At 69.2% G+C, this 115,343-nt stretch carries 105 protein-coding genes, 2 tRNA genes and 2 pseudogenes (2 of these 109 running past the window's edge); 59 read left to right on the plus strand and 50 right to left on the minus strand.

Annotated features, from left to right (window positions below; all coding sequences use genetic code 11):
- From ABT063_RS12335 to ABT063_RS12365, 7 genes are all read right to left on the minus strand, one after another.
- Positions 1 to 218: the start of a long-chain fatty acid--CoA ligase gene (locus ABT063_RS12335; RefSeq protein ID WP_502990802.1), read on the minus strand. It extends 1,459 nt beyond the left edge of the window; the window shows 218 of its 1,677 coding nt (coding positions 1-218); it begins with the start codon at positions 216 to 218; the stop codon falls past the left edge of the window.
- A gap of 192 nt (positions 219 to 410) precedes the next feature.
- Entirely contained in the window at positions 411 to 1,034 is a 624-nt protein-coding gene (locus ABT063_RS12340) for a superoxide dismutase family protein (RefSeq protein WP_351057198.1), read from the minus strand.
- A gap of 258 nt (positions 1,035 to 1,292) precedes the next feature.
- Positions 1,293 to 1,850 (minus strand): SigE family RNA polymerase sigma factor, encoded by a 558-nt coding sequence (locus ABT063_RS12345; protein ID WP_351057199.1) that lies wholly within the window; start codon positions 1,848 to 1,850, stop codon positions 1,293 to 1,295.
- A gap of 147 nt (positions 1,851 to 1,997) precedes the next feature.
- On the minus strand, positions 1,998 to 3,164 hold the full coding sequence (locus tag ABT063_RS12350; protein ID WP_351057200.1) for a lipid-transfer protein: 1,167 nt from the start codon (positions 3,162 to 3,164) through the stop codon (positions 1,998 to 2,000).
- Positions 3,161 to 3,556 carry a MaoC family dehydratase gene (locus ABT063_RS12355; protein WP_351057301.1) on the minus strand — a complete coding sequence of 132 codons (396 nt, stop codon included), beginning with the start codon at positions 3,554 to 3,556 and terminating at the stop codon, positions 3,161 to 3,163. Before ABT063_RS12355 ends, ABT063_RS12350 begins: the two co-directional genes overlap by 4 nt.
- A gap of 38 nt (positions 3,557 to 3,594) precedes the next feature.
- Entirely contained in the window at positions 3,595 to 4,521 is a 927-nt protein-coding gene (locus ABT063_RS12360; RefSeq protein WP_351057202.1) for a bifunctional MaoC family dehydratase N-terminal/OB-fold nucleic acid binding domain-containing protein, read from the minus strand.
- 257 nt (positions 4,522 to 4,778) lie between these two features.
- Positions 4,779 to 5,105 (minus strand): hypothetical protein, encoded by a 327-nt coding sequence (locus ABT063_RS12365; RefSeq protein WP_351057203.1) that lies wholly within the window; start codon positions 5,103 to 5,105, stop codon positions 4,779 to 4,781.
- A 356-nt stretch (positions 5,106 to 5,461) separates the two neighbouring features.
- Here ABT063_RS12365 and ABT063_RS12370 point away from each other — a divergent pair, with 356 nt between their 5' ends.
- The 3 genes from ABT063_RS12370 (at position 5,462) to ABT063_RS12380 (ending at position 7,507) form a co-directional block, all read left to right on the plus strand.
- A complete protein-coding gene (locus tag ABT063_RS12370; protein ID WP_351057204.1) occupies positions 5,462 to 6,328 on the plus strand; it encodes a bifunctional DNA primase/polymerase in 867 nt (288 codons plus the stop codon).
- 103 nt (positions 6,329 to 6,431) lie between these two features.
- The gene (locus ABT063_RS12375; RefSeq protein ID WP_351057205.1) at positions 6,432 to 6,860 is read left to right on the plus strand and encodes a hypothetical protein; all 429 of its coding nucleotides are present in this window, start codon (positions 6,432 to 6,434) and stop codon (positions 6,858 to 6,860) included.
- Between the two features lie 98 nt (positions 6,861 to 6,958).
- Positions 6,959 to 7,507: a DinB family protein gene (locus ABT063_RS12380; protein WP_351057206.1), complete on the plus strand. Its 549-nt coding sequence runs from the start codon at positions 6,959 to 6,961 to the stop codon at positions 7,505 to 7,507.
- Positions 7,508 to 7,601: 94 nt separating this feature from the next.
- Here the strand turns inward: ABT063_RS12380 and ABT063_RS12385 are convergent.
- Together ABT063_RS12385 and ABT063_RS12390 are read right to left on the minus strand one after the other, a co-directional pair.
- Positions 7,602 to 7,688 (minus strand) — tRNA-Ser (locus ABT063_RS12385).
- A 98-nt stretch (positions 7,689 to 7,786) separates the two neighbouring features.
- Positions 7,787 to 9,382, minus strand: a complete 1,596-nt coding sequence (locus tag ABT063_RS12390; protein WP_351057207.1) for a S1C family serine protease — start codon at positions 9,380 to 9,382, stop codon at positions 7,787 to 7,789.
- 268 nt (positions 9,383 to 9,650) lie between these two features.
- On the opposite strand from ABT063_RS12390, the gene ABT063_RS12395 reads away from it, so the two are divergent.
- The 3 genes from ABT063_RS12395 (at position 9,651) to ABT063_RS12405 (ending at position 12,421) form a co-directional block, all read left to right on the plus strand.
- Positions 9,651 to 10,478 carry a glycerophosphodiester phosphodiesterase gene (locus ABT063_RS12395; RefSeq protein ID WP_351057208.1) on the plus strand — a complete coding sequence of 276 codons (828 nt, stop codon included), beginning with the start codon at positions 9,651 to 9,653 and terminating at the stop codon, positions 10,476 to 10,478.
- A 127-nt stretch (positions 10,479 to 10,605) separates the two neighbouring features.
- Positions 10,606 to 11,244, plus strand: coding sequence for an ATP-binding protein (locus tag ABT063_RS12400; protein ID WP_351057209.1), 639 nt, complete (start codon positions 10,606 to 10,608; stop codon positions 11,242 to 11,244).
- Between the two features lie 211 nt (positions 11,245 to 11,455).
- On the plus strand, positions 11,456 to 12,421 hold the full coding sequence (locus ABT063_RS12405) for a DUF5926 family protein (protein WP_351057210.1): 966 nt from the start codon (positions 11,456 to 11,458) through the stop codon (positions 12,419 to 12,421).
- A 246-nt stretch (positions 12,422 to 12,667) separates the two neighbouring features.
- Here ABT063_RS12405 and ABT063_RS12410 read toward each other — a convergent pair whose 3' ends face one another.
- Positions 12,668 to 13,270: a hypothetical protein gene (locus ABT063_RS12410; RefSeq protein WP_351057211.1), complete on the minus strand. Its 603-nt coding sequence runs from the start codon at positions 13,268 to 13,270 to the stop codon at positions 12,668 to 12,670.
- 55 nt (positions 13,271 to 13,325) lie between these two features.
- Positions 13,326 to 13,991, minus strand: coding sequence for a bifunctional DNA primase/polymerase (locus tag ABT063_RS12415; protein ID WP_351057212.1), 666 nt, complete (start codon positions 13,989 to 13,991; stop codon positions 13,326 to 13,328).
- 491 nt (positions 13,992 to 14,482) lie between these two features.
- Here ABT063_RS12415 and ABT063_RS12420 point away from each other — a divergent pair, with 491 nt between their 5' ends.
- From ABT063_RS12420 to ABT063_RS12435, 4 genes and pseudogenes are all read left to right on the plus strand, one after another.
- The gene (locus ABT063_RS12420; protein ID WP_351057302.1) at positions 14,483 to 16,006 is read left to right on the plus strand and encodes a PP2C family protein-serine/threonine phosphatase; all 1,524 of its coding nucleotides are present in this window, start codon (positions 14,483 to 14,485) and stop codon (positions 16,004 to 16,006) included.
- Positions 16,007 to 16,117: 111 nt separating this feature from the next.
- The gene (locus tag ABT063_RS12425) at positions 16,118 to 17,614 is read left to right on the plus strand and encodes an aminopeptidase P family protein (protein WP_351057213.1); all 1,497 of its coding nucleotides are present in this window, start codon (positions 16,118 to 16,120) and stop codon (positions 17,612 to 17,614) included.
- An 87-nt stretch (positions 17,615 to 17,701) separates the two neighbouring features.
- Complete coding sequence (locus ABT063_RS12430; protein WP_502990805.1) at positions 17,702 to 17,947, plus strand: hypothetical protein; 246 nt, start codon at positions 17,702 to 17,704, stop codon at positions 17,945 to 17,947.
- Positions 17,917 to 18,096, plus strand: a pseudogene (locus ABT063_RS12435) (MFS transporter); the annotation flags it as partial. The gene ABT063_RS12430 and the pseudogene ABT063_RS12435, both read left to right, overlap by 31 nt.
- A 16-nt stretch (positions 18,097 to 18,112) precedes the next feature.
- On the opposite strand, the pseudogene ABT063_RS12440 reads toward ABT063_RS12435, so the two are convergent.
- The 3 genes and pseudogenes from ABT063_RS12440 to ABT063_RS12450 form a co-directional block, all read right to left on the minus strand.
- Positions 18,113 to 18,858, minus strand: a pseudogene (locus ABT063_RS12440) (triphosphoribosyl-dephospho-CoA synthase).
- Between the two features lie 12 nt (positions 18,859 to 18,870).
- Positions 18,871 to 19,044: a hypothetical protein gene (locus tag ABT063_RS52175; protein ID WP_502990803.1), complete on the minus strand. Its 174-nt coding sequence runs from the start codon at positions 19,042 to 19,044 to the stop codon at positions 18,871 to 18,873.
- A gap of 638 nt (positions 19,045 to 19,682) precedes the next feature.
- Positions 19,683 to 20,138: an ATP-binding protein gene (locus ABT063_RS12450; protein ID WP_351057214.1), complete on the minus strand. Its 456-nt coding sequence runs from the start codon at positions 20,136 to 20,138 to the stop codon at positions 19,683 to 19,685.
- A gap of 230 nt (positions 20,139 to 20,368) precedes the next feature.
- Between ABT063_RS12450 and ABT063_RS12455 the strand changes: the two genes are divergently transcribed.
- From ABT063_RS12455 to ABT063_RS12495, 9 genes are all read left to right on the plus strand, one after another.
- Positions 20,369 to 21,229 (plus strand): hypothetical protein, encoded by an 861-nt coding sequence (locus tag ABT063_RS12455; protein WP_351057215.1) that lies wholly within the window; start codon positions 20,369 to 20,371, stop codon positions 21,227 to 21,229.
- Positions 21,230 to 21,393: 164 nt separating this feature from the next.
- Complete coding sequence (locus ABT063_RS12460; protein WP_351057216.1) at positions 21,394 to 22,134, plus strand: YcnI family copper-binding membrane protein; 741 nt, start codon at positions 21,394 to 21,396, stop codon at positions 22,132 to 22,134.
- Between the two features lie 101 nt (positions 22,135 to 22,235).
- Positions 22,236 to 22,889 (plus strand): SCO family protein, encoded by a 654-nt coding sequence (locus ABT063_RS12465; protein WP_351057217.1) that lies wholly within the window; start codon positions 22,236 to 22,238, stop codon positions 22,887 to 22,889.
- On the plus strand, positions 22,886 to 23,353 hold the full coding sequence (locus ABT063_RS12470) for a copper chaperone PCu(A)C (protein WP_351057218.1): 468 nt from the start codon (positions 22,886 to 22,888) through the stop codon (positions 23,351 to 23,353). The genes ABT063_RS12465 and ABT063_RS12470 overlap by 4 nt, the downstream gene beginning before the upstream one ends.
- Before the next feature lie 13 nt (positions 23,354 to 23,366).
- Positions 23,367 to 25,379: a copper resistance CopC/CopD family protein gene (locus tag ABT063_RS12475; RefSeq protein WP_351057219.1), complete on the plus strand. Its 2,013-nt coding sequence runs from the start codon at positions 23,367 to 23,369 to the stop codon at positions 25,377 to 25,379.
- Positions 25,380 to 25,387: 8 nt separating this feature from the next.
- Positions 25,388 to 26,686: an iron uptake transporter deferrochelatase/peroxidase subunit gene (efeB, locus tag ABT063_RS12480; protein ID WP_351057221.1), complete on the plus strand. Its 1,299-nt coding sequence runs from the start codon at positions 25,388 to 25,390 to the stop codon at positions 26,684 to 26,686.
- A 60-nt stretch (positions 26,687 to 26,746) separates the two neighbouring features.
- Positions 26,747 to 27,679, plus strand: coding sequence for a prephenate dehydratase (pheA, locus tag ABT063_RS12485; protein WP_351057222.1), 933 nt, complete (start codon positions 26,747 to 26,749; stop codon positions 27,677 to 27,679).
- A gap of 529 nt (positions 27,680 to 28,208) precedes the next feature.
- Positions 28,209 to 29,486 (plus strand): serine--tRNA ligase, encoded by a 1,278-nt coding sequence (serS, locus tag ABT063_RS12490; protein ID WP_351057223.1) that lies wholly within the window; start codon positions 28,209 to 28,211, stop codon positions 29,484 to 29,486.
- Entirely contained in the window at positions 29,483 to 30,286 is an 804-nt protein-coding gene (locus tag ABT063_RS12495) for an HAD family hydrolase (protein WP_351057225.1), read from the plus strand. The genes serS and ABT063_RS12495 overlap by 4 nt, the downstream gene beginning before the upstream one ends.
- A 90-nt stretch (positions 30,287 to 30,376) precedes the next feature.
- Here the strand turns inward: ABT063_RS12495 and ABT063_RS12500 are convergent.
- The 6 genes from ABT063_RS12500 to ABT063_RS12525 form a co-directional block, all read right to left on the minus strand.
- A tRNA-OTHER gene (locus ABT063_RS12500) sits at positions 30,377 to 30,482 on the minus strand.
- A 265-nt stretch (positions 30,483 to 30,747) separates the two neighbouring features.
- Positions 30,748 to 30,990: an SGM_3592 family protein gene (locus tag ABT063_RS12505; RefSeq protein ID WP_351057226.1), complete on the minus strand. Its 243-nt coding sequence runs from the start codon at positions 30,988 to 30,990 to the stop codon at positions 30,748 to 30,750.
- A gap of 90 nt (positions 30,991 to 31,080) precedes the next feature.
- Positions 31,081 to 31,800, minus strand: coding sequence for an ABC transporter permease subunit (locus tag ABT063_RS12510; RefSeq protein ID WP_351057227.1), 720 nt, complete (start codon positions 31,798 to 31,800; stop codon positions 31,081 to 31,083).
- A gap of 10 nt (positions 31,801 to 31,810) precedes the next feature.
- Entirely contained in the window at positions 31,811 to 32,722 is a 912-nt protein-coding gene (locus ABT063_RS12515) for an ABC transporter ATP-binding protein (protein ID WP_351057228.1), read from the minus strand.
- Positions 32,719 to 33,627: an ABC transporter permease gene (locus ABT063_RS12520; RefSeq protein WP_351057229.1), complete on the minus strand. Its 909-nt coding sequence runs from the start codon at positions 33,625 to 33,627 to the stop codon at positions 32,719 to 32,721. The genes ABT063_RS12515 and ABT063_RS12520 overlap by 4 nt, the downstream gene beginning before the upstream one ends.
- Positions 33,617 to 34,627: an ABC transporter ATP-binding protein gene (locus ABT063_RS12525; RefSeq protein ID WP_351057230.1), complete on the minus strand. Its 1,011-nt coding sequence runs from the start codon at positions 34,625 to 34,627 to the stop codon at positions 33,617 to 33,619. Before ABT063_RS12525 ends, ABT063_RS12520 begins: the two co-directional genes overlap by 11 nt.
- Positions 34,628 to 34,859: 232 nt before the next feature.
- On the opposite strand from ABT063_RS12525, the gene ABT063_RS12530 reads away from it, so the two are divergent.
- The 8 genes from ABT063_RS12530 (at position 34,860) to ABT063_RS12565 (ending at position 42,229) form a co-directional block, all read left to right on the plus strand.
- Positions 34,860 to 35,702 carry a M24 family metallopeptidase gene (locus ABT063_RS12530; RefSeq protein WP_351057231.1) on the plus strand — a complete coding sequence of 281 codons (843 nt, stop codon included), beginning with the start codon at positions 34,860 to 34,862 and terminating at the stop codon, positions 35,700 to 35,702.
- Entirely contained in the window at positions 35,699 to 37,471 is a 1,773-nt protein-coding gene (locus ABT063_RS12535; RefSeq protein ID WP_351057232.1) for an SDR family oxidoreductase, read from the plus strand. The genes ABT063_RS12530 and ABT063_RS12535 overlap by 4 nt, the downstream gene beginning before the upstream one ends.
- Positions 37,468 to 38,172, plus strand: a complete 705-nt coding sequence (locus ABT063_RS12540; RefSeq protein WP_351057233.1) for a metal-dependent hydrolase — start codon at positions 37,468 to 37,470, stop codon at positions 38,170 to 38,172. The genes ABT063_RS12535 and ABT063_RS12540 overlap by 4 nt, the downstream gene beginning before the upstream one ends.
- Positions 38,169 to 39,116: a MerR family transcriptional regulator gene (locus tag ABT063_RS12545; RefSeq protein ID WP_351057234.1), complete on the plus strand. Its 948-nt coding sequence runs from the start codon at positions 38,169 to 38,171 to the stop codon at positions 39,114 to 39,116. Before ABT063_RS12540 ends, ABT063_RS12545 begins: the two co-directional genes overlap by 4 nt.
- Positions 39,117 to 39,238: 122 nt before the next feature.
- Positions 39,239 to 39,787: an RNA 2'-phosphotransferase gene (locus ABT063_RS12550; protein ID WP_351057235.1), complete on the plus strand. Its 549-nt coding sequence runs from the start codon at positions 39,239 to 39,241 to the stop codon at positions 39,785 to 39,787.
- A gap of 52 nt (positions 39,788 to 39,839) precedes the next feature.
- Positions 39,840 to 40,286, plus strand: a complete 447-nt coding sequence (locus ABT063_RS12555; RefSeq protein ID WP_351057236.1) for a hypothetical protein — start codon at positions 39,840 to 39,842, stop codon at positions 40,284 to 40,286.
- 51 nt (positions 40,287 to 40,337) lie between these two features.
- On the plus strand, positions 40,338 to 41,240 hold the full coding sequence (locus ABT063_RS12560; protein WP_351057237.1) for an LLM class flavin-dependent oxidoreductase: 903 nt from the start codon (positions 40,338 to 40,340) through the stop codon (positions 41,238 to 41,240).
- 119 nt (positions 41,241 to 41,359) lie between these two features.
- The gene (locus ABT063_RS12565) at positions 41,360 to 42,229 is read left to right on the plus strand and encodes a Cof-type HAD-IIB family hydrolase (protein WP_351057238.1); all 870 of its coding nucleotides are present in this window, start codon (positions 41,360 to 41,362) and stop codon (positions 42,227 to 42,229) included.
- Between the two features lie 9 nt (positions 42,230 to 42,238).
- Here ABT063_RS12565 and ABT063_RS12570 read toward each other — a convergent pair whose 3' ends face one another.
- The 5 genes from ABT063_RS12570 to hisC form a co-directional block, all read right to left on the minus strand.
- Positions 42,239 to 43,312: a M23 family metallopeptidase gene (locus tag ABT063_RS12570; protein WP_351057239.1), complete on the minus strand. Its 1,074-nt coding sequence runs from the start codon at positions 43,310 to 43,312 to the stop codon at positions 42,239 to 42,241.
- Positions 43,313 to 43,441: 129 nt separating this feature from the next.
- Positions 43,442 to 47,005 carry a thiol reductant ABC exporter subunit CydD gene (gene cydD / locus ABT063_RS12575; RefSeq protein WP_351057240.1) on the minus strand — a complete coding sequence of 1,188 codons (3,564 nt, stop codon included), beginning with the start codon at positions 47,003 to 47,005 and terminating at the stop codon, positions 43,442 to 43,444.
- Positions 47,006 to 47,075: 70 nt separating this feature from the next.
- Positions 47,076 to 48,083, minus strand: a complete 1,008-nt coding sequence (gene cydB, locus ABT063_RS12580) for a cytochrome d ubiquinol oxidase subunit II (RefSeq protein WP_351057241.1) — start codon at positions 48,081 to 48,083, stop codon at positions 47,076 to 47,078.
- 20 nt (positions 48,084 to 48,103) lie between these two features.
- The gene (locus ABT063_RS12585; protein WP_351057242.1) at positions 48,104 to 49,612 is read right to left on the minus strand and encodes a cytochrome ubiquinol oxidase subunit I; all 1,509 of its coding nucleotides are present in this window, start codon (positions 49,610 to 49,612) and stop codon (positions 48,104 to 48,106) included.
- A gap of 418 nt (positions 49,613 to 50,030) precedes the next feature.
- A complete protein-coding gene (gene hisC / locus ABT063_RS12590) occupies positions 50,031 to 51,110 on the minus strand; it encodes a histidinol-phosphate transaminase (protein WP_351057243.1) in 1,080 nt (359 codons plus the stop codon).
- A 418-nt stretch (positions 51,111 to 51,528) separates the two neighbouring features.
- On the opposite strand from hisC, the gene ABT063_RS12595 reads away from it, so the two are divergent.
- From ABT063_RS12595 to ABT063_RS12605, 3 genes are all read left to right on the plus strand, one after another.
- Positions 51,529 to 52,641 (plus strand): LacI family DNA-binding transcriptional regulator, encoded by a 1,113-nt coding sequence (locus tag ABT063_RS12595; RefSeq protein WP_351057244.1) that lies wholly within the window; start codon positions 51,529 to 51,531, stop codon positions 52,639 to 52,641.
- A gap of 231 nt (positions 52,642 to 52,872) precedes the next feature.
- A complete protein-coding gene (locus ABT063_RS12600) occupies positions 52,873 to 53,970 on the plus strand; it encodes a metallophosphoesterase (RefSeq protein ID WP_351057245.1) in 1,098 nt (365 codons plus the stop codon).
- A gap of 193 nt (positions 53,971 to 54,163) precedes the next feature.
- Positions 54,164 to 55,027 (plus strand): hypothetical protein, encoded by an 864-nt coding sequence (locus ABT063_RS12605; protein ID WP_351057246.1) that lies wholly within the window; start codon positions 54,164 to 54,166, stop codon positions 55,025 to 55,027.
- Positions 55,028 to 55,156: 129 nt separating this feature from the next.
- Here ABT063_RS12605 and thiC read toward each other — a convergent pair whose 3' ends face one another.
- Complete coding sequence (gene thiC, locus ABT063_RS12610; protein ID WP_351057247.1) at positions 55,157 to 56,974, minus strand: phosphomethylpyrimidine synthase ThiC; 1,818 nt, start codon at positions 56,972 to 56,974, stop codon at positions 55,157 to 55,159.
- Between the two features lie 254 nt (positions 56,975 to 57,228).
- Between thiC and ABT063_RS12615 the strand changes: the two genes are divergently transcribed.
- Entirely contained in the window at positions 57,229 to 58,812 is a 1,584-nt protein-coding gene (locus ABT063_RS12615) for a YibE/F family protein (RefSeq protein ID WP_351057248.1), read from the plus strand.
- Positions 58,813 to 59,028: 216 nt separating this feature from the next.
- Here ABT063_RS12615 and ABT063_RS12620 read toward each other — a convergent pair whose 3' ends face one another.
- The 4 genes from ABT063_RS12620 to ABT063_RS12635 all read right to left on the minus strand — a co-directional run bounded on the left by ABT063_RS12620 (position 59,029) and on the right by ABT063_RS12635 (position 61,407).
- A complete protein-coding gene (locus tag ABT063_RS12620; protein WP_351057249.1) occupies positions 59,029 to 59,466 on the minus strand; it encodes an SsgA family sporulation/cell division regulator in 438 nt (145 codons plus the stop codon).
- A 99-nt stretch (positions 59,467 to 59,565) separates the two neighbouring features.
- Complete coding sequence (locus tag ABT063_RS12625; RefSeq protein WP_502990804.1) at positions 59,566 to 60,492, minus strand: IclR family transcriptional regulator; 927 nt, start codon at positions 60,490 to 60,492, stop codon at positions 59,566 to 59,568.
- Positions 60,493 to 60,717: 225 nt separating this feature from the next.
- A complete protein-coding gene (locus ABT063_RS12630) occupies positions 60,718 to 60,930 on the minus strand; it encodes a DUF5326 family protein (protein WP_351057251.1) in 213 nt (70 codons plus the stop codon).
- Positions 60,931 to 61,089: 159 nt separating this feature from the next.
- Entirely contained in the window at positions 61,090 to 61,407 is a 318-nt protein-coding gene (locus ABT063_RS12635; RefSeq protein ID WP_095756014.1) for a cupin domain-containing protein, read from the minus strand.
- Between the two features lie 60 nt (positions 61,408 to 61,467).
- Here ABT063_RS12635 and ABT063_RS12640 point away from each other — a divergent pair, with 60 nt between their 5' ends.
- The 5 genes from ABT063_RS12640 to ABT063_RS12660 all read left to right on the plus strand — a co-directional run bounded on the left by ABT063_RS12640 (position 61,468) and on the right by ABT063_RS12660 (position 65,321).
- Complete coding sequence (locus ABT063_RS12640) at positions 61,468 to 61,845, plus strand: phage holin family protein (RefSeq protein WP_351057252.1); 378 nt, start codon at positions 61,468 to 61,470, stop codon at positions 61,843 to 61,845.
- Between the two features lie 7 nt (positions 61,846 to 61,852).
- Positions 61,853 to 62,344, plus strand: a complete 492-nt coding sequence (locus ABT063_RS12645) for a low molecular weight protein-tyrosine-phosphatase (RefSeq protein ID WP_351057253.1) — start codon at positions 61,853 to 61,855, stop codon at positions 62,342 to 62,344.
- 44 nt (positions 62,345 to 62,388) lie between these two features.
- Positions 62,389 to 63,543: a cystathionine gamma-lyase gene (locus ABT063_RS12650; RefSeq protein WP_351057254.1), complete on the plus strand. Its 1,155-nt coding sequence runs from the start codon at positions 62,389 to 62,391 to the stop codon at positions 63,541 to 63,543.
- A 229-nt stretch (positions 63,544 to 63,772) separates the two neighbouring features.
- Positions 63,773 to 64,750, plus strand: a complete 978-nt coding sequence (locus tag ABT063_RS12655) for a LysR family transcriptional regulator (RefSeq protein ID WP_351057255.1) — start codon at positions 63,773 to 63,775, stop codon at positions 64,748 to 64,750.
- Positions 64,751 to 64,838: 88 nt separating this feature from the next.
- Positions 64,839 to 65,321, plus strand: a complete 483-nt coding sequence (locus ABT063_RS12660; RefSeq protein ID WP_351057256.1) for an NUDIX domain-containing protein — start codon at positions 64,839 to 64,841, stop codon at positions 65,319 to 65,321.
- 13 nt (positions 65,322 to 65,334) lie between these two features.
- Here the strand turns inward: ABT063_RS12660 and ABT063_RS12665 are convergent, their stop codons facing one another.
- Together ABT063_RS12665 and ABT063_RS12670 are read right to left on the minus strand one after the other, a co-directional pair.
- Positions 65,335 to 66,978 carry a globin domain-containing protein gene (locus ABT063_RS12665; RefSeq protein WP_351057257.1) on the minus strand — a complete coding sequence of 548 codons (1,644 nt, stop codon included), beginning with the start codon at positions 66,976 to 66,978 and terminating at the stop codon, positions 65,335 to 65,337.
- Between the two features lie 421 nt (positions 66,979 to 67,399).
- The gene (locus ABT063_RS12670; RefSeq protein WP_351057258.1) at positions 67,400 to 68,032 is read right to left on the minus strand and encodes an HAD family hydrolase; all 633 of its coding nucleotides are present in this window, start codon (positions 68,030 to 68,032) and stop codon (positions 67,400 to 67,402) included.
- Between the two features lie 191 nt (positions 68,033 to 68,223).
- On the opposite strand from ABT063_RS12670, the gene ABT063_RS12675 reads away from it, so the two are divergent.
- Together ABT063_RS12675 and ABT063_RS12680 are read left to right on the plus strand one after the other, a co-directional pair.
- Entirely contained in the window at positions 68,224 to 69,090 is an 867-nt protein-coding gene (locus ABT063_RS12675) for a GNAT family N-acetyltransferase (protein ID WP_351057259.1), read from the plus strand.
- Positions 69,091 to 69,139: 49 nt separating this feature from the next.
- Positions 69,140 to 69,592: a GNAT family N-acetyltransferase gene (locus tag ABT063_RS12680; RefSeq protein ID WP_351057260.1), complete on the plus strand. Its 453-nt coding sequence runs from the start codon at positions 69,140 to 69,142 to the stop codon at positions 69,590 to 69,592.
- A 53-nt stretch (positions 69,593 to 69,645) separates the two neighbouring features.
- Here ABT063_RS12680 and ABT063_RS12685 read toward each other — a convergent pair whose 3' ends face one another.
- Positions 69,646 to 71,031 (minus strand): serine hydrolase domain-containing protein, encoded by a 1,386-nt coding sequence (locus ABT063_RS12685; protein ID WP_351057261.1) that lies wholly within the window; start codon positions 71,029 to 71,031, stop codon positions 69,646 to 69,648.
- Positions 71,032 to 71,091: 60 nt separating this feature from the next.
- Positions 71,092 to 72,570: a replicative DNA helicase gene (gene dnaB, locus ABT063_RS12690; RefSeq protein WP_351057263.1), complete on the minus strand. Its 1,479-nt coding sequence runs from the start codon at positions 72,568 to 72,570 to the stop codon at positions 71,092 to 71,094.
- A 460-nt stretch (positions 72,571 to 73,030) separates the two neighbouring features.
- Here dnaB and ABT063_RS12695 point away from each other — a divergent pair, with 460 nt between their 5' ends.
- Positions 73,031 to 74,368, plus strand: coding sequence for an MATE family efflux transporter (locus ABT063_RS12695; RefSeq protein ID WP_351057264.1), 1,338 nt, complete (start codon positions 73,031 to 73,033; stop codon positions 74,366 to 74,368).
- A gap of 140 nt (positions 74,369 to 74,508) precedes the next feature.
- Here the strand turns inward: ABT063_RS12695 and rplI are convergent, their stop codons facing one another.
- The 4 genes from rplI to rpsF all read right to left on the minus strand — a co-directional run bounded on the left by rplI (position 74,509) and on the right by rpsF (position 76,222).
- Positions 74,509 to 74,955, minus strand: coding sequence for a 50S ribosomal protein L9 (rplI, locus tag ABT063_RS12700; protein ID WP_095756004.1), 447 nt, complete (start codon positions 74,953 to 74,955; stop codon positions 74,509 to 74,511).
- Positions 74,956 to 74,973: 18 nt separating this feature from the next.
- Complete coding sequence (gene rpsR / locus ABT063_RS12705) at positions 74,974 to 75,210, minus strand: 30S ribosomal protein S18 (RefSeq protein WP_003949403.1); 237 nt, start codon at positions 75,208 to 75,210, stop codon at positions 74,974 to 74,976.
- A 57-nt stretch (positions 75,211 to 75,267) separates the two neighbouring features.
- Entirely contained in the window at positions 75,268 to 75,855 is a 588-nt protein-coding gene (locus tag ABT063_RS12710; RefSeq protein WP_351057265.1) for a single-stranded DNA-binding protein, read from the minus strand.
- A gap of 76 nt (positions 75,856 to 75,931) precedes the next feature.
- The gene (rpsF, locus tag ABT063_RS12715) at positions 75,932 to 76,222 is read right to left on the minus strand and encodes a 30S ribosomal protein S6 (RefSeq protein WP_005482942.1); all 291 of its coding nucleotides are present in this window, start codon (positions 76,220 to 76,222) and stop codon (positions 75,932 to 75,934) included.
- Between the two features lie 264 nt (positions 76,223 to 76,486).
- On the opposite strand from rpsF, the gene ABT063_RS12720 reads away from it, so the two are divergent.
- From ABT063_RS12720 to ABT063_RS12730, 3 genes are all read left to right on the plus strand, one after another.
- Positions 76,487 to 76,798, plus strand: a complete 312-nt coding sequence (locus tag ABT063_RS12720; RefSeq protein ID WP_351057266.1) for a hypothetical protein — start codon at positions 76,487 to 76,489, stop codon at positions 76,796 to 76,798.
- Positions 76,799 to 76,978: 180 nt separating this feature from the next.
- Positions 76,979 to 78,100, plus strand: coding sequence for a peptidoglycan bridge formation glycyltransferase FemX (femX, locus tag ABT063_RS12725; RefSeq protein ID WP_124440753.1), 1,122 nt, complete (start codon positions 76,979 to 76,981; stop codon positions 78,098 to 78,100).
- 74 nt (positions 78,101 to 78,174) lie between these two features.
- Positions 78,175 to 79,206, plus strand: a complete 1,032-nt coding sequence (locus ABT063_RS12730; protein ID WP_351057267.1) for an alanine racemase — start codon at positions 78,175 to 78,177, stop codon at positions 79,204 to 79,206.
- Between the two features lie 67 nt (positions 79,207 to 79,273).
- Here the strand turns inward: ABT063_RS12730 and ABT063_RS12735 are convergent, their stop codons facing one another.
- Positions 79,274 to 80,797, minus strand: a complete 1,524-nt coding sequence (locus ABT063_RS12735) for a glycosyltransferase family 87 protein (protein WP_351057268.1) — start codon at positions 80,795 to 80,797, stop codon at positions 79,274 to 79,276.
- Between the two features lie 99 nt (positions 80,798 to 80,896).
- The gene (locus ABT063_RS12740) at positions 80,897 to 83,599 is read right to left on the minus strand and encodes a transglycosylase domain-containing protein (protein ID WP_351057269.1); all 2,703 of its coding nucleotides are present in this window, start codon (positions 83,597 to 83,599) and stop codon (positions 80,897 to 80,899) included.
- Positions 83,600 to 83,971: 372 nt separating this feature from the next.
- On the opposite strand from ABT063_RS12740, the gene ABT063_RS12745 reads away from it, so the two are divergent.
- The 3 genes from ABT063_RS12745 to ABT063_RS12755 all read left to right on the plus strand — a co-directional run bounded on the left by ABT063_RS12745 (position 83,972) and on the right by ABT063_RS12755 (position 87,127).
- Positions 83,972 to 84,652, plus strand: coding sequence for a PadR family transcriptional regulator (locus tag ABT063_RS12745; RefSeq protein ID WP_351057270.1), 681 nt, complete (start codon positions 83,972 to 83,974; stop codon positions 84,650 to 84,652).
- Positions 84,653 to 84,696: 44 nt separating this feature from the next.
- Positions 84,697 to 85,779: an inositol-3-phosphate synthase gene (locus ABT063_RS12750; protein ID WP_351057271.1), complete on the plus strand. Its 1,083-nt coding sequence runs from the start codon at positions 84,697 to 84,699 to the stop codon at positions 85,777 to 85,779.
- Between the two features lie 79 nt (positions 85,780 to 85,858).
- Positions 85,859 to 87,127: an MFS transporter gene (locus tag ABT063_RS12755; RefSeq protein ID WP_351057272.1), complete on the plus strand. Its 1,269-nt coding sequence runs from the start codon at positions 85,859 to 85,861 to the stop codon at positions 87,125 to 87,127.
- 102 nt (positions 87,128 to 87,229) lie between these two features.
- On the opposite strand, the gene ABT063_RS12760 is transcribed toward ABT063_RS12755, so the two are convergent.
- Entirely contained in the window at positions 87,230 to 88,672 is a 1,443-nt protein-coding gene (locus ABT063_RS12760) for a CCA tRNA nucleotidyltransferase (RefSeq protein WP_351057273.1), read from the minus strand.
- Between the two features lie 270 nt (positions 88,673 to 88,942).
- Here ABT063_RS12760 and ABT063_RS12765 point away from each other — a divergent pair, with 270 nt between their 5' ends.
- The 7 genes from ABT063_RS12765 to trxA all read left to right on the plus strand — a co-directional run bounded on the left by ABT063_RS12765 (position 88,943) and on the right by trxA (position 98,689).
- Entirely contained in the window at positions 88,943 to 91,327 is a 2,385-nt protein-coding gene (locus ABT063_RS12765; RefSeq protein ID WP_351057274.1) for a DUF6049 family protein, read from the plus strand.
- A 44-nt stretch (positions 91,328 to 91,371) separates the two neighbouring features.
- A complete protein-coding gene (murJ, locus tag ABT063_RS12770; RefSeq protein ID WP_351057275.1) occupies positions 91,372 to 93,651 on the plus strand; it encodes a murein biosynthesis integral membrane protein MurJ in 2,280 nt (759 codons plus the stop codon).
- 119 nt (positions 93,652 to 93,770) lie between these two features.
- Positions 93,771 to 95,486: a protein kinase family protein gene (locus tag ABT063_RS12775; protein ID WP_351057276.1), complete on the plus strand. Its 1,716-nt coding sequence runs from the start codon at positions 93,771 to 93,773 to the stop codon at positions 95,484 to 95,486.
- Between the two features lie 25 nt (positions 95,487 to 95,511).
- The gene (gene sigM / locus ABT063_RS12780; RefSeq protein ID WP_351057277.1) at positions 95,512 to 96,237 is read left to right on the plus strand and encodes an RNA polymerase sigma factor SigM; all 726 of its coding nucleotides are present in this window, start codon (positions 95,512 to 95,514) and stop codon (positions 96,235 to 96,237) included.
- Positions 96,234 to 97,178 carry an anti-sigma factor family protein gene (locus ABT063_RS12785; protein ID WP_351057278.1) on the plus strand — a complete coding sequence of 315 codons (945 nt, stop codon included), beginning with the start codon at positions 96,234 to 96,236 and terminating at the stop codon, positions 97,176 to 97,178. The genes sigM and ABT063_RS12785 overlap by 4 nt, the downstream gene beginning before the upstream one ends.
- Before the next feature lie 168 nt (positions 97,179 to 97,346).
- Positions 97,347 to 98,315 (plus strand): thioredoxin-disulfide reductase, encoded by a 969-nt coding sequence (gene trxB, locus ABT063_RS12790; RefSeq protein ID WP_351057279.1) that lies wholly within the window; start codon positions 97,347 to 97,349, stop codon positions 98,313 to 98,315.
- A 41-nt stretch (positions 98,316 to 98,356) separates the two neighbouring features.
- On the plus strand, positions 98,357 to 98,689 hold the full coding sequence (gene trxA, locus ABT063_RS12795; RefSeq protein ID WP_030042230.1) for a thioredoxin: 333 nt from the start codon (positions 98,357 to 98,359) through the stop codon (positions 98,687 to 98,689).
- An 80-nt stretch (positions 98,690 to 98,769) separates the two neighbouring features.
- Here trxA and ABT063_RS12800 read toward each other — a convergent pair whose 3' ends face one another.
- From ABT063_RS12800 to rpmH, 9 genes are all read right to left on the minus strand, one after another.
- Positions 98,770 to 99,387 carry a GNAT family N-acetyltransferase gene (locus ABT063_RS12800; protein ID WP_351057280.1) on the minus strand — a complete coding sequence of 206 codons (618 nt, stop codon included), beginning with the start codon at positions 99,385 to 99,387 and terminating at the stop codon, positions 98,770 to 98,772.
- Between the two features lie 327 nt (positions 99,388 to 99,714).
- Positions 99,715 to 100,815, minus strand: coding sequence for a ParB/RepB/Spo0J family partition protein (locus ABT063_RS12805; protein WP_351057281.1), 1,101 nt, complete (start codon positions 100,813 to 100,815; stop codon positions 99,715 to 99,717).
- The gene (locus tag ABT063_RS12810) at positions 100,812 to 101,885 is read right to left on the minus strand and encodes a ParA family protein (RefSeq protein ID WP_351057303.1); all 1,074 of its coding nucleotides are present in this window, start codon (positions 101,883 to 101,885) and stop codon (positions 100,812 to 100,814) included. The genes ABT063_RS12805 and ABT063_RS12810 overlap by 4 nt, the downstream gene beginning before the upstream one ends.
- Positions 101,886 to 102,181: 296 nt before the next feature.
- Positions 102,182 to 102,901, minus strand: a complete 720-nt coding sequence (gene rsmG, locus ABT063_RS12815) for a 16S rRNA (guanine(527)-N(7))-methyltransferase RsmG (RefSeq protein WP_351057282.1) — start codon at positions 102,899 to 102,901, stop codon at positions 102,182 to 102,184.
- A 127-nt stretch (positions 102,902 to 103,028) separates the two neighbouring features.
- A complete protein-coding gene (locus ABT063_RS12820) occupies positions 103,029 to 103,541 on the minus strand; it encodes a Jag family protein (protein ID WP_351057283.1) in 513 nt (170 codons plus the stop codon).
- Positions 103,542 to 103,556: 15 nt separating this feature from the next.
- Complete coding sequence (gene yidC / locus ABT063_RS12825; RefSeq protein ID WP_351057284.1) at positions 103,557 to 104,822, minus strand: membrane protein insertase YidC; 1,266 nt, start codon at positions 104,820 to 104,822, stop codon at positions 103,557 to 103,559.
- A 3-nt stretch (positions 104,823 to 104,825) separates the two neighbouring features.
- Positions 104,826 to 105,179: a membrane protein insertion efficiency factor YidD gene (gene yidD, locus ABT063_RS12830; RefSeq protein WP_095755980.1), complete on the minus strand. Its 354-nt coding sequence runs from the start codon at positions 105,177 to 105,179 to the stop codon at positions 104,826 to 104,828.
- The gene (gene rnpA / locus ABT063_RS12835) at positions 105,176 to 105,547 is read right to left on the minus strand and encodes a ribonuclease P protein component (protein WP_095755979.1); all 372 of its coding nucleotides are present in this window, start codon (positions 105,545 to 105,547) and stop codon (positions 105,176 to 105,178) included. Before rnpA ends, yidD begins: the two co-directional genes overlap by 4 nt.
- Before the next feature lie 21 nt (positions 105,548 to 105,568).
- On the minus strand, positions 105,569 to 105,706 hold the full coding sequence (gene rpmH / locus ABT063_RS12840; RefSeq protein WP_003956500.1) for a 50S ribosomal protein L34: 138 nt from the start codon (positions 105,704 to 105,706) through the stop codon (positions 105,569 to 105,571).
- A 371-nt stretch (positions 105,707 to 106,077) separates the two neighbouring features.
- Here rpmH and dnaA point away from each other — a divergent pair, with 371 nt between their 5' ends.
- The 7 genes from dnaA to gyrA form a co-directional block, all read left to right on the plus strand.
- Positions 106,078 to 108,048, plus strand: a complete 1,971-nt coding sequence (gene dnaA, locus ABT063_RS12845) for a chromosomal replication initiator protein DnaA (RefSeq protein WP_351057285.1) — start codon at positions 106,078 to 106,080, stop codon at positions 108,046 to 108,048.
- An 859-nt stretch (positions 108,049 to 108,907) separates the two neighbouring features.
- The gene (gene dnaN, locus ABT063_RS12850) at positions 108,908 to 110,038 is read left to right on the plus strand and encodes a DNA polymerase III subunit beta (RefSeq protein ID WP_095755977.1); all 1,131 of its coding nucleotides are present in this window, start codon (positions 108,908 to 108,910) and stop codon (positions 110,036 to 110,038) included.
- A gap of 170 nt (positions 110,039 to 110,208) precedes the next feature.
- Positions 110,209 to 111,084, plus strand: coding sequence for a phosphogluconate dehydrogenase (NAD(+)-dependent, decarboxylating) (gene gnd, locus ABT063_RS12855; RefSeq protein WP_351057286.1), 876 nt, complete (start codon positions 110,209 to 110,211; stop codon positions 111,082 to 111,084).
- 71 nt (positions 111,085 to 111,155) lie between these two features.
- Positions 111,156 to 112,277, plus strand: a complete 1,122-nt coding sequence (gene recF, locus ABT063_RS12860; RefSeq protein WP_351057287.1) for a DNA replication/repair protein RecF — start codon at positions 111,156 to 111,158, stop codon at positions 112,275 to 112,277.
- Positions 112,274 to 112,816 carry a DciA family protein gene (locus ABT063_RS12865; protein ID WP_351057288.1) on the plus strand — a complete coding sequence of 181 codons (543 nt, stop codon included), beginning with the start codon at positions 112,274 to 112,276 and terminating at the stop codon, positions 112,814 to 112,816. Before recF ends, ABT063_RS12865 begins: the two co-directional genes overlap by 4 nt.
- 352 nt (positions 112,817 to 113,168) lie before the next feature.
- Entirely contained in the window at positions 113,169 to 115,253 is a 2,085-nt protein-coding gene (gene gyrB / locus ABT063_RS12870) for a DNA topoisomerase (ATP-hydrolyzing) subunit B (RefSeq protein ID WP_351057289.1), read from the plus strand.
- Between the two features lie 42 nt (positions 115,254 to 115,295).
- Positions 115,296 to 115,343, plus strand: the 5' portion of a protein-coding gene (gene gyrA, locus ABT063_RS12875) for a DNA gyrase subunit A (RefSeq protein WP_351057290.1). Its footprint extends 2,547 nt past the window's final position; only the first 48 of its 2,595 coding nucleotides appear in the window; it begins with the start codon at positions 115,296 to 115,298; its stop codon lies beyond the right edge, outside the window.

The raw sequence follows: 115,343 nt of genomic DNA on the forward strand, positions 1-115,343 counted from the left end.
ACCCGGTCGTCGTCGACGACCCCGAGGTCCTCGCGCAGGGCGTGCGCCAGCTGGGCGGCGCGGGCGCCGACGTCGGCGAAGGAACGGCGGTGCGGCTCGGCCTCACCGGTCCAAGTGGTCACCTGTGACGTCCCGTGGATCGTCGACCCGTGGGTCAGGATCCTCGAGATCAGCAGCGGTACGTCCTGCATCGTGCTCAGCACCGGGGGCCTCCTCATTGAAGCGCTACGCGAAGGTAGTGTCCCGCGATTGTGCTGGCATACCGGGCAGTATGTCACTAGCTGACGGTGATTCGTTCACCGATGTCGCGACATGGCCCGGACGCGCCTCGCACGTCCGGGCCGACCGATCCTACCGGGCTGCGGCGATCACGGTCGGCCCTCCGGCGCGGCCTCCCGGGCCCGGGCGGGCTACATGAACGGCACGTTCACACAGGCCAGCCGCGCACCGGCCGTTCCTGCGTGGCCTTCATGTGTGGAGGTGGCCATCTCGTGGATCACCACGGAACGGGCGCCTCCCTCACGGAAGCGCCAGTCCACCGTGGCTATCGAGCGGGCCGAGCCGTCCTTGTTGGTGGTCAGGTCCAGCCACACCTCGTTGCGCGGGTTGGCGAACTCGGGGTCGACCGAGGGCTGCACGGGGTCCTGCTTGTCCTGGTAGTGCGGCCCGGCGTCCGCGGGCAGCTTGCCGCAGGGCTTGGTGTGGACATGGGCGCCGTAGACACGGTTCTCGCCGAGGTCCCGCACGCGCAGCTCGATACGCGTCCCGCCGCTGCGGCGCAGCTCCTCCTTGACCTGGACCCGGGCGGCCACCGGTACCAGGTCGGTGTTGTAGGTCACCGCCTGCGCGTAGGGCGCAAGGCTCACCGGGGCGAACACCGTCCCGACGACCATCTTCGGCACCGGTCCCTTCGCCTCCTGCGGTTCGGCGGCTCCGGCGGTCGCCATCACACCGGCACCGGTCGCGACGGCGAGGACACCTGCGGCGGCCACCAGGGCGCCCTTGTTCATGACGGTGAATTTGTGCCTGGGCATGGTTGGTCTCTCCAGTACGTGCGCGGTGGGGGTCCGGGCGGGGCGGTCGCGGCAGCATCAAAAGCGCCGGCCGACGACAAGGCCCAAATCCAGGTGTTTTACAGAGACTTGGTGCGCCCGGGTGTTTGGATCTGCACAGTACAACGAGGGACAAGCCATACCAGAACGCCTACCGACGGGTACTGGGGAGACCCCGTGGAGAGTTCGGCTCCGTCTCAGAAGGGCTCGGCGCGCGCTGTGTTCGCACGCCGCTTACGGTTACCGCACCGGCTCCAGCTCAGGGTCCTCCCTCAGCTTGCCCAGCGCCCGGGAGACGGCCGACTTCACCGTCCCGACGGACACCCCGAGCACCTCGGCCGTCTGGACCTCGCTGAGGTCCTCGTAGTACCTGAGGACGACCATTGCCCGCTGTCGGGCGGGCAGCCTCATGATGGCCCGCCACATGGCGTCATGCAGCGCCTGCTGCTCCGCCGGGTCGTCGCGGCCGCGCACGGGCTCCGGCTCGGGCAGCTCGTCGCAGGAGAACTCGTCGACCCTGCGCTTGCGCCACTGCGACGTGCGCGTGTTCACCAGCGCCCGGCGGACATAGCCGTCCAGCGCGCGGTGGTCCTCGATGCGCTCCCAGGCGACGTATGTCTTGGCGAGCGCGGTCTGCAGCAGGTCCTCCGCGTCGCACGGGTTCGCGGTCAGCGACCGGGCGGTGCGCAGCAGCACCGGCTGGCGGGCCTTCACGTACGACGAGAACGAGGGGTACGGAAGGGTCTGCTTCGCCAGTGAGGCGGCCTTCGAAGCGCTGGTGCAGACGGGTGTGGTCATGGCTCCACGCTATGAGCGGGGGTACCTCCGGCGGATCGGCCGCAGGTCCCGAAGACGGATCCGCCTCAGGTTGTAGGGGTGGGGCTGGCTGCACCTCCTGAAGGTGGACTGGAGGACGACACGTACTGCGGGTTTACCCCTGAGGGCTCATCCGTCGGCCGTCAGCACCAGGCCTGACGTCGGCACCCCCGTCCCCGCCGTCACCAGAACGCGATCGGCTCCCGGTATCTGGTTCACCGCCGTGCCCCTGAGCTGCCGTACCCCCTCCGCGATGCCGTTCATACCGTGCAGATAGGCCTCCCCGAGCTGTCCCCCGTGCGTGTTGAGGGGGAGCTCGGCGCAGCGTACGAAGTCCGCAGCCTCCCCCTTGCCGCAGAATCCGAACTCCTCCAACTGCATCAGCACGAACGGCGTGAAGTGGTCGTACAGGATCCCTACGTCGATGTCGGCGGCCGTGAGCCCGGAGGTGCGCCACAGCTGCCGGGCCACGACGCCGATTTCCGGCAGGCCGGTCAGGTCGTCGCGGTAGAAGCTGGTCATCTGCTCCTGCGCCCGGCCCGCGCCCTGGGCGGCGGCCCTGATGACCGCGGGCGGGTGGGGCAGGTCGCGGGCCCGCTCCACGGAGGTGACGACCAGCGCCTGGCCTCCGTCCGTCTCCTGGCAGCAGTCCAGCAGCCGCAGCGGCTCGACGATCCAGCGGGAGGCGGTGTGGTCGGCGAGGGTGATGGGCCGGCCGTGGAAGTACGCCGCCGGGTTGGTCGCCGCGTACCCGCGGTCCATCACCGCCACATGTCCGAACGCCTCCGGGGTCAGGCCGTACGTGTGCAGATACCGCTGCGCCGCCATCGCCACCCAGGAGGCCGGGGTGAGCAGTCCGAACGGCAGGGACCAGCCGAGCGCGACCCCCTCGGCCGACGGCCCCCGGTGCTGCACGCCCGAGCCGAATCTCCGCCCCGACCGCTCGTTGAAGGCGCGGTAGCAGACCACCACCTCGGCCACCCCTGTGGCTACGGCGAGCGCGGCCTGCTGGACGGTGGCACAGGCCGCCCCGCCGCCGTAGTGGACGCGGGAGAAGAAGGACAGCTCTCCCATCCCGCAGGCCTGGGCCACCGTGATCTCCGGGCTGGTGTCCATCGTGAACGTCACCATCCCGTCCACGTCCGCCGGCGTCAGACCCGCGTCGTCGAGTGCGGCCCGCACGGCCTCCACGGCCAGCCGCAGCTCACTGCGGCCGGAGTCCTTGGAGAACTCCGTGGCCCCGATGCCGGCGATCGCCGCCCGCCCGCCGAGGGTGTCCCGCGTGCGTACGCTCATCCCGCGCCTCCCGTCGGAAGGGTGACCGTCACCGTGCCGGTCACATGTCTGCCGATCGCGTTGGCTCCGATCACACGGACGGTTGCGGTGTCGCCGTCGGCCTCCTCGATCGTGCCCGTCAACACCATCGTGTCTCCGGGGTAGTTGGGCGCGCCCAGTCTGATGGCCACCTTGCGGAGTACGGCCCGTGGGCCGAAGTGGTCCGTGACGTACCGGCCGACCAGGCCGTTCGTCGTCAGGATGTTCATGAAGATGTCGGGGGAGCCCTTCTCCCGGGCCAGTTCCGTGTCGTGGTGCACGTCCTGGTAGTCGCGCGAGGCGATCGCCCCGGCGACGATCAGCGTGCGGGTGACCGGGATCTCCAGCGGGGGCAGCACGTCACCGGCCCTCAGCCCGTCCGCGTCGGCCCTCAGCCGGTCTCCGTCCGCCTTCATACGGCCGCCTCCCTTCCGGCGCGGAAGACCGGCAGCACCAACTCCTTGTCGTGTGCCTGGAATTCGAGAGTGACCGGCAGGCCGATCCGCACCTTGTCGTACGGCACTCCGGTCACGTTGCTGATCATCCGCACGCCCTCGGCCAGCTCGATCAGGGCGACCGCGTACGGAGGGTCGAAGGCGGGGAAGGGCGGGTGGTGCATGACGACGTACGAATAGACCGTGCCCTCGCCGCTCGCCTCGACCGTGTCCCACTCCGGGCCGCCGCAGGAGTTGCAGCCGGGCAGCCAAGGAAAGCGCAGGGTCCCGCAGCCCGTGCAGCGCTGAATCAGCAGCCGGTGCTCCTGGACGCCCTCCCAGAATCCGGCGTTGTCCCGGTTGACGACCGGGCGGGGGCGCGGGGGTTTCTCGCGTCGGCGGGCGGGGGCGTACTTGAGGATGCGGAAGCGGTGGGTGCCGGCGAGGTCCGGGCCCACCCGGATGTCCGTGCGGGTCGTGACGAAGTACCCCGTGCCCAGTTTGGTGGTCTTCCGCTCCGACACCGACTCGATCACCGTGTCGAAGGTGATCTCGTCGCCCGGCCGGAGCGGTCTCAGATACTCCTGCTCGCAGTCGGTGGCGACGACCGAGGTGCAGCCCGCCTCGTCGAGGAGGGTGAGGAGATCGTCGTACGCCTCCGTCCGGCCGGAGCTGCCGGGTCGGCCGGTGGGGCCGCGGTGGCCCGAGAGGCCGCCCATGGTCCACGCCTGGAGCATCGTGGGCGGGGCGATGGCGTCCGGGCCGGTGTACGCCTCGTTCGTATCGCCCATCGCCTCGCACCAGTGCCGGATCATGGGCGCGTTGACGGGGTCCTTGCCGACGCCTGCGACGGTTGCGGACCGTCCCTCGAAGGCCTTCAGCCGCGTCCCCAGCTCGTCCCTCACCGTCGCCCCCTGGTCATCCCGTGCCACATCGTCTTGACATTTCTGGTACACCGCAGCCGCCGGCCCGGTTCCCACTGTCCTCACGAAGATTTCTGACTGTCCGTCAGATAAAGCCAGGTGTCAAGGTCGGCGACCCGCACGAGAAAACGCCTGCGCGGCGATGCCGTAGCACCGCCGCGCAGGCGCGTTCTCACCCCACAAAGCACCCCATGCACAGAAGTCCAGAAGACCGATACCGGAGCACCGGCCCCCTCAGATCACCACCACAGCGGGGTGAAGTTGACGGCCGTGTTGTCGTTCCCCTGCTGGACGGACGTGAACGCGGAGCCGTTGACCTGGGCGGTGTTGCTCTGGTTCGAGGCACCTGAGCCGGTCGCCTGCTGCTGTGTGGTGGACGAGTTGCCGTAGTTGTCGCCGCCGACACCACTGCCGACGACAGCGGCCGCGGCGTCCGTCGCCGACGCGCTCGATCCGTTGTCCGCGATCGCGCCGCTGTCCGCCGCCGCGACGCCGGTGAACAGCGCGGCTGCCAGCGGAAGGGCGGATACGGCGGCGATGACACGGGCGGTACGGATGCTTGCCATGTTGTTCCTCCAGAACGAAGTACGCACCGGCTGTACTGCCGGAAATACGTAAGTACGGCTGCTACCAGGGAAGTTGGCCGACCGCCCCGGCGATGGTGCACGACGTCGCGAATCCAGAGTTGCCCACCGAATCCCCGGCGAACCACCCCGGAAGCCGTGATTCGCACTGAAGCGTGATGACAAGTCGATAAACCCCTTTCGTTACTCCAGTCCCAGCTCAGAGCATGTACGGACACCTCCACCCCAAGCGGCACGAGAGAGGAATCGTTCCGGCACATTTCCAGCCAATACACCCCGCCCGGCGAGTCGCGCCCACCCCTCTTCCCTTTTTCGAACACACGTACGAACATGGAGGCATGGCCACCACCGACCGGCAGGCCACGACGCTGGCCCTCGCACACGCCCTGTCAGCCGCCGAACGCGGACTGGCCGTCATCCCCCTGTCCCGGACGAAGCTCCCGGCCCTGCGCTCCCCGCACCGCGACGACCCCTCCGCCCCGCCCTGCCACGGCGAGTGCGGGCGCTTCGGCCACGGGATCTACGACGCCGCCACCGACTCCGCGCGCATCCGCGAACTGTTCGCCGCCGCGCCCTGGGCGACGGGCTACGGCATCGCGTGCGGCCTCCCGCCCCACCACCTCATCGGCGTCGACCTCGACACGAAGTCCGGCACGGACTCCTCGGCCGCCCTGCGCGAGCTCGCCCTGCGTCACCTGTTCACGATCCCCGACACGGTCGTCGTGCTCACCCCGAGCGGCGGCCGCCACCTCTGGCTGAGCGGCCCACCCGACGTCGTCGTCCCCAACTCGGCCGGCCGCCTCGCCCCCGGCATCGACATCCGAGGCGCCGGCGGCTACCTCGTCGGCCCCGGCTCCCGCACGGAGCACGGCGTGTACGCCACGGCTCCCGGCACCGCCCACCTGGCCCCCGCGGCCTGCCCGCCCGCCCTGCTCCGCCTCCTGCTGCCCCCGCCCCGCACGCACCACCCCACGCCCCCGTCGGCAGGCGGACACGGCCAGGGCCTCGTCCAGTTCGTCCTCGCCGCGCACGAGGGCCAGCGAAACACCCGCCTCTTCTGGGCGGCCTGCCGCGCCTACGAGGACGGCATCGGCCCCGCCCTCGTCGACGCCCTGGTCGACGCGGCCCTGAACACCGGGCTCAGCGAGCGCGAGGCCCGCGCGACGATCGCGTCGGCGGCGCGGATGACAGGGCATCAGCCCTGAAGAGCCCGGCCGACACCGGCCACGAGACGCGCCACCGGGACACCGGGACACCGCCGGCAAAACCCAGAGGAAGACCATGCACCACCGCTCCAGAGTGCCGACCATGTCCCTGACCCGCGTCGTCCTCACGTCCGGCCGTTCGCTCGACCTCAGGGAACTTCGGCTGTCGTCCACGTACGGCGGGACGCTGGAGGGCTATCCGTGCAAGCCCGTCAACGAGGTGAGGATCAAGAGCCTGCTGCGAAGCGCCGAACGGGCCTTCTCCGCCCCGGTGCACCTCGTCCCGCCCCCGCGTGAGTATCCCGACCAGTACGCCGGCGGGTTCGGCCCGGTCGAGGTGCTGCCGGCCGTGGCGTGCGTCGGCGTCTTCCGCTCCACGGCACTGGACCCGGCCCACGATCCGGTGCTGTACCGCTCAGCTCTGACCGTCGTCTGGTTCCAGCCCACGGCCCGAATGCCTTCGGGTTGCGACGCGGAGGCTGCCCTTCGTGAGCTTCCCTGGGAGGAACTGGCCCGGGACTACGAGCTGTAGCCCCCGCTGTAGCCCCTGCTGCAGCTGCGAGATCCCGTTCACCCGGAGCCCCGGAAATCCCGTTTCCGGGACGCGGACCGGTGTGCCAGGGTCGCACGGTGACCGTTTCCCGATCCGATCTGCTGCGCCGGCAATTCGACCTGACCTGGTCGCTGTTCGAATACCACTTAGGCCGGCTCGAACCCGAGGACTTCCTGTGGGAGCCGACGCCCTACTGCTGGACGGTACGCCAGGCCGCCGACGGCACATGGACACCGGACTGGGCGGACACCGAGCCCGACCCCGTACCCGTCCCGACCATCGCCTGGCTGAGCTGGCACATCGGCTGGTGGTGGAGCGTCACCCTCGACCACGTGGCCGGACGCCCACCCCGCGAGCGGACCGACGTCACCTGGCCCGGCGCCGGCCTGCCGACCGTGGAGTGGCTACGAAGCCTGCGCACGGACTGGCTGGCAGCCCTGGCCCACCTCACCGACCCGGACCTGGACACCACGGCCCCGTTCCCCTGGCCGGACGATCCGGAGTACACGGTTGCCGACATGCTGGCCTGGGTGAACGCCGAGCTGATGAAGAATGCGGCGGAGATTGGGCAGTTGCGGTTGTTGCGGGTGGTGGTGTCGGCACCGGCGCCCGAGCCGCCGAAGTGACGTTCCGCCCTCCAGCCTGACCTGAGCCGAATGCCCGGCAGACCCGCCACACGGAAGGGGCGCCCCAGAATCGGGGCGCCCCTTCACGCAGGTGCGGTGGGTGTGGGATTTGAACCCACGGTGACATCGCTGCCACGACGGTTTTCAAGACCGTTCCCTTAGGCCGCTCGGGCAACCCACCCCGCGCCGCCTCCACCGGCGGCGCGGGGACAAGAGTAACGGGTTGGGGCGGGCGCGCGGGGGTGGGTTCTCGGGGAGCCGGTCGGGGGATGGGTCGGGTCAGCTGTCGCCGACTCGGGAGCCCAGGGTGAGTTCGACCGTGCGGGTCTTGCCGTCGCGCTCGTAGGTGATCGTGACCTTGTCGCCGGGCTGGTGGGTCCAGATCTCGCCGATCAGGGTGGGGCCGGAGTCGATCACCCTGTCGTCGAGCTTGGTGATGACGTCGCCGGGCTTGAGGCCGGCCTTCGCGGCGGGGCCGCCGGCCTCGACCGGCTCGGAGCCGCTCGCGCCCTTCTCGATGATCTGCGCGCCGTTCGTGGAATCGTCCAGGGAGACGGACGCGCCGATCTTGGCGTAGACCGGCTTGCCGGTCTTGATCAGCTGCTGGGCGACGTACTTGGCCTGGTTGATCGGGATGGCGAAGCCCAGGCCGATCGAGCCCGACTGGCTGGTGCCGCCCAGGCCGCCGTTGCTGGTGGACTGGATCGCGGAGTTGATGCCGATCACGTTGCCCTGGGCGTCGAGGAGCGGGCCGCCGGAGTTGCCCGGGTTGATCGACGCGTCGGTCTGCAGGGCGCTCATGTACGACGCGCTGCTGCCGGTGGCGTCGCTGGAGGCCACCGGGCGGTTCTTGGCGCTGATGATGCCCGTCGTGACCGTGTTGGACAGGCCGAAGGGGGCGCCGATCGCGATCGTGGAGTCACCGACCGCCACCTTGTCCGAGTCGCCGAGCGTCAGCGGCTTGAGGTCGTTCGGGGCGTTCTTGAGCTTGATGACCGCGACGTCGTAGCCCTGCGCGTTGCCGACGACCTCCGCGTCGTACTTCTTGCCGTTCGGGAAGGTCGCCGTGAGCTTGCCGCCGTCGACCGCGTCGGCCACCACGTGGTTGTTGGTGACGATGTGGCCCTGGGTGTCGAAGACGAAGCCGGTACCGGTGCCGCCCTCGCCGGCGCTGCTCTCGGCCTGGATCGTGACGGTGCTCGGCAGCGCCTTGGCGGCCACGCCCGCGACCGTGCCCGCGTCGCGCTTGACGGAGCCGCCGCTGTCGGAGGCGGAGACAGTGGTCGACGAGGTGCTGTCCTCGTTCTTGGCCAGGGTGTAGCCGAGCCCGCCGCCCAGACCGCCCGCGACCAGCGCGGCCGCCAGAAGCCCGGCGACCAGGCCGCCGCGTCCGCGGCCGGGCTTGGGGGCGGGGGGCTGGTAGGAGGCGCCCCAGCCGGAGCCCGCGCCCGCGCCGCCGTCGCCGTACGCCGGGGTGTGCGGCGCCGGGGGCGGCCAGGCGCCTTCCGGAGCGGAGCCTGCGGGGCCGCTGCCCTGCGGGGCACCGAAGCCCTGAGGAGTGCCGCCGCCCTGAGGGGCCTGGTGTCCCTGAGGGCCGCCGTACCCCTGAGGAGACCCATGCCCCTGAGGAGACCCATGCCCCTGAGGAGTGCCGTCAGGGCCCGCCGAGGCGTAGGCAGGGGTCTGGCCCGCGTGCACCAGATCCTGCTGCTGGGCGCCGGGGGCGCTCGGCGGCGTCGGCGGGATCGGGGTCGTCGGGGCACCCTGGTCGGGAGCGGGGTGCTCCTGGGGCGCCGAAGCAGCGGGAGCATCCACCGGCACGGGGGGTGCGGACGGGGCCGGGGGTACCGCGGTGCCCTCGTTCTCGGTGCTCACAGCTTTTCTCCTCGATCCACGGCTGTTGTTGTCGGTCGCACTCGGTCACGCCCGTTCACGCTGGTCGACGGTCGTCGACGGTTCTGCGCGAGTCAGCTGTGCATGTCTGCTTGTATGCCGTCAGCTTTTCCCACGGGCCGTCAGAGCACCATAAGCGGTGCCTGTGGGTCCACGGCCATTCTTTATATAGGTGCATGTAGGACAAACAGAGCGCAATCCAGAGACCTCCGTTCGCACGCGTACCCGCACGCGGTGGCACCATGACGCGGTGACCCACGCACGGCAGCCCCGGATTCAAGTCGTCGCCCACCGCGGAGCCTCGGAAGAGGCCCCCGAGCACACCCTGGCCGCGTACAAGAAGGCGATCGAGGACGGCGCCGACGCCCTCGAGTGCGATGTACGACTGACCGCGGACGGCCATCTCGTCTGCGTCCACGACCGACGCGTCAACCGGACGTCCAACGGCCGCGGCGCGGTCTCGGCCCTGGAGCTCGCCGACCTCGCCGCCCTGGACTTCGGCTCCCGGAAGACGCGGGACATCTGGCGCACGCGCGACGAGGAGCCCGACTGGGAGTTCCGCCCCGAGGACCGCGAGGACACCTCCGTGCTCACCCTGGAGCGGCTGCTCGAACTCGTCGCCGACGCGGGGCGCCGGGTGGAGCTGGCCATCGAGACCAAGCATCCCACGCGCTGGGCGGGACAGGTCGAGGAGCGGCTGCTGGTGCTGCTGAAGCGGTTCGGGCTCGACGCCCCGGCCTCGGCCGACGACTCCCCGGTGCGTGTGATGAGTTTCTCGGCGCGCTCGCTGCACCGGGTGCGGGCGGCCTCGTCGACGCTGCCGACGGTCTATCTGATGCAGTTCGTCTCGCCCCGGCTGCGCGACGGACGGCTGCCCGCGGGTGTCCGGATCGCGGGCCCCTCGATCCGGATCGTGCGCAACCACCCGGCGTTCATCGAGCGCCTGAAGCGGGCCGGCCACCAGGTGCACGTGTGGACCGTGAACGAGCCGGAGGACATCGACCTCTGCATCGACCTGGGCATCGACGCCATCATCACCAACCGCCCGCGCGCGGTGCTGGACCGACTCGGCCGCTGAACGCGTCCACCCCCTTGACCCGGCGGCCGGACTGCCGCCATCCTCCGGTCTCGGTCCACCGTCGAAATCCAGCCATACAGCTACAGGGAGTGCTCCGGCGCGTTCGGTCCGTATTCGATCGTTGCGAATGCGTCACCGTACGGGGATTGGCCGGTTTCCGGTACAGGCCAATGGGGCATCCACACCGTGGCGTGGGGCAAAGGAGGTCTCGGGGGTGGCGTTGGTGGTGGCACAGGAGGTGCCCACGTCGTCGAGCATGGCCGTACCCCATGGCCCTGCGGGCGTGGGGGATGCGAGACGCCGTATGCGCGATCAGTTGCGCAGCGGCGGAGTGTCGGAATCGGTCATCGATGACGCCGTACTGATTCTTTCCGAACTCTTGAGCAATGCGTGCAAGCACGGCCGGCCGCTGGGCGACGCCCTGGCCGGGGACGGCGATGTCCGGGCCGCATGGCGCGTGGACGCCCGCGGCAGACTCACGGTCGAGGTGACGGACGGCGGTGGGCCCACCCGCCCGGCTCCGGCCACGCCCTCGGTCACCGCACACGGCGGCCGCGGGCTGAACATCATCACCGCGCTGGCAGACGACTGGGGCGTACGCGACGACGCCCACGGCGAGGTCACGGTGTGGGTCGTCGTCCACTCCGACGTACACGACCCCGACGCCGGTCACCGCCGCGACGACTTCGCCACGCGCATCACGGCCCCGTCGGTCTCGGCGATACCCCGGCTGGACTTCGCGGACGCCTTCGACGACCTGGACTGAAACGGCGGACGAAACGGCCCGGACGAAGCGGCCGGGACCAATGCGGCCGGGACTGACACGCCGGTAGCCACGGCGGCCCGTTTCCCCGCTCCGCCGCACCGTCCACAGCGCGCCACGCAGACCCGCCGTTATCCACAGGCCCGGTCGTTCCCGGCGCAAACGGCTAGGCTCGCGCCCGTACGAGACGAGCCGTAACCGGGAGACACCCACGATGGCCAAGAAGCGACCCCAGACCAAGGCCAAGCGCCCGCAGCTCAGCGACAGCGAGATCCCGGTCGTCGGCGCCCGCGAGCCCTGCCCCTGCGGCAGCGGCCGCCGTTACAAGGCCTGCCACGGGCGGGCCGCCGCGCACGCCGCCACCGAGCTGGTGCACCGCCCCTTCGAAGGACTGCCGGGCGAGTGCGACTGGGTAGCGCTGCGCGAACTGGTGCCGGCCGCCACGGTCGAGCTGACACTGAAGAAGGGCCTCCCCGAGGGCGTCCCGTCGGTCACGCTGGCCACGGTCCTGCCGATGGCCTGGCCGGCCCTGCGCCGCGACGACGGCTCGGTCCTGCTCGGCCTGCAGAACGACACGGCGTCGGGCGACATCAGCCGCGACCTCGCCGACACCCTCCAGCGCGCGCTGGAAGCGAAGCCCGGCACGCCGGTGCAGAGCCGCCGAGCCCCGGCCGACGGTCCGCGGCTGCAGGAAATGCTCGACCCCGAAGGCGCGTTCGAGCCAGTTGTGCACCCGGGCTTCGAGTTCTGGGTCCCGGACCCGGAGAACGCCACGCCGGAGGTCACCGCTTCCCTGGAGCGGGCCAACGCCGCGGCCATCCCGACCGTGCGGCTGACCGGCGTGGACGCCGCGTACTGGTGCGAGACCCCGGAGAAGAACCACCTGCGCTGGGTCATGCCGCACCCGGAGGAGCAGCTTCTGGACGCCCTCGCGCGGCTGCACGCGGAGGGCCGCTCCAGCCTCGGCGAGGGCACGCGTCTCGTGGGATCCTTCCGCGCTCACGGGCTCACCGTGCCGGTCTGGGACCTGCCGAGCGGGGTCGGCGCGCAGGACGTGGAGAAGCCGGCCGCCGAGTTCGCCGAGCGCCTCGCCGGGGCGCTGGCCACGGACGCGCCGCTGACCGCCGACGAGCGCCGCGCGCGCGGCGGCCTGACCAACCGGCAGGTCACGCTCAGTTGACGAAGACCGTGCGGCTGACCGGCCGGTCAGTCGCACGGCGCCCCGCGGAACGGCCGGCTCCGCCTTGCAACTCCCCTTCGGGACAAGCCAGATCGGTGTCCGAATAGCCAAGGATGAAGCAAGACCGAATTTGCGAACGGCCGATCTCTTGTTACCGTTCCATTAGCCCGGTTGCTGGTGCATCCCCCGTCGCCAGCAACCGGGTCTTTTTCATGTACGGGCGCCTTTACGGAACGATGTCGCCCGTCAACTCCCTGTAGGCGCCCCGGAGTTGCTTCCGGACCGCAGCAGCAGTGGCCCGTCCCCGGCCCGCGCGAACTCCGCGACCGCCGTGTACCCGTCGAGATTCCCGCGGGTGCGTTCCCGCGGTGTCTCGCAGGTCCCCGGCTCGTCCTCGGCGCCCACCGCGCAGTGCATCTGGACGGTGCGGCCGCCGGGCCCCATGAGGCTCAGTACGGAGTCCAGGGCGTCGCCGGTGGCATTGCGGTAGTAGGTGCGCGCCCAGGTTTCCTCACCCTGCGTCAGCACACAGGTCTGCGCCTCGATGCCGTCGGGGGAGGTGAGGTCGGGACCGCAGCGGGCCGCGGTGGCCAGGCCCAGGCCGAGGAGCAGCGGAGAGCGGGTGGGTACGGCGGAGAGCGCCTTGGGGTCTCCGTGAGGCGAGGGACGTACGGACGGACGTACGGAATCACCCGCCGCGTCGCGCGCGGCGGTACGTGCGGCGGTACGTGCGGCGGTACGTGCGGCGGTGCGATCCTCGTCGCCCACCTGTCCTGCGGACGCCACGGCCAGCGGCAGCGCGACCGCGCACACCGCGACGCCCGCAAGGGCGAGCAGACGAAGGTTCATGGACGGAAGATAACGAGCGGGAACGGGCGTCCGGTTCCGCCCGCGCCCGACACCCCTACAACTCGGGCGCGCTCACACCCGTACGAGTGAGGGCCTCGACCACCGCGTCCACCACGGCTTCGACGTCGGGCACCCACGGCGCGGCCGAGCCGGGCAGTGGTGCGCGCTCCCAGTGGATCTCGCCCTGGGCGGTGTCGGACGGGGGAAGGGCCAGATAGCCGCCCTCGCCGTGGAAGCGGAGGGAGCCGGGGACGAAGTCCTGGGCGTACAGCAGTTCGCCCAGCTGTTCCATGGAGTACGGCTTCACGAGCAGCGCCCAGCGCGTGGGCGAGGCGACGACCGGGCCGAGGCGCATGCCCCTGCGGTCGAGCGCGTCGATGGCTCGGGCGGCCGGCAGGGCGGGCAGGCTGACCGCGCAGGGAGCCTTGCCGCCGGTGGCCAGGATGATCGGCGCGGCGGGCCGGTTGGCCCACCACCAGCGCACCATGCGCTCGTCGGTGGTGGCCGCGAGGAGGCCGGGGTCGAAGGGGTGGGCACCGGGCACCGTGCACTCGGGGTCCGGGCACCCGCAACGGTCCCGCCCCTGCGGGTCCGCCGCCACACCCGGGAGTACGGGCCACTGCCATTCCGTCGCGAAGGTCAGGGCCGCGCTGATCAACTCAGGCCCCCCGTCGCTGCGCTGGGACAGGAGCCTGCGTCGCCTTCCGAGGATCTCGCGCATGAGCGCTCGTTCCTTTCCGTTGCACCGCTGGCAACACCGTGGACCACATCACACCATGTGTCGATCACTTCACTGTGCGTACCTGTTGGCGCATCACACCCCTGTCGGAGACAAGGGGAACCCCTATGGGCCGAACGTTGGCTGCGTCCGCGGCAGCCTCACCCATACTGCGTCTATCAAAAGCATGAGCGTGGCGTGGGGTGGCGAAGTCTGGCGTTTGCCGTCGCGCGTATTTCTCTTCGCCTCCGCCACGGGAGGATGGGGCTCGGTCGTCGGTGGCTAAGACGCCCGGGTCCGTCGCCAGGTTCCGGGTGATTCTCGACCACCCCTGGCCTTCTCCGAGTACGTACCCATCACGACCGCTGTGACGCTCTGTGGAGCAAGCCCAGTCGACCGCAATACGCCGTTCCCCGGGGCAGTTTTAAGCCAACTTTGCCATACGGCACTTCGTTCACTTATGACCCACGGACACCAGGAATCCCCGCAGGACAATACTGGACATCCCCTCTCGAGTGCGTGTACATGTGGAGACACTGCTAGCGGCGCAGAATGACATGGGGGTTTGCGATGCTTTTGAGCAGTACGCACCGGTCGGAAAGCCGGACACCATGAACGCCCCTCACCCTCCGAAAGTGGCCGGAATCGATTCAACGGTTCCCTCGCCCGCACACACTGTCGCGCCCGCGCCGGCCGCCTCGGGCACCTCCGCCGTCCTCTCACCGAACGCACCGGGCGCACTGCTTCAGGACCGTCTCGCCGGTTGGGTCTCGGACCTCACGACCCTCCACGAACTCACCGAACGCCTGGCCCGCACGGACGCACTCTGCGACGCCCTCCAGGAAGTGCTGAGCGCCGGAGCCGCCCTGGTGGGCGCCCGCCGCGGGCTCGTCGTGCTGGAGCCGGGCGACGGACTCGGCCCCGACACCACGATCGGCCTGGGCCTGGCCCGCGCCGATCTCGGGCACATCGAGACCGTGCCGCGCAGCTCCATGTCGTACGGCCTCATCCTGGACGGTCTGCCGGGCGGCGAAGCCGGGATCGCCCAGCCCGACCTCTTCGCCGAGGACGGGCTCGACCCCCGCCATCGCGAGGTGGCCGCCCGCCTCGGCTACGCCGCCAGCTACGCGCTCCCCCTGTCCGCCGAGGCGGCCACCGAGGCCGCCGGCCGTCTGGGCGCGGCCGTGTGGCTCTACGACGAGCCCGCCGAGCCGGCCGAGCGTCAGCGTCACCTCGTGGGCCTGTACGCCCGTTACGCCGGGGAGCATCTGGCCCGGCTCGTCGAGGTGGAGCGCACGCGCGCGTGCATGGCGACGATCGCCGAGGAGCTGCTGCCGTCCCGGCTCCCCCGCGTGGCCGGGGTGCGGCTCGCCGCCCGGCACCGCACAGGGCCTCACGGCGGCGGCGACTGGTACGACGCGCTGCCCCTGCCGGACGCGGCGCTAGGACTGGCGGTGGGGTCGGTGACGGGCTCCGGGCCCAGCGCGATCGCCGCGATGGGACGGCTGCGGGCGTCGCTGCGGGCGTACACCGTGATGGAGGGCGAGGACCCGGTCGCCGTCCTGTCCGACCTGGAGCTGCTGCTCAGGCTCACCGAGCCCGCCCGCTCGGCCACCGCCCTGTTCGCCTACTGCGAGCCCGCCCTGCGCAAGATCACGCTCGCCGGGGCCGGGCACAGTCCCCCGCTGCTGATCGGCGAGCGGCGCACGGAGTTCGTGGAGACTTCCGTGTCGGCACCCCTGGGGATGCTCGCCTGCTGGGAGGCGCCGAGCGTGGAGTTCCAGGCGGAGCCGGGGGAGACGGTTCTGCTCTACACCGACGGGCTGCTGCACCGCACCGGCGACCCCACGGACCGCGCCTTCGCCCGGCTGCACGCGGCGGCGGCCGGCGTACCGAAGGCGCTGCGGCGCGATCCGGAGGCCATCGTCGACCACGTCCTGCGGACCGTGCTGCCGGACGGGGTGGACGAGGCGGACAGCGAGGAGGACGTCGTCCTGCTGGCGGCGTACTTCGAGTGAGTGTCTGGAGTGAGTGCCCCGTAACAGGTTCCCCGGTGACAGGTCCTTCTTCCCTGGGTCCCCTTACGTACGACCGTACGATGGAGGGGGTCCAGTGCCGTATCGAGGAGGATGACCGTGGCCGAAGAGCTCAATCCGGCAGCATCTGATTCTGCTGCTGACGCAGCGGGCCCGGAAACCGAGTCTGAGGAGCCGATCAAGAAGCGCAAGAACGGCCTGTACCCGGGTGTGTCCGACGAGCTGGCCGAGAACATGAAGTCCGGCTGGGCCGACACGGAGCTGCGTGACCTGAAGCCGATTCCGCAGGCCGCCGAGACAGCCGCCCGCCGGGCCGCGCTGTCGGCGCGCTTCCCGGGCGAGCGCCTGGTCATCCCCGCGGGCAATCTGAAGACCCGCTCGAACGACACCGAGTACCCCTTCCGGGCCTCGGTCGAGTACGCGTACCTCACCGGTAACCAGACCGAGGACGGCGTGCTGGTCCTGGAACCGAAGAGCGAGGGGCATGACGCGACGATCTACCTCCTGCCCCGCTCCGACCGCGAGAACGGCGAGTTCTGGCTGTCCGGCCAGGGCGAGCTGTGGGTGGGCCGCCGGCACTCGCTCACCGAGTCCGAGGCGCTGTACGGCATTCCGGCCGCCGACGTGCGGGAACTGGCCGACCAGCTGCGCGAGGCCACCGGCCCGGTCCGGGTCGTGCGCGGATACGACGCCGGCATCGAGTCGGCGCTGACCGACAAGGTCACCGCCGAGCGTGACGAGGAGCTGCGCGTCTTCCTGTCCGAGGCGCGGCTGGTCAAGGACGAGTTCGAGATCGGCGAGCTGCAGAAGGCGGTCGACTCGACGGTCCGCGGCTTCGAGGACGTCGTACGCGTTCTGGACAAGGCCGAGGCCACCTCCGAGCGGTACATCGAGGGCACGTTCTTCCTCCGCGCGCGTGTCGAGGGCAACGACGTCGGCTACGGCTCCATCTGCGCGGCCGGTCCGCACGCCTGCACGCTGCACTGGGTGCGCAACGACGGGCCGGTGCGGTCGGGCGACCTGCTGCTGCTCGACGCGGGTGTGGAGACGCACACGTACTACACCGCCGACGTCACGCGCACGCTGCCGGTCAACGGCCGCTACAGCGAGATCCAGAAGAAGATCTACGACGCCGTGTACGACGCCCAGGAGGCCGGTATCGCGGCGGTGAAGCCGGGCGCGAAGTACCGGGACTTCCATGACGCCGCGCAGCGTGTGCTGGCCGAGCGGCTCGTCGAGTGGGGGCTGGTCGAGGGGCCGGTCGAACGGGTGCTGGAGCTCGGTTTGCAGCGGCGGTGGACCCTGCACGGGACTGGGCACATGCTCGGGATGGACGTGCATGACTGTGCGGCCGCGCGGGTGGAGTCGTATGTCGACGGCACGCTGGAGCCCGGTATGTGCCTGACGGTTGAGCCGGGGTTGTACTTCCAGGCCGATGATCTGACGGTGCCGGAGGAGTACCGGGGGATTGGTGTGCGGATCGAGGACGACATTCTGGTGACGGAGGGTGGGAACCGGAATTTGTCGGCGGGATTGCCGCGCCGCTCTGACGAGGTGGAGGCGTGGATGGCGTCTCTCAAGGAGAGCTGATCTTTCGTCTGCGGGTCCGCTGTGGCTGATCGCGCCCACGTGGCGGAGCCGCATATGTCACGGCCCCGCGCCCCTGAGGGCGTTGGTGTGGACCCGCACAGGCAAGGGGCCGGTACGCAGGTCGCCGCGCTGCCCTCCGTCGACGCCGAGCCTCTGGAGGCCGCCGCACGCGCGCGCGTGCCGCGTTTCGATCCGCGGTCGGGCATCCCGGACGTCGGGACGTTCCCGGCGGCGGCCTGGCTGCGGGCGCTGCGCCGGGCCATCGCGACGGTGCCCTCACTGGCGTACGGGTGGCTGGTCCCGCGCTGTTCGTGCTCAACACCGGGGCCGTGATGGTCTTCCAGATGCGCATGGCGCGCGGGGTCACCGGGCTCGCGTCGGCCACGCGCGCGGTGCGGCGGTCGGGCCGGGTGATGCTGGCGGCGTGCGCGGTGTTCGCGCTGTCGGCGGGCGTCTCGCCCTGGGTGGCCGTCGGGGTGCTGGCCGGGCGGACGGACGTCAGGCGGCAGCCCGTCCTCGCGAACTGACCGGCACCGGCAGCGAGTCCAGGAGCAGCGCCCTCGCGAGCAGTCCCGGACTCCCCCGTGGGCTCCACGCGCGCGCGTGCAGGTCGGCGTCGAGGGCGGCCAGGGCCTCCCGGCCCGCATCCGTCGCCGTACCGCCCGCCTCCAGGACCTCTCGGGCGCCCGCCTGGACGTGGCGCAGGCCGAGCGCGCGGCGGGGAGCGCGTCCAACGCCCGCCGCATGTGCGGGAATCCGGCTCGCGCCTCGCCACGCGCTCCCGCGGCGCCGTACTTCGCCGAGACCGACGAGCCGCGTGAGGGCTGCCGTGGGGCCCGGCGGTCGGGGTGTGCGGCGATCCGCTTGGCGGTCACGGCCACGTCCCGCGCCCCGGCCCGGGGGTCGAGGGCGGCGGCCGCGACGAGCAGGCCGAGCGCCCACAGGCCGCCGCGGTGCCCGCCGCCCGCCAACGACACCGAGTGCTCGGTGCACCTGCCGATCGCGCCCAGTTCCGTACGGAGTTCGGGCGTGGGCTCGCCGGTGCGGCGGGCGGCGGCTGCCATCGCCACGAGGCCGGGCGTGAGCGCCTTGGCCGACCAGCGCAGCGAGTGGTGGTCCCGGCGGCCGGCCCGGGCCCCGAGGTCGCGCGGGTCGGGCAGGCCGGGCTTGGGGGCGAGCGCCAGCTGTCCGGTCAGCGCGTCCACGGCGGCCTGGGCCAGCGTCTCGTCCTGGCCGCTCCTCATGGCCGTACCGCCTTACGAGGACGATGAGGCCGACGGGGAGGCGTCGCTGGGCGGTGTGCCGGTCGGGGCGTCGCTCGGGGGCGTGCCGCCACCGCCGCCGCTGCCCGCGCCGGTGTTCTCGGCGTCGGGGTCGACGCCGAGGGTGAGGAAGCCCTTGTAGCCCTTGGACGGGTCGCTCTTGTGCACGGGTTTGAGGGTCAGCAGACCGCTGAAGGCGCCGCCGCCGTCGTACCACCCCGCCCGCGTTGGAGATCTGGTAACCCCGCAGGTAGGTCTGGTCGTTGGCGGTCGAGCCGTCCTCGCTCTCCGCGGGCGCCGAGCCGCCGGGGTTGGCGGTGGTGTAGCCGGAGTAGTAGCCCCAGGCGTCGCAGTGCCAGATCTCCACGGCCGCGCCGGAGACCGGGGTGCAGCCGTCGGTGGCGTCCACGACCGTGAGGCGCAGCGTGAGCGGGACGCCGCTCTTGCCCTCGGTGATGTCCTTCCGCACCAGGGCGTTGTCGAGGTAGTACGGCCCCTCGGTGACGCTCGACATCAACGTCATGCACGTGCCGCCGGCGCTCGTCGCCGACGCCGTGGCCGTCGCGTCGGCGGCCGCCTCGGTGGTCGTGTCGGCGAAGGCCGACTGGTATCCGGCGACGGCGAGGCCGCCGGCCGCGACCGTTCCGCCGGTCACCGCGAGGGCGCGGCGCCGGGTGATCGTGGTGTTCCTGTGGTTTCCCGTCATGCCGGGGAACATATGGACGTCGGCCGTCAGGACCGTGAGCGGACGCTGTGCGCTAGGTAAGGATGCTCAAGACGCGTGCTGGGGAACGCCGGAGCGGGCGCTACACCGCCACCAGCGGCGCGCCCTTCCGCCACTTGAGGACCTTGTCGAAGCTCACCACCGCGCCGCGCCGACCGGGTGCGTGGCCGATGTGGACGTGGTCGGCGAGCTCCCGGATGAGACCGAGGCCGCGGCCGTGCTCGGCCTCGGCGGGCACGAGGCGGGCCAAGGGCCAGGGCCGGCCGGCCGGAAAGCCGGGGCCCGAGTCGGTGACCTCGATGCGGCACTTCTCGCCGTCGAGGTAGGCGGTGACCCGGAAGGCCTCCGAGGCGCCGCCGTGCGCCGCGTCCCCGCCATGCTCCACGGCGTTCGCGCAGGCCTCGCTGAGGGCCAGGGAGAGGTCGTAGGAGATGTCGGGGTCGACGCCCGCGGATTCCATCGTGCCGAGCAGCAGGCGGCGGGCGAGCGGAACGCTCGCGGCTTCGCGGCGCAGATGGAGTGACCACCAGATGCTCATGCTCCAGCCTCCTGGCCGCGGCTCGACATACCGTTACGTATTGCCGCGAGAACCCGGGTGTAAGCACCTGATTGACGTGATGCCGCCCATATGGGGGATGTTCCTGGTCCGGTGATCGGTGTATTGGGGCAGCTCACGCCAGAGGGTGACCTTCCGGTCGTACACCTCTTACGTCATCTTGTGGACCTGCCGTATGGCGGCCATAAGGCCAGTGCGATGATGAGCCCGCCATGACTGCCCCCCGCCCCAGTACGGCGCGCTCCGGACGTGAGCTCCGGGTGCTGCGGGCCGCGGTGTTCGCCGCGGTCTGTGTCGTGCTGGCCGCGGCAGGTCACTCCCTCGCCTCCTGCGCCACGATCCCGTTGTGGACGCTGACCGCGGGCTTCCTGGGGGTCGTCCTGGTCGTGGCGCCGCTCGCCGGGCGCGAGCGTTCGCTGCCGGGGATCGCGGCGCTGCTCGCGGTCGGCCAGAGCGTGCTGCACGTGCTGTTCGGGCTGGGCCAGCACGGTACGACGGCCGCCGCGGCTGCCGGTACGTCCTCGACGGCGTCGTCGGTGTCCGACGCATCGCTGGTGGAGCAGGCCGCCCGGCTCGTGTGCGGAACCACCGCGGCGGCGATCAGCCCCGCTCAAGCCCACCGGATCCTCGTGGAGGCGCGGATCCACCCGGGCACCGGGACGGGTGCCGCGGGGCAGGTGAGTGCCACGCACCACCCGGCGGACGCCATGTCCACCGCCGCGGGCTCCTCCATGTCGTTGCTGCCGTCCCTGCCGATGCTGCTCGGCCACGTCCTGGCGGCGGTGGTCGCCGGATGGCTGCTGCGGCGCGGGGACATGGCGTTGCTGCGGCTCGTCGAACTCTCCGCGCTGTCGGCGCACTCCGTCGCCGAGGGGGCGCTCGTACGGTCCCTGCGCGGGGCGCTCGCGCTGGTGTGCGCCCTGCGGGCCGGGCTGCCGGGCGCTCCCGAGGTCGGTCCGCGCGTCCCGCGCACCGCCCTGCTCGCACCGCCGACGCCCCGCACCACCGAACTCCACCACACGGTGATCAGGCGCGGCCCGCCGTCGGACGCCGCACTCGTCCTCGCCGCCTGACGCGACGCGACCAGCACCCACTTGCGCACTTCACGTGCATCCGTGGGGAGGGCCGCCGTCGTGCGGCACGCGCGTGTGCCCGTCCTCTCGAGTGATCGTGCAGGCACGCGCACGCGTACCCCTCTTCATCACCGGAAACCCTCATTCCAAGTGGAGTGCATTCCATGAAGGCCTCTCGTCTCGCCGTCGCCGGTGCCATCGCCGCCTCGGCCGTCGTCGTGCTGTCCTCGCCCGCGTTCGCCCACGTCACCGTGCAGCCCGAGGGCGCCGCCGCCAAGGGCGGTTACGCGGTCGTCGACTTCAAGGTCCCCAACGAGCGCGACAACGCCTCGACCACCAAGCTCGAGGTCAACTTCCCGACCGACCACCCGCTGGCCTCGGTCATGCCGGAGCCGATGGCCGGCTGGGACATCAAGGTCACCAAGTCCAAGCTCGACAAGCCCATCGACAACCACGGGGAGCAGCTCACCGAGGCCGTCACCAAGGTCACCTGGACCGCCACGGGCAAGGGCATCGAGCCCGGCTACTTCGAGAAGTTCCCCGTCTCCGTCGGCGCGCTGCCCGAGGACGCCGACCAGCTGGTCTTCAAGGCGATCCAGACGTACTCCAACAAGGAGGTCGTCCGCTGGATCGAGGAGCAGCAGAAGGGCCAGGAGGAGCCCGAGACGCCGGCGCCCGTGCTCACGCTGTCCGCCGCCGAGGACGGGCACTCCCACGGCTCGTCGGACACCGAAAAGGCCTCCGACGACCCCGCGTCGGACGCCGAGGCCGCCTCCGCCGACACCGCCGCTTCCGCCGACAGCAGCGACACCACCGCCCGTGTCCTGGGCGTGGTCGGCATCGTCGTCGGTCTGGTGGGCGTGGCGTACGGCGTGCTCGCCGGGCGTCGGCGTACCAGCGCCTGAAGTCAGTCCGTCCGCCGCACACCGGGGTCGCACAGCCGTCCGTGCGACTGCCCGTTCGACCCCGGTGCGCGTCGGCATCATCACATCTGGGACATTTTCCTATGCGCAAGAAGACGTTCGCCGCGGCCGCCCTGCTCGCCGCCGCCACCCTGACCCTCTCCGCCTGCGGCAGCGGTGACGACAGCAGCTCGCCCGTGTCCGTGGTCTCCGAGGAGGCCGGTGCGGACAAGGCCGCCACCGTCCTCGACCAGCCGTTCGAGAAGCCGGATCTGGTCCTCACCGACACGCAGGGCAAGAAGTACGACCTCCGCAAGGAGACCGCGGGCAAGCCGACGCTGATCTACTTCGGCTACACCCACTGCCCCGACATCTGCCCGCTGACGATGAACAACATCGCCGTCGCCAAGAAGCAGCTGCCCAAGTCCGAGCAGGACGAGCTGCGCGTGGTGTTCGTCACCACCGACCCGGCCCGGGACACCCCGTCCGAGCTCGGCAAGTGGCTCAAGGGCATCGACCCCGAGTTCGTCGGCCTGACCGGGGACTTCCCCACCATCCAGGCCAGCGCCCGCACCCTCGGCATCTCCATCGAGCCGACGCACAAGGACAAGAACGGCAAGGTCGTCTCCGTGCACGGCACCCAGGTCGTCGCGTTCTCGCCGAAGACCGACGAGGGGTACGTCCTCTACGGCGAGGACGCCACGGTCGACGACTACACCAAGGACCTCCCCAAGCTCGTCAAGGGGGAGAAGCCGTGAGGCGTCCCGCCCTGCCCGTCGCCGTACTGACCGGGGCCCTGGTCCTGGCCGGCTGCGGCTCGGACTCCGGCTCCGAGGGAGGGGACGGGATTACCGTCTCCGGTGCCTACATGCCGCAGCCGGTGTCGGACGACATGGCGGCCGGCTTCCTGACGATCGTCAACGACAGCGGCACGAAGGACGAGCTGACCTCGGTGACGAGCGACGCCGGCGAGGTCACCGTGCACGAGACGGTCGGCGGCGCGATGGAGGAGGTCGCCCGGCTCTCCGTCCCCGCCCACGGTCGACTCGTGTTCAAAAGCGGCGGCAACCATCTGATGTTCGACAAGCTGAAGCGCAAGCCGGAACAGGGCCAGAAGGTCTCGGTCGAACTGCACTTCGCCAAGTCCGATCCGGTCGCCGTCAAGATGCCGGTGAAGTCGGCGACGTACGTCCCGAAGACCATCCCGAAGACCGGACACTGAGGGAGAGACCACCTTGACCCAGACCATCGCCCCCCGCGTCCGGACCCTGTTGCTGCTGCTCCTGGCCGCGACCGGACTGCTCCTGTCCTCGGCCGCGCCGGCCTCCGCGCACGCCGCGCTGACCGGCAGCGACCCCCAGCAGGGGGTGGTGGTCGACAAGGCGCCCACCCAGGTCTCGCTGACCTTCTCCGAGCAGGTCAGCACCTCCGCCGACTCGCTGCGCGTGCTCGACCCCCAGGGCAAGCCCGTCCAGCGCGGCAAGCCGTCCAACGTCAGCGGCACCACGTACGCCGTGCAACTGCACGGCGGCCTGCCCGACGGCACCTACACCGTCACCTACCAGGTCGTGTCGGCGGACAGCCATCCCGTCTCCGGCGCCTACACCTTCTCCATCGGCGCCCCCTCGTCCACCTCCGTGTCGGTGTCCTCCCAGACGGCGGGCGGCGGAGTCGTCGGCTGGCTGTACGGCTTCGGGCGGTACGTGTCGTACGCCGGCTTCACCGTGCTGGTCGGCGGCGCCGCCTTCGTGCTCGCCTGCTGGCAGCGCGGCTCCGGCGTACGGGCCGTGCAGCGGCTCGTCGTCTCCGGCTGGCTCGCGCTCACCTCGGCCACCCTCCTGCTGCTGCTCCTGCGCGGCTCCTACACCGGCACCGGGAAGGTCGGCGACATCTTCGACCTGGACCTGCTCGGACAGGTGCTGCAGACCAAGACGGGCGCGGCACTGGTCTCCCGGCTGCTGCTGCTCGCCGCGGCGGCCTTGTTCATCGCGGTGCTCTTCGGGGCGTACGAGAAGCGGGAGGACGAGGAGAAGCGGGACCTGACCTTCGGGCTCGCGGTCGGCGGGAGTGTCGTGGCCGCCGGGCTCGCCGCGAGCTGGGCGATGTCCGAGCACGCCTCGGTCGGACTCCAGTCGGGGATCGCCATGCCGGTCGACGTCGTCCACCTGCTGGCCGTAGCGGCCTGGCTCGGCGGGCTCACCGCGCTGCTCGTGGCGCTGTACCGGGCACCCGCGGACACGCCCGTCGATTCGACTGCCGTACGGCGGTTCTCGGCCGTCGCCTTCGGCAGCGTCGTCGCGCTGGTCGCGACCGGTATCTACCAGTCGTGGCGCCAGCTCGGCTCCTGGTCGGCGTTCACCGACACGCGGTACGGGCAGCTGCTGCTGGTCAAGATCGGGCTGGTGGCGCTGATGGTCGGCGTCGCGTGGATCTCTCGGCGGTGGACGGCACGGCTGGCGGAGGCGGTGCCGGCGGTGGTGGAGCGTCAGCGGGAGAAGGAGAAGGTGGGCGCGCGGGCCACCGACGTCGGTGAGAAGGAGAAGGCCGGGGCGAGGACCGCAGCCGGTGACTCCGCGGGAGACGGTTGCGGGAACTCCGCGGACGCCGGTGCCTCCGAGGGTGCCGTTGACTCCGTGGGCACCGGCGACTCCAAGACCGCCGGTGATGCCAAGCGGGCCGCCCAGCTCGCCCGGCAGCAGGCCGCGAAGGACGTGGCGCGACAGAAGCGGGCGCGGGACGCCGACCCGAACCGCTTCGGGCTGCGCCGCTCGGTGCTCGCCGAGGCCGGTGTCGCCGTCGTACTGCTCGCCGTCACCACCGTGCTGACGCAGACCGAGCCCGGGCGTACGGAGGAAGAGGCCAAGGCGGCGACATCCGCCTCGTCCTCCTCCTCGGCCGAGTCGTCCGGGGCCCTGACCCTCGACATGTCGTTCGACACGGGCGGCGAGGACGGCAAGGGCGTCGTGACGGTCGACCTCAACCCCGCGCGCGTGGGCGGCAACGAGATGCACGTCTATGTACGGCGACCCAACGGCCGCGCCTTCGACGTCCCCGAGGTGAAGATCGCCTTCACCCAGAAGACCAAGGACATCGGGCCGCTGCCCGTCGTCCCCGACCACATCACCACCGGACACTGGTCGGCGAGCGGAGTGCAGATCCCCATGGCAGGCGACTGGGAGGTCGCCGTGACCGTGCGGACTTCCGACATCGACCAGACGACCGTCTCCAAGAACGCGCAGATCGGCTGAACCCCACCATGCCTGACCAGTCCATTCCTCAGGCCCGTACCCCTGAGACCGCTCCTGAGGGCGACGAATTCGAAAACGCCGCCCCTGGGGAGGGCATTTCACGGCGGAAGCTGCTCGGCACCGCCGGTGCCACCGGGCTCGTCCTCGGTGCGGCCGGCGGGACCGTGGGATACGCCGCCCGGCCCGCCGAGGCCACGCCGCTCACCTCCGTGGGCGCCGATCAGGTGATGTTTCACGGGAAACATCAGCCCGGGATCACCCAGGGCCTCCAGGCCCGCGGCCACCTCGTCGCCTTCGACCTGGCGGCGGGCGCGGGCCGCAAGGAGGCCGCCGCGCTGCTGCGCCGCTGGTCTCAGACGGCCCGGCGGTTGATGGCGGGCGAGGCGACGGCGCACGACGACACGGACGTGGCCCGGGACGCCGGCCCGTCCTCGCTGACGGTCACCTTCGGCTTCGGACACAGCTTCTTCGGCAGGACGGGGCTGGAGAAGCAGCGACCGATCTCGCTGGACCCGCTGCCCGACTTCTCCTCCGACCACCTCGACAAGAAGCGCAGCGACGGCGACCTGTGGGTGCAGATCGGCGCCAACGACGCGCTGGTCGCCTTCCACGCCCTGCGCGCGATCCAGAAGGACGCGGGCAGCGCGGCCCGGATCCGCTGGCAGATGAACGGCTTCAACCGCTCGCCGGGTGCCACCGCCCACCCCATGACGGCACGCAACCTGATGGGCCAGATCGACGGCACCCGCAATCCCAAGCCGACCGAGTCCGACTTCGACCAGCGGATCTTCGTGCCCGCGTCCGGTGCGAGCGACCCGGCGTGGATGGCCAACGGCTCCTACGCCGTCGTACGCCGTATCCGCATGCTCCTCGACGACTGGGAGAAGCTCTCCCTCAAGGGCCAGGAGAACGTCATCGGGCGCCGCAAGTCCGACGGGGCCGCGCTGTCCGGGGGCACCGAGACGACCGAGATGGACCTGGAGAAGACCGACGCCAAGGGCAACCTGGTCGTCCCGATCAACGCGCACGCCCGCATCACGCGGCCCGACCAGAACGGGGGCGCGGCGATGCTCCGCCGCCCGTTCTCGTACCACGACGGCTTCGACGCGGACGGGGTGCCGGACGCGGGCCTGCTCTTCGTCTGCTGGCAGGCCGACCCGCTGCGCGGCTTCGTCCCGGTGCAGCGCAAGCTCGACCGGGGCGACGCCCTGTCGCAGTTCATCCGCCACGAGGCGAGCGGTCTGTTCGCGGTGCCGGGCGGGGCGGCGGAGGGGGAGTACGTGGGGCAGCGGTTGCTGGAGGGCTGAGAGTCACCTCTGAGAGGGCTTATCGGGGATGCGGTTCCCTGGGCCCATTAGGGTGAGGTCATGCCAGCGAGCTATGCGTATCTCGGCCCTGAGGGCACCTTCACCGAAGTCGCTCTGCGCACGCTTCCCGAGGCGGCCACGCGCGAACTGATCCCCTACGTCTCCGTGCAGTCCGCGCTCGACGCGGTGCGCGTCGGGGAGGCCGAGGCCGCGTTCGTGCCGATCGAGAACTCCGTCGAGGGCGGGATCACGACGACGCTCGACGAGCTGGTCGCGGGCGCGCCGCTGATGATCTACCGCGAGGTACTGCTGTCGATCACCTTCGCGCTGCTGGTCCGGCCGGGCACGAAGCTCTCGGAGATCAAGACGGTCTCCGCGCATCCGGCCGCCCAGCCGCAGGTGCGCAACTGGCTCCGGAAGAACCTCCCGGACGCCACCTGGGAGTCGGCCGCCTCGAACGCGGACGCCGCCCGTCTGGTCCAGGAGGGCCGCTACGACGCGGCCTTCGCGGGTGAGTTCGCCGCTTCCCGGTACGGCCTCGAGGCCCTGGAGACCGAGATCCACGACGCGGAGAACGCCCAGACGCGGTTCGTGCTGGTCGGCCGGCCCGCCCGGCCCGCCGCCCCGACCGGCGCCGACAAGACCTCCGTCGTGCTGTGGCAGCGCGACGACCACCCCGGCGGCCTGCGCGACCTGCTGGGCGAGTTCGGCACACGGGGCATAAACCTGATGCTGCTGCAGTCCCGGCCCACGGGTGCCGGCATCGGCAACTACTGCTTCTGCGTCGACGCCGAGGGCCACATCTCCGACCGCCGCGTCGCCGAGGCCCTGATGGGGCTCAAGCGGATCTGCCTCCAGGTGCGCTTCCTCGGCTCGTACCCGCGTGCGGACGTGGGGGTGGCGGACGTACGGCCTCCGCTGCCGGGGACCTCGGACGAGGAGTTCGTCTCGGCGGCGGACTGGGTGGCGCGGTGCCAGGACGGCCGGTTCTAGCCAGTCCTACCTGCCTATTTTCGTTATCCACAGGTGTTATCCACAGGTGGGCTTCTCGACCTGGGGACAAGTCGACAACGAAGCGTGAGTCAGTCGACAAATCGCCCTACAGGCCACCTTGCTGTTCACCGTCGCGCACATCACCCTTCGTCCACTCTTTTCCCTTGCTCCACCCTTTGGGGCGAACCATTTCCACCTGAAAGTGGGGGTAAGCAGGGTTTACGTCGGGAATCCTGGGTGTCACACGCTCGTTTCGGATTGATCAATTCCGATGTCCACAGATCTTCCGCACAGCCTGTGGATAACTCTTCGCGGGGTGTGGATTCCTGTGGACAACCAGACCCCAAGTCCCTTTCCTCGCAAGGGATTCGAGTCAACTCGCCGCCTTCCACGTGCCCCGTTCCAGGGAGTGGGGTGGCTTTTATTGACACAGGGGAATACCTGGGGCAATTGCCCCATAACGGAACGTAAGGCGCGGTACGGAATAGTGAGTCGTGGGCCGTCACCCCGCACCGGTAGCCTTGAGCACGTGATTGACCTTCGCCTGCTCCGTGAGGACCCCGACCGTGTGCGTGCGTCGCAGCGCGCCCGTGGAGAGGACGTCGCGCTCGTCGACTCCCTCCTGTCTGCCGACGAGCGGCGCAGGTCGTCCGGCGTCCGCTTCGACGAGCTGCGTGCCGAGCAGAAGGCACTCGGCAAGCTCATCCCCAAGGCCTCGGGAGACGAGAAGGCCGAGCTCCTGAAGAAGGCGAGCCAGCTCGCCGCCGACGTCAAGGCGGCCGACGCCGAGCGCGACGCGGCCGCCGCCGAGACCCAGGAGCTGCTCGTCCAGCTCGGCAACCTCGTCCACCCGGACGTGCCCGTGGGCGGCGAGGAGGACTTCGTCACGCTGGAGACGCACGGCACGATCCGCGACTTCGGCGCCGAGGGCTTCGAGCCCAAGGACCACCTGGAGCTCGGCCAGATCCTCGGCGCGATCGACGTCGAGCGCGGCGCGAAGGTCTCGGGATCGCGCTTCTACTTCCTGACGGGTGTGGGCGCGCTGCTGGAGCTGGCGCTGGTGAACGCGGCGATCGCGCAGGCCACCGCGGCCGGCTTCACGCCGATGCTCACCCCCGCGCTGGTCCGCCCCCAGTCGATGGCGGGCACCGGCTTCCTCGGCCAGGCGGCCCAGGACGTCTACCACCTCGACAAGGACGACCTCTACCTCGTCGGCACCTCCGAGGTCCCCCTCGCCGCGTACCACATGGACGAGATCATCGACGCCGACCGCCTGCCGCTGCGCTACGCGGGCTTCTCGCCGTGCTTCCGCCGCGAGGCCGGCTCGCACGGCAAGGACACCCGGGGCATCTTCCGCGTGCACCAGTTCGACAAGGTCGAGATGTTCTCGTACGTCGCCCCGGAGGACTCGCAGGCCGAGCACCAGCGCCTGCTGGACTGGGAGAAGCAGTGGCTGAACTCCCTGGAGCTGCCGTACCGCGTGATCGACGTGGCCAGCGGTGACCTGGGCTCCTCGGCCTCCCGCAAGTTCGACTGCGAGGCGTGGATCCCGACCCAGGGCAAGTACCGCGAGCTGACCTCTACCTCGGACTGCACCGAGTTCCAGTCCCGCCGCCTGTCGATCCGCGTCCGCGACGGCAAGCAGGTCAAGCCGCTGGCGACGCTGAACGGCACGCTGTGCGCCGTACCGCGCACGATCGTGGCGATCCTGGAGAACCACCAGCAGACCGACGGCTCCGTCCGGGTCCCCGAGGTGCTGCGTCCGTACCTCGGCGGCCGGGAGGTCCTGGAGCCGGTCGCCAAGTGAGCCCGGCATTCCCCTACCGACTCGTCGCCACCGACCTCGACGGAACGCTCCTGCGCTCCGACGAGTCGGTCTCGCCACGCACCCGTGAGGCGCTCGCCGCGGCCACCGCGGCGGGCGCCGCGCACATCGTCGTCACCGGCCGCGCGGTGCCGTGGACCCGGCACATCCTCGACGACCTGGGCTACGACGGCCTCGCGGTCTGCGGTCAGGGCGCACAGGTGTACCACGCCGGCGAGCACCGCCTGCTGACGTCGGTGACCCTGGACCGCCAACTTGCGGGCGTCGCCCTGGCCAAGATCGAGGCGGAGGTCGGCCCGCTGTTCCTCGCGGCGAGCCGCGACGGCCTGGACGGCGAGGTGCTGGTGGGGCCGGGCTACGCGGTGACCGGCAGGCTCCCCGCGACCCCCTTCACGGACGCGTCCGACCTCTGGACCGCCCCGCTGAACAAGATCTACATACAGCACCCCGAACTCTCCGACGACCAGCTGGCCGAGGCGGCCCGCCAGGCCGCGGGCGGCTTCGTCACCGTCGCGATGGCCGGCGAGGGAATCGTCGAACTCCTCCCCCTCGGCCTCTCCAAGGCGACCGGCCTGTCCCTGGCGGCCCGCCGTCTGGGCATGAAGGCAGCCGACACGATCGCCTTCGGCGACATGCCCAACGACATCCCGATGTTCGCCTGGGCGTCCTATGGGGTGGCGATGGCCAACGCCCACGAGGAGTTGAGGGCGGTGGCGGACGAGGTGACGTCGTCGAACGAGGAAGACGGGATCGCGGTGGTTCTGGAGCGACTGCTGGGGTAGCAACCGCTGTTGGCACAGCCTGCAACGCCGGGCGCCAGTCTGACGTACCCCAGCCCTGCAGTCCGGCCCGGTCCCAGTGACAACGTCTCGCGGAGGATGCACGGATCGAACGTGCGCGGGCTTTTCAAGCCCGACCACGGCTTGCCTTTGATTGAACACAGCGCAAACCGGTGCCTTACCACTCGGCCAATCCTCCGGGAGGGCGGCCCACGCGAGTGCGATTCGCGTGCTCGAAGCGGCCGCCCGGGCAGCCCCCCGTGCGGGCGGGCTCGACAGAGGCGTAACTACTCCGGAGCCCGCCGCGGGCTGCCCTGTGGGGAGCTCAACGGACTGTCGTGCATGGACATCGCCGAACTCCTCCCCAGTACGTGGCGCCGGCTCGATCCGGCGTCGTGGACACAACCACTGTGCCTGTACGACGAGTTGGACGCCACCGAATTATCAGGGCACCCGCGCTGCGGCTACCGGCGCCGCCACCTGCGCCGACGCTTGCTGAAGAACCACCCCGCGGGCGGCTCGTCGGAACGCCACGGCTGGGGCTCGGGCTTCTCGTTGCGCCACCGCGCCGCCAGCATCCGGGCCCGGGCGGACGGCTCGGAGGTCTCGGCGGACCGTATGAACTCCTCGTCCAGGACGAGGTCGTCCCACGTGTCCCCGGACCCGGCTCGCTCGCGACCGTCGCTCTCCGCCATCTCGCCTGCCATCCCCGATCCTCCCAGCCGTGCGTCCCCGTGCATCCCCTTTGCCCAGTGTGCCCGGGCAGAGGTGAAGCCTCCGTCAAGAACCAGGACTTGTCATTCCTCGCCCGCGAGCGTCAGCGACCGCAGCTTCTGTCCGGCGTACCAGGTGGCGAGCACGGTGACGACGACCAGCAGCACCGTCGCCGTGGGCAGCCCGACGTCCGAGGTCACGATGTCCCCGCCGGCGACCTTCTGTGCCACGGCCAGCGACCACTGCTGGACGCTGAGCGTGCGCGCCCCGGACACCAGGGAGCCGAACAGAGCCTCCCAGACCAGCGCGTAGACGAGCCCGAACACCACCGCGTGCCGGGACACCGTCCCCAGGAGCAGGAAGAGCGCCGCGTACGCGATGGAGGCGACCAGCGCGGCCACCGTGTAGGCGACGGCGATCTGCTGGCCGTTGCCATTGAGGATCAGGCCGGCGATCAGCGTCGGCACCGCCGAGAACACCATCGTCACCGCGATGGCGACGATCAGCTTGGTGAAGATGATCGTCGGCCGTTTCACCGGCTTGGACAGCAGGTACACCACCGAACCGTCGTCGATCTCCGGTCCGATCGCGCCCGTTCCCGCGATGACACCGATGATCGGCACCATGGTGGCGAGCGCGAGCCCGCCCAACAGGTCCGACGCGGTCTGGTCGTCGGCGCCTGCCAGGCCGCGCACCACCACGGAGATGGCGATCAGCAACAGCGGCAGCGCGCCCAGGATGAGGGCCCGGCGACGGCCGAGCAGAGCCCGGTAGGTGAGCCGGGCGACTGTGGGGTCGTACATCATGGGCCTCCTACGCCGCGACGAGATACGAGAAGACGGACTCGAGGGACTCGTCGGACGGCGAGACCGTGAGCAGCCTGATGCCGTGGTCCCTGGCGACCCTCGGCAGCAGGGCCGTGAACCGGCCGAAGTCGACGGCCTGGATGCGCAACGCGCCCTCCGTCAGGTCGACTTCGATGCCGGACGTGGACGGGTCGGCGATCAGCGCGGCCGCGAGGGCGCGGTCGTCGCTGGAGCGCACGAGGTAGCGGTGCGGTCGGTCGGTCATCAGGCGGCGGATCTTGCGGAAGTCGCCGCTGGCCGCGTGCCTGCCCGCGACGACCACCTCGATGTGCCAGGCGAGTTGTTCGACCTCTTCGAGGATGTGAGAGGAGAACAGCACAGTGCGGCCCTCGTCGCCCATCCGCCGGAGCAGGTCCATCAGCTGCATGCGCTGGCGCGGGTCCATGCCGTTGAAGGGCTCGTCGAGCAGGAGCAGCGACGGGTCGTGGACGAGCGCGCTCGCCATCTTCACCCGCTGCCGCATGCCCTTGGAGTACGTCGAGATCTTGCGGTCCTGCGCGTACTCCATCTCGACCGTGGCGAGCGCCTTCTGGGCCGCCTTGGCGCCGAGGCCGTGCAACTCGGCGTTGGCGACCACGAATTCGCGCCCGGTGAGGAAGTCGTACATCGCCTCCCGCTCGGGGACGATGCCGATGTGCTGGTAGATGGTCTCGTTGCGCCACACCTGCTGTCCGTCGAGGGTGACGGTGCCGGTGGACGGGGCCAGGAAGCCGCCCATCATGTTGATGAGGGTGGACTTTCCGGCGCCGTTGGGGCCGAGGAGGCCGGTGACTCCGGGGCCGATGGTCATGGTGATGTCGTTGACGGCGACCACGTTGCCGAACCAGCGCGATACGTGGTCGATGGAGAGCGTGGTCACAGTCCGACCTTTCGGTAGCGGCGCATCAGGAGGCCGTAGCAGGCGGCGATCAGGCCCAGGGTGACGAGGACGTAGACCACGCCCTCCCCGTTCGTCGGGCCGACGCCTCCGGGGAACGCCGAGCTCGCGCCGAGGAACGCGGACTGCACTCCGTCGATGAGCGTGACCGGCGAGAACAGACCGATCCAGGCGATGGATCCGGCGCTGTTCTGCACCTCGGCGATGGCCTGGAGCGTGGAGACGGCGCCGTAGGAGATGGTCAGGACGGCGATCACGGCCGCGATGCCGAAGCCGCGGCGCGGCGTGACCGCCGCGATGACCAGGCCTAGGCCGGCGAGGAGCAGCGAGAGCAGTGCCACGGAGACGAGTCCCTGTGCGAATCCCTTGGTCTGGTCGGCGAAGTCCAGCTTGGCCAGCAGAGCGCCCACATAGAGCACGAGCAGCGGGGCGGCGGTGAGGACGAACATCGCCGAGGCCAGCGCCGCGTACTTCGCGCGCACGTAGTCCGCGGTCTCGATGGGCCGTGAGAAGTACAGCGGTACGGTCTTGAAGCGCAGATCGCGCGAGACGGACTGAGGTGCCTGCGAGGCGACGTACAGGCTGATCACGGCCTGCATGACGATCGCGTAGCGCGTGTAGTCGACGGGCAGGTCGTTGGCCTTGGTGGCGACGGCCACGGCGACCATGATGGCCGCGGGCACGCACATCACCACGAACAGCAGCATCGGCAGCACCTTGGACTTGACCGAGCGGCCGAGGCCGTAGGCGCCGCGCAGGGACTGCGAGTACAGGGAACGGGTGGCGTAGGTGCGGCCCAGGCGCGGGCCGTCGTAATTGCGGTAGCCGATGTTGTGGATGCGGGTCTGGTCACCTGAAGGTGCCGCTACGGGGTGCTCAACCGCCATGGCCGACCGCCTCCTTCCGCTGTACGTCGCTGCTCTCGTCGTCGCTGTTGAAGACCTCCGAGATGTGGTGCCTGCGCTGTTCCATGCGCACCAGGCCGAGGCCGAGGTCCGCGACCACGTCGCGCACCAGGTCGTACGTCTCCTCACCCTGCGCGGTGAGCAGCAGCACGTGGCCGGCGCCCGGCAGGCCGCCGCCGCTGTCGAGGACGTCCACCCCGCGCGCGTGGAGCGCGTCGCGCACCGCGCGGGTGCCGTCCGGGTGCTCGTCGGTGTCGGTGACCTCGATGGCGAGAGTCGTCGTGGTCTGCGTGAAGTCGGTGGTCGAGCTGGAGCGCAGAAGCTTGCCGCCGTCGATGACGACGACGTGGTCGCAGGTGCGCTCCAACTCGCCCAGCAGGTGCGAGGTGACCAGGACGGAGATGCCGAAGTCGGTGTGGATCCGGCGGATCAGCCCGAGCATCTCGTCGCGGCCGACCGGGTCGAGGCCGTTGGTCGGCTCGTCCAGGAAGACCAGCTCCGGGTCGTGGACGAGGGCCTGCGCGAGCTTGACGCGCTGTTTCATGCCGGTGGAGTAGCCGCCGATGGGTCGGTAGCGCTCCTCGTACAGACCGACGTGGCGCAGGGTGTCTGCGGTGCGCTCGCGCGCGGCGGTCGGCGGCAGGCCGGACATGCGCGCCATGTGGACGACGAACTCGGTGGCCGAGACGTCGGGCGGCAGGCAGTCGTGCTCCGGCATGTAACCGACCCGCTCGCGGATGTCACCGCCCTTGGTGGCGACATCGAGTCCGAGCACTTCGGCGCGGCCCTCGGTGGCGGGGGACAGACCCAGCAGGATCTTGATCAGTGTGGACTTGCCGGCTCCATTGGCTCCGACGAGTCCGGTCACACCGGGCCCGACGTCCACGGAGAGCCGGTCAAGCGCGGTTACCCGGGGGAACCGCTTGCTCAGGCTTTCGGTCGCGATCACAGTCACGCCTTCGACGGTAGTGACGCGGACCATGCCGGTCGTCACTCCGCAGAGCCGTCTTGGTATCAGACTTCAGGCGTACGGGGCCCTAAGGGTCACCCTGAGGTCGAACAACGGCGTCCCCGTTGTCCGCATCCGCGGAGTTGTCCACAGCCCGGCCAGGCCTATTGACGCAGCCTCTAATGACTGTCACATTCGCCAGTGTCAAGTTACGGACACGTAGCGCAGTCGGCATGGCGTCGGTGCGGACAGGTGGGGCGGTGGCATGACCACGGCGGTGACAGGCGAACTCTCCGCGCGGTTGCGGGGATTCAGGCAGGTCCAGCGGCTGGCGTACGAGTGCGCGGAAGCCGTCGCGGCCCAGTTGAAGCCGGGCGTGACCGAGCGCGAGGTGGCCCGGATGCAGCGCGCGTGGCTGCGCGAGCGGGGGGTCAGGGACTGGTTCCATCTGCCGTTCGCCTGGTTCGGTGACCGCACGGCGTTCGTCAACTTCCGCGTGCCCCTGCAGTTCTTCCCGACGAATCGTCGGCTGGAGCCGGGGATGCCGTTCATCCTGGACATGGCCCCGGTGTACGACGGCTACACCGCGGACATCGGGTATTCGGGCTCCCTGGGCGTGAACCCGGTGCAGGACAGGCTGATGGCCGACCTGGAGGCACACCGCGAGCTGATCCTGAACTCGGCTCGCGAGCGCCGACCGCTGCGCGAGATCTATGAGGACGTGGACCGCCTCATGGTCCGCCAGGGCTATGCCAACCGGCACCGTGCCTACCCCTTCGGCGTGATCGCGCACAAGGTCGACAGGGTCAGGCAGCGCCGCTGGTCACCGCATGTCTTCGGGTTCGGCACGCAGTCCCTGAAAGGCCTGGCCGCCGACGCGCTGCACGGCCACCGCGAGGGCTGGTCCCCGCTGTGGTCGCCATACCGCTTCTCCGACCATCCGCCGCAGCCGGGACTGTGGGCGGTCGAACCGCATCTCGGCTTCCGGGGCACGGGCGCGAAGTTCGAGGAGATCCTGGTCGTCACCGACTCCCGGGACCCCGAGCAGAGCGCCTTCTGGTTGGACGACGATCTGCCGCATGTGCGGCGCTGGGCGGAGGAGAAGTGACGGGCTTTTCGCAGACGGGGCGGGAGGGCGCGCGGGAGCGCCGGGTGCGGACCGGCGGGGTCGAGCTGTGCGTCGCCGAGCTGGGGGACCCCTCGGGACCGACGGTCGTCCTTGTGCACGGCTACCCGGACAGCAAGGAAGTGTGGTCCGAGGTCGCGTCCCGACTGGCCGAGCGCTTCCATGTGGTGCTGTACGACGTCCGCGGCCATGGCCGGTCCACGGCGCCGCGGCCGCTGCGCGGCGGGTTCACGCTGGAGAAGCTGACGGACGACTTCCTGGCCGTCGCCGACGCGGTCAGCCCGGACCGCCCGGTGCACGTGGTGGGGCACGACTGGGGCTCGGTGCAGGGCTGGGAGTTCGTCACCGTGGGACGCACCGAGGGCCGGATCGCCTCGTTCACCTCGATGTCCGGACCGTCCCTCGACCACTTCGGCCACTGGATCAACAACCGGCTGAGGCGCCCGACCCCGCGCCGGGTCGGCCAGCTGCTCGGCCAGGGCGCCAAGTCCTGGTACGTGTACCTGCTGCACACGCCCGTGCTGCCCGAACTGGCCTGGCGCGGCCCGCTCGGCAAGCACTGGCCGAGGATCCTGGAGCGTGTCGAGAAGGCCCCCCGCGACGGCTACCCGACCTCGTCTCTGGCGACGGACGCGGCACACGGGGCGTGGTTGTACCGGGACAACGTACGTGCCCGATTGCGCCGCCCTCGTACGGACGCCTACGCGCACGCGCCCGTGCAGCTCATCACGCCCCTCAAGGACAGGTTTCTGTCGGAGGAGCTCCACGACGAGCTGGAGCTGTGGGCTCCGCGGCTGACCCGCCGCACCCTCCCGGCCAAGCACTGGGTGCCCCGCACCCGGCCCGACCAGCTGGCGGCATGGGTCACGGAGTTCGTGACGGCCGTAGAGGGAGGAAGTCCGGCGCCCAAGGCGAGCGGCCCGTACGCCGACCGCTTCGGCGGACAGCTCGTCCTGGTCACCGGTGCGGGCAGCGGCATCGGGCGGGCCACGGCGTTCGCCTTCGCCGAGGCCGGTGCCCGTGTGGTGGCCGTCGACCGGGACGCGGAGGCCGCCACCCGCACCGCCGAGCTGTCGCGGCTGATCGGCGCCCCGGAGGCCTGGGCGGAGCCGGTCGACGTCTCCGACGAGCAGGCCATGGAGAAACTCGCCGGGAAGGTCGCCGCCGAGTACGGCGTGGTGGACGTCCTGGTGAACAACGCCGGGATCGGCCTGTCCGGATCGTTCTTCGACACGACTCCCGAGGACTGGAAGAAGGTCCTCGACGTCAACCTGTGGGGCGTGATCCACGGCTGCCGGCTCTTCGGCCGGCAGATGGCCGAGCGCGGGCAGGGCGGTCACATCGTCAACACCGCGTCGGCGGCGGCGTACCAGCCCTCCAAGGCACTGCCCGCCTACAGCACCTCCAAGGCGGCCGTGCTGATGCTGAGCGAGTGCCTGCGCGCGGAGCTGGCCGGCCAGGGCATCGGGGTGACCGCGGTATGTCCCGGCTTCGTCAACACCAACATCACCTCCACCGCGCACTTCGCGGGCGTCGACGCCGACGAGGAGAGGCGACGCCAGAAGCGGACCGCCCGGCTGTACGGGCTGCGGAACTACCCGCCGGAGAAGGTCGCCGACGCGATCCTGCGGGCGGTCGTACGCGATGAAGCCGTGGTCCCGGTGACGCCCGAGGCGCGCGGCGCCCGCCTCATGTCCCGCTTCACGCCCCGGGCTCTGCGGGCGATCGCACGGTTGGAGCCGCCGCTGTGAGTCCTCGGGAACACCCCGGAATCGCCCCGCGCCGGGTCGTCTTCGACTGGTCGCGCACTCCCGCACCGGATCCGCTCCCCCGCCGGGAGCTGGCCGCGCGGCGGTTGGCCACCGCCGGCTTCACCAAGTACGTCGACTTCCTCTCTGAGCGGCTGCTCGGCGAACGTCCACTGCGCGACGCGCCGATACCGCGGCGGGAGTGGCTGCGTTTCCGGCTCGCGGTCGTGGCGGTGATCGAGCAGTTCGCGGCGGTGCTCGGCGACTGGGTCCTCGCCGCCGAGGGCCCGGACCGGGCCGATGCCGACGAGGTCATGCTCGACCTGCTGCGCCGGCACGGCGCGGAGGAGGTCGAACACCGCGCGATCGCCTTCGACCTGTACCAGCACTGCGGCGGCACCGGCGCACCCCGATACGCCCGCCGTATCGCCGGCCTGGCCGTCACCGCGCCGGTCATGCTCGACATGTGGCTGTGGGGGACGGCGTACCTGATGCGCCACGACCCCGAGCTCGCCGACCGCTCCCGCTACTCCCTCACGGCGCACCACCAGGCCGTACGCCAAGGGCTGCTGCCCTCGTGGCGGGAGCTGGGCGCGACGATACCCCGCTACCCGCGGCGGTCGTACCACCCGTCGCGAGAGGGGTCGTTGAGCCGGGCGGTGGAGTACCTGAGGAGGTCACCGGCGGCGAGGGCGGCCTCGTGACCGACGCGGCGGAGGGGCCCGCCTACCGGATCGAGGACCTCGCGCACCTCAGCGGTGCCACGGTCCGCACCATCCGCGCCTACCAGGACCGCGGGCTCCTCCCCCGCCCCCAGCGCCGTGGCCGTGCCAACGTCTACGCGGACGCCCACCTCGTCCGCCTGCGCCAGATCGCCGACCTCCTCGACCGCGGATACACCCTGGCCTCCATCAAGGAGCTCCTGGAGGCGTGGGACGCCGGCCGGGGCCTCGGCGGGGTGCTCGGGCTGGTCGCGGAGGTGGACGGTCCGTGGACCGACGAGCAGCCGGGCCGGATCTCGCGCGCCGAGCTGGTCGAACGGTTCGGCGGCGTCCCCGACGACGCGGCGGTCGCCGAGGCCGTCGAGCTGGGCGTACTGGAGCCGGTGCCCGATGACGACGACTCCTTTCTCGTGCCCAGTCCTCAAGAACTGGCCGTGGCGGCGGAGTTGCACGCCGCCGGCGTGCCGCTGTCCGCGATCTCGGGCCATCTCAGGGAGTTGAGGAGTCAGGTCGAGCACATCGCGGGCCGTTTCCTGGAGTTCACGACGGAGCACGTCTTCGCCCGCTATCTCGACGGTACGCACCGTCCGACCGACGCGGACGCGGCCGAGGCCGCCTCACTCGTACGACGGCTGCGCCCGCTCGCGCAGCAGACGGTGGACGCGGAACTCGCCCGGGCGATGCGCCTGTTCGCCGTCCGGAATCTGCGGCAGCGGCTGGGTGCGGACGAGACGCCCGCTCTTGAGGATCGACGGCGTTTCGTGGCGATACCGGCCGAGACAATGCGGGCCGTGGAGGCGCTGGTTGGCCAAGAGCGTGCGGCGGAGTTCATCACGCTGGCCGCCGAACGGGAGGTGCGGGCACGCACCTTGGACCGGCTCACGTCAAATCACGGTTCATCAGCTGATCTTGACGAAAGCCCGTGAATCGAAGGGTCGTTGTCCACAGAATCGCCAATTCCCCTGTGGATAACTGCACTTGGTTGTGGATCAAACATCTGGAACAAAATCATTCGCGTGATTCACATCTCTCCTTGCAGGCTGGTGACATGGATGAGAGACGTACCGTGAAGGTGTCGAAGTACCTCTCGAAGCACCTGCGGCACCAGCCCGAGCGGATCGGCCTCATGCTGGACGAAGGCGGCTGGGTGGAGATCGACACGTTGATCGCCGCGGCCGCCGCTCATGGGTTCCGGTTCGCCCGGGAGGAGCTGGACCACGTGGTCGCCGCCAACGACAAGCAGCGCTTCGCGATCGAGGGCACTCGGATCCGCGCCAGCCAGGGCCACAGCATCGACGTCGATCTCGGACTGCCGTCGGCGACCCCGCCGCCGTACCTCTATCACGGCACCGTGGCCCGCTACCTGGACGCGATCCGCGGCGAGGGGCTCATGCCCATGAACCGGCACGACGTGCACCTCTCACTCGACCGTGAGACCGCCACCCGGGTCGGCGCCCGCCGCGGCCGACCCGTCGTGCTGTCGGTGGACGCAGGCGTCATGCACCGCGACGGCCATGTCTTCCACGTGAGCGCGAACGGCGTATGGCTGACCAAATCCGTACCGCCGCAGTATCTGCGGTTCCCCGAGGCGCACTGACAGCCGCCCGTTTCCCTGCCGCGCGGGTCCCCTTTCCGCGATGATCGGTGGTATGGACCACTTCCCTACCACGGAGGCCGCCGTCACCGCCCTCCGTGCCATCGCCGCCGAGTACGCGCGCGAGATGGAGGTCACCCACGACATCGGCGCCGACCAGACCTCGCGTCGCAGTGCCGCGGGCGTCGGCGTCACCACCGACCCGGACGGCTCCCTGCCCCACGAGGCGTTCGTCGAGTTCGGCGGCGTGCCCCGGGTGAGCGTGCGTCTGTATCCCGAGGACGACGCGCTGATCGAGGTCGAGGGCGTCGAGTGCCCCGACATCGCACGCGACGATGTTCCGGCCTTCCTCCACTCCGTCTTCGGCGACCTCGCCTACGTCAGGGGCCGCCGCTTCCCGCCGGGCTATTTCCTGATCGTGCCGCTGCCCGGCGACCGTACGCACAAGGAGTGGACACCGATGGTCAACCTCAGCCCATGGCTGAGCAGCCGCGTGCGATGACCCTCCGTGGCTGTTTCACGTGAAACACCTCCAGCCGCATACGCTCGACACATGAGTCTGCGCCTGAGCACCGTGATCCTCCCGTACCGCCGCTGGCACGAGGGGGGTCGCGAGCCGTGGCAGCGCGCGGAGCAGCTCGGCTTCCACACCGCCTACACCTACGACCACCTGTCCTGGCGCAGCTTCCGGGACGGCCCGTGGTTCGGTGCCGTGCCGACGCTGACCGCCGCCGCGGCCATCACCGACCGGCTGCGCCTGGGCACCCTGGTGACCTCGCCGAACTTCCGGCATCCGGTGACCCTCGCCAAGGAACTGATCTCCCTGGACGACATCTCCGGCGGCCGGGTCACACTGGGCATCGGAGCGGGCGGCACCGGATTCGACGCCACCGCGCTCGGGCAGGAGCCGTGGACCCCGCGCGAGCGCGCCGATCGGTTCGCCGAGTTCGTCCCGCTGCTGGACCGGCTGCTCAGCGAGGACTCGGTGTCGTACCAGGGCGACTTCTACTCGGCGCACGAGGCGCGCAACATCCCGGGCTGTGTGCAGCACCCCCGGCTGCCCTTCGCTGTGGCGGCGACCGGGCCGCGCGGACTCAAGCTCGCCGCGCGATACGGACAGGCGTGGGTGACCACCGGTGACCCCCGGCTGTACGAGAACGGCACTCCTGAACAGTCGGTTCAAGCCATTCACCGGCAGGCCGAGAGGCTGGCCGACGCATGCGCCGCGCTGGGCCGCGATACGGGCGCGCTGGACAAGGTCCTGCTCACCGGCTTCACCCCGGACCGCGCCCGCCCACTTGAGTCCCTCGACGCGTTCGTGGACTTCGCGGGCCGGCACCAGGAGCTGGGCTTCACCGAGATCGTGATCCACTGGCCCATCCCGGACTCGGACTTCGCCGCGGAGGAGAAGGTCTTCGAGCAGATCGCCATGGAGGCACCGGCGCAGCTGCGGTGAGCGTGCCAGCGGTGCCCGTCCCGGGCGCGATGGAAGGTGACGGCGCTGGTGAGAGCGGTGACCACTCACCTGTGCGGACTCCCGCACGACCGTGCGGGCCCGTGCGGGAGAATGGCCGGGTGACCTCAGCGACTCGACAGCCCGAGACCCCGGCCGCCACCGTCCCGCCGCGGCTGATCGCCACCGATCTCGACGGCACCCTGCTGCGCGACGACAAGTCGGTCTCCCCGCGGACGATCGCGGCCCTCGCCGCCGCCGAGGAGGCGGGCATCGAGGTCTTCTTCGTCACCGGCCGCCCGGCCCGCTGGATGGACGTCGTCAGCGACCACGTCCACGGCCACGGGCTGGCGATCTGCGGCAACGGCGCCGCGGTGGTCGACCTGCACGGCGGCCCCGGCACCCACCGGTTCGTGAAGGTGCGGGAGCTGGAGCGGGAGAACGCGCTGGACGCCGTACGGCTGCTGCGCGAGGCGGCGCCGGGCACGGTGTACGCGGTGGAGCAGACGTACGGCTTCCACCAGGAGCCGGACTATCCGAAGCTGCACATGGAGATCCCCGACGATCTCGCGCCCGCCGAGGAACTGCTGGCGCCGGACGGCCCCGGCGCCGCCGAGCCGGTGCTCAAGATCCTGGCCTACCACCCCACGATCGACCCGGACGCCTTCCTCACCCTCGCCCGCCTCGCGATCGGCGAGAGGGCCAACGTCACCCGCTCCAGCCCCAGTGCCCTGCTGGAGATCAGTGGCCCCGGTGTCTCCAAGGCCAGCACGCTCGCCCTGTGCTGTGCCGAGCGCGGCATCTCGCACGAGGAGGTCGTCGCCTTCGGGGACATGCCGAACGACGTCGAGATGCTCACCTGGGCGGGCCGGTCGTACGCGATGGGCAATGCGCATCCGGACGTGATGGAGGCCGCGTCCGGACAGACGGTGGCCAACAACGATGACGGGGTGGCGGTCGTGATCGAACAGCTGCTGGCGGAACGGGAGTAGCGGCTCCGGCTAGCCGAGGTTCACTTCCCGTGCCGACAGCCACGGCACCGGATCGACCGCCGACCCCATCTGCGGCGTGAGCCGCACCTCGAAGTGCAGATGCGGGCCGGTGGAGTTGCCGGTGCTGCCCGACTGCCCGATCCACTGCCCGGTGCTCACCTGCTCGCCCTGGTTGACGGCGGTGGCGGCGAGGTGGGCGTACTGCGTGTAGTAGCCGCCCGCGTGCGCGATCACGACCTCGATGCCGAAGGCGCCGCCGCACGACACCTTCACCACGCGGCCCGCGCCGACGGCCCGCACCGGCGTGCCGATCGGCACCGCGAAGTCCTGCCCGGTGTGCCGGTTCGCCCACCGCGCACCTCCGCTGCCGAACCCCGCGGACAGCGTGTACGTCTCCACCGGCAAGACCCACGCGCTCGTGAAGTCCGTCTGCGGCTGGTCCAGCCGGACGGCACCACGGCAGGAACCGGCCGCGACGGTGGCGTCGGCCTGGCCCTGCAACTGCCACTGCGCCGCTTCGAGCTGCTCCTCGATGCCCTGCTTCAGGTCGGCGAGTTCGGTGTTCCGCCGCTCCAGCGCCTGCCAGGCCGCCTCGGCCTTCGCCTCGTCCGCGGCGAGCCGCGCCTCGGCCCGCCGGCTCTTGCCGATCGCGTTGTTGACGGCCAGATCCGCCTGCCACACGGCCCGCTGACCGCGCATCAGCTCATCGGGGTCCTCCGCGACGATCATCTGCGCGGTGAGCGGAAGACCGCCGCCACTGCGGTACTGGGCCCGCGCGATCCGGCCCAGGTCCTCGTGCAGGACGGCGATGTCCCGCCGCTCGCGGTCGAGGAGCGCCTCGTAGCGCTCGGCCCGCCCCCGCTGCGCCTCGGCCTCGCGCCGCCCCGCCTCGTACTGCTGCGTCGCCACGGCCGCGTCCTCGTACAGCCGGGCCACCTGCCCGCTGATTCCGGTGTCGGGGGCGCCGTGGTTGCCGTGGTCGCCGTCGCCGGAGGCGCCGGTGGGGTGGGCCGCGAGCAAGAGCACGGCGAACGCGCACAGCAGCGCCGGAACGAGCAGCGGATGGCGGCGAGGTGAGCGCATGTCAGCGATCGTGGCCCGCGCGGGTCGGTGCGGTCCTGTTCAAGTCGTACGGCTGGGGGACGGGTTGCGGCAGATGGGTCACTCAGAAGTACCCGTACGGCGTCACCCGGGGGGGCGCGTGCGGCGTGGCTACGGGGGCGTCGGTGCGGCGACCGCACTCCCCGTACCGGCGAGGTGCCGCGCTCGGTCTTGCTGGCGCATCCCCACCAACAGCTCCGACTCAGCCTCCCGCTCCACCATTCCGCGCAGCGGTCCGTCCACGGCGGCCAGCTCCGCGTACGGTCCCCGCTGCACCACACGCCCCTCGTCCAGTACGACGACCTCGTCAACCCCCTCCAGGCCGGCGAGTCGGTGAGTGATGAGCAGCGTCGTACGGCCCTCGGTGGCGGCCAGCAGGTCGGCGGTGAGCGCGTCGGCCGTCGGCAGGTCGAGGTGCTCGGCGGGTTCGTCGAGCACCAGGACGGGGAAGTCGGCCAGCAGCGCCCGGGCCAGCGCGAGCCGCTGCCGCTGCCCGCCGGACAGTCGCTCCCCGTGCTCGCCGACCAACGTGTCGAGTCCGTCGGGGAGGCCGTCGGCCCAGTCGAGCAGCCGGGCGCGTACGAGGGCGGCGCGCAGTTCGTCCTCGGTCGCGTCCTTCTTCGCGAGGAGGAGGTTCTCGCGCACCGAGCTGTCAAAGAGGTGCGCGTCCTGCGCGCACAGTCCGACGAGCCGCCGTACGTCGTCGCCGTCCAGCGCGTAGGCGTCCACACCGCCCAAGGTGTACGAGCCCGCCTCCGCGTCCAGGAAGCGCAGCAGCACCTGCGCGAGCGTCGTCTTGCCCGAGCCGGACAGCCCGACCACGGCGATCCGGCGCCCCTCCTCCAGGGTCAGATCGACTCCGGCGAGCGCGTCCCGGTCCTGTCCGGCGTGGCGGGCGGCCAGCGCCTTGACGAGGACCGGGAACGGCGACGCGGGCGCCTGCCGGGGCCGTTCCGGCTCCCGCACGGGCTCGGGTGCGTCCAGCACCTCGTACACCCGCTCCGCGCTCTTGCGCACCCGCTGGCGGTACCGCACGGCGAGCGGCAGACCGAGGACGGCCTCGAAGGCGGCCAGCGGGGTGAGGACGACGACGGCCATGGCCACGCCGCTCAGCCGCCCGTCGACGACGGCCTGGGCGCCCACGAGAGCGGCGGCGGCGACGGTCAGACCGGAGAGCAGGGAGGTGAGTCCGTCACCGACGGCGGTGGCGGTGGCGGCCCGCGAAGCGATCCGGGTGAGCGCCGCGTCGGCCCGCCGCGCCTCGGCGGTACGTCCGGGCAGAGCGCCGGCGACGGTCAGTTCGGCGGTGCCGGTGAGCAGGTCCGTCACGCGCGTCGCCAGTGCTCCGCGGGCCGGGGCCAGCCTGCGCTCCGCACGGCGTGCGACGGCGCCGGTGAGCAGCGGCACTCCGGCACCTGCCGTCAGCAGCCCGGCCGCGAGCACGGCACCGGCCTCCGGCAGCAGCCAGGCCGTGAAGCCGACGGACGCGGCGGACACGGCCACGGCGGCACCGGCGGGCAACAGCCAGCGCAGCCAGTAGTCCTGCAGGGCGTCCACGTCGGCGACGAGCCGCGAGAGCAGGTCCCCCCGGCGGGTTCGGCGCAGTCCGGCGGGCGCCAGCCGTTCCAGCCGCCGGTACACGGCGACCCGTGTGTCGGCCAGCATCCGCAGAACGGCGTCGTGCGAGACGAGTCGCTCGGCGTACCGGAAGACGGCCCGCCCGATACCGAAGGCCCGCGTCGCCGTCACGGCCACCATGAGATACAGCACGGGCGGCTGCTGCGAGGCCCGTGAGATCAGCCATCCGGAGGTGGCCATGAGGCCGACGGCACTGCCGAGCGCCAGGCTGCCGAGCAGCAGGGCCAGGGCGAGCCGTCCGCGCCGGGCCCCGGACATGGCGCGCACGCGTGCGAGAACGCCACGGGTGTCCGTCTGCGGCCTCGCGGTCTCGGGAGCGTCCGCAGCGGGGGCTGATGCCTCCTCGATCGGGCGTGCCCGGTCTGTCCTGGTCGCAGCTTCCCTGCGTACGGGGGAGACGTGCTCCTCCAGCCGCACCACCCGGTCCGCCACCGCCAGCAGCGCCGGCCGGTGCACCACCAGCAGGACCGTCCGCCCCACCGCCAGTCGCCGTACCGCCTCCACGACCTCGGCCTCGGTGGCCCCGTCGAGCGCCGCCGTCGGCTCGTCGAGCAGCAGAACCGGCCGGTCGGCGAGGAACGCCCGGGCCAGCGCGAGCCGTTGCCGCTGTCCGGCGGACAGCCCGGTCCCGTCCTCGCCGAGCAGGGTGTCGGCTCCCTGAGGCAGCGCGTCCACGAACTCCAGCGCCCCCGCGTCCCCCAGCGCCCGGCGTACGGCGACATCGTCCGCGTCGGGCCGGGCCAGCCGTACGTTCTCGGCGATCGTCCCGGCGAACAGGTGTGGCCGCTGCGGCACCCAGGCGATGCGCGACCGCCACTGCTCCAGGTCGACGTCGACGAGATCGGCTCCCCCGACCCGGACCAGCCCCTCCGTCGGCCGCACGAATCCCAACAGCACGTTCAGCAGCGTCGACTTGCCCGCGCCGCTCGGTCCGACAAGGGCTACGGTCTCTCCGGGCTCGACGGTGAAGGACACGTCCGTCACGGCATCCGCGGACCGTGCGGGGTAGCGGACCGTGACCTCCTCGAAGGAGAGCACCCCCGCCGGCACAGCACCCGTCCCCGACGCCGGCACGGGGGTCTCGAGCACCGAGAAGATCTCCTCGGCGGCCGCGAGCCCTTCCGCCGCCGCGTGGTACTGCGCCCCCACCTGACGCAGCGGCAGATACGCCTCGGGCGCCAGCACAAGGATGACCAGGCCGATGTACAGGTCCATCTCCCCATGGACGAGCCGCATCCCGATCGTCACGGCGACCAACGCCACCGAGATCGTCGCCAGCAGCTCCAGCGCGAAGGAGGAGATGAAGGCGATCCGCAGCGTCCGCATCGTCGCCTGCCGGTACTCGCCGGTGATGCGCCGGATCGAGTCGGCCTGAGCCTTGGCTCGCCCGAACACCTTCAGGGTCGGCAGCCCGGCGACCACGTCCAGGAAGTGTCCGGAGAGCCGGGACAGCAGCCGCCACTGACGGTCCATCCGGGACTGCGTGGCCCAACCGATCAGCATCATGAAGATCGGGATCAGCGGCAGGGTCCCGACGATGATGGCCGCCGAGACCCAGTCCTCGGTGACGATCCGCGCCAGCACCGCCACCGGCACGACCACCGCGAGCCCCAACTGCGGGAGGTAGCGCGAGAAGTAGTCGTCCAGGGCGTCAACTCCCCGTGTGGCGAGGGCGACCAGCGAGCCGGTCCGCTGCCCGGCCAGCCATCCGGGCCCCAGGGCCGCGGCGCGGTCCAGTAGCCTCCCCCGCAGCTCCGACTTCACCGCCGCGCTGGCGCGGTGGGCGGCGAGCTCGGTCAGCCACGCGACAAGGGCACGCCCGACCGCGACGGCCACCAACAACAGCAGGGGAGTGCCAAGTTCGGCGACCGCCATCCTGTGCTGGAAGGCGCCCACCACGATCTCGGCGATGAGCATCGCCTGCGCGATGACCAGGCCCGCACCGACGGCACCCAGGCCGACGACCGCCACCAGGAAGAGCCGGGTGGCGCGGGCGTATCGGAGGAGACGCGGATCGATCGGTTTCACGTGAAACATGCCCTTCGGTCCAAGGGGTGTGTTTCACGTGAAACATCGTGAAGCACGGTGAAACACACCCCTGTGGGACTCAGTGAGTGGCGTCGGCGGCGATGTGCTGCGTACCGATCCGCTTGCGGAACACCCAGTAGGTCCAGCCCTGGTAGAGCATCACGATCGGCGTGGCAATCGCCGCACACCAGGTCATGATCTTCAAGGTGTAGGGGCTCGACGAGGCGTTGGTCACCGTGAGGCTCCACTCCTCATTGAGGGTGGACGGCATGACGTTCGGGAACAGCGTCAGGAAGAGCATCGCCACGGCGGCCACGATGGTGACACCGGACAGGGCGAACGACCATCCCTCGCGCCCGGCCTGGTTCGCCACGAGCGCGGCGACCAGTGCGGCGACCGCCGCGACCAGAGCGACCAGGCTCTTGCCGTCACCGCCGTTGACCTGCGTCCACAGCAGGAAGATCAGCGCCAGAGCGGCGGCGGCGAGACCGACTCCCAGGGCCAGCTTCCGCGCCCGCTCCCGGATGTCCCCGACGGTCTTGAGCGCCGTGAACACCGCGCCGTGGAAGGTGAACAGCGTCAGCGTCACCAGGCCGCCGAGCAAGGCGTAGGGGTTGAGCAGGTCCCAGACAGTGCCGACGTAGTCGAAGTTCTGGTCGATCTTCACGCCCCGCACGATGTTGCCGAAGGCCACACCCCACAGGAACGCCGGGATCAGTGAGGTCCAGAAGATCGCGTGCTCCCAGTTGCGCTGCCAGTTCTCCTCGGGCCGCTTCACCCGGTACTCGAAGGCGACGCCCCGGACGATCAGGCAGACGAGGACGACCAACAGGGGCAGATAGAACCCGGAGAAGAGCGTTGCGTACCACTCGGGGAAGGCGGCGAAGGTCGCGCCACCGGCCGTGAGCAGCCACACCTCGTTGCCGTCCCAGACGGGTCCGATGGTGTTGATCAGCACCCGCCGCTCGGGCCGGTTGCGCGCGAGCAGCTTGGTGAGGATGCCGACCCCGAAGTCGAAGCCTTCCAGGAAGAAGTAACCGGTCCACAGGACGGCGATGAGCACGAACCAGACGTCGTGAAGTTCCATGACTGTGCAGCTCCCTCGGCCTAGTACGAGAAGGCCATCGGCTTGTCGGCGTCACGGGAGTCGCCGCCGATCTTCGTGGGCGGGTTGAGGTCGGCCTCGGTGAGCTCGGGCGGGCCGGCCTTGACGTACTTCGCGAGCAGCTTGACCTCGATGACGGCGAGGATGGCGTACAGGCTGGTGAAGACGATCATCGAGGTGAGGACCTCGCCCTGGGAGACGCCGGGGGAGACCGCGTCGCGGGTCTGGAACAGGCCGTAGACGACCCACGGCTGGCGGCCCATCTCGGTGAAGATCCAGCCCCAGGAGTTGGCGATCAGCGGGAAGGCCAGGGTCCAGATCGCGATGCGCCAGTACCACGTGGTGAGCTTCGGGCCGAGCGCCTTGTGCGGGAACAGGACCAGATGCGGTACCTCGTCGTCGCCGACCCTCAGGTGCTGCGGCAGCAAGAACTTCTTGCGGGTCAGCCAGAGCCCGGCCAGGCCGATGGCGAAGGACGTCATACCGAAGCCGATCATCCAGCGGAAGCCCCAGTAGGCGACGGGGATGTTGGGCCGGTAGTCGCCGGGTCCGTACTTCTCCTGCTCGGCCTTGTTGACGTCGTTGATGCCGGGGACGTACGAGCTGAAGTCGTCCTTGGCGAGGAAGGACAGCAGGCCCGGAATCTCGACGGCGACCTTGTTGTGACCCTTGTCGACATCGCCGTAGGCGAAGACCGAGAAGGGCGCGGGCGCCTCACCGTCCCACAGCGCCTCGGCCGCGGCCATCTTCATCGGCTGCTGCTCGTACATGATCTTTCCGAGGACGTCGCCACTGACCGCGGTGAGCAGGCCGCCGACGGCGACGGTGACCAGGCCGAGCCGCAGCGAGGTCTTCATCTCGCGGATGTGCTTCTTGCGCAGCAGGTGGAAGGCGGAGATGCCGACCATGAAGGCGCCGCCGGTGAGGAAGGCCGCGGAGAGGGTATGGAAGGCCTGGGCGAGTGCGGTGTTCTGGGTCAGCACCAGCCAGAAGTCGGTGAGTTCGGCCCGCCCCTTCGCCTCGTTGATCTTGTAGCCGACCGGGTGCTGCATCCACGAGTTGGCCGCGAGGATGAAGTACGCCGACAGGATCGTGCCGATCGAGACCATCCACATGCAGGCCAGGTGGATCTTCTTCGGCAGCTTGTCCCAGCCGAAGATCCACAGACCGATGAAGGTCGACTCGAAGAAGAAGGCGATCAGGGCTTCGAACGCGAGCGGGGCACCGAAGACGTCACCGACGAAGCGCGAGTAGTCGGACCAGTTCATGCCGAACTGGAACTCCTGCACGATGCCGGTGACCACCCCCATCGCTATGTTGATCAGGAAGAGCTTGCCCCAGAACTTGGTCGCCCTGAGGTACTTCTCCTTCTCCGTGCGCACCCACGCGGTCTGCAGACCGGCCGTGAGGGCGGCCAACGAGATCGTCAGAGGGACGAAGAGGAAGTGGTAGACGGTGGTGATGCCGAACTGCCAGCGCGCCAATGTCTCCGGCGCCAGGGCCAGGTCCACGTCGTCAGTCTCCTTACGTCGCCGTGGTACAGCGGCAGCTTGCCCCTTATGTCACGCACAACAATGGAGTAACCGGGACACGCTTGTGAACGCGTTCACATTCACAAGCAATTATGACGCATGGCCGTTCGGAGGGTGAGAGGCGGGGGTCCCCCAGCGCGACCGACCGGCCCCACCAGGGATGGACCGGTCGGCCCCTGGCACGCCAGGGGCTCTTCGGCGGCTTCACCGTGACGTTGAACTCAGTCAATGCGGACACAGCCGACGCAGCTGCGGATCACGGGCGTCACCGTTCCACGTGAAACCAACGCCCGGCAGATCGTCGACCCGGGCACGGTCATCCTCTGGAACGACGGCGACGTCGTACGCATGGACCTCTTGGACGCCCGAGTTGGACGCCCGAGGGCCTTACGGAGCACTACAGCTCCTTGCGGAACCCTTCCGCCACCTTCAGGAAGATGTCGTTCGCCTCGTTCTCCCCGACCGTGACGCGCACACCCTCGCCGGGGAACGGCCGGATCACCACGCCCGCCTGCTCACACGCCGCCGCGAAGCTGACCGTGCGCTCCCCCAGCCGCAGCCACACGAAGTTGGCCTGGGTCTCGGGCACCGTCCAGCCCTGGGCGCGCAGCCCGTCGACCACGCGCGTGCGCTCGCACACCAGCGAGCCGACCCGGCCGAGCAGTTCGTCCTCGGCCCGCAGCGAGGCGATCGCCGCGTCCTGTGCGAGCTGGCTCACACCGAAGGGCACGGCCGTCTTGCGCAGCGCCGCCGCCACCGGCTCATGGGCGATCGCGAAGCCGACGCGGAGGCCGGCCAGCCCGTAGGCCTTGGAGAAGGTGCGCAGCACGCAGACGTTCGGCCGGTCGCGGTACAGCTCCACTCCGTCGGGCACCTCGGAGTCACGGATGAACTCGCGATATGCCTCGTCCAGCACGACCAGCACATCGCCGGGCACCCGGTCGAGGAAGCGCTCCAGCTCGGCCCGCTTCACGACCGTGCCCGTCGGGTTGTTGGGGTTGCAGACGAAGATCAGCCGGGTCCGGTCGGTGATCGCGCCCGCCATGGCGTCGAGGTCGTGCACATCGCCCGACGTCAGTGGCACCTGCACCGACGTCGCGCCGCTGATCTGCGTGATGATCGGATACGCCTCGAAAGACCGCCAGGCGTAGATCACCTCGTCACCGGGTCCGGAGGTCGCCTGCACCAGCTGCTGGGCGACACCGACCGAGCCGGTACCGGTGGCCAGGTGGGTGAGCGGAACGGCGAAGCGCTCAGACAGCTCGCTCATCAGGCCCGTGCAGGCCATGTCCGGGTAGCGGTTGAAGGACGCGGCCGCGGCCGTCACGGTCTCCATCACGCCGGGCAGCGGCGGATAGGGGTTCTCGTTGGAGGACAGCTTGTAGGCCACCGGACCGCCGGCCGCGGCAGGCTTGCCCGGCTTGTAGGTGGGAATACCTTCCAGCTCGGCGCGCAGCTTGGGGCTCGTCTCGCTCACCGCAGTCCTCCTCGCGACCACCGGCGGCCCATCACCACCGCCGGCTTCCAATACTCCTCACCCTATGAGGATTCGGCACCGCTGCGTACCGGTCGGAGCGGACCTCGGCCGTCCCGCCCGCATCGGGGGCATCATCGTACGAACGCCCACGATTCAGGGGGCGCGGACCGCATATATCTACGCGCCGGTGGCTCACTCCGTGGCGCGCATCCCCCGTGAAGGTGAGTTGAGACCTCTTCGAAACATCGACCACTTGGCAGGCCGGTGCACGCCGACAAGTCACGTCCTGCCATTGGATTGATCAACCACCTTGCTTTATCAGGAAATTGACCGTTGATGACCTTGCAGAAACGTGCCTGTCAACGCGTGCATATGCGTCCGCCCTACCCCACCGCATGAGCCCTACTATCGGCTCGCCATGACAGCAGCAGGGAAGCACCAGGTGAGCCGCGCGGAAACCTCACGGCGAGGCAGCCGGCCGGGTCGGGCGGGCATCAGAGATGTGGCCGCCGCCGCCGGAGTCTCCATCACGACAGTCTCCGACGCCCTCAACGGCAAGGGCCGGCTCCCGGACGCCACCCGACGCCACGTCCGCGAGGTCGCCGACCGGCTGGGCTATCGCCCTTCGGCCGCCGCCCGCACGCTCCGTACCGGGAAGTCAGGACTGATCGGCCTGACCGTGACGACATATGGGGATGAACCTTTCACCTTCACCGAATTCGCGTACTTCGCCGAGATGGCCCGTGCCGCCACCTCGGCCGCGCTCGCCCGCGGCTACGCCCTCGTCATCCTGCCGGCGACCTCCCGCCACGACGTGTGGTCGAACGTCGCCCTCGACGGCACGGTCGTCATCGACCCCTCCGATCAGGATCCGGTCGTCAGCGAACTGGTCCGGCAGGGTTTACCGGTCGTCTCCGACGGCCGTCCGGCCGGCGCGCTCCCGGTCACCGCGTGGGTCGACAACGACCACGAGGCCGCCGTACTCGGCATCCTCGACCACCTGGCCGAGGCCGGTGCCCGCCGCATCGGCCTGCTGACCGGCACGACGACGGACACGTACACCCATCTGTCGACCACCGCCTACCTGCGCTGGTGCGAACGCGTCGGCCAGGACCCGGTGTACGAGGCCTACCCGGCGCACGATCCGTGCGCGGGCGCCGTCGCCGCCGACCGGCTGCTCGCCCGCCCCGACCGTCCGGACGCCGTCTACGGCCTGTTCGACCCGAACGGCACCGACCTGCTCGCCGCCGCCCGCCGCTACGGGCTGCGCGTCCCGGACGATCTACTACTGGTCTGCTGCAGTGAGTCCACCGTGTACGCCAACACCGAACCGCCCATCACCACACTCTCGTTGAAGCCGCGCCGCATCGGCACCGCGGTGATCCAGCTGCTCATCGACGCCATCGAGGGGGTCGCCTCGGACCGACCGGTCGAGCAGGTGATACCGACCGAGCTGATCGTGCGTACCTCGTCCCAGCGACGTCCGCCGCGGACGACGGTCAGTCCGCCGCGATCGCCCGAGGAGAAGTAGCGCCCAGGCGGCCGGAGGAAGAGGGAAAGCGCGTTCCGCTGGGCAGGGCAAGGGCGGCCGACAGGCGGTCGAAGCCCTGCCCAATCGGGGCGAAAGCCGCGGTGAACTGGAGTCTTGCGCCGATTCACTACCCCTGGGTCATCACATGGCGCGATCCGCATTCCTATGATGGGCCCACGACACCGCGGGCCGCTGCGACCAGGCAGTCCGAAGCGGTGCAGATGCGGCGCGATGGTGGAGGGGTCGATGACTCAGGGGGCCGGTCAGGGACCCGAGGCGGAGCGGGCGACGATGTTGCGCGACTTCCGGGTACCCGCGTACGTCCACGAGACCGGTCCGTACCCCCACGTAGCGCACACCGACGAGACCGTGCCATCTGTCGAGGAGCCGGTGGACCTTCCCGAGGGCTACACGCCGACGCAGCGCGACCTGCCGGTGATCAACCGCGGCGACACGCTTCAGGTGAACCTCGATCCCGTGTCCGTACCGGCACCGCAGCCCGTCAACGGCCCCGGGCCGCTGTTCGTCGTCGGGGACGTGCACGGCTATCTCGACGAACTGGTGGCCGCCCTCCAGGAGAAGGGCCTCGTCGACAGTGCGGGGCAGTGGTGCGCGGGCACCGCCCGGCTGTGGTTCCTCGGCGACTTCACCGACCGCGGCCCGGACGGCATCGGCGTCATCGACCTCGTGATGCGGCTGTCCGCCGAGGCCGCCGCGGCCGGGGGCTACTGCAAGGCGCTCATGGGCAACCACGAGCTGCTGCTGCTCGGCGCCAAGCGGTTCGGCGACACGCCCGTCAACTCCGGGGCGGGCACCGCCACCTTCCAGGCGGCGTGGCTGCTCAACGGCGGCCAGAAGACCGACATGGACCGCCTCCAGGACCACCACCTGCAGTGGATGGCCCGCCTCGACGCCATGGAGGAGGTCGACGGCCATCTGCTCGTCCACTCCGACACCACCGCCTACCTCGACTACGGCGACTCGATCGAGGCGGTCAACGACACCGTCCGCGAGACGATCACGCGCAACGACGCGGACGAAGTGTGGGACCTTTTCCGCAAGTTCACCAAGCGGTTCTCCTTCCGCGACGGGGGCGGAGCCGACGCCGTACGCTCCCTGCTCGATACGTACGGCGGCACCCGTATCGTTCACGGTCACAGTCCCATTCCGTACCTCCTGGGCGAGGTCGGCTCCGAGGAGAGCGAGGACACCGCCGGTCCCCTGGTCGAGGGACCGCACATTTACGCCGACGGACTCGCCATCGCGATGGACGGCGGGGTGACCATGGCCGGAAAACTGCTGGTCCAGCAACTTCCCCTGGATATCTGAACGTTCCCAGGGCAGGCGTCCCCCCATGGAGGACTGATCGACGACGGTGCTGGCCAGAAGGCATTTTCGGTAAACCCCCTGTCACCGCGCGCCATCATCGCTCTACCATCGGCTTATCCGTAGCAGGCTCCCCTCCGTTTCTGCCCGACGGCTCGTTCGCATGCGAGCCCCAAGCCCTACGGAGCATCGGGGGATGCACATGAACAGCGTTCCGCAGCACCTGCTGAGCGAGGACCGCCAGGAATACGAGCGGATCCTCGATGAGGCGCTGCGCTCCGCACCACACCGCCCGGAACTGGCCGCTGTCGGACAGCGGCTCAACCCCGAACAGCTGCGCACCATGGCGCTCAACGCCACCGCACTCATCACGGCGGCCGCGGCGACCGAGTACCAGCACTACGTAAAGGCACGCGAGGAACTGCGCCAACCGGCGTCGTCCACCCCGTCGTCCACGCGCGAAACCGGCTCCTCGGAACCGGGCACGAGCGCGATGGGGCTCGCCACCACCATGGGGGAGGCCGCCGAGACCGCCGGCGCGGGCGCCGTCGCCGTCGTCGCCGTCCTGGCACCTGTCCTCGCCGGAACCGCCGCGGCGATCTTCCTGCTCGTGGGTTACATCCTGAAGATGCTCGACCCCGAACCGGCGTTCGCCCAGACCATGCTCACCACCGGATGGGTGTTCGGCGCCATGACCGCGGCCGCGATCCTCGTCGCCGCCGTCGGGCTGCTGCTCACCGCGCTGCGCAACCGGCCCTCGCTCGACGCCGGGGCGCACGGCGAGTTGAGCGAGGAGGTGGCCCTGGCCAGGGCAGCCTGGCGCGAGGCCCTGCTGGAGCGGGGCATCCTGCCGTTCCTGCGGGAGGCACTGGCCGCCCCCGGAACCGCCGCGCTGCGCCCTACGGCACCGCCGGCGCCGACCAGCCGCATCCCGCATCTCGGTTACGACCGGCCGGGCTTCAGCAGCCCGGACGACGGCGCCTCCGGCTCGCGCCCGAGCTTCACGAGCCCGGACTACTCCAGCCCGGACTTCGGGGGGCCGGATCACAAGCCGGATTAGCCGGAGCGGCCCCTCGGCTTGCGCCCCCGCTCAGGGGAGCGCAAGCCGAAGACCCGGGCCCTGGCGCCTGCGGTAAGGACGTCGGTGCCTGTCCTCGCGACCGGGCCGTCCGTGATCAGGACGTCGCCGTCAGTCCGCGATCGGCAGGTACACGCGGTTACCCGCCGCCGCGAACTCCTTCGATTTCTGAGCCATGCCCTCCTCGATCTCCTCCTGACTCCCGCCGTGCTGACGGCGGATGTCCTGGGAGATCTTCATGCTGCAGAACTTCGGCCCGCACATCGAGCAGAAGTGGGCGGTCTTGGCGGGTTCGGCAGGCAGCGTCTCGTCGTGGAACTCACGTGCCGTGTCCGGGTCGAGGGCGAGGTTGAACTGGTCCTCCCACCGGAACTCGAAGCGGGCGTCCGACAGTGCGTCGTCCCACTCCTGCGCACCTGGATGGCCCTTGGCGATGTCGGCTGCGTGGGCGGCGATCTTGTAGGTGATGACGCCGGTCTTGACGTCGTCACGATTGGGCAGCCCCAAGTGCTCCTTGGGCGTGACATAGCAGAGCATGGCCGTGCCCCACCAGGCGATCATCGCGGCACCGATGCCGGAGGTGATGTGGTCGTACGCCGGCGCGACGTCCGTCGTCAGCGGGCCGAGCGTATAGAACGGAGCTTCATCACAGATCTCCTGCTGAAGGTCGATGTTCTCCTTGATCTTGTGCATCGGGACATGGCCCGGGCCCTCGATCATGGTCTGAACGTTGAAACGCTTCGCGATCCGGTTGAGTTCCCCGAGCGTTCGCAGTTCCGCGAACTGCGCCTCGTCGTTGGCGTCCGCGATCGAGCCCGGCCTGAGGCCGTCGCCCAGCGAGTACGTGACGTCGTAGGCGGCGAGGATCTCGCAGAGCTCCTCGAAGTTCTCGTACAGGAAGCTCTCCTTGTGGTGCGCGAGGCACCACGCGGCCATGATCGAGCCGCCACGCGAGACGATGCCCGTCTTGCGGTTCGCGGTCAGCGGCACAAACGGCAGGCGCACGCCCGCGTGGACCGTCATGTAGTCCACGCCCTGCTCGGCCTGTTCGACGACCGTGTCCTTGTAGATCTCCCAGGTCAGTTCCTCCGCCTTGCCGTCGACCTTCTCCAGGGCCTGGTAGAGCGGCACGGTGCCGATGGGGACGGGGGAGTTGCGCAGCACCCATTCGCGCGTGGTGTGGATGTTGCGGCCGGTGGACAGGTCCATGACCGTGTCGGCGCCCCAGCGGGTCGCCCAGGTCATCTTCTCGACCTCCTCCTCGATGGAGGACGTCACCGCGGAGTTGCCGATGTTGGCGTTGACCTTCACCAGGAACCGCTTGCCGATGATCATCGGCTCGATCTCCGGGTGGTTGACGTTGGCCGGCAGCACGGCCCGGCCCGCCGCGATCTCCTCCCGCACGACCTCGGGTGAAACGTTCTCCCGGACGGCCACGAACTCCATCTCGGGCGTGATCTCCCCCCGGCGCGCGTACGCGAGCTGCGTGACCGCCTTGCCGTCACGGCTGCGGCGCGGCTGGCGCGGCCGCCCGGGGAAGACCGCGTCGAGGTTGCGCAGGCCACCGCGCGGCGAGGTGTGCTTGATCCCGTCGTCCTCGGGGCGGACGGGGCGGCCCGCGTACTCCTCGGTGTCGCCGCGGGCGATGATCCAGTTCTCCCGCAGTGGCGGCAGGCCCCTGCGGACATCGGTCTCGACGAGCGGATCGGTGTACGGGCCGGATGTGTCGTACAGCGTGACCGACTGCCCGTTGGTGAGGTGCACCTGGCGGACCGGCACCCGCATGTCGGGGCGTGAGCCCTCGACGTACGCCTTGTGCCAGCCGATGGACTTCCCGGACTCCCCGTTCGTCGCGGTCTCCGTCGGCGCGGCCGTCGGAGACTGCGGGGTCTGCGTGGAGGCAGGCGTGCGTGCGTCCTTGTTGGTCATGAGACCTACTCCCTACGCCGGCATTACCCGGTAACAGGTTCGGCGGTCGACGCAGCGGTCCCCGTCTGCCGATGTTTCGTGGCAAACATCACTCGCTTCAAGCGATGTTTCATGTGAAACATGGCTGGGACGGAGGTCAGCGCCCTCTCAGCCCGGTGCTCCGAGCTCCCGCGTGTACAAAGGTGGGCTCCACGCTAGCGGCAATTCGGGCGCGGTGACCAGAGGGCCCCTGTCGTTCTTGCGATGATCGGTCGGTGACCACGACACATCAGCCCCCGTACCCACCGCCCGAGCCGCCTCGCGGCCCCGGCTCCGGAAACGGCCACGGCCAGGGAGACCGTTGGGAAGACGGCCCTGGAGAGGGCCGTGGAGGCGGCCGTGGTGCTGGTGGACACGACCACGGCCCCGGGCCCGGAGCCGGTGGCGGGCATGGTCACGGCTCCGGTGGCGAGGGCGGAGGCGGCCACGGTCCGGGGGGCGGTGGCGCTGGTGGCCACGGCCCTGGTGGCGGGCACGGTCACTCGCACAGCCATGGCCCGGCGACCCCTGTCTCCAAGCACCTGCGCAAGGTCATCGCGGCGGTCCTCATCCCGTTCGCCGCGGCGGTGCTGGTCGGGCTCGCGGTGCTGTGGCCCGGTGGTGCCCCACCCCACGAGCGCACGGGCGTCGGCTTCGACCGGCAGACGCAGCAGGCCACGGTCACCAAGGTGGTCGAGGTGAGCTGCAAGGACGTCAACGCCTCGGGGGTCCCGCCGACCGGCGACACCTCCACCGCCGAGGGTTCCTCCGCGGTGCAACAGGCGAACGGCACCTGCAAGAAGGCGACGGTCCGGGTCGACACCGGTAAGGACAAAGGCCGCACGTTCACCGAGATCGTGCAGCCGGACCAGTCCCGGCAGCTGAACGAGGGCCAGAAGGTCGTGGTCGCCTACGAGCCCTCCGCACCGAAGGACCTGCAGTACTCGGTCACCGACGTCAACCGCCGGCTCCCGATGGCCCTGCTCGCCGGCATCTTCGCACTCGCCGTCGTGGTGGTGGGCCGACTGCGCGGTGTCATGGCGCTGATCGCACTCGCCATCAGCTTCCTGATCCTGAACTTCTTCATCCTGCCCGCGATTCTGCAGGGCTCGAACCCGCTTGTCGTGGCGGTGGTCGGATCCAGTGCGATCATGCTCATCGCCCTGTACCTGTGCCACGGCCTCTCCGCCCGTACGTCCGTGGCCGTGCTCGGCACGCTGATCTCGCTGCTGCTGATCGGTGTCCTCGGCTCGCTGTTCATCGGCTGGGCCGCGCTCACCGGCAACACGGACGACAACACCGGTCTGATCCACGGCCTGTATCCGTCGATCGACATGAGCGGTCTGCTGCTCGCCGGCGTCATCATCGGCTCGCTCGGTGTCCTCGACGACGTGACGGTCACCCAGACGTCGGCGGTCTGGGAGTTGCACGAGGCCAATCCGACGATGGGCTGGCGCGGGCTGTACCAGGCGGGCATCCGCATCGGCCGTGACCACATCGCGTCCGTCGTCAACACACTGGTCCTCGCCTACGCGGGCGCCGCGCTGCCGCTGCTCCTGCTCTTCTCGATCGCGCAGAGCAGCGTGGGGACGGTCGCCAACAGCGAGCTGGTGGCGGAGGAGATCGTGCGCACGCTGGTGGGCTCGATCGGGCTGGTCGCCTCTGTGCCGGTGACCACGGCCCTGGCGGCCCTGGTGGTCTCGGCCGACCGGTCGGGGGCGGAGAAGCAGACGGCCACCGCGGGAGCGGCGGGGACGGCGACGGCCGGTGCCCGCCCCGCTCCGGCGCGCGGCGGGAAGGGCCGACGCCGCAGGCGCTGACGCCTCGAGGGCGGCCGGCCCGGCCGTCATCCGACCGAGCCCTGGCATCACCCGGCCGAGCCCTGGCATCACCCGGCCACCATCCGACCGAGCCCCAGCCGTCTTGCCCGCCCCGCACCGTGGGTCCCGCAACCGCCCGCTCACGGCCAACAGAAGCGTTACTGCACAGCTCCGCGACCGTGGCGAAGCGTTCCGCCAGGTCGCTGCCGTAACGCTTCAGCCCGTGCTCTGCTCCTCCGCCAGGATGCGGTCCAGAGCCTCGTCGAGATGAGCGTCGAAGTCGCCGAGAGCACCCTCCTGGCCCAGCGGCACCAGCCTGTCGGTGCGGTCGAGGAAGGCGACGAGCGGGGCCGTGGACGAGCGGAACAGGGCCTGGTCTCCGCCGACCTGAAGCCGGATCAGCACTTCGCCCAGGCTGTCGGGATCGGCGGGCGAGACCCGTACGTCCCCGTCGCCGCAAGGGCGGCCCAGACCGTCGATCAGCAGCTCGCGGCCGAAGGCCCAGGTCACCGGGGCATCGCCCGGCAGGTGGAAGGTCAACCGCACGGCATAGGGATCGCAGGTCTCGTAGCGCAGTTCCACCGGGATGCGGAACGAGAGCTCCTCGGACACGAGAAAGCTCATCATGACCTCTGCCTGTACGGACTCGCCCATTGCCTATCCCGTCACTTGCCGTCGACTGGCTGGGAATGACCCCTCTGACACTGCTGGCATCTTGCTGAACGTACACGAGAGATCACAAGGAGTGAGTTTTCAGATACTGATAGAGATCGCCAGAGACCCCAGGAGCCGCCCCACCGCACTCTGCAACTGCCGCGTGGCCGCCGGGAGCCGGTCGGCCTGATGAGCCGGCAGGGAAATGGCCATCGTCGCGGCCGTGTTGCCCACCGTGATCGGGATCGCGGCGCACACCGTGCCCAGGGCGTACTCCTGCCGCTCGGTCACCGGCTCCATCCGCGGCATGCGTTCGAGCCGCCTGAGCAGGCTGTGACTGTCACGCACCGTGTACGGGGTGATGGACTGCACGGGGTAACGGTCGAGGTGGTCGCGGCGGGCGTCGTCGTCCAGCTGGGCCAGCAGGCACTGTCCGATGGCGTGCGCGTGTCCGGTCTCGCGGAAGTCGGCCCATTCCTCCACCGCCGGATTGCCCGGGCTGTCGGAGACGCACATGACCTCGATCTCGCCGTCGCGGTACATCGCGTAGTACACGGGTACGCCGATGGCGTCACGCCAGCACGCGAGCGTGTCGGCGACCATGCTGCGACGTTTCTGCTGGGCTCCGCTGCTGCCCAGCCGCACGGCCGCCTCACCGAGGAAGAACAGCCCTTTCTCACGGCGCAGATAGCCCTCGAACACGAGGGTGCGCAGCAGGTGGTACGCCGTCGGGAGCGCCAGTCCCGTCTCGCGGGCCAGTTGTTTGGCCGGTGCTCCGTGCTCGTGCTCGGCGACGGATTCCAGCAGGCGCATCGCGCGCTGCACGGAACTGATGAGGGTCGCCGAGTGCGGCTGTGCGGGGGATTCCGTCACCCGCCGCTGAGCGGGAGGCGACGTCGAGGGGGACCGCACGGGGGGTGCGGGCCGCTCGGGAGGCCGGATGCGGGCCCCTTGAGCCGGGACGGCGGGTTGGGCGACTGCGGTGGGTACGGAGGGTTCTGCGGATGCGGTGTCGACCGTGGCCAAGGATCACTCCCGAAGCGCGAGGGGGCAGCCCGTGTGGGGGGACACGGGAAGGGGCGTACGCCGCTCGCGGGGTCGTCGTCCCCGCGTCGAGTTCCGGACTCTAATCGTCCGCCACCGCTCGCAGACGGCCTGACCGGGAGATTTCCCTCGCGCGAGGGAACCGTTGATTCCTGTTACCGATCGCCGGTTGTCCTGGGCGGACCGCTCACCCCTCGCCCCGGTCGCTCACCAGTCGCTGCGCGAGGAGGAGCTCGCCGTGAACTTCCGTACGACGTAGATCAGTCCGCCGACCAGTGCCACGAAGACCAGCACCTTGAACAGCAGTCCGATGACGAAGCCGACCACACTGGCTATCAGGCCGCCGAACACCACCAGGGCGATGACCGGCACCGCGACCCACTTCACCCACCACGGCAGTCCCGCGAAGATCTCTCGCATCGCCCTTGCCTCTCTGATACCTGTCCGGTGCCCGGCACTCCTGGTGCCGGATCTTCCGATGTCCTGCACTCGATGCTAGAGCGAGGAGGGGGTCCGACGGGGGCCTCGCATCCCTTGTCCGCCCCTGACTGATCCCCTAGGGAACCCCGAGGTCGCAGGTCAGCTCTCCGGGGGAGAGAACACCACCAGGACCCGGAGGTCCTCGCTGATGTGGTGGAACTTGTGTGCGACACCGGCCGGCACGTACACCACGCTGCCGCGTGCCACCTGGGTGGTCTCCAGTCCGACGGTGATCGCGGCGCGGCCGCTCACAATGAAGTAGACCTCGTCCTGATTGTGCGGCTTCTGTGGATCGTGCTCGCCCGCGTCGAGCGCGTACAGGCCGACGGACATGTTCCGTTCCCGCAGAAACTGCAGGTAGGCACCCTCATTGGCGGCGCGCTCCGCCTCCAGTTCGTCCAGCCGGAATGCCTTCATCGCCCTCGTCCGCCCTTGTCCCACTGCTCGTAGCCGATCTCGTCTGCCACGATCAGACACATGAAGAATTTCGTAGTCAAGACGATCGCCAACGCGGGCGCCCTGGCGGTCGCCGTATGGCTGCTCGACAAGATCACCCTGACCGGTGACAGCACGGGCAAGAAGATCGCCACTCTGATACTCGTCGCACTGGTCTTCGGCCTGGTGAACTTCCTGGTCAAGCCGGTGGTGAAGGTGCTGACCTTCCCGCTGTTCATCCTCACGCTCGGCCTGATCACCCTGGTCGTGAACGCGCTGATGCTGCTGCTCACCTCGTGGCTTGCCGACAAGCTCGACCTGAGCTTCCACGTCGAGGGCTTCTGGACCGCCGTCGTCGGTGGCCTGATCATCTCGATCGTGTCCTGGGCACTGAACGTCGTCCTGCCCGACGGGGACTGAGCGCGCCATGACCTACCGCGTCTGCTTCGTCTGTACCGGCAACATCTGCCGCTCCCCGATGGCCGAGTCCGTCTTCCGCGCCCGCATACGGGAGGCCGGGCTGGACGGCCTGGTCGAGGTCGACAGCGCCGGCACAGGCGGCTGGCACGAGGGCGACGGTGCCGACCCGCGCACCGTCACCGTCCTGGGGAACAACGGCTACGACAGCGAGCACACCGCCCGGCAGTTCCATGTCTCCTGGTTCTCCCGCCTCGACCTCGTCATCGCCCTCGACGCGGGACACCTCAAGGCCCTGCGCCGCCTCGCCCCCTCCGAGGCGGACGCCCAGAAGGTTCGGCTGCTCCGCTCGTACGACCCCGCCGCGGGCGCCGACCTCGACGTACCGGACCCGTACTACGGGGGCATGGACGGCTTCGAGGAGTGCCTTGAGATGGTGGAGGCGGCGAGCGACGGTCTGCTCGCCGCGGTACGTGAGCAGGTGGAGGGACGGGCGGCATGAACCGTACGACTGGGCAGGGGCTGCCTTCCGACAGCGGTGGCCGCATGAGGGCTACGAGTGAGCAGGGGCCGCTTCTCGCCGACGGTGACGGCACGCGCGCGGTGCGGGCCGGGCTGCCCGAGCCGGTCAAGCACGAGCCGACTCTGCCCGGTCCGGTGTTCGCCGCCCACTTCCACCTGCCGGGCGACGTGACGGGTCCGTACAGCTACGGCCGCGACGACAACCCGACCTGGACCCTGCTGGAGCGTGCCATCGGCGAGCTGGAGGCGCCCGGGCAGGACAGCGTCGAAACGCTCGTGTTCGCCTCGGGCATGGCCGCCACCTCCTCGGTGCTCTTCTCGCAGCTACGTGCGGGCGACGCGGTCGTCCTGCCCAGCGACGGCTACCAGGCGCTGCCCCTGGCCGGCGCCCAACTGGAGGCGTACGGCATCGAGGTGCGCACCGCGCCGACCGGCGGCGACGCCCAGCTCGAGGTCCTCGAGGGCGCGAAGCTGCTGTGGATCGAGAGCCCGTCGAACCCGGAGCTCGACGTCTGCGACATCCGACGGCTCGTCGACGCGGCACACGCGCGTGGCGCCCTCGTCGCCGTCGACAACACGCTCGCTACGCCTCTCGGGCAGCGCCCGCTGGAGCTCGGCGCCGACTTCTCCGTGGCCAGCGGCACCAAGCAGCTGACCGGGCACGGGGACATCCTCCTGGGATACGTCACCGGCCGCGACGCCGAGACCATGGGCGCCGTACGTCGTTGGCGCAAGATCGTCGGGGCGATCCCGGGGCCTATGGAGGCCTGGCTCGCGCATCGTTCGATCGCCACGCTTCAGCTGCGCGTCGACCGGCAGAACGCCAATGCCCAGGTGCTTGCCGAGGCGCTGCGGGAGCGGCCCGAGGTGACCGGGCTGCGCTATCCGGGGCTGCCCGACGACCCCTCGCACAAGATCGCCGCGCAGCAGATGCGGCGCTTTGGGTGCGTGGTCTCCTTCACGCTGCCCACGCGCGCGCGTGCCGAGCGCTTCCTCGACGCGCTGCGGCTTGTGGACGACGCGACGAGCTTCGGCGGGGTGCGGTCCACCGCCGAACGGCGTCGGCGCTGGGGCGGGGATGATGTGCCGGAGGGCTTCATTCGCTTCTCGGTCGGTGCCGAGGACCCCGAGGACCTGGTGGCGGATGTGCTGTGTGCGCTGGACACAGCGGCAAAGTGACCGCCCGGCGCCCACGCGGGACGCTGTCCGGCTACGTACAACGGACGGTCCGAGCCTCCCCCCTCGTGGCTCGGACCGTCCTCGGTTCTGCGCGCGAAGAACCGCGCGACCAAGGCTAGTTGACTCTGTGTCAGTGTCCAATCACAGTAGCGACAGAGACCTATCGACATATTTATAGTTGGGCCCTGCCTCGGGGCCGGGAGAAGGGCAGGGAAGAGGAGGCGTCACCATGGATCTGGCCTTACTGCGCACCTTTGTGACGGTGCACCGGGCCGGCTCCTTCACCCGCGCCGCCGCGCTGCTCGGCCTGTCGCAGCCGGCCGTCACCTCGCAGATCCGCACCCTGGAGCGGCAACTGGGGCGCCCTCTGTTCCTGCGGCAGGCCCGTGGGGTGACCCCGACGACCATCGGCGACGAGCTCGCCCACAAGGCCGCGCCCCATCTCGACGCCCTGGTGGAGATCGCCGAGACCGGGCTCGACGACGAGTCCTCCCTGCGGACACTGCACCTCGCCGGGCCTCCCGAGTTCACCGCTGAGCGGGCGCTGCCCGCGCTCACGGAGCTGACCGGCGAGGACGGCCAGGGCTTCGCCCTGCGCGCGTCCTTCGGCAACGCCGAGGAAGTGCTGGAGGGACTGGCCGCCGGGCATCACGATCTGGCCATCAGTACGGCCCGTCCGCGCGGCGCCCTGCTCACGGCGACTGCGCTCTGCGACGAAGAGCACGTTCTGGTAGCCGCCCCGCGCTGGGCCGAGATGCTCGGTTCCGGGAAGCAGCGTCACAAGGGGGCGCGGGCTCTGGAGGCCTTCACCACGGTCAAGGGGACGCGGTGCCCGGAGAACGTCCCTCTGATCAAGGGAGCGCCAGAGCTGGAGAACGTCCCGGTGGTCGAGGTCCACGAGTCGCTGCCGTTCGTCTCCCGCTACTGGGCTTCCGTCTTCGACTGCCGCCCGGCCGCCCCGGGCACCGTCATAGTCCCCGACCTGCGCGCGGTCCTCGCCTGCGCGGCCGCGGGCGCCGGGCTCGCGGTGCTGCCCCGGTATCTGTGCGCACCTGCTCTGGAGCGCGGCGACGTCGTCGCGCTGCACGATCCGGCGGTGCCGCCGCTGCGGACGTACTTCCTGGTGGTGCGCACCGGCACCCTGGCGATGCCGCACATCGCACGGGCCCATGAGTGGCTCCTGCGGGCGGCCGACGCCTGGTGCTGAGCCTTGTTTCTCGGCTGATCACGTGATGAGCTCATCTGATGACGTTTCGCGATGTTTCACGTGGAACCAGCCGGGCCACATTTCTCCCATGACCGTCCGACCCGTGGTCAAGCGCACCGCCCGTGCCGTTCTGCTGGACGGTGACGACCTGATCCTGATCAAGCGCACCAAGCCCGGCATGGATCCCTACTGGCTCACCCCCGGCGGCGGGGTCGAGCCGAAGGACACAACCGTCGTCGACGCCCTGCACCGCGAGGTGTACGAGGAACTCGGCGCCAAGATCACCGATGTGGTGCCGTGCTTCGTCGACACCGTCGAGCACATCGGCGACGACGGCGGCGCGACCGGCGTGAAGGTGCAGCACTTCTTCGTCTGTCGGCTGGAGTCCATGGACCCGGCCCTGCGGCACGGTCCCGAGGTGGACGAGCCCATCGGCGAGTACGAGATCGTCCGGGTGCCGTTCACGCGCGTCGGGATCGCCTCCGTCCATCTCGTACCGCTGTCGCTCCGGCACTATCTGGACGGCAACATCGAGGGTGTACGCGCCATGCACGCCCCCGACCTGGGCTGATGCCCGACATCTGTCACTGAGCGGTGGCGACGAGCTCCTCCACCGAGTCGTGGCGTATGCGCTCCGAGGGGATGCCGATGTCCCTGAGCGTGTCGACCCCGCTGCGGATCATTCCGGGCGGGCCCGAGAGATAGGCGTCGTACTCGTTCCACGGGCCGTACTCGCGTATGGCGTCGGGGAGCTGGAGGTGCGCCTGCTGGTCGACGACCGCGCGGACCGAGAGCCACGGGTGGGACTGCTGGAGCCTGAGCATCGTGTCGATGTCATAGAGGTCCTGGTCGGTGCGGGCACCGTAGAACACCTCGACCGGGCGGCGTTCGCCGTGCTCGGCGACGTCCTCGACGAGCGCCTTGATGGGGGCTATGCCGGTGCCGCCGCCCACACAGAGCAGCCCGCTGTCGGTGGTGTGGTCCACGGTCATCGAACCGGCGGGCGGACCGAGCCGGATGATGTCGCCGGGCCGGGCGCGGTGCACCAGGGCGTTGGAGACCCAGCCGGCGGGGACGGCCTTGACATGGAACGACAGCAGCCCGTCGGAGCGGGGGGCGGAGGCGAAGGAGTAGTGCCGCCAGATCCGCGGCCACCAGGGCGTCTCCACGCTCGCGTACTGCCCGGCGAGGAAGGGGTAGGGCTGGTCGGGGCGGACGGTGACGACCGCGACGTCCTGCGTTCTGAGGTCGTGCGACACGACCTCCGCGTACCACCAGGCGGGGGCACGCAGCTCGTCCGCGGCCGCCGCGTCGATCATGACCTGCGAGATCGTCGTGTACGCCCGGACCCAGGCCGCCTCCGTCTCCGCGGTCCAGATGCCGGAGGCGTACTTGCTCAGCGCGCCGATGAGGCAATCGCCGACGGCCGGGTAGTGCTCGGCCCGGGTGCCGTACTTGCGGTGGCCGCGGCCGAGGCTCTGCAGGTAGTCGACGAGGACCTCGGTGTTGTCGATGTGCTCGGCCGCGGTGAGCAGCGCCTTGAGCAGGCGGTCCCGCTGGGTGTCCATCGCGGCCGGGAACAGCGATCTCAGGTCGGGGTGGCGCACGAAGAGCAGCGCGTAGAAGTACGACGTGACCTTGTCGGCCACGGGGCCGACCTCGGCCATGGTCCGTCGGATCAGGACAGCGTCCGGGGAGGCGTCATTGGACGCGGAGGCGTCACCGGGCGGGGCGGCGCGCTGGGCGGGCACGCGCTGTTCGGCCGGCGAAGGCTCGGTGGGCGGTGCTTGGGCCGGTGGTGGCGACGCGGGAGGCTCCTGAGTGGGCAGGGCTTGGGTCTGCGCGGATATCGGGGGCGATATCGCGGAGGCCTCCATCGGGGCCGGCTCGCCGGTCGTCGAGGTGAGTTGTGCGTCGGCGGTCGCCACGGAGGGCCGTCCCTCGCCGGCGGCCACGGGGGACTGAGCTTCGCCGGTGGCCAGGGTGGGCTGCCGTGCGTCGTGGGTCGTCGAGGCGGACGGTGCGGTGTCCTCTGCCGACCCCTGCGGGTCGGTGGTGTCGGTGCCTGTCGCGGTCCTGCCCACTGGGCGCATCGCGGCCAGACGGCGGCCCTCGGCCGTCTCCTGTTCGCCGCCGGAAGTCGCCGCCGGCTGCTTGCGCGGCGTGAACCAGCCGCCCCCGCCGCCGGAAGTGCCGTTGTCGGCCGGCGTGGTGGTCGGAGCGTCCATGGTGTGCCTCGCCTCGAACATCTTTCGGTCGGTCTGCGCACTTCCTCGGTCGGGAGGTGCCTGCTTTCCCCCGTAGACGGCTTGCTTCCTTGTTCGGTGCCCGCAGCCAAGGTGGCCACATTCAACCCGTGTTCCGGCCCTGTACGGACAAGTAAGGCGAGAGTGTGACATTGGCCGCAGCACTCTCACCGCAGCGTCCCACTCGGCATGATGCCCCGGCCGCATAACCGGAAATGCGAGTCTTCAATCTCTCCGTCCCGTTAGGCTGCATTGCCTCGCTCTCGGCTCGCACAGGGTGCCCAGTAGACGCTCCCCCACCCGGACACGAACCGGAGTCGACCATACCGGCCACTGCTCCGCACACAAGTCCCCCCCTCCTCCGCCACGAATGCGAGTGGGGGCGAACCATCAATTCCTTCAATTAACGGGCGTGCCGCACCAATTCATAGGCTTCCCACAGATCCCCGCCCAAGTAGGAGTGAGTCGAGATACCGGACAGGTGGCGGTCCGCGTTGATCGCGACGGAGGTCGGCACCGCACCGAAGAGGTCCTTGTCCGACATCGAGTCGCCATACGCAATGCAGTCGGCCCGCGTCAGCCCGAACTCCTCGCACAACCGGTCGGCGATCAGGACCTTGGCCGCGGCACTGAGCACACCGGCCGGGTCCACAGGCTCGGTGAAGGGCACGGCGGGAAAGCGGGATCCGTACGCCGCATGAGCGCCCCAGCCCGTGAGCCGCTCCACGAAAAAGGAGGGCGAGAGCGACACGACCGCGCAGTAGTCGCCGTTCTTCCTGATCTCCGCCCACACCTCTGGGATACGCGCCAGCCACGGGGCCCCTTCGAAGGCCGCCGTCACATGCACCTCGGTGAGTTCCGCCCAGAGTGCGTGTACCTGCGTCGCGTACTCGGGCGGTCCGATCAGCCCCGTTCCGATCGCCTGATCAAGCGCCACCGCCTCGGCCTCCAGACCGAGTTGCCGGGAAATCTCCACAGGGGCGGTGCTTCCGTGCAACAACGTGCCGTCGAGGTCGAAGAGATGAAGTCTCGCCATGTCGGTAAGGCTAGGGGCGCGGTTCCTGTATCGCGATCACCATCTGGACCATCACCGTTCGCCGGTGTTTCACGTGAAACACCCCGCGTCTGTTCGCAGGCTGTGCGGTTGGCCATGACATGGCCAAAAGCTCGTACGTCCGCCAGGAAACAGGTGGACGTCGAGGGCACCCGTCGGACAGCCTGACCTGCGTGCCGACTCCTTCCTCCACAGCTCTGCCCATTCGCCGTCTGACGCTTCGCGATCTCACCGCCTGCGCCGACTTGTCCGAGGACCGGGGGTGGCCACGCGAGGAGCACAAGTGGGGCTTCCTCCTCGCGGCCGGGAAGGGCTACGGCATCGACGACCCCGACGGCGGGCTCGTCAGCGCCTGCGTGGTCACCGAGTACGGCCCTCAGGACCGCCCCGTTCTCGGGTCCATCGGCATGGTGCTGGTCGCCGAGCGGCATGCCCGCCAGGGCATCGGACGCCGCCTGATGCGTCACATCGTCTCGGCGATGGGCACCACACCGCTGACGCTGCACGCCACACCGTACGGCCGGCCGCTGTACGAGGAGCTCGGCTTCAAAGTCACCGGCCGGGCCGAAATGCTGCGCGGGCGCTTCACTCCTGGTGAGCCGGAGTCCGGCATCGTCACGCGTGCGGCGACCGCCGAGGACCTCACCGCCATCCTCCGTCTCGACGAGGAGGTGTTCGGTGCCGATCGCACGCACATCGTGACCCGGCTGCCCGCCTTCGTCGACCAGTTGCGCGTCGCCGAGGAAAGCGGCCGGATCATCGGCTACGCGGCCGCCTGGCCCAACATGGACACACATGTCGTCGGCCCGCTGATCGCCCGTGACACACGGACGGCCAAGACTCTGTTCGCTTCCCTCGCCGCACACACCGACCGCCCGCTGCGCACCGACATCGACGTACGGCACGAAGAGTTGCTGGTGTGGGCGAAGGAGCACGGACTTGTGTCCGTCGCTTTCAACACGGTCATGACATACGGCATCGCCGAACTGCCCGGAGACTGGAACCGGCGCTTCGCTCCGGTGACGGTGGCGGCGAGCTGAGACGTTCCAGGCGCCGCCCCCACGTGGTGCACCCGCGTAGAGTGCGGTCATGGGAGATCTTGAGATACGGCCTGCCACGGCGGAGGACGTCCCCACGATCGTCGCCATGCTCGCCGACGACCCGTTGGGTGCCCAGCGTGAGTCACCGGACGACCTGACTCCCTATCTGGCGGCGCTGGAGCGCCTCACGTCCGACCCCAACCAGCATCTGGTCGTCGCTGTCCGCGAGGGCCGCGTCGTCGGCACACTGCAACTCACGATCATTCCCGGGCTGTCCCGGCGCGGCTCAACCAGGTCGATCATCGAGGGCGTGCGCGTCCACGCCGATGAGCGCGGCAGTGGCCTGGGTACGCGGTTGATCGAGTGGGCGATCGACGAATCCCGGCGTCAGAACTGCCGGCTGGTCCAGCTCACCTCAGACAACACCCGCACGGACGCCCACCGCTTCTACGAGCGGCTCGGTTTCACAGCTTCCCACGTGGGCTTCAAGCTCCCGCTGTGACCCGGCAAGCGTCCTGTTTCACGTGAAACAGGACGCTTGCCGGGTGAGCGTGCCTAGCCGACCCCCCGCCACCCTCCGGCGTCCACACCGCCGGGCACGGAAGCTCCCTCGTCGTACGGCTGACGCGTCAGGACGAACGACCCGAGGTCCAGATGGCTCACCGACCCGTCCGGGCGCTGTACGGCCTTCAGGAGCTCCCCGGCGTAATAGCCCTCCAGGCCCGTCCAGGTGCCGTCACCGTTCGCCTGGAACCGCGAGCGGCGGCCGTTGCCGGAGAGAGGCTCCAGCGAGACGAGTCCGTCGGCCGTCAGACGCAGGGCGAAGGCATGTGTTCCCCAGTACCACTGACCCGCCAGCTCCAGTACGGAGGTGTCGACCTCGGTCAAGGGCCGCCATGGATCAGGAATGCGCGGCTCGGCCTCGGCGACGATCCGTACGAGATCGGCGCCTACGGCCGACAGCGGCGGGCCGGAAGTGCAGTTGGCCAGCACCACCGCCGCGACATCGTCCGCCACGCTGACGGTGAGATTCGCCAGGAAACCCGGCAGAGAACCCGAGTGCCCCACGAGCAGTCGACCCTCTCGGTGCTGGATCTGCAGTCCGAGGCCGTACGTCGTGCCGTCGACGACATCCGCGGCCTCGGCCGGCGCCGCGGGCATCCGCATCTCCCGCACCGTCCGAGCACTCAGCACCCGGTCGTCTCCCTTCGCCAGGAAGACGGCGAACCGCGCCAAGTCACCACTGGTCGACCAGAGTTGACCGGCCGGAGCCATGCGACCGAGATCCTCAGCCGGTTCGGGCAGCAGCACATCGGCCCACGGGTGCACCGCCCAGCCTCCCGCGTGCGGCGCCTGCGGTCGCGTACTCGTACGGTCGAGGCCCAGAGGTTCGAGCACTTCACGCCGCAATACCTCCTCCCACGGAGCCCCGCGCAGCTTCTCCACGAGCGCGCCCAACAGGGTGTAGCCGGGGTTGGAGTAGTGGAAGCGACGGCCGGCCGGATGCAGGAAGGGCTGCTCGCCCAGTACATCGGCGAGTTCGGGCCGCAAGGACCCAGGGGTGCGCTCCCACCACGGGGCAGGTGACTCGGCGGCCAATCCACTCGTGTGAGCGAGCAGTTCGGCGATGGTGGCCTCCCCCGCGCCGGTGCCCGGCACATGCTTCTCAAGCGGGTCACCGAGATCCAGCACACCCTCGTCACGCAGTCGCAGAACGAGAACCGCGGTGAAGGTCTTGGTGATCGAGCCGATCCGGTACTGCACGTGCTCATCCGGTCCGTGCCCGTCCACCGAGGTACGCGCGCCGTGCCACACGGTTCGTCCGTCCCGGACGACCGCAGCGACGAGCGAGGGGGCCCGCCCTTCGGCCTGGGCCACGGCGATCCGGTGCAGCAGCGCCCGACGCGTGCCGGGAAGCAGCTCTTCCTGAGGTGTCGTCATGCCCCCAGTCCATCCCGTGGGGCACTCGGGCGTCGAGCTCATTTACCCCGGGGCGGCCGGTCAGGTCTGGGCCATGTCCACGAAGCGTGAGTAGTGGCCCTGGAACGCGACCGTGATCGTCGCCGTCGGGCCGTTACGGTGCTTGGCCACGATCAGGTCGGCCTCGCCCGCACGTGGGGACTCCTTCTCGTAGGCGTCCTCGCGGTGCAGCAGGATGACCATGTCGGCGTCCTGCTCGATGGAGCCGGACTCACGCAGGTCGGAGACCATCGGCTTCTTGTCCGTGCGCTGCTCGGGACCACGGTTGAGCTGGGAGAGCGCGATGACCGGGAGCTCCAGCTCCTTGGCCAGCAGCTTGAGGTTTCGGGACATGTCCGAGACCTCCTGCTGACGGCTCTCGGCACGCTTGGAACCGCCGGACTGCATCAGCTGGAGGTAGTCGATGACGACGAGCTTGAGGTCGTTGCGCTGTTTGAGGCGGCGACACTTGGCGCGGATCTCCATCATCGACAGGTTCGGGGAGTCGTCGATGTAGAGCGGGGCGGCCGAGACGTCCGGCATTCTTCGGGCCAGGCGCGTCCAGTCCTCATCGGTCATCGTGCCGGAGCGCATGTGGTGCAGGGCGACCCGGGCCTCGGCGGACAGCAAACGCATCGCGATCTCGTTGCGGCCCATTTCGAGGGAGAAGATGACGCTCGGCAGGTTGTTCTTGATCGATGCCGCGCGCGCGAAGTCCAGCGCGAGCGTGGACTTGCCCATGGCGGGACGGGCGGCGATGACGATCATCTGGCCGGGGTGCAGGCCGTTGGTGAGCGAGTCGAAGTCCGTGAACCCCGTGGGGACGCCGGTCATCTCGCCACTGCGGGAGCCGATCGCCTCGATCTCGTCGAGCGCGCCCTCCATGATGTCGCCGAGCGGCAGGTAGTCCTCGCTGGTGCGCTGCTCGGTGACCGCGTAGATCTCGGCCTGCGCCCGGTTGACGATCTCGTCGACGTCGTCGTCGGCCGCGTACCCCATCTGCGTGATGCGGGTGCCGGCCTCCACCAGCCGACGCAGGACAGCGCGCTCGTGGACGATCTCCGCGTAGTACTCGGCGTTGGCCGCCGTCGGCACGGTCTGGACCAGCGTGTGCAGGTACGACGCCCCGCCGACCTTGTTGATCTCGCCACGCTTGGTGAGCTCGGCGGCGATCGTGATGGGATCGGCCGGCTCGCCCTTCGCGTAGACGTCGAGGATCGCCTGGAAGATCGTCTCGTGCGCGGGCTTGTAGAAGTCGTGGCCCTTGAGCACCTCGACGACGTCCGCGATGGCGTCCTTGGACAGGAGCATGCCACCAAGAACGGACTGCTCGGCGTCGAGGTCCTGTGGGGGGACGCGCTCGAAGGACGAACCGCCGCCGTCCCAGGTGCCGCTCTCCCGGCCGCGGTCGTGCTGCTCGTCGCGACCCGGGGCTCCGTCGCCGCGGCGGCGGGAGGCGGGCAGACGATCACTGGGACCGCTGTCGGCCCACGGATCGTCCAAGGGCTCGGAAATGCTCACCGAGCCACCTCCTCCCGTCCGCAGAGCGGACCTTCGCCGTGCCCCTCTTTTCTACGGCACGCCACTGACAAATGAGACGCCCAACTCCGGTTCTGGCGCGTCGGGTTTGTGGTGATTTACCAGCCGACGAACGGAGCGGGCGCCGGACAACCGTAGGCCTGCGGGCACCGTCAGCCAATCCGGTTATCCACAGGCCATGTGGACGACGGCCCGGATGCTGTGGAGAACTCCGCAAAACCTGTGCACGACTCGGTGGACAGGCCTGTGAACAAGCCACTGCACTTCTCGCGACAGCCGATCTGACCTGCGGCTTTCCCGTCCACCGGCTGTGCAGAAGAAAAACTTCCCAAGTCGGATCAAGATCCTTTCAAGTGGTGCACAAGAGTGCGCACCGCGAGATCACAGGTAAGGACTGCTAGGCAATTGCATCTATTACCTGTGGACGATTAGGTTGGTGCTCATGACACAGGCTCCCGCGACCCCCAGGGCCAACCGGCGACAGCACGACCGAGAGATCGTCACGCTGGCCGTCCCGGCCTTCGGCGCACTCGTCGCCGAGCCCCTCTTCGTCATGGCCGACAGCGCGATCGTGGGTCATCTCGGCACCGCGCAACTCGCAGGACTCGGCGTCGCCTCCGCTCTCCTCATGACCGCTGTCAGCATCTTCGTCTTCCTCGCCTACGCCACCACTGCCGCCGTCGCCCGACGCGTCGGCGCGGGCGACCTGCAAGCCGCCATCCGCCAAGGCATGGACGGCATCTGGCTGGCCTTGTTGCTCGGTGCCGCCGTCATCGCCGTCGTCATGCCCACGACACCGGCCATCGTGGAGCTCTTCGGCGCCTCCGACACCGCGGCCCCGTACGCGACCACCTATCTACGGATCTCGGCACTCGGCATCCCGGCCATGCTCGTCGTACTCGCCGCGACCGGAGTGCTGCGTGGCCTGCAGGACACCAGAACACCGCTCTATGTCGCCGTCGCGGGCTTCGTCGCCAACGCCGTACTCAACCTCGGCCTCGTCTACGGCGCGGATCTCGGCATCGCGGGCTCCGCCTGGGGCACCGTCATCGCCCAATGGGGCATGGCCGCCGCCTATCTCGTAGTGGTTGTCCGCGGCGCCCGCAGGCACGGTGCCTCACTGCGCCCCGACGTCGACGGGATCAGGGCCTCCGCTCAAGCCGGCGTCCCCCTGCTGGTCCGCACGCTCTCGCTGCGAACGATTCTGATGATCGCCACAGCCGTCGCGGCCCGCCTCGGTGATGCCGACATCGCCGCGCATCAAATCATTCTGTCCCTGTGGAGCCTGCTCGCCTTCGCTCTCGACGCCATCGCCATCGCCGGCCAGGCCATCATCGGGCGGTATCTCGGCGCCGGCGACACCCAGGGTGCGCGTCAGGCGTGCCGTCGCATGGTGGAGTGGGGTATTGCGGTGGGTGTCATGCTGGGCGTCCTGGTCCTGATCGCTCGGCCGGTTTTCTTGCCGCTGTTCACCAGCGACTCCGTCGTCAAGGACGCCGCCCTGCCCGCTCTGGTGATCGTGGCCCTCTCGCAGCCGATCTGCGGCATCGTCTACGTTCTGGACGGAGTCCTCATGGGTGCCGGCGACGGCCCCTATCTGGCGTGGGCGATGCTGCTCACTCTGGCGGTCTTCACACCGGCCGCCCTGCTCGTACCTGCCCTGGGCGGCGGACTGGCGGCCATCTGGACCGCCATGACGCTGATGATGGCGGTGCGCATGCTGACCCTGTGGCTGCGTGCCCGCTCCGGCCGCTGGCTGGTGACAGGAGCGACTCGCTGACTGTTTCACGTGAAACTCTCCTGTCCGGCCGACCTGACCGTTTCACGTGAAACATGCCCGCCATGCCGAGCCGCACCTGCGGAAGGGGCCGCACCCTTGCGGGTACAGCCCCTTCTCGGCGTTCAAGCCGAGCGCAGCGATCAGGCCGCAACGACCTCGATGTTGACCTTGGCGGCAACCTCGGGGTGCAGACGCACGGACGTCTCGTGCGCGCCCAGGGTCTTGATCGGCGCGCCGAGCTCGATGCGGCGCTTGTCGACCTCGGGGCCACCGGAAGCCTTGATCGCGGAAGCGATGTCGGCCGGGGTGACGGAACCGAAGAGACGACCGGCGTCGCCGGAGCGGACGGCCAGGCGGACCTTGACACCCTCGAGCTGGGCCTTCACGGCGTTGGCCTGCTCGATGGTCTGGATCTCGTGGATCTTGCGAGCACGACGGATCTGCTCGACGTCCTTCTCGCCACCCTTGGTCCAGCGGATCGCGAAGTTCCGCGGGATCAGGTAGTTGCGAGCGTAACCGTCCTTGACGTCGACGACGTCGCCCGCGGCACCGAGGCCGGAGACCTCGTGGGTGAGGATGATCTTCATGTGTCGGTCACCCTTCCCTTATCGCGCGGTGGAGGTGTAGGGCAGCAGCGCCATCTCACGGCTGTTCTTGACAGCCGTGGCGACGTCACGCTGGTGCTGCGTGCAGTTGCCGGTCACGCGGCGGGCACGGATCTTGCCGCGGTCGGAAATGAACTTCCGCAGCATGTTCGTGTCCTTGTAGTCCACGTACGTGACCTTGTCCTTGCAGAAAGCGCAGACCTTCTTCTTCGGCTTGCGCACAGGCGGCTTCGCCATGGTGTATCTCCTGTGTGATCAAGAAGTGTGGGTACGGCCCACCCTTGGCCCGAAGGCCTAGAAGGGGGGCTCGTCCGAGTAGCCGCCGCCCTGCTGACCGCCGCCGGAGCTTCCGCCCCAGCCGCCGCCACCGCCGCCCTGGTTGCCACCGGCGGGAGCGCCGGTCGCCCACGGGTCGTCGGCGGGAGCGCTGCCGCCCTGCTGACCGCCGCCGGAGCTTCCGCCCCAGCCGCCGCCACCCTGGCCGCCGCCACCGCCGTAACCGCCCTGGCCACCGCGGCCGGTGGTCTTGGTGACCTTGGCCGTGGCATTGCGCAGGCTGGCGCCGACTTCCTCGACGTCCAGCTCATAGACCGTGCGCTTGACGCCCTCACGGTCCTCGTAGGACCGCTGCTTCAGCCGGCCCTGCACGATGACGCGCATGCCTCGCTGGAGCGACTCGGCGACGTTCTCCGCCGCCTGACGCCAGACCGAGCAGGTCAGGAACAGGCTCTCGCCGTCCTTCCACTCGTTCGTCTGGCGGTCGAAGGTGCGGGGGGTGGACGCGACACGGAACTTCGCGACCGCCGCACCGGACGGGGTGAAGCGCAGCTCGGGGTCGTCGACAAGATTGCCGACGACCGTGATGACGGTCTCGCCTGCCATGGGGAACCTCTCGGCGGGTTTGCTGCTGGCTGCTGGTGCTGCTACTCGAATCCCGAGATCAGCTGAGCGGGAGAGCTCAGTGGGTCTCGGGGCGGAGGACCTTGGTCCGGAGGACCGACTCGTTCAGGTTCATCTGGCGGTCGAGCTCCTTGACGACCGCAGGCTCGGCCTGCAGATCGATGACCGAGTAGATGCCCTCGGGCTTCTTCTTGATCTCGTACGAGAGACGACGACGGCCCCAGGTGTCGACCTTCTCGACCTTGCCGTTGCCCTCACGGACGACGGAGAGGAAGTTCTCGATCAGAGGGGCGACGGCGCGCTCCTCCAGATCGGGGTCGAGGATGACCATCACCTCGTAGTGACGCATGTGGAACCCACCTCCTTTGGACTCAGCGGCCACGGTCGTTCCGTGGCAGGAGGGTTGTGATGCGTACGCAACGGTATCGGCCGCCACTGACAATCGGGTGTCCCAGGCGGGAGTCCCTGTCGTGACGTGGGCAGACACTAGTGCAGACGGTACAGAGTACCCGCACACCCGCTTCTGGTTGAAATCCGGCCTCGTGAACCGTCAATCTGTACACATCGGGTGTGTATGGCGCTACGATGCGCCGCCTTTCGCAGGAGGTGCCCCATGGCACAAGCATTGCGACCCAACACCGGAGGGCTGTTCGCCACGGACGGCAAGCCCCATCCCCTCCAGGACACACTGCTTGCGGTGACCCTGGTGCTGGGCATCACGTCTTTCGTCACGGCGATGTTCCACGACCTGCACCTGCTCAGCTCCTGGACCGGCCTGGTGGGGCTCATCACCGGCGCGTACGGGCTGTGGATCTCGGAGACGACTCGTGAACGCTTCGGGCTGATCCTGGGCCTGGGCGCCGCAGGGGTCGGTTTCTTCCTCGGCATGGCGCACGGCGGTCTCTTCGGCGGGGTCGTCGGCTGACGCCACGGACACCGTTCACCGAACACCCCATAACGCACTATGGAAGGCCTCGGCGGCCAACAAGGCCGGGGCCAAGGTTCCGTACGCCCAGTCGGGGCGCTCGTAAGGCGCAGTAGGCTTCCGCACCAGAGCCGGAGCCCCTGTACCCATGGGGACACACCAGCCCGAGGAGCGCCCCGAATGAGCCTGACCCTGAGGACGATCAGTCGCGAGCAGCATCTGGCGTACATCCAGAGCCTGCCGTCGGCGAGCCACATGCAGGTTCCGGCCTGGGCGGACGTCAAGGCGGAGTGGCGCTCCGAGAGCCTCGGCTGGTTCGACGACCGCACCGGCGAGATGGTCGGTGCGGGCCTCGTCCTCTACCGGCAACTGCCCAAGATCAAGCGCTACCTCGCCTATCTGCCCGAGGGCCCGGTCATCAACTGGTTCGCGCCGAATCTCACCGACTGGCTGGAACCGATGCTCGCGCACCTCAAGCAGCAGGGCGCCTTCTCGGTGAAGATGGGCCCGCCGGTGATCATCCGGCGCTGGGAGGCCGGGTCCATCAAGCAGGGCATCCAGAACCCTGACGTGAAGCGGCTGCGCGACATCGAGGCCGACTTCATCGAACCGCGTGCCTTCGAGGTCGCCGACAAGCTGCGCCGCATGGGCTGGCAGCAGGGCGAGGACGGGGGCGCCGGCTTCGGCGACGTACAGCCGCGCTACGTCTTCCAGGTGCCGCTGGCCAATCGCTCTCTGGAAGAGGTCCACAAGAACTTCAACCAGCTGTGGCGCCGCAACATCAAGAAGGCCGAGAAGGCCGGCGTCGAGGTCGTCCAGGGTGGCTACCACGACCTCGAGGAATGGCAGCGGCTGTACGAGATCACGGCCGTGCGCGACCACTTCCGGCCCCGCCCGCTGTCGTACTTCCAGCGCATGTGGACGGCCCTCAACACCGAGGACCCCAACCGCATGCGGCTGTACTTCGCCCGGCACAACGGCGTGAATCTCTCGGCGGCGACGATGCTCATCGTCGGCGGACACGTCTGGTACTCCTACGGCGCCTCCGACAACATCGGCCGCGAGGTCCGGCCCTCGAACGCGATGCAGTGGCGGATGCTGCGCGACGCCTACGCGCTCGGCGCCACCGTCTACGACCTGCGAGGCATCTCCGACTCGCTGGACGAGACCGACCACCTCTTCGGCCTGATCCAGTTCAAGGTGGGCACGGGCGGCCAGGCCGCGGAGTACCTCGGTGAGTGGGACTTCCCGCTGAACAAGCTGCTCCACAAGGCGCTCGACATCTACATGTCGCGCCGCTGAGCCCCAGCCATTTGCTTCGATAGCTTCCATACCTCTGATACACCGCAGCCACGAGAAAGGTTCCAGGTCCGGCCATGGCGCTCACGCTCTACGTCGACACCGCGCGCTGGCGGGCGCACCACAAGCACGTGCAAGAGCAGTTCCCGGGTCTGGTCCCGGTCTGCAAGGGCAACGGCTACGGCTTCGGACACGAGCGGCTCGCGGAGGAAGCCACTCGGTTGGGCTCGGACGTCCTCGCCGTCGGTACGACGTACGAGGCCGCTCGGATCAAGGACTGGTTCGGCGGTGACCTGCTGGTCCTGACGCCGTACCGACGCGGCGAGGAGCCCGTCCCGCTGCCCGACCGGGTCATCCGCTCGGTGTCGTCGATCGACGGTGTCTACGGCCTCGTGGGCGCCCGGGTGGTCATCGAGGTGATGTCCTCGATGAAGCGGCACGGCATCAGCGAGCAGGACCTGCCCCAACTGCACGCGGCCATAGAGAACGTCCGCCTGGAAGGCTTCGCGATCCACCTGCCGCTGGACCGGACCGACGGCTCTGACGCCGTCGAGGAGGTCATCGGCTGGATGGACCGGCTGCGCGCGGCCCGTCTGCCACTGCACACGATGTTCGTCAGCCACCTCAAGGCCGAGGATCTCGCCCGGCTGCAACAGCAGTTCCCGCAGACCCGCTTCCGCGCCCGCATCGGCACGCGGCTGTGGCTGGGGGACCACGAGGCCACCGAGTACCGCGGAGCGGTCCTGGACGTCACCCGCGTCTCCAAGGGCGACCGCTTCGGCTACCGGCAGCAGAAGGCGGCCTCCGACGGCTTCCTGGTGGTCGTGGCGGGCGGTACGTCGCACGGGGTGGGCCTGGAGGCTCCCAAGGCCCTGCACGGTGTCATGCCACGCGCCAAGGGCGTCGCCCGGGCCGGCCTCGCCACGGTCAACCGGAACCTTTCTCCGTTCGTCTGGGGCGGCAAGCAGCGCTGGTTCGCTGAGCCGCCGCACATGCAGGTCTCGATCCTGTTCGTGCCGGCCGACGCCCCGGAGCCGAAGGTCGGCGAGGAGCTGGTGGCTCATCTGCGGCACACCACCACGCAGTTCGACCGGCTCGTCGACCGCTGAGCACGCGTAGAGACAGCAGGAAGGCCGTACACGGAAGGTTCCGTGTACGGCCTTTGGCGTGGTTCGGCTACGCCCCGTTCGCTCCGAGCGAACGGCGGTCCGAGTCCCGACTGCCCCATTCCACTTGGGGCCCGTCGAAGTGAGCCCCGTGCCGCGGCGGATGAGCGGCAGGGCCGACGACGAAGACGTCCTCAGCACGGTCGAGCACCCCGCCCGAGGGGTCGTCGTCACCGGCCCGGCGCACGACGTCCCGCTCCGGCATGAGGATGTCGCGCACGACCAGGACGCACAGGTACAGCGTGCCCAGGAGATGCAGGGCGATGGCCCAGTGGTACCCATCGGTCGGCAGGCCCTTGTGGGCGTCTCCGCTGGTCGTGTACGCGAGATACATCCAGATCCCCAGGAAGTACGCCACCTCGCCCGCCTGCCAGATCAGGAAGTCACGCCACTTCGGCCGGGCCAGCGCTGCCAGCGGAACCAGCCAGAGGACGTACTGCGGCGAGTAGACCTTGTTGGTCAGGATGAACGCCGCGACGATCAGGAAGGCGAGCTGGGCGAAGCGCGGACGGCGCGGGGCGGTGAGCGTGAGCGCCGCGATGCCCGCGCAGCACAGCAGCATCAACAGCGTGGCCATCGTGTTGACGGTGTCGGTGCTGGGCGGGTTGCTCGAGTTCTGGGTCCAGATCAGCCAGAACGAGCCGAAGTCGACGCCCCGTTCCTGGCTGAACGTGTAGAACTTCGACCAGCCGTCGAAGGCGAAGAGCATCACGGGCAGATTCACGACCAGCCAGGCCACGGCCGCGCCCACCAGAGCCGTCCCGTACTCCCGCCACCGACCCGCGCGCCAGCACAGCACGAGCAGCGGGCCGAGCAGCAGGAAGGGATAGAGCTTGGCGGCCGTGGCGAGCCCCAGCAGGACGCCGAAGGCGAGGGCGCGGCCCCGCGACCACATCAGCATCGCGGCGGCCGTCAGAGCGACCGCCAGCAGGTCCCAGTTGATGGTGGCGGTCAGCGCGGCCGCAGGCGCCAGGGCGACCAGCAGGCCGTCCCAGGGACGCCGGGCGTGAGTCCGGGCCACGCACACGGCGATGACGGCGGCGCACACCATCAACATGCCGGCGTTGACCATCCAGTACCACTGCTCCTGGTCCTGGATGCTCCCACTGCCGGGCGTGAGCCAGGAGGCGACCTCCATGAACACACCGGTCAGTACCGGGTACTCGAGGTACTGCATGTCACCGGGGAGCTTGTCGAAGTACGGCACGAGCCCGTCGGCGAAGCCTCGCCCCTGATAGAGGTGCGGGATGTCCGAGTAGCACGCATGCGTGTACTGCGAGCTGGCACCGAAGAACCAGGCGCCGTTGTAGCAGGGCGCCTTCTGGACCAGGCCGAGGGCGAACATGCCGATCGCCACGAGCCCGATCACTCGGACGGGACTCCACCAGGACGTCCCCAGCAGGGCGCGCCGTCCGATCGGGCCACCGATCAGTTCACTGCCGCTCGCGGCCACCACGTCGTCTTTGGTCGGCCGCACCAGGTCCGGCTCGTGCACGCTCGCTTGCGTCGATTCTGCACTGGGCATGCCGCACATCCTGCCGTACCTGCCTAGGAGTACGCCGAGGGCCGCCGCACCTGGTGGGTGCGGCGGCCCATGTTTCACGTGAAACACCCTCGACGGGCGATATGGCGACTAACCGGTCGGGCCTCCGAAGAAGTCTCCGTTGCCATTGCCTCTGCTGTTGCCGGTCTCGCCCGTCTCTGTGGTCGTGGGCGTGGGCGTCACACCTCCGTCGGTGCCGCCGTTGTCCGTCCCGCCGGTGTCACCGGGAGGAGGGCACTGGAAGCCGAAGCAGGTCTCGGTCGGCGAGGGTGTCGGACTGGTCGTCGGCTCGCTGGGCGTCGGGCTCGGTGTCGGACTGGCCGACGTGGGCGCCTCGCTGGGTGTGGGAGCAGGCGTCGGGGTCGGGACGTCGTTGATGATCTCGCCGATGGGCTCCGGGGTCGGGAACTTCTCCGCCGGCTCGCCCTTCAGCGCCTGTTCCATGTAGTCCTGCCAGATCTGGGACGGGAACGAAGCACCGTGGATCTTCTTCTCGCCGCCCGTTCCGAACATCTCCAGGAACTCGCGGTTCTTGTTGGTCTCGTCGTCGTCCAGACGGAACATGCTGATCGAAGTGGCCAGCTGCGGGGTGTAGCCGACGAACCAGGCGGACTTGTTGCCGTCTGTAGTACCGGTCTTGCCCGCCACCTGACGTCCGGTCAGCTGGGCGTTGGTGCCTGTGCCGTCCTCAACCACGGTCTTCAGCACGTCCGTGACGTTGTCGGCCACGTTTGACTCGAACGCTTGCTTGGTCACCACCTCGTGGGTGAAGACCGGGCCGTCCTTGTCCGTGACCTTCGTGACGGAGAACGGCTCACGCTGCTTGCCGCTGGCCGCGAAGGTGGCGTACGCGCCCGCCATGCGGATCGCACTGGGGTCGGAGATGCCGATAGAGAAGGACGGAAAGCTGGTGCCGGCGAGGCTGTTCTCCTTGAGGCCCGCGTCCATGGCCGCCTCCTTCACCTTGTCCAGCCCGACGTCCATGCCGAGCTGCACGAAGGCGGAGTTCACCGACTCCCGCATCGCCTCTCGGAGGTCGATCTGGTACTTCGGCGGAGTGCCGTACGACTCCTGGCCGTCATTCTCCTGGAGCCACTCCTTGCCCTTCTCGTTCTTCCAGATCGCCCCGTCGTACGTCTTGATCTTGAGATCGTTCTTGCCGCTGTAAAGGCTCTTCGGGGAGACCTTGGTGCGCTCGTCCTGTGCCTGCACCTCGGGACCGTCAGGGTCGCGCACACCCCACTTCATCGCCGCAGCCAGCACGAGCGGCTTGAAAGTCGAACCGACCTGGGCACCGGTCGCATCGGCGTTGTTGGTGAAGTGCTTCGTGGCGTCCTCGCCGCCATAGATGGCCTTGATGGCGCCGGTCGCCGGGTCCACGGAAGCACCGCCGAACTGGACGTGGGTGTCCGTATCCGGGCGCTCCTTGGGCTTGATCTTCGCCTTCTGGACCTTCTGGACCGACTTCTCGAGCTCGTCGACCTTCTTCTTGTCGAAGGTCGTGTAGATCGAAAGGCCGCCTTGCTGCAGCTTGTCGGCGGTGACGATGTCGTTGTTGAGCAGGTACGCCTTGGCGAGGTCAACGAGGTAGCCGATCTGACCGCTCAGCTCGTTGTTCGAGCGCGGATTCTGCGTTTTGGGGAGCGTGGTGGTGTACTTGGCCCGCTCCGTAGCGCTCAGATGGCCGTACTCGACCATCTTGTCGAGGGTGTCCTGCATCTGGGTCAGGGCCCGCTTGCTGTTGGCCGCGGGAGTGGCGGCCGTGTCGATGGACGTCGAGCCCGCCGGGTCGTAGTACGTGGCGCCCTTGAGTGTCGCCGCCAGGAAGGCACACTCACCAGGGTTCAGCTTGATGGCGTCCTTGTTGAAGTACGCGCGCGCGGCCGCCTGGATTCCGTAGGCCCCACGTCCGTAGTACGCGGAGTTCAGGTAGCCCTCCATGATCTTGTCCTTCGACATGGTGGCACCCACCTTGATCGAGACGAAGATCTCCTTGAACTTCCGCGAGACGGTCTGGGACTGGTCGTTCAGCATCGCGTTCTTGACGTACTGCTGGGTGATGGTGGAGCCACCCTGTGTCTCGGCGCCCCTGGCCATGTTGAACACGGCTCGGGCGATGCCCTTCGGGTCGATGCCGCTGTCGGTCTCGAAGGTCTTGTTCTCCTGCGAGATGACGGCGTTCTGCATGTCCTTGGGGATCTGCGCGAGGTTGACCATCTGGCGGTTCGTCTCACCGCCCGTGGCGACCATCTCTTTGCCGTTGGCCCAGTAGTAGACGTTGTTCTGCGCCTTTGCGGTCTCCGCGATGTTCGGGACGTTCACCATGGCGTACCCGATGCCCGCGACGGCCACCAGGCTCCCGATGAACCCGATGCACATGCCGGACACGAGCTTCCAGGACGGCACCCAGCGGCGCCACCCGTACCTGCCCGCCCGCGGATAGTCGACGATCCGCTTCCTGTCGGAGACGGCCGCGCGCCCCCGGGCCCGTCCGGGACCTCCCGGGACGGCACCTCGGCCACCACGGCCGGCTGGTTCGGTCGCTCTGCGTCGGCCGCCACTGCTTCTCTGTGCCGCCCGGCGGGCCTCGGCACGGCCGCCGTACGGACGCTCCTCGCCTCCCGGATCATAGGAACCCGACCCGGGGGAACTGGTCCCATAGGAGTCGGAAGGAGACCCGGTGGCGCCTCGCGGTGCCGCGCGGCGGCCGGAGGACGAGCCGGACTGGCCGCGTCGGGCCGCGGCACGTCCGCCTCCCTGCGGCTGCGGCGGTTTGCGACGGTGCTCGCTCATCGAACGACTACTCCTCGGGCAGGCGCACCTTTGCGCGCCTGGAAACGGCGGCTGGTTTCCGGTCCCCCCGAAGTACGGATGCGGTGGGTTCCGCATTCACCCGTACTACACCAAGGACGAGGACGTCCCCAGACGTCACTTGGTTCCCGGTGGTGGTCATGGCGCACAGACTACGCACCGTCAAAACCTGCCTAGCCCTGAAGTTCACCCCAAATCAGGCAACTTGCTTCCCATGAATCGGTGATGTGATCCCGTTCACCACCCTCCCTCTTGTCGCATCCGGAAGGTCGTTCTATCGTCGTGATGTATCGAGTCGATACATCGGCGCGACATAAGACCGTCACGACCGTCCGCGGCAGAGAGGAGGCGACGATGAGCCGGCGTTCCGGGATCCTCGAGTTCGCCGTACTCGGCCTGCTCCGCGAGTCCCCGATGCACGGCTATGAGCTGCGCAAACGACTCAATACATCACTGGGTGTGTTCCGTGCGTTCAGCTACGGCACCCTGTACCCCTGCCTCAAGACGCTGGTCGCCAACGGCTGGTTGATCGAAGAGCCGGGTAACACCTCCGAGGACGCCCTCGCCGCACCACTCGCAGGGCGTCGCGCCAAGATCGTCTATCGGTTGACGGCGGAAGGTAAGGAGCACTTCGAGGAGCTCCTCTCGCAGACGGGCCCCGACGCGTACGAGGACGAGCACTTCGCCGCCCGCTTCGCCTTCTTCGGGCAGACGTCGCGTGACGTGCGCATGCGCGTGCTCGAAGGCCGCCGCAGCCGGTTGGAGGAGCGCCTGGAGAAGATGCGCGCCTCACTGGCGCGCACCCGGGAGCGCCTCGACGACTACACGCTTGAGCTCCAGCGCCACGGGATGGAGTCCGTGGAGCGCGAAGTGCGCTGGCTGAACGAGCTCATCGAAAGCGAGCGGGCGGGCCGGGACCTCAAGGGTCCCGCCCGCGGAGAACCCGCTCGCGACACCACAGAGGGAGCGCCGGGCGTCCTGCCCCGGCCCGGGGACACCCCCAGGCCGGATACGCCCGGCGACACCGCCACGTGAGGCCCCTGCCAGGGCCTCACTCGTACACACAGGGAGCAACCGGAATGGGTTCGGTTCGCGTAGCCATCGTCGGCGTGGGCAACTGCGCCGCCTCGCTGGTGCAGGGAGTCGAGTACTACAAGGACGCCGACCCGGCGTCCAGGGTCCCCGGCCTGATGCACGTCCAGTTCGGCGACTACCACGTCCGTGACGTCGAGTTCGTCGCCGCGTTCGATGTCGACGCGAAGAAGGTCGGCCTCGACCTGGCGGACGCCATCGGCGCCAGCGAGAACAACACCATCAAGATCTGCGACGTTCCGTCCACCGGCGTGAAGGTCCAGCGCGGCCACACCCTCGACGGCCTCGGCAAGTACTACCGCCAGACCATTGAGGAGTCCGCCGAGGAGCCGGTCGACGTCGTCCAGGTCCTCAAGGACAAGCGGGTCGACGTTCTCGTCTGCTACCTGCCCGTGGGCTCCGAGGACGCGGCGAAGTTCTACGCCCAGTGCGCCATCGACGCCAAGGTGGCGTTCGTCAACGCCCTGCCGGTCTTCATCGCCGGCACCAAGGAGTGGGCGGACAAGTTCACCGAGGCGGGTGTCCCGATCGTCGGCGACGACATCAAGTCCCAGGTCGGCGCCACCATCACGCACCGCGTCATGGCGAAGCTGTTCGAGGACCGGGGCGTCGTCCTGGACCGTACGATGCAGCTGAACGTCGGCGGCAACATGGACTTCAAGAACATGCTCGAGCGCGACCGCCTGGAGTCCAAGAAGATCTCCAAGACGCAGGCCGTCACCTCCCAGATCCGCGACCGCGACATGGGCGCGGACAACGTCCACATCGGCCCGTCCGACTACGTGGCCTGGCTCGACGACCGCAAGTGGGCCTACGTCCGCCTCGAGGGCCGTGCCTTCGGTGACGTCCCGCTGAACCTGGAGTACAAGCTCGAGGTCTGGGACTCCCCGAACTCGGCCGGTGTCATCATCGACGCCCTGCGCGCCGCGAAGATCGCCAAGGACCGAGGCATCGGCGGTCCGATCCTGTCGGCGTCTTCGTACTTCATGAAGTCCCCGCCGGTCCAGTACTTCGACGACGAGGCCCGCGAGAACGTCGAGAAGTTCATCAGCGGCGAGGTCGAGCGCTGAGAAGGGCTGCGCTGCGGTCTGTTGGGGGTCCCCGAGGCATTGCGCCCGGGGACCCTCCCCGTATGTGAGGCTGTGCCCCATGGCCGTCGTCCGTGACCTGCGCGTCCTGCTCCGCTTCCGGAACTTCCGACGCCTCCTCGCCGTGCGTCTGCTCTCACAGGGCGCCGACGGTGTCTACCAGGTCGCGCTCGCCTCCTACGTCGTCTTCTCGCCGGAGAGGCAGACCTCCGCCACCGCGATCGCCTCCGCATTGGCTGTCCTACTGCTCCCGTACTCCCTGGTGGGCCCCTTCGCCGGCGTCCTGCTGGACCGCTGGCGCCGCCGTCAGGTCTTCCTGTACGGCAACCTGGTACGCGCCATGATGGCGTCGGTCACGGCCGTCCTGATCGTCAGCCACGTCCCCGACTGGCTCTTCTACGCTTCCGCGCTGTGCGTCACCGCCGTCAACCGCTTCGTCCTCGCCGGCCTGTCCGCCGCACTGCCCCGCGTGGTGGACACGGAGCGCCTGGTGATCGCCAACTCCCTTTCCCCCACCGCCGGAACGCTCGCGGCGACCGCGGGCGGTGGCCTCGCCTTCCTGGTACGGATCCTGGTCGCGGACTCTGACGCGGCCGTGGTGCTGATGGGAGCCGCGCTGTACCTGTGCGGAGCGCTCGCCTCGCTGCGCATGGCGCTGGAGCTGCTCGGCCCCGACCGCTCGCTGGTGCAGCCCCGGCTCACGACGGCACTCGCCGGGACCGCCCGTGACCTGGTGGCGGGCGTACGGCACATCGCCGCACCGTCGCGCCGGGAGGCCGCCTGGTCGCTCGGCGCGATGACCCTGATGCGGTTCTGCTACGGCGCCCTGACGGTCATGCTGCTGATGCTCTGCCGGTACGCGTTCTCCTCGACCCCCGATGAGGGACTCGCCCTGCTGGGGCTGGCGTTGGGTATCTCTGGCGCCGGCTTCTTCGCGGCGGCCGTGATGACGCCCTGGGCGGCAGTGCGGCTCGGGCCCGGCCGCTGGATCGTCGTGTGCGCCTCAGCCGCCGCGTTCCTGGAGCCCACGCTCGGCCTCCCGTTCGCCACCATCCCCATGCTCGCCGCGGCCTTCGTGCTTGGCCTGACCACCCAAGCCGCGAAGATCGCCACGGATACCATCGTCCAGTTCTCGGTGGACGACGGCTTCCGCGGCCGGATCTTCTCCGTCTACGACGTGCTCTTCAACATCGCCTACGTGTCCGCCGCCGCGGTCGCCGCTCTCATGCTGCCGCCGGACGGTCGCTCGGTGCCCCTGGTGATCATCATCGCCGTTATCTACGGGGCAGTTGCCGTGACTATGGGGCGCTTCGAACGCCGAGCCAAGTAGGCCACACGCTTACACGCGAGGGGCGATGTTTCACGTGAAACATCGCCCCTCGTCCGTCCCGGGATCATGTTTCACGTGAAACATGACCCGCGTTCCACGCCTTCAGCTCTGCTCGCCCCACCACTCCTTGAGGGCGTTGACTGCCGCGTCCTCACCCATCGGCCCGTTCTCCAGGCGAAGCTCCAGCAGGAACTTGTACGCACGCCCGACAGCCGGGCCCGGGGGAACACCCAGGATCTCCATGATCTGGTTGCCATCCAGATCCGGGCGAATCGCGTCCAGCTCCTCCTGCTCCTGAAGCTGAGCGATCCGCTCCTCAAGACCGTCATACGCCCGGGATAGCGCGACCGCCTTGCGCTTGTTCCGCGTCGTGCAGTCCGAGCGGGTCAGCTTGTGGAGGCGGTCGAGCAGGGGGCCGGCGTCCCGGACATAGCGGCGGACCGCGGAATCGGTCCACTCCCCGGTGCCGTACCCGTGGAAGCGCAGGTGGAGTTCGACCAGGCGCGAGACGTCCCTCACCAGTTCGTTGGAGTACTTCAGTGCGGTCATCCGCTTCTTGGTCATCTTCGCCCCGACCACCTCGTGGTGGTGGAACGAGACCCGCCCGTCCTTCTCGAAGCGGCGAGTGCGCGGCTTACCGATGTCGTGCAGCAGCGTGGCCAGACGCAGGGTCAGGTCAGGGCCGTCCTCCTCCAGGGCCATCGCCTGCTCCAGGACGATCAGTGTGTGTTCGTAGACATCCTTGTGCCGGTGGTGCTCGTCGCTCTCCAGACGCAGAGCCGGCAGCTCGGGCACCGTATGCCCGGCGAGCCCGGTGTCGACCAGCAGCGTGAGACCCTTGCGTGGATACGCGGACAGGATCAGCTTGTTCAGCTCGTCCCGCACCCGCTCGGCCGAAACGATCTCGATGCGCCCGGCCATTTCGTTCATGGCCGTGACCACCTCGGGAGCCACCTCGAAGTCGAGCTGGGCCGCGAAGCGCGCGGCCCGCATCATTCGCAGCGGATCGTCCGAGAAGGACTCCTCGGGAGTGCCCGGGGTACGCAGGACACGCGCCGCGAGGTCGTCGAGCCCGCCGTGAGGGTCGATGAACACCTTCTCCGGCAGCGCGACGGCCATCGCGTTCACGGTGAAGTCACGCCGGACGAGGTCCTCCTCGATGGAGTCGCCGTACGACACCTCGGGCTTGCGTGAGGTCCGGTCGTACGCCTCCGACCGGTAGGTGGTGACCTCGACCTGGTAACCGTCTTTCTGGGCCCCGACAGTGCCGAAGGCGATCCCGACCTCCCACACGGCGTCCGCCCACGGCCGCACGATCTTCAGTACGTCCTCGGGACGGGCGTCGGTCGTGAAGTCCAGATCATTGCCGAGCCGGCCCAGCAGCGCGTCCCGGACCGATCCACCGACCAGGGCGAGTGAGAACCCGGCCTCCTGGAAGCGGCGGGCAAGGTCATCGGCGACAGGGGCGACCCGCAGCAGCTCACCCACCGCGCGCTGCTGCACCTGGCTGAGGGCACTGGCGTTGTCTTCGTTGGCGTTCGGCACAACAAAAGAGGGTACGTGGCCCGGACGACCGCGAGCCCCTCCATTAAACATGCACAGACTCTCCACCCTGACCTGCGCGGGGTCGGCCCGTGAGGCGCACGGCAGCGGTCCCCTTATACGTGCACATTAGGGACAGCACGGCAGAGTCGTCTGATCTTGCTCCGATCTTGTGAAGCAGTCCGCGGCACTTCCCCTCAGCGCGCATCGTTACCATGCGTGGACGCACATTCCGACGACCACCACTGACGACGACGAGGGACGGACGAGCGCGTGGCCGAGGCGGCAGACTTCCAGGGGACGAGTGCCTCACCTGCCCGCCGCTGGCTGCGGCGCACCGGAGCACTGCTCGCGGGGCTTCCTCTCCTGGCCGGACTGTGCCAGCTGCCCGCCGCCCCGTCGGCGGACGCCACCGAACAGACCGCCACGCAGGCCGCCGACTCGGGCACGGTGTCCGTGGCCCTCGACACGCTCAGCCCCAGCGCCCCAACGGACGGGGACACGCTGACCGTGTCCGGCACGGTCACCAACAACGGCAAGCAGACCGTCACGGACGCCCACGTCGGCCTGCGGGTGGGTCCCGAACTGACGACACGCTCGGCCATCGACCGCACAGCCAAGGACAGCAGCGATCTCCAGGGCATCACCGGCTCCGAGGTCGGCGGCAAGTACGTCGAGAAGTTCGCCAAACTGACCCCGGGCGTCGCCCAGCGATTCTCCCTCTCGGTGCCGGTCGACGAGCTGGACCTCGGCGACAGTGGGGTCTACCAGTTCGCCGTCTCGCTCTCCGGCGAGACATCCGCGCAGCCGTGGGAGCAGGTGCTCGGCGTCCAGCGGACGTTCCTGCCGTGGCAGTCGGGCGAGGCCGGCACCAAGACGAGAACGACGTATCTGTGGCCTCTGATCTCCACCGCCCACATGACGGCGGAGACAGGATCGAACGAACAGCAGACGCCGGTCTTCCTCAACGACGACCTGGCCAAGGAGATCTCCCCGGGCGGACGCCTCGACCAGATGTTGTCGCTGGGCAAGAACCTCGACGTCACCTGGGTGATCGACCCCGACCTGCTGGCCTCCGTCGATGCGATGACACGTCCTTACGAGGTCAGGACGGGCGACACCACCAGGGCCGGTACCTATCAGACGGTCGCCAAGCAGTGGCTCGCCGAGCTGCAGAAAGCGGTGGAGGACAAGGAGGTCGTCGCCCTGCCCTTCGCCGACCCGGATCTCGCCTCCCTCGCCCACAACGGCACGAGCGTCACCGGCTCGCTGAGCCACCTCAAGGAGGCCACCGACGTCGTCGCCAACACGGTGGAGCCGATCCTCCACGTGAAACCGGTCACCGACTTCGCCTGGCCCGTGGACGGCGCCGTCGACCCGTCGATCGTCAAGGTCGCCACCTCCGCCGGCGCCGACAAGGTGATCGCCCGCAGCGACAGCCTCCAGGAGACGGGCGGTCTGCCGTACGCGCCCTCCGCGGCCCGTCCCATCGGCGGCGGCACCACGGCGGTCGTCGCGGACGCGCGGCTGTCGACGGCGTTTCAGGGCGACCTGACGAGGGCCTCCGCCGCCACACTCGCCGTGCAGCGGTTCCTGGCCCAGAGCCTCGCCCTGAACCTGCAGACGAACAACCAGCGCAGCATCGTCGTCGCCCCGCAACGCATGCCGACGGCGGGCCAGGCCCAGGCGATGGCCGAGGCGTTGACGGCCCTCCAGAGCGACGACTGGTCCGAGTCCCAGGAGCTCACGGCGGCCGCCGCCGTCAAGCCGGACCCGGCAGCCACCACGAAGGTGCCCTCGAGGTCCGCGTACCCTTCCTCGCTGCGGAAGCAGGAGCTGCCTCGGACGGCGTTCGCGCAGATCGCCACCACGCAGGAGAAGCTCGACAACTTCAAGGTGGTCCTCAGCGACCAGTCCCGGGTGGTGACCCCCTTCGGACGGGCCATGAACCGCGAGATGTCCACGTCGTGGCGCGGTCGCGCCACCGAGGCGACAGGCTTCCGCGGAGACGTCGCGGCATACCTCGACGAGCTGAGCGACCAGGTCAAGCTGATCAAGAAGTCAGAGACCAAGCTCTCCGGACGCAGCGCCACGATCCCGGTGACCGTGCAGAACAACCTGGTGCAGGGCGTGGACCACCTCGTGCTGCGGCTCACCTCGCTGAGCCCGAAGCGACTCGAGATCGGCGGCGAGGCCTACACCGAGCAGCCGGTCGAGATCTCCGGCAGCCGCAGCCAGACGGTGAAGTTCACCACGACGGCCAACGCCAACGGCCGGGCGACCGTGGTCGCCCAGCTGTACACGGAGGACGGCCAGGCCTACGGCGATCCTGTCACCTTCGACGTGAAGGTCACCGAGTTCACGGCCACTGTGATGCTGGTCATCGGCGGCGGTGTCCTGCTACTCGTCCTCGCCGGCTTCCGGATGTACACGCAGCGCAAGCGAGCGGCCGCCCGTGAGGCCGAGGAGGAGGACAGCGAAGCGGCGGGCGAGGCCGCAAGAGGCCCGAAGAACCTGGACAGCCCCGAAGACCGTCTCAAGGAAGAATCCGGCACTCGGCCCGGGGCGGACGACCCGGAGCAGCCGAGTGACCCGACAGCGGACACCGCAGCGGAAAGCAACGACCCGTCCGGCACGGGTGAGAGAGTAAACCGTTGAGGATGTCGTGGCCGGTGGGCCCGGGACGATGAGGTGGGGTAACCATGAACGCGCCGTACGACGGTGACCGTGGCCAGGCCGCGGGCAGCTCGGGCCACCCCGAAGGCCCGCCGCCCGAGGCCGGCCAGGTGCCGCCGCAGCCTCCCGCGGACATGTACCTCCAGGACGCCTACGACCAGGACCCCTACCGGGCACAGGACCTCTACGCCCAGGACCCGGTAGCCGAGGCGCTCTACGACCGTTCCGCCCACCCGCCGCCGCCTCCGGGCACGTATCAGCCGCAGCAGCCGCTCTACGCCCAGCCACCCCAGTCGCCGTACGCCCCCGACCCGCGTGTGTGGGCGCAGACCCCGGCGCCCGAGCCGGAGGGCCCGACCCAGTACCTGCCGTACGGCGACGACCCGCGCACCACCCAGTTCGTGGGCGTCGACGACCTCGTCACCCAAGCCGGCGAAGAGCGCCACGAACCGGACGCCTTCGCACACCTCTTCCGGGACCAGCAGCAGGGCACTGGGCACCCGAACTACGAGCCCCCGTCCGTGCCCAACCCGTCCCCGGCACCGCACGCGAACCAGTACCCGGCGGCGACACCGCCTGCCGCAGGCCAGTACCCGGCCTACCCGGCCTCGACACCGCCCTCCGCTGCCGAGGCCGCCGCACCGGCGCCCGCAACCGCCCCTGCCGCGAAGAAGGGCGGGCGGGCCACAGGTCTGCTGAAGTCGAGCGCCGTGATGGCTGCGGGCACGATGGTCTCCCGCCTCACCGGCTTCATCCGCTCCGCGCTGATCGTCTCGGCGCTGGGCGTCGGCCTGCTCGGTGACACCTTCCAGGTCGCCTATCAGCTGCCGACGATGATCTACATCCTGACCGTCGGCGGCGGCCTCAACTCCGTCTTCGTTCCGCAGCTCGTGCGCTCCATGAAGGAGGACGAGGACGGCGGCGAGGCATACGCCAACCGACTGCTGACACTCGTCATGGTGGCCCTCGGCACGCTCACCGTGCTCGCGATCCTCGGCGCGCCGTTCCTCATCCGGCTGCTGTCCGACTCGGTGGCCGGCGACCCGGCGGCCAACGAGGTCGGCATCACCTTCGTCCGCTACTTCCTGCCGTCGATCTTCTTCATGGGCATCCACGTCGTGATGGGGCAGATCCTCAACGCTCGCGGGAAGTTCGGCGCGATGATGTGGACCCCGGTCCTGAACAACATCGTCATCATCGTGACGCTGGGCATGTTCATGTGGGTGTACGGCACCGCGGCCGACTCCGGCATGAAGGTCACGAACATTCCCCCGGAAGGCCAGCGACTTCTCGGCATCGGCGTCCTGCTCGGCCTCGTCGTACAGGCGCTGGCGATGATCCCCTACCTGCGCGAGACGGGATTCCGGCTGCGGCCGCGCTTCGACTGGAAGGGCCACGGTCTCGGCAAGGCCGTGACCCTCGCCAAGTGGACCGTCCTGTTCGTCCTCGCCAACCAGGCCGGCGCGCTCGTCGTCACCCAGCTGTCCACCGCCTCCGGCAAGGCCTCGCCCGTCGACGGCACCGGCTTCGCCGCCTACGCCAACGCCCAGCTGATCTGGGGCCTGCCGCAGGCCATCATCACCGTCTCCCTGATGGCCGCCCTGCTGCCGCGCATCTCGCGCTCGGCGGCCGAGGGCGACGCCGGCGCCATCCGCGACGACATCTCGCAGGGCCTCAGGACGACGGCCGTCGCGATCGTGCCCATCGCCTTCGGCTTCGTCTCGCTCGGCATTCCGATGTGCACGCTGATCTTCGGCTCCTCGGGCACCAGCGAGGCCACGAACATGGGATACATGCTGATGGCCTTCGGCCTCGGTCTGATCCCGTACTCCGTCCAGTACGTCGTCCTGCGCGCCTTCTACGCCTACGAGGACACCCGGACGCCCTTCTACAACACGGTCATCGTCGCAGCCGTCAACGCCGCCGCCTCCGCCGCCTGTTACTTCGTGCTCCCGGCCCGCTGGGCCGTGGTCGGCATGTCCGCCTCGTACGGCCTCGCCTACGCGATCGGCGTCGGTGTCGCCTGGAACCGGCTGCGCAAGCGGCTGGGCGGAGACCTGGACGGCAAGCGCGTCCTGCGAACGTACGCCAGGCTCTGCATCGCGTCGGTACCGGCGGCATTGCTCAGCGGGGCGGCCGTCTACGGCGTCGGGCACTCGCTCGGCCAGGGTGTCGTCGGCTCCTTCGCCGCCCTCATCGCCGGCGGGGCGGTCCTGCTCGGGATCTTCTTCGTCGCCGCCCGGCGTATGCGCATCGAGGAGCTGAACTCACTGGTCGGCATGGTCCGCGGGCGTCTGGGGCGCTGAGGCGGGGGTATGCGCACAACCATCGTCCGCCACTGTGTGTCGTGCATAGCAGCGGACTGTGGGCACAATTGGTTTCGGCGTCGCATGGCGCGCAACGGATGGGGAGGCAGGGAACGACGGTGGCGGAACGGAGCACGGCTGCCGTCGACGTGGCAGACAACAGCGGCGACGAGCCGCTGACCGCCAAGGCGGACCAGTCCACGGCCGACGGGCTGGCCAAGAACCGGGAGCGGGACACGGAAGACGTCGAGGCACAGGGGAGTGGCGGGACCGAGGGTCCCGGAAAGGCCTCACCACCCGAGCTGCACAGCGGCCACAAGCTCGCCAGACGCTACCGCCTCGAGGAGTGCGTCACCCGTCTGGACGGATTCAGCAGCTGGCGTGCCGTGGACGAAAAACTCCGCCGTGCCGTCGGTGTCCACATCCTGCCCGCGGACCACACACGGGCCCGTTCCGTGCTGGCCGCGGCCCGCTCCTCCGCGTTGCTCGGCGACCCCCGCTTCGTGCAGGTCCTGGATGCCGTCGAGGAGAACGACCTCGTCTACGTCGTCCACGAGTGGCTGCCCGACGCCACCGAACTGACCACGCTCCTGGCCTCCGGTCCGCTGGAGGTGTACGACGCCTACCAGATGGTCAGCCAGATCTCCTCCGCCATGGCCGCCGCGCACCGCGAGGGCCTCGCGCATCTGCGTCTGAACCCGAACGCCATCCTGCGCGCTTCGACCGGCCAGTGGCGCATCCGCGGTCTCGCCGTGAACGCAGCGCTGCGCGGCGTCGGCTCCGACACCCCGCAGCGCACGGACACGGAGGCGATCGGCGCCCTGCTGTACGCGGCGCTCACTCAGCGCTGGCCGTACGAGAGCGACGCCTACGGTCTGTCCGGCCTGCCCAAGGACGTCGGCCTCATCGCCCCCGACCAGGTGCGCGCGGGAGTGCACCGCGGTCTGTCCGAGCTGGCCATGCGGGCGCTCGTCAACGACGGTGCCACCGCGTCCCGCCACGAGATCCCGTGCACCACGCCCGAGGAACTGGTCAAGGCGATCGGTGAGATGCCCCGCATCCGCCCGCCGGAGCCGGCGTTCGCCGCCCCGCCGGACTACCAGCGCACGACCTACCAGCAGGGCACGTACGGCCGGGGGGCTCCGGGCGCCACCCAGCCGGTACCGTCCCCGCCGCCTCCGCTGCAGAGCCGTACCGGCAAGGCGTTGAAGTGGGCCGTCTCCGCCCTCCTCATCGCCGCGCTGGGTCTCGGCAGCTGGCAGCTGGCGGACGCGCTCATGGAGCAGGGCAACAAGGCGGATGACACCGGCAACACACAGACGACGGACGGAAACGACAAGAACAGCGCGGCACCCAAGCCGGTCAAGACGATCAAGATCCAGGGCGCCCAGGAGTACGTGGCCAAGGGCGATGCCCAGCACCCGAGGGACGTCGGCAAGACGTACGACGGCAACAGCTCGACGTACTGGAAGACCAGCACGTTCTTGGAGGGTCCGGCCCTCGCCCCGTACAAGCCGGGTGTGGGCATCGTCTATGACCTGGGTTCGGCCCAGGAGATCTCCGCCGCGAGCATCGGGCTGCGCTACGCCGGTGATCACACGACGGCCAAGCTGTACGCTTCCGACTCGCTGACGCCGTCCTCGCTGGACTCGATGCAGGAGATCGGCACCGTCACGACGAGTGGTACGACCGCCAAGGTGAAGGTCACCAAGTCGGTGAAGACGCAGTACGTGCTCGTGTGGCTGACTGCTGTGCCGTACTCGGGCGATGACCCGAGTACGTACAGCGATGCCGGCTACAAGCAGGCCATCACTGACGTGAAGTTCACAGGCTGAGCAAGCACCAAGGGGAGGGGGTCCGATGGCAGATGGCACCACGTACGGCGGCACGAGCGATCAGGACCTCCTGGCCCGCCATGTAGAGGGCGACCCCGAAGCCTTCGGTGAGCTCGTGCGGCGGCACCGCGATCGGCTCTGGGCCGTCGCCCTGCGGACGCTGGGGGACCGGGAGGAGGCCGCTGACGCCGTCCAGGACGCCCTCGTCTCGGCGTACCGGGCCGCCCACACTTTCCGCGGCCAGTCGGCCGTCACAACGTGGCTGCACCGGATCACGGTGAACGCCTGCCTCGACCGGGCCCGCAAGGCGGCCTCCCGCAAGACGTCGCCGGTCGACGACACCGAACGCCTGGAGCAGTTGCTGGAACCGCACGAGTCCGCCTCGGCGCCCGCGGAGCGCAACGACCTCCACCGCCAGCTCCTGGAGGCGCTCGGCACGCTGCCGCCCGACCAGCGGGCAGCCCTCGTCCTGGTGGACATGCAGGGCTACCCGGTGGCGGAAGCCGCCCGCGTGCTCGATGTACCGACCGGGACGGTGAAGAGCCGCTGTGCCCGCGGCCGGGCCAGGCTCCTGCCCCTCCTCACCCATCTGCGGCCAGAAAATGCCGGTGACGGCAGAGAAGCGGGCGCGGGGCGGAACCGGACGCAGGGGACATCCGTCCCACCCGCAGCGGAGCCGCGTCCAGCGGGTCCGACGGATACGGGACCAAGCGATTCAGCTGCAGTGAAGGGCGGAGGTGGGCGAGCGTGACATCCACGACTGACACGGCCGGGCACCCGGACGTCGCAGAGATCTCCGAGCTCACCGAGGGCCTGCTCCCGCCGTCGCGAACCGCGGACGTGCGACGGCATCTGGACGAGTGCGAGCTCTGCGCGGACGTCCACGCGTCGCTGGAGGAAATCCGGGGACTGCTCGGGACGCTGCCGGGTCCGTCGCGCATGCCCGCCGATGTCGCGGGGCGCATCGATGCCGCCCTCGCCGCGGAAGCCCTGCTGCACGCCACGGCGCCCGATGCCGTGGATGCGCAGGCGCCCATCAGCGCCACGGTCCGGTCCGTGTCCGACTCGTCCGACACGGAGCCGGGCGACAGCGCGCATGTTTCACGTGAAACATCGACGACAGCGGACCGTCCCTCGGGGCACGCCCGCACCTCGACCACCGGCCCTGGCCGCAAGGAGCGCAGGAAGGGCAACAGGCGACGGGTGGCCGTCCTGGGCACCGTGTTCACGGTCGCCGCCCTGGGATTCGGTTCCGTGCTGCTGTCCTCGCTGAACGACAGCCAGCCGCCCGGCACCGAGGCACGACCCACCGCTGCGGACACCTTCTCCGAGGAAAAGCTGGAGACGCAGGTCTCCGATCTCCTCGCCAAGAGCAAGAGCTCGGAGAGCGGATCAAGCGGATCCCGCACTCCGCACACCCTGGGTACGGAGTCCCTCCCCGGCAGCGACGGGCCCAAGATCCTGCAGGACACCACCGTCCCCGACTGCGTCCAGGAGGGCATCGGCCGCAGTGACTCGGCCCTCGCCACTGAGCAAGGGACTTACAAGGGGACGGACGCCATGCTCGTCGTGCTGCCCGACGCGCCCGACGGCACCCGGGTCACGGCCTACATCATGGATGCGACCTGTGTGGCCGACCCGTCCGCCGGCACAGCCAAGGTTCTGCTGAAGCAGTCCTACACGCAGCCCTGAGTGCGCACCCTTCGTCCGTGTCCCACGTGGTATCTCGTACGGGGTCGCGTATCCGTGTGCCCGGACACAGCGGGAATGCGCGCCCCTTAGGATCCGTTGGGTGGGGTGAGAGTTCCGAAGGAGCTCCCACCGGTCCGACGACGCAGTCCAGAGACGAGGAATCCAGCCGTGAGCGACGTCCGAAACGTGATCATCATCGGCTCCGGGCCCGCCGGCTATACGGCGGCGCTCTACACCGCGCGCGCGTCGCTGAAGCCGCTGGTGTTCGAAGGCGCCGTCACCGCGGGTGGCGCGCTGATGACCACCACCGACGTGGAGAACTTCCCGGGCTTCCAGGACGGCATCATGGGCCCTGAGCTCATGGACAACATGCGCGCCCAGGCCGAGCGCTTCGGCGCCGAGCTCGTTCCGGACGACATCGTCAACGTCGATCTGACCGGTGAGATCAAGACCGTCATCGACACCGCGGGCACGGTCCACAAAGCTAAGGCCATCATCGTCGCCACCGGCTCGCAGCACCGCAAGCTCGGCCTGCCGAACGAGGACGCCCTCTCCGGCCGCGGTGTCTCATGGTGCGCCACCTGTGACGGCTTCTTCTTCAAGGACCAGGACATCGCCGTGATCGGTGGCGGTGACACCGCGATGGAGGAGGCCACCTTCCTCGCCCGGTTCGCCAAGTCCGTGACGGTCGTCCACCGCCGGGACACCCTGCGCGCCTCCAAGGCGATGCAGGACCGCGCCTTCGCCGACCCGAAGATCAAGTTCGTGTGGGACAGCGAGGTCGCCGAGGTCCAGGGCGACCAGAAGCTGACCGGCCTGAAGCTGCGCAACGTCAAGACTGGCGAGCTGTCGGACCTGGCCGTGACGGGCCTGTTCATCGCGATCGGCCACGACCCGCGCACCGAGCTTTTCAAGGGCCAGATCGAGCTGGACGAAGAGGGCTACCTGAAGGTCGACGCGCCCTCGACCCGGACCAACCTGACCGGTGTCTTCGGCGCCGGTGACGTGGTCGACCACACCTACCGCCAGGCGATCACCGCGGCTGGCACCGGCTGCTCCGCCGCCCTCGACGCAGAGCGCTTCCTCGCCGCCCTCTCGGACGAGGAGAAGGCCGAGCCCGAGAAGACCTCTGTCTGACCCCCATCCGCCCCACGCATCAACCAGTTAAGGAGCCCGCCGTGGCCGGCACCCTGAAGAACGTGACCGACGACTCCTTCGAGCAGGACGTCCTCAAGAGCGACAAGCCCGTCCTGGTGGACTTCTGGGCCGCCTGGTGCGGTCCGTGCCGCCAGATCGCTCCGTCCCTCGAGGCGATCGCCGCCGAGTACGGCGACAAGATCGAGGTCGTCAAGCTGAACATCGACGAGAACCCGGGTACGGCCGCCAAGTACGGCGTCATGTCCATCCCGACCCTCAACGTCTACCAGCGTGGCGAGGTCGCCAAGACCATCGTCGGTGCGAAGCCGAAGGCCGCGATCGTCCGCGACCTTGAGGACTTCATCGCCGAGTGAACGGCTGAGCCGTCGAGCTGACGGCGCATGTTTCACGTGAAACACGAATGGGCCACCCCGGATGGGGTGGCCCATTCGCATTAGAGGGGTCGCAACGCCGGCTCCTTCTGCACGGCCCCCAGCAACCGGTCCAACGCCATCTCCACGTCTTCCTTCCAGGAGAGCGTCGTCCGCAGCTCCAGCCTCAGACGTGGGTGCGCGGGATGGGGCCTGACCGTCTTGAAGCCCACCGCCAGGAGATGGTCGGCGGGCAGAAGGCACGCGGGCTCATTCCAGCGCGCATCTCCGAAGGCCTCGATCGCTTTGAATCCGCGCCGCAGCAGATCTTTGGCGACCGTCTGGACCATCACCCGGCCCAGCCCCTGTCCCTGATAACCCGGCATGATGAACGCCGTCATCAGCTGCACCGCGTCAGGAGAGACGGGGCTCGTGGGAAACGCCGTCGAACGCGGAACGTACGCGGGAGGCGCGTAGAGAACGAAGCCCACCGGCACGTCGTCGACGTAGACGACCCGTCCGCAGGATCCCCAGTCCAGCAGAACCGCGGAGATCCAGGCTTCCTTCTCCAGGGCGGCCGTTCCTGCTTTTACCGCAGTTTCACCACTGACCGGGTCCAACTCCCAGAAGACACACGCGCGACAGCGCTTGGGAATGTCCTGAAGGTTGTCCAGCGTGAGCGGTACGAGCCGGCGCCCCATGAAGGCTGTTCCTCGCTTCCTTCGCCCGCCGCGTCGCGGGCAGCCGTCAGAGCGCTCCGTTCCCTGAGCAGACTGCCGACGAAGCCGCCGACCGCGCCCAGGCCCAGGCCCGCGCTCACCAGTCCGGTGCGGCTCACCGTTCGCATGGCCCCTGCCTCCCCTCACAGGTGCTGCCGGGTGGATGCGCCATACCCGTACGCATCGTATCCACGATGCGATTCCATCGATACTGCCTGAAAGCAAAGAGCGAGCCGTGTTCCGGTACACACCGGACACGGCCCGCTCTGCCGGTCGGCCGGGTGCGATAGCACCCGCCCGACGGGAGGCTCAGCCTTCCGACTCCTCGGCCTCGCTCTCCAGCAGGCCCTTCTGGAGGGCCAGCCTCTCGCCCGGGGCGAGCGTACTGAGGATCCGCTCGAGGTCCTCCGGAGAGGCGAACTCAACGGTGATCTTGCCCTTCTTCTGGCCCAGCTCGACCTTCACCCGCGTCTCGAAGCGGTCCGAGAGACGGGTCGCGAGGTCGGTCAGCGCCGGCGAGACCCGGGTGCCGGCCCGCGGCCCCTTGGCCCGCTGAGCCGTCTGCGGCCGCGACCCCATCAGGGTCACAATCTCCTCGACAGCCCGCACCGAGAGCCCCTCGGCCACGATCCGGTGGGCCAGCCGGTCCTGCTCCTCCGAGTCCTCGACGGAGAGCAGGGCCCGTGCGTGTCCGGCGGAGAGCACTCCGGCGGCTACGCGGCGCTGGACCGCCGGCGAGAGCTTCAGCAGGCGCAGGGTGTTGGAGACCTGCGGACGGGACCGGCCGATACGGTCCGCCAGCTGGTCGTGCGTGCAGTTGAAGTCCTTCAGCAGCTGGTCGTAGGCGGCGGCCTCTTCCAGCGGGTTCAGCTGGGCACGGTGGAGGTTCTCCAGGAGGGCGTCCAGGAGGAGCTTCTCGTCCTCCGTGGCCCGCACGATCGCCGGGATCGCCTCGAGCCCCGCCTCACGGCAAGCCCTCCAGCGCCGCTCGCCCATGATGAGCTCGTAGCGCGCCGGACCCAGCTGCCGTACGACGACCGGCTGGAGGAGACCGACCTCCTTGATGGAGGTGACGAGCTCCTGCAGCGCATCCTCGTCGAAGACCTCACGCGGCTGGCGCGGGTTCGGCTTGATGGAGTCGAGAGGGATCTCCGCGAAGTGGGCACCCATGGGAGGCGCAGGCGTCTCCATGGCGCCGCTCGTCGACGGCTCCTCCGTTTCATGTGAAACAGGCGGCAGTGTGGCCACCTTCGCCGCGGCCACCCCGCGATCGGTGGTCAGCACCGGCACTGCCCCCGGGGACGTCGAAGCACTGCCCCCCGGCGCGGCCGGAGCCACCGTCTTCTCCGTCGGGGCAGCAGGGATCAGTGCGCCGAGACCACGACCCAAACCCCTCCGTCGCTCGCTCACTGGATCCCCTCCACCATGCTCCGGTCGCTCTGTGCGCCGATATGGGCGTGCGTCGCGTCGTAGGAGACGCCGACACCCTTCAACGCGATTTCTCGTGCCGCCTCAAGATAGGACAGGGCACCGCTCGATCCTGGATCGTAGGTCAACACCGTCTGTCCGTAGCTCGGCGCCTCGGAGATACGGACCGAGCGGGGAATGCTCGTCCGCAGCACCTCGTCGCCGAAGTGGCTGCGCACCTCGTCCGCGACCTGAGACGCGAGCCGCGTCCGGCCGTCGTACATGGTGAGCAGGATCGTCGATACATGCAGGGCGGGGTTGAGGTGCCCCCGCACCAGATCGACGTTGCGCAGCAGCTGGCCCAGGCCCTCCAGTGCGTAGTACTCGCACTGGATCGGGATGAGGACCTCCTGGCCGGCGACCAGTGCGTTGACCGTCAGCAGGCCGAGCGAGGGCGGGCAGTCGATGAGGATGTAGTCCAGCGGCTGCTCGTACGCCTGGATGGCTCGCTGCAGCCGGCTCTCCCTGGCCACCAGCGATACCAGCTCGATCTCCGCACCGGCGAGATCGATCGTGGCAGGGGCGCAGAAGAGACCCTCGACATCAGGGACCGGCTGGACAACTTCCGCGAGCGGCTTGCTCTCGACCAGGACGTCGTAGATGGAAGGGACTTCGGCGTGATGGTCGATACCCAGCGCGGTGGACGCGTTGCCCTGCGGGTCGAGATCGATCACCAGGACACGGCCGCCGTGCAGAGCCAGCGAAGCGGCAAGGTTGACTGTCGTTGTCGTCTTGCCCACCCCGCCCTTCTGGTTGGCGACCACCATGACGCGGGTCTGCTCGGGCCGTGGCAGACCCTCACCGGCGCGGCCTAGCGCCTCCACCGCCAGTTGGGCAGCACGACCGATCGGAGTGTCGTCCATCGGGGGCGGTGTTTCACGTGAAACATCCTCCCCCATCGACTCGGTACGGGGACCGGGGACCGGATCGGTCATCGGTCCCGCGATGTTGGCGTCGGACCGCAAGGATTCACTCTCCTCGACTTCAGGCTCGCAATGAACAGAGCCTCCCATGTCTTCGGGGTCGTGAACCAGTGAGGCCTGTTGTTCTGTGGAGAAATCCACCTCTGTGGACAACTCAGGTCCCTCATCGAGTGAACCAAGGGGCTTACGGTCGCGGGGTTCAGCCGCGGCGCGACCCCGGCTGATGATGCCGTGCAGCAGTGAGCGACGTTTCACGTGAAACACGATGCACAGCAGCCGAGGCCGAACTGCGCCGACACTCCGGCATGCGTAGGTTTGGCAGCTTGTGTGGAGTAAGTCTCGTCCTCAGGACGGATCAGTGGCGCCCACGAAAACACCAACACCGGCTACCCGCGACGCCGACGCACCCTCCCCGTCCGGGCGGCCTTGGCCTTCTTGGCGGCAAAGCGCACACCACCGGGACTCTCACCGACCTCAACCCGCACAACGGTGGACAGCGGATCCACCACGCCCTCACCGACATGCAGGATGGACGTCTCCACGGCGCCGAGCTTGCTCAGCGCGGTCGCCGCACTCTTGAGCTCCTCCTCCGCCGTGTCGCCCTTGAGTGCGAGCATCTCCCCGTACGGACGCAACAGCGGAATGCCCCAGGTCGCCAACCGGTCCAGCGGGGCCACGGCTCGCGCCGTCACCACATGGACGGGTGTGAGCTTGCCCATGACCTCCTCCGCCCGGCCGCGGACGACCGTGACATGGTCCAGGCCCAACAGCTCGACGACCTCGGTCAGGAAGTTGGTGCGACGCAGCAGGGGTTCCAGCAGCGTGATCTTCAGGTCTTCCCGGACGAGTGCCAGGGGGATGCCGGGCAGGCCCGCGCCCGACCCCACGTCGCACACCGTCACGCCCTCGGGAACGACCTCTGAGAGCACCGCACAGTTCAGCAGGTGCCGCTCCCACAGCCGGGGCACTTCACGTGGCCCGATCAGACCGCGCTGCACGCCCGCCTCGGCGAGCAGCTCCGCATACCGGACCGCATCCGCGAAGCGATCACCGAACACCTCGCGCGCCTGCTCGGGCGCGGGGGGAAGCTCCGCTTCCTCCGTCACGGGGGGACCGTCCTTCCGTACGGCATCGACACAGCAAGCGCCGACGCCAGAACCACCAGAACTATCAGGCTGACAAAGTTCGGCCCCGCCTGCCGGGCAGACGGGGCCGGAGGAACGTAACGACCGATCAGGCAGGAAGCACAACGACGAAGCGCTCCGGCTCCTCGCCCTCGGACTCACTGCGCAGGCCGGCGGCCTTGACCGCGTCGTGCACGACCTTGCGCTCGAACGGCGTCATCGGCTTCAGCTTCACGGCCTCGCCGGTGTTCTTGACATCGGCAGCGGCCTTTGCGCCCAGTTCGGACAGCTCGGTGCGCTTCTTGGCGCGGTAGCCGGCGATGTCCAGCATCAGCCGGCTGCGGTCCCCGGTCTCCCGGTGGACGGCCAGGCGCGTGAGCTCCTGCAGGGCTTCCAGCACCTCGCCGTCACGGCCGACCAGCTTCTGCAGGTCTCGACTGCCCGCGTCGCTGATGATCGACACAGCGGCCCGGTCGGCCTCGACGTCCATGTCGATGTCGCCGTCGAGATCGGCGATGTCCAGCAGACCCTCGAGGTAGTCCGCCGCGATCTCGCCCTCCTGCTCCAGGCGGGTCAGGGTGTCTGCACCCTCGGCAGCGGCGGAGGTGGTGCCTTCCGTCACGGGATGGACTCCTTCTTACTTCTTGGACGGGGACTTGGGCCGCTGCGGGCCCTTGCGCTGTCCGGACTGGGCCTTGCTGCGGGTACCGCCGCCGCTCTTCTGGGTGCCCTTCTTGGCTGAAGCGGCGGGCTTGGCGTCCTCGGGCTCGTCGGACTTGACCAGCGAGGTGGGCTCGCCGGCCGCCTTGGCGCCGGACTGGCGCTTGGCCTTGGTCTGCCGCTTGGGCTGCTGCCGCTTGGGAGCGGCGGCGCTCGTCGGCGTACCGTCCTCGGTCTGGGCGGCAACCGCGGTCTCGCTCTTCACCACGGTGCCGTCGGGCTGGGCCGCGAGGCCCGCCTTGTTCAGGCCGTTGATGAACTTGCGCTCGAACTCGTTACGGTCGCGCCCCTTGGCCACGATGGCCTTGACGACGGCCTTCTCACCGCGACCGCGCGTCTTGCCGTGGTGCGTGACGTGCTTGTGCAGGCGCTCCAGGTACGAGGCCTGGGCCTTGGAACCCGGGGTCGGGTTGTTGTGGATGACGTACATCTGCTGGCCCATGGTCCACATGTTGGTGGTCAGCCAGTAGACGAGGACACCGACCGGGAAGTTGATACCGAAGACGGCGAACATGATGGGGAAGACGTACATCAGCATCTTCTGCTGCTGCATGAACGGCGTCTTCACCGTGGTGTCGACGTTCTTCGTCATCAGCTGGCGCTGCGTGTAGAACTGCGACGCCGACATCAGGACGATCATTACCGCGGTGACGATGCGGACCGTGGTCAGCGAGGCATCGAGGGCGGCGACGTCCGAGGTGCTGTCGGTGAACTTCGCCGCCAGCGGAGCGCCGAAGATGTGCGCCTTCTGCGCGCTGTCCAGCAGGCTCTGGTTGATGGAACCAATGGTGTCGTTGTTCGCGATGCTGTTGAGCACGTGGTACAGAGCGAAGAAGAACGGCGACTGCGCCAGGATGGGAAGGCACGAGGAGAGCGGGTTGGTGCCCGTCTCCTTGTACAGCTTCATCATCTCTTCGGACTGACGTTGCTTGTCGTTCTTGTAGCGCTCCTGGATCTTCTTCATCTCGGGCTGGAGCGTCTGCATGGCCCGGGTCGCCTTGATCTGCTTCACGAAGAGCGGGATCAGGCAGATACGGATCAGAATCACCAGGGACACGATGGACAGGCCCCAGGCCCACCCGGAGTCGTCGCCGAAGAGGGCGCCGTACACCTTGTGGAACTGGACGATGACCCAGGAGACAGGTGTCGTGATGAAGCTGAAGAAGCTGGCAATCGTGTCCACTAATCATGCTCCTTGGGCATGGGACGGGGTCTCTGCGGCCGGGCTCGGAGGAGCCTGCCCCTCGGTGGCCGGTTCGGCGGAGGAGGGCCCGCCCTTGCGTGCACGCCAGGCGTTACGCAGCATTTCGTGCCACCGCGGACGCTTGCGCGGCGGGACATGGTCCACACCGCCCAGCGACCACGGATTGCACCTGAGGATGCGCCAGGCCGTGAGTGCCGTGCCCTTGATCGCACCATGCCGGTCAATGGCCTGGTATCCGTAGTGGGAGCACGACGGGTAGTACTTGCACACCGGCCCGAGCAGCGGGCTGATGGTCCACTGGTACAGCTTGATCAGCGCCAGCAGCGGGTACTTCATCGCGCGCCCCCTCCCAGCAGCCGCTGAAGGGCGGCATCCAGGTCTTGGGCCAGTTGTGCGTGGTCGGCGTCGCCCGCACCGGGCAGCGCTCGTACGACTACCAGGCTACCGGGGGGCAACAGGGCGACTCGATCGCGCATCAGGTGGCGAAGCCTGCGCTTCACCTTGTTGCGCACCACCGCACCGCCCACGGCCTTGCTCACGACGAAACCCGCACGCGTCGGGGGAGCGCTCTCCCCAGGCGCGTGCGGGTCCGTGGCACCGCTACGAAGGTGGACGACGAGGTACGGGCGTCCGGCCCGACGCCCCCGTCGTACCGCGGTCGCGAAGTCCTCGCGCCGCCTCAGCCGGTTCTCGGTGGGCAGCACGACGTCATGACCTGACCGGGATCAGGCGGACAGACGGGCGCGACCCTTGCTACGGCGGGACGCGAGAATCGCGCGGCCGGCACGGGTGCGCATACGCAGCCGGAAGCCGTGGGTCTTCGCGCGACGACGGTTGTTCGGCTGGAAGGTGCGCTTGCTCACTCGGGGGCTCCAGAAGAAATCGGGGTTTGCGGGGTGCCGTCTTGGCTGTCACCGTGCGCCCACGAGTAGCTCGCGTTACGCCCGAGTGCACCGCTGACCGATCATCCAAATGATCTGTGCCCATCGGAGGCAGGCGGCAGCAGCCATCGACAACTCGACCTGGTTACGGTACGCGCGGCTGCGCCATCCGGTCAAACCAGCGGTCGCCGGGAGACACTATCCACAGCCTGGGGACAACAACTTGAACCGCAGCCGTCGCCCTGACTACCGTGGCTGGACTCCGAATCGTTCCCTTGTACCTGCCCCGCCCCATTTGAATCCCGACCCGTCCCGAACCACACGTTCGTGGGACCCATGAGAGAGCGTGCCCTGTGGCTGACGTACCTGCCGATCTTGCCGCAGTGTGGCCACGAGTACTGGAGCAACTTCTCGGTGAGGGCCGCGGGCAGGGGGTCGAGGCCAAGGACGAGCACTGGATCCGGCGCTGCCAGCCGCTCGCGCTGGTCGCGGACACCGCCCTGCTCGCCGTACCGAACGAATTCGCGAAGGGCGTACTGGAGGGCCGACTGGCTCCGATCGTCAGCGAGACGCTGAGCCGTGAGTGCGGCCGTCCGATCCGCATCGCGATCACCGTCGACGACTCCGCCGGCGAGCCCCCGGCCCCGCCGGCCCGTCCCCAGCCGCGCTATGAGGAGCCTGAGCTCCCCTCCGGACAGTACGAGGGATACGGCCGCCACCGCGCCGACGACTCCAGGCACGGCCGCGCCGAACAGCCCCCCGGGCCGCAGGGCGACCAGCTCCCGGCGCCCCGCTCGGACCAGCTCCCGACCGCGCGCCCCGCATACCCCTCCGAGTACCAACGCCCCGAACCCGGCGGCTGGCAGCGCCCGACCCAGGACGAGTACGGCTGGCAGCAGCAGCGGCTCGGCTTCCCGGAGCGCGACCCGTACGCGTCGCCGTCGCAGGAGCCGTACGGGCAGGACGCGTACGGGCAGGAGTCGTACGGCTCACACGCACAGGAGCCGTACGCGCCGCCGCCCCAGGACTACCGCCCGCAGTCGATGGAGCGCCCGTCGTACGACACACAGCGCCCCGACTACGACCAGCGACCGGACTACGGCTCGCGACCGGACCGTGACTCGTCCCGCCCCGACTACGACCAGCGCGACGCCCGCCGTGACCTGCCCGAGCCGCCGTCCGGCGGCGGGCACGTCCACCGCGGCGGTCCCGTCGGTTCGCGCCTGCCCACCACCGGAGCTCCCGGCCCACTGGCCGCGCAGCCCGCGCCGGCGACCGGCCCGGGTGAGCCGACCGCGCGCCTGAATCCGAAGTACCTCTTCGACACATTCGTCATCGGCGCATCGAACCGCTTCGCGCACGCGGCCGCGGTCGCCGTCGCCGAGGCGCCCGCGAAGGCGTACAACCCCCTGTTCATCTACGGGGAGTCCGGACTCGGCAAGACGCACCTGCTGCACGCGATCGGGCACTACGCGCGCAGCCTCTACCCGGGCACACGCGTGCGGTATGTCAGCTCGGAAGAGTTCACCAACGAGTTCATCAACTCCATCCGCGACGGCAAGGGCGACAGCTTTCGCAAGCGGTACCGCGAGATGGACATCCTGCTCGTCGACGACATCCAGTTCCTGGCGGACAAGGAGTCGACGCAGGAGGAGTTCTTCCACACCTTCAACACGCTCCACAACGCGAACAAGCAGATCGTGCTGTCCAGCGACCGGCCGCCCAAGCAGCTGGTGACGCTGGAGGACCGACTGCGGAACCGTTTCGAATGGGGACTGATCACCGACGTCCAGCCGCCCGAGCTGGAGACGCGCATCGCGATCCTGCGCAAGAAGGCGGTGCAGGAACAGCTCAACGCCCCGCCGGAGGTACTGGAGTTCATCGCCTCGCGGATCTCACGGAACATCCGTGAGCTGGAGGGCGCGCTGATCCGGGTAACGGCGTTCGCCTCGCTCAACCGGCAGCCGGTGGACCTGGGCCTGACGGAGATCGTCCTCAAGGACCTGATCCCCGGCGGCGAGGACTCCACACCGGAAATCACCTCGACGGCCATCATGAGCGCGACCGCCGACTACTTCGGCCTCACGGTCGAGGATCTGTGCGGCAGCTCGCGCGGCCGCCAGCTCGTCACCGCCCGGCAGATCGCCATGTACCTGTGCCGCGAGCTGACGGACCTCTCGCTGCCGAAGATCGGCGCGCTGTTCGGCGGCCGCGACCACACGACGGTGATGCACGCCGACCGCAAGATCCGCAATCTGATGGCCGAGCGGCGCTCCATCTACAACCAGGTCACGGAGCTCACCAACCGCATCAAGAACGGCTGACAGAGACAGTCGTACGGCGCCGAGGGCGCCCCGGGGCGAGATCCCCCGGGGCGCCCTTCGTTGTTCCCCGGACATCTGCTGTTCGAATACCTGCCGCGTTACGGCCTCTCTCCACAGATCCGGCGACTTTTTCCCGTCCACATCCTGGGGACTGGGAAGTTGTCCAGATCGTGTCCACAGAGGACGCTGTCGATAGGCCATCAGACGAGGTCAACTACTTGTGGATTGGTGGATGAACGATCTCCACAGGCTGTGGACAGAGAACTGATCCACAGCCTGTGCATGGAGTTGTCCACCGGCAACCCACAGGCTGAGGCCGGTTGTCCCCAGTGATCCCCGGCTTCTCCACATCGCTGTCCACTGTTCGGCAACGCGACGCGCCTCCTCACCGAGTCGAGTGAAAGGCGTCACACGAAGGTGCCGGGTTGGGCTGTGGGAAAGGCGGGTAAAGCTGGGGACGGCTCTGGGGAGAAGTGCCCTCAGGCTGTGCATGGGGTGTGCAGAACTTTCCGTTCTCCACAGAGAGCCCCGGTTGTCCACCGCTCCCGCCCACAGGGCCAGTGGACAAAATCTTGCCGCTGACCTGCGTAAACGGGGTTATCCACGGTATCCACAGGCCCTACTACTACTCCCGACTAGAGAGAGCGAGGAATCCGTTTCGAAGGGGGTCCTGTGCACAACTCGCTGTCCGGCTCCCGGCTGCCCCTCGTCACGACTTGACCCCGAGAGGCACCTACTGTCAGTGGGGTGCGTCAGACTGTTCCCCGGTGTCCTTCCCCTCACTGGGGCTGAAGACACCGAGTCAGACGACAAAGCCAGGCAGGCCGAGAAGCGCCGGCAACAGCAGGAGGCGGCAACAGTGAAGATCCGGGTGGAACGCGACGTACTCGCGGAGGCAGTGGCCTGGGCGGCACGCAGCCTCCCGGCCCGTCCGCCGGCGCCTGTCCTCGCCGGCCTCCTGCTGAAGGCCGAGGACGGCCAGCTGAGCCTGTCCAGCTTCGACTACGAGGTCTCGGCGCGTGTGTCCGTCGAGGCCGAGGTCGAGGAGGAGGGCACGGTTCTCGTCTCCGGCCGTCTGCTCGCCGACATCTCCCGCGCCCTCCCCAACCGCCCGGTGGAGATTTCCACAGAAGGTGTACGGGCGACGGTGGTCTGCGGCTCCTCGCGGTTCACACTCCACACCCTGCCTGTGGAGGAGTACCCGGCCCTGCCTCAGATGCCGAACGCCACGGGCACGGTCCCTGGCGAGGTCTTCGCGTCCGCGGCCGCCCAGGTGGCGATCGCCGCGGGCCGCGACGACACACTGCCCGTGCTCACCGGTGTGCGCATCGAGATCGAGGGCGACACGGTCACGCTGGCGTCCACCGACCGCTACCGCTTCGCGGTCCGAGAGTTCCTGTGGAAGCCGGAGAACCCCGAGGCGTCCGCGGTGGCCCTGGTGCCCGCCAAGACGCTCCTGGACACTGCCAAGGCCCTCACGAGCGGCGACAGCGTCATCCTGGCGCTGTCCGGCGGTGGGTCGGGCGAGGGCCTGATCGGTTTCGAGGGCGCTGGCCGTCGTACGACGACGCGTCTGCTGGAGGGCGACCTCCCGAAGTACCGCTCGCTGTTCCCGACGGAGTTCAACTCCGTGGCCGTCATCGAGACCGCCCCCTTCGTGGAGGCCGTCAAGCGTGTGGCCCTGGTCGCCGAGCGCAACACCCCGGTGCGGCTCAGCTTCGAGCAGGGCGTGCTGATCCTGGAGGCAGGTTCCAGCGACGACGCACAGGCTGTGGAGCGGGTCGACGCCCAGCTGGAGGGCGACGACGTCTCGATCGCCTTCAACCCGACGTTCCTGTTGGACGGCCTGAGCGCCATCGACTCCCCGGTGGCCCAGCTGTCCTTCACGACGTCGACCAAGCCCGCGCTGCTCAGCGGCAAGCCGGCGGTGGACGCCGAGGCGGACGAGGCCTACAAGTACCTGATCATGCCGGTGCGGCTGAGCGGCTGAGCGGCCCCCTTCAGGAAACCCGCAGGTCGGGGCATACGTATGAGCGCGTATGCCCACAGATGTGCGCGAGCGTCCGGGTTTAGGCTCGGACGCAGGTACGAAAGTGCCGCGGTACGAATGCCCGTACGGGAGTGCCGTCACGTCACGTCGCAAAACCTAAGGAACAACTGATGGAGCTCGGTCTCGTCGGCCTCGGCAAGATGGGCGGCAACATGCGCGAGCGGATACGCCGCGCAGGCCACACCGTCGTCGGATACGACCGCAACCCGGACCTCGCCGATGTCCACAGCCTCGAAGAGCTTGTGGGCAAGCTCGAGGGCCCGCGCGTCGTATGGGTGATGGTGCCGGCCGGTGCCGCGACCCAGTCGACCGTCGACGAGCTCGCCGAGCTGCTGGAGCCCGGTGACGTCGTCGTGGACGGCGGGAACTCGCGCTGGACGGACGACGAGAAGCACGCCGAGGAGCTGGCGGCCAAGGGCATCGGCTTCGTCGACTGCGGCGTCTCCGGCGGCGTCTGGGGCCTGGAGAACGGCTACGCGCTGATGTACGGCGGAGACGCGGAGAACGTCGCCAAGGTGCAGCCGATCTTCGACGCCCTCAAGCCCGAGGGCGATGCCGGTTCGGTGCACGCCGGCAAGGTGGGCGCGGGCCACTTCGCGAAGATGGTCCACAACGGCATCGAGTACGCGATGATGCAGGCCTACGCCGAGGGCTGGGAGCTCCTGGAGAAGGTCGATTCCGTGACCGACGTCCGGGAGGTCTTCCGCTCCTGGCAGGAGGGCACCGTCATCCGCTCCTGGCTGCTCGACCTCGCGGTCAACGCCCTCGACGAGGATGAGCACCTGGACAGGCTCAGGGGTTTTGCACAGGACTCCGGCGAGGGACGCTGGACTGTGGAAGCCGCCATCGACAACGCCGTACCGCTCCCCGCGATCACGGCCTCCCTCTTCGCGCGGTTCGCGTCGCGCCAGGAGGACTCTCCGCAGATGAAGATGATCGCGGCGCTGCGGAACCAGTTCGGCGGCCACGCGGTCGAGAAGAAGTAATGCCGGTCGAGAAGAAGTAATCCACAGGACCGCCCGGCGGTCCACAACCTGGGGGAGGTCGGCGCACGACCATGCACGTCACGCATCTGTCGCTGGCCGACTTCCGCTCGTACGCCCGGGTCGAAGTCCCGCTCGACCCGGGCGTGACCGCCTTCGTCGGCCCGAACGGGCAGGGCAAGACGAACCTCGTGGAGGCGATCGGCTACCTGGCCACCCTCGGCAGCCACCGCGTCTCCTCCGACGCCCCCCTCGTCCGTATGGGCGCCGACCGCGCGGTCATCCGGGCGCAGGTGCGGCAGGGCGAGCGGCAGCAGCTGGTCGAGCTGGAGCTGAACCCGGGCAAGGCGAACCGCGCCCGGATCAACAGGTCCTCGCAGGTCAGGCCGCGTGATGTGCTCGGCATCGTGCGCACTGTCCTGTTCGCCCCCGAGGACCTCGCCCTGGTCAAGGGCGACCCCGGGGAGCGGCGCCGCTTCCTCGACGAGCTGATCACCGCCCGCTCCCCGCGCATGGCCGGCGTCCGCTCCGACTACGACCGGGTCCTCAAGCAGCGCAACACCCTGCTGAAGTCGGCCGCGCTGGCCCGTCGGCACGGCGGCCGCTCCATGGACCTGTCCACGCTCGACGTCTGGGACCAGCACCTCGCGCGGGTGGGCGGCGAACTGCTCGCCCAGCGTCTGGACCTGGTAGCAGCCCTTCAGCCGCTCGCCGACAAGGCGTACGAACAGCTGGCCCCCGGCGGCGGCCCGGTCGCCCTGGAGTACAAGCCGTCCGCGCCGGGCGAGGCACACACCCGCGAGGACCTCTACGAGCAGCTCATGGCCGCGCTGGCCGACGCCCGCAAGCAGGAGATCGAGCGGGGCGTCACCCTCGTAGGGCCTCATCGAGACGATCTGGTTCTCAAACTCGGTCAGCTGCCCGCCAAGGGGTACGCATCCCACGGCGAGTCGTGGTCCTATGCGCTGGCGCTGCGCCTGGCGTCGTACGACCTGCTCAGAGCCGAGGGCAACGAGCCGGTGCTCGTCCTCGACGACGTCTTCGCCGAGCTGGACACCCGTCGCCGCGAACGTCTGGCCGAGCTGGTCGCGCCCGGAGAGCAGGTCCTGGTGACGGCCGCGGTCGACGACGACGTACCGCATGTACTGACCGGGACGCGGTTCACGGTGTCGGACGGGACGGTGGAGCGCGCGTGAGCACGGACGAACCCGCCCCCCGGGTCCCCGGACAGAAGGCCGAACCCTCCGGCGTCGACCTCGCGCGCGTGGCGCTCAGGGCGGCGAAGGAACAGGCACGCGCGCGTGGGGACGCGGCGCAGCAGAAGAAGCAGGCGCGCCGCGGGGGCCTGCGCTCCGGCGCGCGTGCCGACGGCCGCGACCCCATGGCGCTGGGCGCCGCCATCAACCGCCTCATCACCGAGCGCGGTTGGGAAGCCCCGGCGGCGGTGGGCGGCGTGATGGGCCGCTGGCCGGAGATCGTCGGCGAGGACCTGGCCAAGCACTGCGTCCCCGAGAAGTACGACGAGGACGAGCGGGTCCTGGCCGTGCGCTGCGATTCCACGGCCTGGGCGACGAATCTGCGCCTGCTCGCCCCGCAGTTGGTGGCACGGCTCAACGAGGACCTGGGCCACGGCGCGGTGAAGATGATCAAGGTGCACGGCCCCGGTGGCCCCGCCCGCCGCTACGGGCCGCTGCGGGCCCCCGGAAGCACGGGCCCCGGCGACACCTATGGGTGAGGTACATCACAGTCGCGGACGCTCCGGCGACGCCGTCGAGCAACCGCGCGCGGTTGCGAATCCTGACCTGACTCCCAAGTAGCCAAGGGTTGACAGCCGGAAGCGCTGAGTGCCTCCGTGAGCCTCTTGGAGCCCCGCTCCGCATATGGGGACCCGGCCGAGACCGGTTGAGGGCGCCACATGCGGACTCAGGTACCGGCAAACCCCCATCACTGTCGGCGCTACCGGTAGACTGGAAGCCAATCCCGCCCCCATCGTGGGGACCGTCCGGGAAAAGCTGAGCAACGCTGATCAAGGCTTACCAACGCAACATGCCGCAGCCGCTCCGGCAACCCGCCGACGAGCCTGGCTCGTGCTGTGCCAGAAAGGGCGCTTCGTGGCCGATTCCGGCAACCCCAACGAGAACATCCCGTCCATCGACGCCGGCGCGAACGGCGAGGCCGAAACCTCCAACGGCGAGGTAACGGCCTCGTACGACGCCAGCGCCATCACCGTCCTCGAGGGTCTGGACGCGGTCCGCAAGCGACCCGGTATGTACATCGGCTCGACCGGTGAGCGAGGACTCCACCACCTCGTGTACGAGGTCGTCGACAACTCCGTCGACGAGGCGCTGGCCGGCCACGCGGACACCATCGAGGTGACGATCCTCGCCGACGGCGGTGTACGCGTCGTCGACAACGGCCGTGGCATCCCGGTGGGCATCGTCGCCTCCGAGAACAAGCCGGCCCTCGAGGTCGTGCTGACCGTGCTGCACGCGGGCGGCAAGTTCGGCGGCGGAGGCTACGCGGTCTCCGGTGGTCTGCACGGCGTGGGCGTCTCCGTCGTGAACGCGCTGTCCTCGAAGGTCGCCGTCGAGGTCAAGACCGACGGGCACCGGTGGACGCAGGACTACAAGATGGGCGTCCCCACGGCGCCGCTCGTCCAGCACGAGGCCACCGAGGAGACCGGCACCTCGGTCACCTTCTGGGCCGACGGTGACATCTTCGAGACCACGGACTACTCCTTCGAGACGCTCTCGCGGCGCTTCCAGGAGATGGCGTTCCTCAACAAGGGTTTGACGATCAAACTCACTGACGAGCGCGAGTCGGCGAAGGCCACCTCCGGGGCGGACGAGGCGGGCGCGGACGAAACCGCCGAGGTCAAGACGGTCACGTACCACTACGAGGGCGGCATCGTCGACTTCGTGAAGTACCTCAACTCCCGCAAGGGAGAGGCGGTGCACCCGTCGGTGATCGACCTCGAGGCCGAGGACAAGGACAAGAGCCTCTCCCTCGAAGTCGCGATGCAGTGGAACAGCGGTTACAGCGAGGGCGTGTACTCCTTCGCCAACATCATCCACACGCACGAGGGCGGTACGCACGAAGAGGGCTTCCGCGCTGCGCTGACCAACCTGATCAACAAGTACGCGCGCGACAAGAAGCTGCTGCGTGAGAAGGACGACAACCTCACGGGTGACGACATCCGCGAGGGTCTGACCGCGATCATCTCGGTGAAGCTCAGCGAGCCGCAGTTCGAGGGCCAGACGAAGACCAAGCTGGGCAATACGGAGGCGAAGACCTTCGTCCAGAAGGCCGTCTACGAGCACCTCAACGACTGGCTGGACCGCAACCCGGTCGAGGCGGCGGACATCGTCCGCAAGGGCATCCAGGCGGCCACCGCGCGCGTGGCGGCCCGCAAGGCCCGGGACCTGACGCGCCGTAAGGGCCTGCTGGAGACCGCGTCCCTGCCGGGCAAGCTCTCCGACTGCCAGTCGAACGACCCCATCAAGTGCGAGATCTTCATCGTCGAGGGTGACTCCGCCGGCGGCTCGGCCAAGTCCGGCCGCAACCCGGAGTACCAGGCGATCCTCCCGATCCGCGGCAAGATCCTCAACGTGGAGAAGGCGCGGATCGACAAGATCCTGCAGAACCAGGAGATCCAGGCGCTGATCTCCGCCTTCGGTACCGGAGTCCACGAGGACTTCGACATCGCCAGGCTGCGCTATCACAAGATCATCCTGATGGCGGACGCCGACGTCGACGGTCAGCACATCAACACCCTGCTGCTGACCTTCCTGTTCCGCTTCATGCGGCCGCTGGTCGAGGCCGGGCACGTGTTCCTCTCCCGTCCCCCGCTGTACAAGATCAAGTGGGGCCGGGAGGAGGCCGAGTACGCGTACTCCGACCGCGAGCGCGACGCGCTGATCGAGCTGGGCCGCCAGCGCGGCAAGCGGATCCGGGAGGACTCCATCCAGCGCTTCAAGGGTCTCGGCGAGATGAACGCCGAGGAGCTGCGTATCACGACGATGGACCAGGAGCACCGGGTGCTCGGCCAGGTCACCCTCGATGACGCCGCCCAGGCCGACGACCTGTTCTCGGTCCTCATGGGCGAGGACGTCGAGGCGCGCCGCCAGTTCATCCAGCGCAACGCCAAGGACGTCCGCTTCCTCGACATCTGAGTCGGTCTCAGCTGACCGCACCAGGAAGGATCTTCACCAGCAATGACCGACGAGAACACCCCGTTCACGCCTGAAGAAGGCGGCGTTATC

Source organism: Streptomyces sp. NPDC002838, assembly GCF_040295365.1.
Classification (GTDB): Bacteria; Actinomycetota; Actinomycetes; order Streptomycetales; family Streptomycetaceae; genus Streptomyces.

Coding starts and splice junctions, on each gene's coding strand:
- ABT063_RS12340 (WP_351057198.1), bottom strand. CDS start 1,034: ATGCCCAGGCACAAATTCACCGTCATGAACAAGGGCGCCCTGGTGGCC.
- ABT063_RS12345 (WP_351057199.1), bottom strand. CDS start 1,850: ATGACCACACCCGTCTGCACCAGCGCTTCGAAGGCCGCCTCACTGGCG.
- ABT063_RS12350 (WP_351057200.1), bottom strand. CDS start 3,164: ATGAGCGTACGCACGCGGGACACCCTCGGCGGGCGGGCGGCGATCGCC.
- ABT063_RS12365 (WP_351057203.1), bottom strand. CDS start 5,105: ATGGCAAGCATCCGTACCGCCCGTGTCATCGCCGCCGTATCCGCCCTT.
- ABT063_RS12370 (WP_351057204.1), top strand. CDS start 5,462: ATGGCCACCACCGACCGGCAGGCCACGACGCTGGCCCTCGCACACGCC.
- ABT063_RS12375 (WP_351057205.1), top strand. CDS start 6,432: ATGTCCCTGACCCGCGTCGTCCTCACGTCCGGCCGTTCGCTCGACCTC.
- ABT063_RS12400 (WP_351057209.1), top strand. CDS start 10,606: ATGCGTCACCGTACGGGGATTGGCCGGTTTCCGGTACAGGCCAATGGG.
- ABT063_RS12405 (WP_351057210.1), top strand. CDS start 11,456: ATGGCCAAGAAGCGACCCCAGACCAAGGCCAAGCGCCCGCAGCTCAGC.
- ABT063_RS12410 (WP_351057211.1), bottom strand. CDS start 13,270: ATGAACCTTCGTCTGCTCGCCCTTGCGGGCGTCGCGGTGTGCGCGGTC.
- ABT063_RS12415 (WP_351057212.1), bottom strand. CDS start 13,991: ATGCGCGAGATCCTCGGAAGGCGACGCAGGCTCCTGTCCCAGCGCAGC.
- ABT063_RS12425 (WP_351057213.1), top strand. CDS start 16,118: ATGACCGTGGCCGAAGAGCTCAATCCGGCAGCATCTGATTCTGCTGCT.
- ABT063_RS12450 (WP_351057214.1), bottom strand. CDS start 20,138: ATGAGCATCTGGTGGTCACTCCATCTGCGCCGCGAAGCCGCGAGCGTT.
- ABT063_RS12455 (WP_351057215.1), top strand. CDS start 20,369: ATGACTGCCCCCCGCCCCAGTACGGCGCGCTCCGGACGTGAGCTCCGG.
- ABT063_RS12460 (WP_351057216.1), top strand. CDS start 21,394: ATGAAGGCCTCTCGTCTCGCCGTCGCCGGTGCCATCGCCGCCTCGGCC.
- ABT063_RS12465 (WP_351057217.1), top strand. CDS start 22,236: ATGCGCAAGAAGACGTTCGCCGCGGCCGCCCTGCTCGCCGCCGCCACC.
- efeB (WP_351057221.1), top strand. CDS start 25,388: ATGCCTGACCAGTCCATTCCTCAGGCCCGTACCCCTGAGACCGCTCCT.
- pheA (WP_351057222.1), top strand. CDS start 26,747: ATGCCAGCGAGCTATGCGTATCTCGGCCCTGAGGGCACCTTCACCGAA.
- ABT063_RS12505 (WP_351057226.1), bottom strand. CDS start 30,990: ATGGCAGGCGAGATGGCGGAGAGCGACGGTCGCGAGCGAGCCGGGTCC.
- ABT063_RS12510 (WP_351057227.1), bottom strand. CDS start 31,800: ATGTACGACCCCACAGTCGCCCGGCTCACCTACCGGGCTCTGCTCGGC.
- ABT063_RS12520 (WP_351057229.1), bottom strand. CDS start 33,627: ATGGCGGTTGAGCACCCCGTAGCGGCACCTTCAGGTGACCAGACCCGC.
- ABT063_RS12525 (WP_351057230.1), bottom strand. CDS start 34,627: ATGGTCCGCGTCACTACCGTCGAAGGCGTGACTGTGATCGCGACCGAA.
- ABT063_RS12530 (WP_351057231.1), top strand. CDS start 34,860: ATGACCACGGCGGTGACAGGCGAACTCTCCGCGCGGTTGCGGGGATTC.
- ABT063_RS12550 (WP_351057235.1), top strand. CDS start 39,239: ATGGATGAGAGACGTACCGTGAAGGTGTCGAAGTACCTCTCGAAGCAC.
- ABT063_RS12555 (WP_351057236.1), top strand. CDS start 39,840: ATGGACCACTTCCCTACCACGGAGGCCGCCGTCACCGCCCTCCGTGCC.
- ABT063_RS12560 (WP_351057237.1), top strand. CDS start 40,338: ATGAGTCTGCGCCTGAGCACCGTGATCCTCCCGTACCGCCGCTGGCAC.
- ABT063_RS12570 (WP_351057239.1), bottom strand. CDS start 43,312: ATGCGCTCACCTCGCCGCCATCCGCTGCTCGTTCCGGCGCTGCTGTGC.
- cydD (WP_351057240.1), bottom strand. CDS start 47,005: ATGTTTCACGTGAAACCGATCGATCCGCGTCTCCTCCGATACGCCCGC.
- cydB (WP_351057241.1), bottom strand. CDS start 48,083: ATGGAACTTCACGACGTCTGGTTCGTGCTCATCGCCGTCCTGTGGACC.
- ABT063_RS12595 (WP_351057244.1), top strand. CDS start 51,529: ATGACAGCAGCAGGGAAGCACCAGGTGAGCCGCGCGGAAACCTCACGG.
- ABT063_RS12600 (WP_351057245.1), top strand. CDS start 52,873: ATGGTGGAGGGGTCGATGACTCAGGGGGCCGGTCAGGGACCCGAGGCG.
- ABT063_RS12605 (WP_351057246.1), top strand. CDS start 54,164: ATGCACATGAACAGCGTTCCGCAGCACCTGCTGAGCGAGGACCGCCAG.
- thiC (WP_351057247.1), bottom strand. CDS start 56,974: ATGACCAACAAGGACGCACGCACGCCTGCCTCCACGCAGACCCCGCAG.
- ABT063_RS12620 (WP_351057249.1), bottom strand. CDS start 59,466: ATGGGCGAGTCCGTACAGGCAGAGGTCATGATGAGCTTTCTCGTGTCC.
- ABT063_RS12630 (WP_351057251.1), bottom strand. CDS start 60,930: ATGCGAGAGATCTTCGCGGGACTGCCGTGGTGGGTGAAGTGGGTCGCG.
- ABT063_RS12635 (WP_095756014.1), bottom strand. CDS start 61,407: ATGAAGGCATTCCGGCTGGACGAACTGGAGGCGGAGCGCGCCGCCAAT.
- ABT063_RS12640 (WP_351057252.1), top strand. CDS start 61,468: ATGAAGAATTTCGTAGTCAAGACGATCGCCAACGCGGGCGCCCTGGCG.
- ABT063_RS12645 (WP_351057253.1), top strand. CDS start 61,853: ATGACCTACCGCGTCTGCTTCGTCTGTACCGGCAACATCTGCCGCTCC.
- ABT063_RS12650 (WP_351057254.1), top strand. CDS start 62,389: ATGAGGGCTACGAGTGAGCAGGGGCCGCTTCTCGCCGACGGTGACGGC.
- ABT063_RS12655 (WP_351057255.1), top strand. CDS start 63,773: ATGGATCTGGCCTTACTGCGCACCTTTGTGACGGTGCACCGGGCCGGC.
- ABT063_RS12660 (WP_351057256.1), top strand. CDS start 64,839: ATGACCGTCCGACCCGTGGTCAAGCGCACCGCCCGTGCCGTTCTGCTG.
- ABT063_RS12665 (WP_351057257.1), bottom strand. CDS start 66,978: ATGGACGCTCCGACCACCACGCCGGCCGACAACGGCACTTCCGGCGGC.
- ABT063_RS12670 (WP_351057258.1), bottom strand. CDS start 68,032: ATGGCGAGACTTCATCTCTTCGACCTCGACGGCACGTTGTTGCACGGA.
- ABT063_RS12680 (WP_351057260.1), top strand. CDS start 69,140: ATGGGAGATCTTGAGATACGGCCTGCCACGGCGGAGGACGTCCCCACG.
- ABT063_RS12685 (WP_351057261.1), bottom strand. CDS start 71,031: ATGACGACACCTCAGGAAGAGCTGCTTCCCGGCACGCGTCGGGCGCTG.
- ABT063_RS12695 (WP_351057264.1), top strand. CDS start 73,031: ATGACACAGGCTCCCGCGACCCCCAGGGCCAACCGGCGACAGCACGAC.
- rplI (WP_095756004.1), bottom strand. CDS start 74,955: ATGAAGATCATCCTCACCCACGAGGTCTCCGGCCTCGGTGCCGCGGGC.
- rpsR (WP_003949403.1), bottom strand. CDS start 75,210: ATGGCGAAGCCGCCTGTGCGCAAGCCGAAGAAGAAGGTCTGCGCTTTC.
- ABT063_RS12710 (WP_351057265.1), bottom strand. CDS start 75,855: ATGGCAGGCGAGACCGTCATCACGGTCGTCGGCAATCTTGTCGACGAC.
- rpsF (WP_005482942.1), bottom strand. CDS start 76,222: ATGCGTCACTACGAGGTGATGGTCATCCTCGACCCCGATCTGGAGGAG.
- ABT063_RS12720 (WP_351057266.1), top strand. CDS start 76,487: ATGGCACAAGCATTGCGACCCAACACCGGAGGGCTGTTCGCCACGGAC.
- femX (WP_124440753.1), top strand. CDS start 76,979: ATGAGCCTGACCCTGAGGACGATCAGTCGCGAGCAGCATCTGGCGTAC.
- ABT063_RS12730 (WP_351057267.1), top strand. CDS start 78,175: ATGGCGCTCACGCTCTACGTCGACACCGCGCGCTGGCGGGCGCACCAC.
- ABT063_RS12735 (WP_351057268.1), bottom strand. CDS start 80,797: ATGTGCGGCATGCCCAGTGCAGAATCGACGCAAGCGAGCGTGCACGAG.
- ABT063_RS12740 (WP_351057269.1), bottom strand. CDS start 83,599: ATGAGCGAGCACCGTCGCAAACCGCCGCAGCCGCAGGGAGGCGGACGT.
- ABT063_RS12745 (WP_351057270.1), top strand. CDS start 83,972: ATGAGCCGGCGTTCCGGGATCCTCGAGTTCGCCGTACTCGGCCTGCTC.
- ABT063_RS12750 (WP_351057271.1), top strand. CDS start 84,697: ATGGGTTCGGTTCGCGTAGCCATCGTCGGCGTGGGCAACTGCGCCGCC.
- ABT063_RS12755 (WP_351057272.1), top strand. CDS start 85,859: ATGGCCGTCGTCCGTGACCTGCGCGTCCTGCTCCGCTTCCGGAACTTC.
- murJ (WP_351057275.1), top strand. CDS start 91,372: ATGAACGCGCCGTACGACGGTGACCGTGGCCAGGCCGCGGGCAGCTCG.
- sigM (WP_351057277.1), top strand. CDS start 95,512: ATGGCAGATGGCACCACGTACGGCGGCACGAGCGATCAGGACCTCCTG.
- ABT063_RS12800 (WP_351057280.1), bottom strand. CDS start 99,387: ATGGGGCGCCGGCTCGTACCGCTCACGCTGGACAACCTTCAGGACATT.
- ABT063_RS12810 (WP_351057303.1), bottom strand. CDS start 101,885: ATGGGAGGCTCTGTTCATTGCGAGCCTGAAGTCGAGGAGAGTGAATCC.
- yidD (WP_095755980.1), bottom strand. CDS start 105,179: ATGAAGTACCCGCTGCTGGCGCTGATCAAGCTGTACCAGTGGACCATC.
- gnd (WP_351057286.1), top strand. CDS start 110,209: ATGGAGCTCGGTCTCGTCGGCCTCGGCAAGATGGGCGGCAACATGCGC.
- recF (WP_351057287.1), top strand. CDS start 111,156: ATGCACGTCACGCATCTGTCGCTGGCCGACTTCCGCTCGTACGCCCGG.